General features: G+C 71.8%; 77 protein-coding genes, 1 tRNA gene and 1 pseudogene (1 of these 79 running past the window's edge). 25 read left to right on the top strand and 54 right to left on the bottom strand.

The window, feature by feature from the left end:
• Positions 1–127: 127 nt before the first annotated feature.
• The 7 genes from truB to rimP all read right to left on the bottom strand — a co-directional run bounded on the left by truB (position 128) and on the right by rimP (position 7,176).
• Positions 128–1,036: a tRNA pseudouridine(55) synthase TruB gene (gene truB / locus ACIPUC_RS32985; RefSeq protein ID WP_446594056.1), complete on the bottom strand. Its 909-nt coding sequence runs from the start codon at positions 1,034–1,036 to the stop codon at positions 128–130.
• Positions 1,033–1,485 (bottom strand): 30S ribosome-binding factor RbfA, encoded by a 453-nt coding sequence (gene rbfA, locus ACIPUC_RS32980; protein WP_446594055.1) that lies wholly within the window; start codon positions 1,483–1,485, stop codon positions 1,033–1,035. The genes truB and rbfA overlap by 4 nt, the downstream gene beginning before the upstream one ends.
• Before the next feature lie 28 nt (positions 1,486–1,513).
• On the bottom strand, positions 1,514–1,807 hold the full coding sequence (locus ACIPUC_RS32975) for a DUF503 domain-containing protein (protein ID WP_030651158.1): 294 nt from the start codon (positions 1,805–1,807) through the stop codon (positions 1,514–1,516).
• Between the two features lie 160 nt (positions 1,808–1,967).
• The gene (infB, locus tag ACIPUC_RS32970; protein ID WP_446594054.1) at positions 1,968–5,078 is read right to left on the bottom strand and encodes a translation initiation factor IF-2; all 3,111 of its coding nucleotides are present in this window, start codon (positions 5,076–5,078) and stop codon (positions 1,968–1,970) included.
• 151 nt (positions 5,079–5,229) lie between these two features.
• Complete coding sequence (locus ACIPUC_RS32965) at positions 5,230–5,517, bottom strand: YlxR family protein (protein ID WP_446594053.1); 288 nt, start codon at positions 5,515–5,517, stop codon at positions 5,230–5,232.
• 148 nt (positions 5,518–5,665) lie between these two features.
• The gene (gene nusA, locus ACIPUC_RS32960) at positions 5,666–6,676 is read right to left on the bottom strand and encodes a transcription termination factor NusA (protein ID WP_446594052.1); all 1,011 of its coding nucleotides are present in this window, start codon (positions 6,674–6,676) and stop codon (positions 5,666–5,668) included.
• 2 nt (positions 6,677–6,678) lie between these two features.
• On the bottom strand, positions 6,679–7,176 hold the full coding sequence (rimP, locus tag ACIPUC_RS32955; RefSeq protein ID WP_446594051.1) for a ribosome maturation factor RimP: 498 nt from the start codon (positions 7,174–7,176) through the stop codon (positions 6,679–6,681).
• A gap of 155 nt (positions 7,177–7,331) precedes the next feature.
• On the opposite strand from rimP, the gene ACIPUC_RS32950 reads away from it, so the two are divergent.
• Genes ACIPUC_RS32950 through ACIPUC_RS32935 form a run of 4 tightly spaced genes read left to right on the top strand, consistent with a single transcriptional unit; the run spans position 7,332 to position 10,237 of the window.
• Positions 7,332–7,883 (top strand): hypothetical protein, encoded by a 552-nt coding sequence (locus tag ACIPUC_RS32950; RefSeq protein WP_446594050.1) that lies wholly within the window; start codon positions 7,332–7,334, stop codon positions 7,881–7,883.
• Positions 7,880–8,320 (top strand): ferritin-like domain-containing protein, encoded by a 441-nt coding sequence (locus ACIPUC_RS32945; RefSeq protein ID WP_446594049.1) that lies wholly within the window; start codon positions 7,880–7,882, stop codon positions 8,318–8,320. The genes ACIPUC_RS32950 and ACIPUC_RS32945 overlap by 4 nt, the downstream gene beginning before the upstream one ends.
• Before the next feature lie 44 nt (positions 8,321–8,364).
• Positions 8,365–9,267, top strand: a complete 903-nt coding sequence (locus ACIPUC_RS32940) for an aminoglycoside phosphotransferase family protein (RefSeq protein WP_446594048.1) — start codon at positions 8,365–8,367, stop codon at positions 9,265–9,267.
• A 43-nt stretch (positions 9,268–9,310) separates the two neighbouring features.
• The gene (locus tag ACIPUC_RS32935; RefSeq protein WP_446594047.1) at positions 9,311–10,237 is read left to right on the top strand and encodes a slipin family protein; all 927 of its coding nucleotides are present in this window, start codon (positions 9,311–9,313) and stop codon (positions 10,235–10,237) included.
• A 5-nt stretch (positions 10,238–10,242) separates the two neighbouring features.
• Here ACIPUC_RS32935 and ACIPUC_RS32930 read toward each other — a convergent pair whose 3' ends face one another.
• The 11 genes from ACIPUC_RS32930 to ACIPUC_RS32880 all read right to left on the bottom strand — a co-directional run bounded on the left by ACIPUC_RS32930 (position 10,243) and on the right by ACIPUC_RS32880 (position 26,714).
• Positions 10,243–11,937, bottom strand: a complete 1,695-nt coding sequence (locus ACIPUC_RS32930; RefSeq protein ID WP_446594046.1) for a proline--tRNA ligase — start codon at positions 11,935–11,937, stop codon at positions 10,243–10,245.
• A gap of 58 nt (positions 11,938–11,995) precedes the next feature.
• Entirely contained in the window at positions 11,996–12,538 is a 543-nt protein-coding gene (locus tag ACIPUC_RS32925) for a GNAT family N-acetyltransferase (RefSeq protein WP_446594045.1), read from the bottom strand.
• A gap of 50 nt (positions 12,539–12,588) precedes the next feature.
• Positions 12,589–13,434: a GNAT family N-acetyltransferase gene (locus ACIPUC_RS32920; RefSeq protein WP_446594044.1), complete on the bottom strand. Its 846-nt coding sequence runs from the start codon at positions 13,432–13,434 to the stop codon at positions 12,589–12,591.
• A gap of 139 nt (positions 13,435–13,573) precedes the next feature.
• A complete protein-coding gene (gene ispG, locus ACIPUC_RS32915) occupies positions 13,574–14,731 on the bottom strand; it encodes a flavodoxin-dependent (E)-4-hydroxy-3-methylbut-2-enyl-diphosphate synthase (RefSeq protein WP_446594043.1) in 1,158 nt (385 codons plus the stop codon).
• A 185-nt stretch (positions 14,732–14,916) separates the two neighbouring features.
• Positions 14,917–16,218: a M50 family metallopeptidase gene (locus ACIPUC_RS32910; protein WP_446594042.1), complete on the bottom strand. Its 1,302-nt coding sequence runs from the start codon at positions 16,216–16,218 to the stop codon at positions 14,917–14,919.
• The gene (gene dxr / locus ACIPUC_RS32905; protein WP_446594041.1) at positions 16,215–17,468 is read right to left on the bottom strand and encodes a 1-deoxy-D-xylulose-5-phosphate reductoisomerase; all 1,254 of its coding nucleotides are present in this window, start codon (positions 17,466–17,468) and stop codon (positions 16,215–16,217) included. The genes ACIPUC_RS32910 and dxr overlap by 4 nt, the downstream gene beginning before the upstream one ends.
• A gap of 21 nt (positions 17,469–17,489) precedes the next feature.
• Positions 17,490–18,809, bottom strand: a complete 1,320-nt coding sequence (locus ACIPUC_RS32900) for a hypothetical protein (RefSeq protein ID WP_446594040.1) — start codon at positions 18,807–18,809, stop codon at positions 17,490–17,492.
• Between the two features lie 76 nt (positions 18,810–18,885).
• Positions 18,886–20,829: an acyl-CoA dehydrogenase family protein gene (locus ACIPUC_RS32895; protein WP_446594039.1), complete on the bottom strand. Its 1,944-nt coding sequence runs from the start codon at positions 20,827–20,829 to the stop codon at positions 18,886–18,888.
• Between the two features lie 154 nt (positions 20,830–20,983).
• The gene (locus ACIPUC_RS32890) at positions 20,984–22,429 is read right to left on the bottom strand and encodes an aldehyde dehydrogenase family protein (RefSeq protein WP_446594038.1); all 1,446 of its coding nucleotides are present in this window, start codon (positions 22,427–22,429) and stop codon (positions 20,984–20,986) included.
• Positions 22,430–22,587: 158 nt separating this feature from the next.
• Entirely contained in the window at positions 22,588–24,168 is a 1,581-nt protein-coding gene (locus tag ACIPUC_RS32885) for a PucR family transcriptional regulator (protein ID WP_446594037.1), read from the bottom strand.
• Positions 24,169–24,296: 128 nt separating this feature from the next.
• On the bottom strand, positions 24,297–26,714 hold the full coding sequence (locus ACIPUC_RS32880) for an ATP/GTP-binding protein (RefSeq protein ID WP_446594036.1): 2,418 nt from the start codon (positions 26,712–26,714) through the stop codon (positions 24,297–24,299).
• 250 nt (positions 26,715–26,964) lie between these two features.
• Here ACIPUC_RS32880 and gabT point away from each other — a divergent pair, with 250 nt between their 5' ends.
• Positions 26,965–28,299: a 4-aminobutyrate--2-oxoglutarate transaminase gene (gene gabT / locus ACIPUC_RS32875; protein ID WP_069922176.1), complete on the top strand. Its 1,335-nt coding sequence runs from the start codon at positions 26,965–26,967 to the stop codon at positions 28,297–28,299.
• Between the two features lie 394 nt (positions 28,300–28,693).
• Positions 28,694–29,221, top strand: coding sequence for a phosphatase PAP2 family protein (locus ACIPUC_RS32870; protein WP_446594035.1), 528 nt, complete (start codon positions 28,694–28,696; stop codon positions 29,219–29,221).
• Here the strand turns inward: ACIPUC_RS32870 and ACIPUC_RS32865 are convergent.
• The 8 genes from ACIPUC_RS32865 to ACIPUC_RS32830 all read right to left on the bottom strand — a co-directional run bounded on the left by ACIPUC_RS32865 (position 29,187) and on the right by ACIPUC_RS32830 (position 39,018).
• Positions 29,187–30,992 (bottom strand): chitinase, encoded by a 1,806-nt coding sequence (locus ACIPUC_RS32865; RefSeq protein ID WP_446594034.1) that lies wholly within the window; start codon positions 30,990–30,992, stop codon positions 29,187–29,189. The two genes, ACIPUC_RS32870 and ACIPUC_RS32865, sit on opposite strands and share 35 nt — an antisense overlap.
• Before the next feature lie 61 nt (positions 30,993–31,053).
• Positions 31,054–31,518 carry a hypothetical protein gene (locus tag ACIPUC_RS32860; RefSeq protein ID WP_446594033.1) on the bottom strand — a complete coding sequence of 155 codons (465 nt, stop codon included), beginning with the start codon at positions 31,516–31,518 and terminating at the stop codon, positions 31,054–31,056.
• A 221-nt stretch (positions 31,519–31,739) separates the two neighbouring features.
• Positions 31,740–33,158 carry an NAD(P)/FAD-dependent oxidoreductase gene (locus ACIPUC_RS32855; RefSeq protein ID WP_446594032.1) on the bottom strand — a complete coding sequence of 473 codons (1,419 nt, stop codon included), beginning with the start codon at positions 33,156–33,158 and terminating at the stop codon, positions 31,740–31,742.
• A gap of 23 nt (positions 33,159–33,181) precedes the next feature.
• Positions 33,182–33,976 carry an ABC transporter permease gene (locus ACIPUC_RS32850; protein ID WP_446594031.1) on the bottom strand — a complete coding sequence of 265 codons (795 nt, stop codon included), beginning with the start codon at positions 33,974–33,976 and terminating at the stop codon, positions 33,182–33,184.
• Positions 33,976–34,905, bottom strand: a complete 930-nt coding sequence (locus ACIPUC_RS32845; RefSeq protein WP_446594030.1) for an ABC transporter permease — start codon at positions 34,903–34,905, stop codon at positions 33,976–33,978. Before ACIPUC_RS32845 ends, ACIPUC_RS32850 begins: the two co-directional genes overlap by 1 nt.
• A complete protein-coding gene (locus ACIPUC_RS32840; protein ID WP_446594029.1) occupies positions 34,902–36,050 on the bottom strand; it encodes an ABC transporter ATP-binding protein in 1,149 nt (382 codons plus the stop codon). Before ACIPUC_RS32840 ends, ACIPUC_RS32845 begins: the two co-directional genes overlap by 4 nt.
• A gap of 129 nt (positions 36,051–36,179) precedes the next feature.
• A complete protein-coding gene (locus ACIPUC_RS32835; protein ID WP_446594028.1) occupies positions 36,180–37,430 on the bottom strand; it encodes a polyamine ABC transporter substrate-binding protein in 1,251 nt (416 codons plus the stop codon).
• Positions 37,431–37,500: 70 nt separating this feature from the next.
• On the bottom strand, positions 37,501–39,018 hold the full coding sequence (locus ACIPUC_RS32830; RefSeq protein ID WP_446594080.1) for a gamma-aminobutyraldehyde dehydrogenase: 1,518 nt from the start codon (positions 39,016–39,018) through the stop codon (positions 37,501–37,503).
• Between the two features lie 194 nt (positions 39,019–39,212).
• Here ACIPUC_RS32830 and ACIPUC_RS32825 point away from each other — a divergent pair, with 194 nt between their 5' ends.
• The 3 genes from ACIPUC_RS32825 to ACIPUC_RS32815 all read left to right on the top strand — a co-directional run bounded on the left by ACIPUC_RS32825 (position 39,213) and on the right by ACIPUC_RS32815 (position 41,914).
• On the top strand, positions 39,213–39,767 hold the full coding sequence (locus tag ACIPUC_RS32825) for an NADAR family protein (protein ID WP_446594027.1): 555 nt from the start codon (positions 39,213–39,215) through the stop codon (positions 39,765–39,767).
• A 148-nt stretch (positions 39,768–39,915) separates the two neighbouring features.
• Positions 39,916–39,977: transfer RNA gene (locus ACIPUC_RS32820), tRNA-Ser, on the top strand.
• Between the two features lie 341 nt (positions 39,978–40,318).
• Complete coding sequence (locus ACIPUC_RS32815) at positions 40,319–41,914, top strand: TROVE domain-containing protein (protein WP_446594026.1); 1,596 nt, start codon at positions 40,319–40,321, stop codon at positions 41,912–41,914.
• Between the two features lie 46 nt (positions 41,915–41,960).
• On the opposite strand, the gene ACIPUC_RS32810 is transcribed toward ACIPUC_RS32815, so the two are convergent.
• Positions 41,961–42,638 carry a DUF4190 domain-containing protein gene (locus tag ACIPUC_RS32810; protein WP_446594025.1) on the bottom strand — a complete coding sequence of 226 codons (678 nt, stop codon included), beginning with the start codon at positions 42,636–42,638 and terminating at the stop codon, positions 41,961–41,963.
• Between the two features lie 110 nt (positions 42,639–42,748).
• On the opposite strand from ACIPUC_RS32810, the gene ACIPUC_RS32805 reads away from it, so the two are divergent.
• From ACIPUC_RS32805 to ACIPUC_RS32785, 5 genes are all read left to right on the top strand, one after another.
• Positions 42,749–43,774, top strand: a complete 1,026-nt coding sequence (locus ACIPUC_RS32805; RefSeq protein ID WP_446594024.1) for an adenosine deaminase — start codon at positions 42,749–42,751, stop codon at positions 43,772–43,774.
• A 37-nt stretch (positions 43,775–43,811) separates the two neighbouring features.
• Complete coding sequence (locus ACIPUC_RS32800) at positions 43,812–44,501, top strand: glycerophosphodiester phosphodiesterase (protein WP_446594023.1); 690 nt, start codon at positions 43,812–43,814, stop codon at positions 44,499–44,501.
• Positions 44,501–45,676, top strand: coding sequence for a sensor histidine kinase (locus ACIPUC_RS32795; RefSeq protein ID WP_446594079.1), 1,176 nt, complete (start codon positions 44,501–44,503; stop codon positions 45,674–45,676). The genes ACIPUC_RS32800 and ACIPUC_RS32795 overlap by 1 nt, the downstream gene beginning before the upstream one ends.
• Entirely contained in the window at positions 45,673–46,395 is a 723-nt protein-coding gene (locus tag ACIPUC_RS32790) for a response regulator (RefSeq protein ID WP_446594022.1), read from the top strand. The genes ACIPUC_RS32795 and ACIPUC_RS32790 overlap by 4 nt, the downstream gene beginning before the upstream one ends.
• 148 nt (positions 46,396–46,543) lie before the next feature.
• Positions 46,544–47,737, top strand: a complete 1,194-nt coding sequence (locus ACIPUC_RS32785; protein WP_446594021.1) for a serine hydrolase domain-containing protein — start codon at positions 46,544–46,546, stop codon at positions 47,735–47,737.
• A gap of 8 nt (positions 47,738–47,745) precedes the next feature.
• On the opposite strand, the gene ACIPUC_RS32780 is transcribed toward ACIPUC_RS32785, so the two are convergent.
• The 3 genes and pseudogenes from ACIPUC_RS32780 to ACIPUC_RS32770 form a co-directional block, all read right to left on the bottom strand.
• Complete coding sequence (locus tag ACIPUC_RS32780) at positions 47,746–48,210, bottom strand: hypothetical protein (protein ID WP_446594020.1); 465 nt, start codon at positions 48,208–48,210, stop codon at positions 47,746–47,748.
• A 78-nt stretch (positions 48,211–48,288) separates the two neighbouring features.
• Positions 48,289–48,486, bottom strand: a pseudogene (locus tag ACIPUC_RS32775) (spermidine/putrescine ABC transporter substrate-binding protein); the annotation flags it as partial.
• A 116-nt stretch (positions 48,487–48,602) separates the two neighbouring features.
• Positions 48,603–50,042 (bottom strand): gamma-aminobutyraldehyde dehydrogenase, encoded by a 1,440-nt coding sequence (locus ACIPUC_RS32770; protein WP_446594019.1) that lies wholly within the window; start codon positions 50,040–50,042, stop codon positions 48,603–48,605.
• Positions 50,043–50,211: 169 nt separating this feature from the next.
• Between ACIPUC_RS32770 and ACIPUC_RS32765 the strand changes: the two genes are divergently transcribed.
• The 10 genes from ACIPUC_RS32765 (at position 50,212) to ACIPUC_RS32720 (ending at position 59,961) form a co-directional block, all read left to right on the top strand.
• The gene (locus ACIPUC_RS32765; RefSeq protein ID WP_069922162.1) at positions 50,212–50,715 is read left to right on the top strand and encodes an Lrp/AsnC family transcriptional regulator; all 504 of its coding nucleotides are present in this window, start codon (positions 50,212–50,214) and stop codon (positions 50,713–50,715) included.
• Positions 50,716–50,718: 3 nt separating this feature from the next.
• Positions 50,719–52,080 carry an aspartate aminotransferase family protein gene (locus ACIPUC_RS32760; RefSeq protein ID WP_446594018.1) on the top strand — a complete coding sequence of 454 codons (1,362 nt, stop codon included), beginning with the start codon at positions 50,719–50,721 and terminating at the stop codon, positions 52,078–52,080.
• 190 nt (positions 52,081–52,270) lie between these two features.
• Positions 52,271–53,056: an ABC transporter ATP-binding protein gene (locus tag ACIPUC_RS32755; RefSeq protein WP_446594017.1), complete on the top strand. Its 786-nt coding sequence runs from the start codon at positions 52,271–52,273 to the stop codon at positions 53,054–53,056.
• A complete protein-coding gene (locus tag ACIPUC_RS32750; protein ID WP_446594016.1) occupies positions 53,038–54,108 on the top strand; it encodes a hypothetical protein in 1,071 nt (356 codons plus the stop codon). Before ACIPUC_RS32755 ends, ACIPUC_RS32750 begins: the two co-directional genes overlap by 19 nt.
• A 25-nt stretch (positions 54,109–54,133) precedes the next feature.
• Positions 54,134–55,225 (top strand): LOG family protein, encoded by a 1,092-nt coding sequence (locus ACIPUC_RS32745; protein WP_446594015.1) that lies wholly within the window; start codon positions 54,134–54,136, stop codon positions 55,223–55,225.
• A 79-nt stretch (positions 55,226–55,304) separates the two neighbouring features.
• Positions 55,305–56,210 carry a hypothetical protein gene (locus tag ACIPUC_RS32740; RefSeq protein ID WP_446594014.1) on the top strand — a complete coding sequence of 302 codons (906 nt, stop codon included), beginning with the start codon at positions 55,305–55,307 and terminating at the stop codon, positions 56,208–56,210.
• An 87-nt stretch (positions 56,211–56,297) separates the two neighbouring features.
• The gene (locus ACIPUC_RS32735) at positions 56,298–56,924 is read left to right on the top strand and encodes a hypothetical protein (protein ID WP_446594013.1); all 627 of its coding nucleotides are present in this window, start codon (positions 56,298–56,300) and stop codon (positions 56,922–56,924) included.
• Between the two features lie 128 nt (positions 56,925–57,052).
• On the top strand, positions 57,053–57,283 hold the full coding sequence (locus ACIPUC_RS32730; RefSeq protein ID WP_446594012.1) for a ferredoxin: 231 nt from the start codon (positions 57,053–57,055) through the stop codon (positions 57,281–57,283).
• The gene (locus ACIPUC_RS32725; RefSeq protein ID WP_446594011.1) at positions 57,280–58,674 is read left to right on the top strand and encodes an NAD(P)/FAD-dependent oxidoreductase; all 1,395 of its coding nucleotides are present in this window, start codon (positions 57,280–57,282) and stop codon (positions 58,672–58,674) included. The genes ACIPUC_RS32730 and ACIPUC_RS32725 overlap by 4 nt, the downstream gene beginning before the upstream one ends.
• Before the next feature lie 39 nt (positions 58,675–58,713).
• Positions 58,714–59,961: a cytochrome P450 gene (locus tag ACIPUC_RS32720; protein ID WP_446594010.1), complete on the top strand. Its 1,248-nt coding sequence runs from the start codon at positions 58,714–58,716 to the stop codon at positions 59,959–59,961.
• On the opposite strand, the gene ACIPUC_RS32715 is transcribed toward ACIPUC_RS32720, so the two are convergent.
• The 9 genes from ACIPUC_RS32715 to rpsB form a co-directional block, all read right to left on the bottom strand.
• Complete coding sequence (locus ACIPUC_RS32715) at positions 59,958–60,989, bottom strand: ABC transporter ATP-binding protein (RefSeq protein ID WP_446594009.1); 1,032 nt, start codon at positions 60,987–60,989, stop codon at positions 59,958–59,960. The two genes, ACIPUC_RS32720 and ACIPUC_RS32715, sit on opposite strands and share 4 nt — an antisense overlap.
• Positions 60,989–62,605 carry an ABC transporter permease gene (locus tag ACIPUC_RS32710; protein ID WP_446594078.1) on the bottom strand — a complete coding sequence of 539 codons (1,617 nt, stop codon included), beginning with the start codon at positions 62,603–62,605 and terminating at the stop codon, positions 60,989–60,991. The genes ACIPUC_RS32715 and ACIPUC_RS32710 overlap by 1 nt, the downstream gene beginning before the upstream one ends.
• A gap of 95 nt (positions 62,606–62,700) precedes the next feature.
• Positions 62,701–63,801, bottom strand: coding sequence for a thiamine ABC transporter substrate-binding protein (locus tag ACIPUC_RS32705; protein ID WP_446594008.1), 1,101 nt, complete (start codon positions 63,799–63,801; stop codon positions 62,701–62,703).
• Positions 63,802–64,054: 253 nt separating this feature from the next.
• Entirely contained in the window at positions 64,055–65,167 is a 1,113-nt protein-coding gene (gene rlmN, locus ACIPUC_RS32700; RefSeq protein WP_446594007.1) for a 23S rRNA (adenine(2503)-C(2))-methyltransferase RlmN, read from the bottom strand.
• Between the two features lie 93 nt (positions 65,168–65,260).
• A complete protein-coding gene (locus ACIPUC_RS32695) occupies positions 65,261–66,337 on the bottom strand; it encodes a phosphatidate cytidylyltransferase (RefSeq protein WP_446594006.1) in 1,077 nt (358 codons plus the stop codon).
• Complete coding sequence (gene frr / locus ACIPUC_RS32690) at positions 66,337–66,894, bottom strand: ribosome recycling factor (RefSeq protein WP_362302603.1); 558 nt, start codon at positions 66,892–66,894, stop codon at positions 66,337–66,339. The genes ACIPUC_RS32695 and frr overlap by 1 nt, the downstream gene beginning before the upstream one ends.
• An 85-nt stretch (positions 66,895–66,979) precedes the next feature.
• Positions 66,980–67,759, bottom strand: a complete 780-nt coding sequence (gene pyrH, locus ACIPUC_RS32685) for a UMP kinase (RefSeq protein ID WP_385176353.1) — start codon at positions 67,757–67,759, stop codon at positions 66,980–66,982.
• Between the two features lie 162 nt (positions 67,760–67,921).
• On the bottom strand, positions 67,922–68,758 hold the full coding sequence (gene tsf, locus ACIPUC_RS32680; RefSeq protein WP_446594005.1) for a translation elongation factor Ts: 837 nt from the start codon (positions 68,756–68,758) through the stop codon (positions 67,922–67,924).
• A gap of 135 nt (positions 68,759–68,893) precedes the next feature.
• The gene (gene rpsB, locus ACIPUC_RS32675) at positions 68,894–69,799 is read right to left on the bottom strand and encodes a 30S ribosomal protein S2 (RefSeq protein ID WP_446594004.1); all 906 of its coding nucleotides are present in this window, start codon (positions 69,797–69,799) and stop codon (positions 68,894–68,896) included.
• Between the two features lie 249 nt (positions 69,800–70,048).
• Between rpsB and ACIPUC_RS32670 the strand changes: the two genes are divergently transcribed.
• Entirely contained in the window at positions 70,049–70,534 is a 486-nt protein-coding gene (locus tag ACIPUC_RS32670) for a M23 family metallopeptidase (RefSeq protein ID WP_446594003.1), read from the top strand.
• A 30-nt stretch (positions 70,535–70,564) separates the two neighbouring features.
• On the opposite strand, the gene ACIPUC_RS32665 is transcribed toward ACIPUC_RS32670, so the two are convergent.
• From ACIPUC_RS32665 to ACIPUC_RS32595, 15 genes are all read right to left on the bottom strand, one after another.
• Positions 70,565–71,122, bottom strand: a complete 558-nt coding sequence (locus ACIPUC_RS32665) for a TetR/AcrR family transcriptional regulator (protein ID WP_446594077.1) — start codon at positions 71,120–71,122, stop codon at positions 70,565–70,567.
• Between the two features lie 52 nt (positions 71,123–71,174).
• Entirely contained in the window at positions 71,175–72,011 is an 837-nt protein-coding gene (gene whiG, locus ACIPUC_RS32660; RefSeq protein WP_446594002.1) for an RNA polymerase sigma factor WhiG, read from the bottom strand.
• Positions 72,012–72,220: 209 nt separating this feature from the next.
• Positions 72,221–73,414 (bottom strand): DNA-processing protein DprA, encoded by a 1,194-nt coding sequence (gene dprA, locus ACIPUC_RS32655; protein ID WP_446594001.1) that lies wholly within the window; start codon positions 73,412–73,414, stop codon positions 72,221–72,223.
• On the bottom strand, positions 73,411–75,030 hold the full coding sequence (locus ACIPUC_RS32650) for a YifB family Mg chelatase-like AAA ATPase (RefSeq protein ID WP_446594000.1): 1,620 nt from the start codon (positions 75,028–75,030) through the stop codon (positions 73,411–73,413). Before ACIPUC_RS32650 ends, dprA begins: the two co-directional genes overlap by 4 nt.
• A complete protein-coding gene (locus tag ACIPUC_RS32645) occupies positions 75,030–75,401 on the bottom strand; it encodes a YraN family protein (protein WP_446593999.1) in 372 nt (123 codons plus the stop codon). The genes ACIPUC_RS32650 and ACIPUC_RS32645 overlap by 1 nt, the downstream gene beginning before the upstream one ends.
• A gap of 109 nt (positions 75,402–75,510) precedes the next feature.
• Positions 75,511–75,819, bottom strand: coding sequence for a DUF2469 domain-containing protein (locus tag ACIPUC_RS32640; protein WP_005311352.1), 309 nt, complete (start codon positions 75,817–75,819; stop codon positions 75,511–75,513).
• A 55-nt stretch (positions 75,820–75,874) separates the two neighbouring features.
• Entirely contained in the window at positions 75,875–76,399 is a 525-nt protein-coding gene (locus ACIPUC_RS32635) for an NUDIX hydrolase (RefSeq protein WP_446593998.1), read from the bottom strand.
• Positions 76,389–77,174, bottom strand: a complete 786-nt coding sequence (gene lepB / locus ACIPUC_RS32630; protein WP_446593997.1) for a signal peptidase I — start codon at positions 77,172–77,174, stop codon at positions 76,389–76,391. Before lepB (ACIPUC_RS32630) ends, ACIPUC_RS32635 begins: the two co-directional genes overlap by 11 nt.
• A gap of 41 nt (positions 77,175–77,215) precedes the next feature.
• A complete protein-coding gene (gene lepB, locus ACIPUC_RS32625; protein WP_446593996.1) occupies positions 77,216–78,115 on the bottom strand; it encodes a signal peptidase I in 900 nt (299 codons plus the stop codon).
• A 112-nt stretch (positions 78,116–78,227) separates the two neighbouring features.
• Positions 78,228–79,082: a signal peptidase I gene (gene lepB, locus ACIPUC_RS32620; protein ID WP_446593995.1), complete on the bottom strand. Its 855-nt coding sequence runs from the start codon at positions 79,080–79,082 to the stop codon at positions 78,228–78,230.
• Positions 79,075–79,797 carry a signal peptidase I gene (gene lepB, locus ACIPUC_RS32615; RefSeq protein WP_446593994.1) on the bottom strand — a complete coding sequence of 241 codons (723 nt, stop codon included), beginning with the start codon at positions 79,795–79,797 and terminating at the stop codon, positions 79,075–79,077. Before lepB (ACIPUC_RS32615) ends, lepB (ACIPUC_RS32620) begins: the two co-directional genes overlap by 8 nt.
• Positions 79,798–79,841: 44 nt before the next feature.
• Positions 79,842–80,192 (bottom strand): 50S ribosomal protein L19, encoded by a 351-nt coding sequence (rplS, locus tag ACIPUC_RS32610; RefSeq protein WP_073911044.1) that lies wholly within the window; start codon positions 80,190–80,192, stop codon positions 79,842–79,844.
• 133 nt (positions 80,193–80,325) lie between these two features.
• Positions 80,326–81,147: a tRNA (guanosine(37)-N1)-methyltransferase TrmD gene (trmD, locus tag ACIPUC_RS32605; RefSeq protein ID WP_446593993.1), complete on the bottom strand. Its 822-nt coding sequence runs from the start codon at positions 81,145–81,147 to the stop codon at positions 80,326–80,328.
• Positions 81,147–81,734 (bottom strand): ribosome maturation factor RimM, encoded by a 588-nt coding sequence (gene rimM, locus ACIPUC_RS32600; RefSeq protein WP_446593992.1) that lies wholly within the window; start codon positions 81,732–81,734, stop codon positions 81,147–81,149. Before rimM ends, trmD begins: the two co-directional genes overlap by 1 nt.
• 163 nt (positions 81,735–81,897) lie before the next feature.
• On the bottom strand, positions 81,898–81,952 hold the 3' portion of the coding sequence (locus ACIPUC_RS32595) for an RNA-binding protein (RefSeq protein WP_007266827.1). Its footprint extends 185 nt past the window's final position; 55 of the gene's 240 nt are visible here — the last part of the coding sequence; the start codon falls outside the window, past its right edge — the gene reads right to left on this strand; the stop codon is at positions 81,898–81,900.

Raw genomic sequence — 81,952 nt, 5'->3', positions numbered from 1 at the left:
GCGGGTGGGTGGGGTTATTTTGGGGGGCGGGGGTGTTTGCTACACCCCGGGGGGGGGTGGGGGGGGGGGGGGGGGGGGTTTGGGGGCGCCCCCCCCCCCACGTCGACAAAACCGGATCAAGGATGAGTCAGGCGAAGACCGCGAGGGACTTGGCCTTGCCGCCCTTGTTCTCCACGAGTCCGAGCAGCGTTGCGTCGGGCCCGAAGACCGCCACGGTCCGGCCGGGCTCGTACGCGTCCGGCATCTCGATCCGCACGCCGTTGGCGAGCAGCGAGGCGCGCCGGGCGTCCAGGTCCCAGCGCGGGAAGGCCGCGGCCGCCGCCTCGCCGATCGGCATGACGGTCAGCTCCTCCTGGAGCTGGTCCAGCGTGCGCGCCCGGTCGATCTTGTACGGGCCCACCCGGGTGCGCCGCAGCGCGGTCAGGTGTCCGCCCACGCCCAGGCCGGCGCCCAGGTCACGGGCCAGCGCCCGGATGTACGTACCGCTGGAGCAGACGACGGAGACGACGAGGTCGACGACCTTGGTGCCGTCCTCGGCCTCCGCCTCGCGCATGTCGTACACCTGGAACGAGGAGACGGTCACCGGCCGGGCCGGGATCTCGAAGTCCTCGCCGTCCCGCGCACGCTTGTAGGAGCGCACGCCCTTGATCTTGATGGCGCTGACCTTGGACGGGACCTGCATGATCTCGCCGGTCAGCCGGGCGATGCCCGCGTCCACGCCCTGCCGGGTGACCCCGGTGGCGTCCGTGGAGGAGGTGATCTCGCCTTCGGCGTCGTCCGTCAGGGTGTTCTGGCCCAGGCGGATCGTGCCGAGGTACTCCTTCTCCGTGAGCGCGAGGTGGCCGAGGAGCTTGGTGGCCTTCTCGACGCCCAGGACCAGCACGCCCGTCGCCATCGGGTCGAGCGTGCCGGCGTGGCCCACGCGGCGGGTCCTGGCGATCCCGCGCATCTTGGCGACCACGTCGTGCGAAGTGAAGCCGGACGGCTTGTCGACGATGACAAGGCCGTCCGGAGTCTTCCCTGCGTTGGTGCTCATTCCGCGGCTGCGTCCTCGTCGTCGTCATCGCCCGGCTTCTTGTACGGGTCGGCCTCGCCGGCGTACTGCGCACCGGAGGAGACCTCGCGCACCTGGGCGTCGGAGGAGCGTGCCTTGTCGAGGAGGTCCTCGATGGTCTTGGCGTTCTCCGGGAGGGCGTCCGCCACGAAGGTCAGGGTGGGCGTGAACTTGGTGCCCGCCGCCCGGCCGACCGCGGAGCGCAGGACGCCCTTGGCGCTCTCCAGGCCCGCTGCCGCACTGGCCCGGTCCTCGTCGTCTCCGTACACCGTGTAGAAGACCGTGGCCTCCCGCAGGTCGCCGGTGACCCGGGTGTCCGTGATGGTCACGTGCGTACCGAGGCGGGGGTCCTTGACGCCGCGCAGCAGCTTCTCGGCCACCACCTCCCGGATGAGGTCCGCCAGCTTCTTCGCCCGCGCATTGTCGGCCACTGGTCCGTCTCCTTCTTATGTCTTGCTATCAGTCTTCATCACCGTGGAGGCGCCGTCGTACGGACAGCAGCTCCACTTCCGGACGCGCCGCGACCAGCCGCTCACAGCGGTCCAGTACGTCCGAGAGGAACCCCGCGTCCCCACTCACCAGGGCGACCCCTATACGGGCCCTGCGGTGCAGGTCCTGGTCGCCCACTTCAGCCGCGCTCACGGAGAACTTCCGCTGGAGCTCGGCGACGATGGGCCGTACGACGGAGCGTTTCTCCTTCAGCGAGTGGACGTCGCCGAGGAGCAGATCGAAGGACAGAGTCCCCACGTACATGCAGTTCCGGATATCCCGCCGGTGCGGGTTCGGTGGCCTGCCGGCCGTCGCTCGGCAGGGTCACCAGAACCGTACACGCAACAGCCGGGGCCGATCGACGGATATTCCGTCGACCGGCCCCGGTGTGCAGAGTTACGACACGGTGCGAACCGCCTCGCGCTTACGCGCGGGGCTTCTCGCGCATCTCGTACGTCGCGATGACGTCGTCGATCTTGATGTCGTTGAAGGAACCGAGGTTGATACCGCCCTCGAAGCCTTCGCGGATCTCGGTGACGTCGTCCTTGAAGCGGCGCAGACCGGAGATGGTGAGGTTCTCGGCGATGACCTTGCCATCGCGGATGAGACGCGCCTTGGTGTTGCGCTTGACCTCGCCGGACCGGATGAGGACACCGGCGATGTTGCCCAGTTTGGACGAGCGGAAGATCTCGCGGACCTCCGCCGTACCGAGCTCGACCTCTTCGTACTCCGGCTTGAGGAGACCCTTCAGGGCCGCCTCGATCTCCTCGATGGCCTGGTAGATCACCGAGTAGTAGCGAACGTCGACGCCCTCGCGGTCCGCCATCTGCGCGGCACGGCCGGCCGCACGGACGTTGTAACCGATGACGATGGCGTCGGAGCCCATCGCCAGCGAGATGTCGGACTCGGTGACCGCACCCACACCGCGGTGCAGGACGCGGATGTCGACCTCTTCACCGACGTCGAGCTGGAGCAGCGAGGACTCGAGAGCCTCGACCGCACCGGACGCGTCGCCCTTGATGATGAGGTTGAGCTCCTGGACGAGACCGGCCTTGAGGACCGAGTCGAGGTCTTCCAGGGACACCCGGCGGACGCGCTTGGCGAAGTTGGCGTTGCGCTCACGCGCAGCACGCTTCTCGGCGATCTGACGGGCCGTGCGGTCCTCGTCGACGACGAGGAAGTTGTCGCCGGCGCCGGGGACGTTGGTGAGACCCAGGACCAGGACGGGGGTCGACGGACCCGCTTCCTCGACGTTGTTGCCCTTGTCGTCGAGCATGGCGCGCACGCGGCCGTAGGCATCGCCCACGACCATCGTGTCGCCGACGCGGAGGGTACCGCGCTGGACGAGGACGGTGGCAACGGCACCGCGGCCGCGGTCGAGGTGGGACTCGATCGCAATACCCTGAGCGTCCTGCTCGGGGTTGGCGCGCAGGTCGAGCGAGGCGTCGGCGGTGAGGACGACGGCCTCGAGCAGGGAGTCGATGTGCAGACCCTGCTTGGCGGAGATGTCGACGAACATCGTGTCGCCGCCGTACTCCTCGGCGACCAGACCGAACTCGGTGAGCTGACCGCGCACCTTGACCGGGTCGGCACCCTCGACGTCGATCTTGTTGACCGCGACGACGATCGGGACGCCGGCGGCCTTGGCGTGGTTGAGCGCCTCGATCGTCTGCGGCATGACGCCGTCGTTGGCCGCGACCACGAGGATCGCGATGTCGGTCGACTTGGCACCACGGGCACGCATGGCGGTGAACGCCTCGTGACCCGGGGTGTCGATGAAGGTGATGCGACGCTCTTCGTCGTTCACCTCGGTGGAGACCTGGTACGCACCGATGTGCTGCGTGATGCCGCCGGCCTCGCCCGCAACGACGTTCGTCTTGCGGATGGCGTCGAGCAGTCGGGTCTTACCGTGGTCGACGTGACCCATGACGGTCACGACCGGCGGACGCGGCATGAGGTATTCCTCGCCGCCCTCGTCCTCGCCGAACTCGATGTCGAAGCCCTCGAGGAGCTCGCGGTCCTCTTCCTCCGGGCTGACGATCTGGACGACGTAGTTCATCTCGCCGGCCAGCATCTCGAGCGTCTCGTCGGAGACGGACTGCGTGGCAGTGACCATCTCGCCGAGGTTCATCATCACGGCGACGAGCGACGCCGGGTTGGCGTTGATCTTCTCCGCGAAGTCGGTGAGGGAGGCACCGCGCGACAGGCGAACGGTCTCGCCCTGGCCGCGAGGCAGCATCACGCCGCCGACGGACGGGGCCTGCATGGCCTCGTACTCCTGGCGCCTCTGACGCTTGGACTTGCGACCACGACGGGCCGGACCACCGGGACGGCCGAAGGCGCCCTGCGTGCCACCACGGGCACCGGGACCACCGGGACGACCACCGAAGCCGGGACGACCGCCGCCACCGGCACCGGCCGGACCGCCGCCGAAGCCGCCGCCACCGGGACGGGGACCGCCGAAGCCGCCACCGCCGCCGGGACGCGAGCCCGGACCGGCCGGACGGCCGGCGAAGCCGCCGCCCGCGGGACGACCGGCGCCACCGGGACGCGGACCGCCCGCACCGGGACCACGGCCACCGGGGCCGCCACCGGGACGGGGACCGGGACCACCGGCAGCGGGACGCTGCGGCATCATGCCCGGGTTCGGACGGTTACCGCCGGGAGCACCACCCGGACGCGGGGCGCCGCCCTGCGGGCGGGGCATGCCGCCGGGGGTGGGGCGACCAGCGCCCTGGCCCTGCGGACGCGGAGCGCCGCCGGGACCGCCCTGCGGGCGGGGAGCACCCTGACCGCCGCCGGCGCCGGGGGCACCGGGACGCGGAGCGCCGGCCGGACGGGGCGCCTGCGGGCGCGCCATGCCGGTCGAGCCACCGGAGGTGAAGGGGTTGTTGCCCGGACGGGGACCCGCCGGACGGGCGCCCTGCGGACGCGGGGCCTGGCCACCGGGCCGCGGGGCCTGGGCACCGGGAGCGGTGCCGGCCGGACGCGGGGCGCCGGGACGGGCGCCGGCCTGGCCACCCTGGGCGGCCGGACGCTGCTGCGCCGGACGGGGACCGGGGGCGGCGGCGGGACGCTCGGTGCGCGCCGGGGCGGCCGGAGCCGCCGGAGGCGCGGAGAACTCGGTCGCCACGGGAGCCGCCGGAGCGGGCTTCGGGGCGGCCGGAGCCTTCGGGCCGGGACGCGGGCCGGATGCGGCCGGAGTCACCGGGGCGCTGACAGCCGGAGCCTCTGCGACGGCCGGCTTGGGGGCCGGTGCGCCGGGCTTCGGGGCAGCAGGACGTGCCGCAGCGGCCGGGGAGGGCGCTGCGGGCTTGGCGGGCGCGGCCTTGCGGGGCGCGCCGGGCTTTGCAGCGGTCTTGCCGGCGTTGCCGCCGGGCCCCTGCAGTGCGTCAGTCAACTTGCGTACAACCGGCGCCTCGATCGTCGAGGACGCCGAACGGACGAATTCACCGAGTTCTTGGAGCTTGGCCATGACGACCTTGCTCTCCACCCCGAACTCCTTGGCGAGTTCGTATACCCGGACCTTAGCCACTTCGCTCCTTTTAGGTCCGGGTTACGCCGGACCGTCGCTACTTCATGGGCGTACTCATCGCGTACTCATCGAGTGCTCATCGCAATCTCGACCTACTTCCAACTCGCGAGGTACCTGACCGCACGGGGTATCCGTGCCGTACTACTTCTTCTTACGGTGTCGCCTCGGCCTCGACGGCCAGGGCGTTGCGCAGTTCCGTCGTGTCGAGCGCTCCGGCGGACCGAAGGGCCCGGGGGAACGCCCGGCGGCGGACCGCCTGGTCGAGGCAGACCACGGCAGGGTGCACATATGCACCCCGGCCGGGCAGCGTACCGCGTGGATCGGGGACGCATTCGCCCTCGATCGCCACGATGCGCAGCAGATCGCTCTTGGCCGCTCGCTCCCGACACCCCACACAGGTGCGTTCGGGGCATGCGCGGGCTTGCGTCCGGCCAGACACGCCTAAGTCTACCTCCCCGCACCGACCCTCCCCCGACAAGTTCCGGGCGAAAATCGAACGGCTGTTGTGTTGTGGTGATCCACCGGCCGGTGTAACGGCCTTCGCGTGGTCCCTGTCTACCGCCCGGCAACCCCGGGCGGTACCGGTTTTATTCCCCGCCGCCGTCCGCGTCGGCGCCCGGGGGCACCTCGGTGTCGGGGCGGATGTCGATGCGCCAGCCGGTGAGCCGCGCGGCGAGGCGGGCGTTCTGGCCCTCCTTGCCGATGGCCAGCGACAGCTGGTAGTCGGGCACCGTCACCCGCGCGGAGCGGGTGTCCCAGTCCACGACCTCGACCTTGCTCACCCGGGCGGGTGACAGCGCGTTCGCGACCATCTCCGCCGGGTCGTCCGACCAGTCGACGATGTCGATCTTCTCGCCGTGCAGCTCGGCCATGACGTTGCGCACACGGCTGCCCATCGGGCCGATGCAGGCGCCCTTCGGGTTGAGGCCCGAGCGGGTGGACCGGACGGCGATCTTGGTGCGGTGACCGGCCTCACGTGCGATCGCCGAGATCTCGACGCTGCCGTCGGCGATCTCCGGGACCTCGAGCGAGAAAAGCTTCTTCACCAGGTTGGGGTGGGTGCGCGAGAGGGTCACGGACGGACCGCGGACGCCCTTCGCCACGCGCACGACGTACGCCTTCAGGCGCAGTCCGTGCGTGTACTCCTCACCGGGGACCTGCTCCTGCACCGGCAGGATGGCCTCCAGCTTGCCGATGTCGACGAGGACGTTCTTCGGGTCCTTGCCCTGCTGGACCACGCCGGTGATGACGTCGCCCTCCCGGCCGGCGAACTCGCCGAAGGTCAGGTCGTCCTCGGCGTCGCGCAGACGCTGCAGGATCACCTGCTTGGCGGTCGTCGCGGCGATGCGCCCGAAGTCCGACGGGGTGTCGTCGAACTCCTTGGGCTCCTGGCCCTCTTCGAGGTCCCTCGGGTCTTCCGTCGCCCACACGACCACGTGACCGTTGGTGCGGTCCAGCTCGACGCGTGCGCGGCGGAAGCTCCCCTCGGTCCGGTGGTACGCGATGAGGAGGGCCGACTCGATCGCCTCGACGAGCAGGTCGAAGGAGATCTCCTTCTCCCGGACCAGACCCCGCAGGGCACTCATGTCGATGTCCACGGCTACGCCTCCTCTTCCTTCTTGTCCTTGCGGCTGAACTCGATCTCGACACGCGCCTTGGCGATGTCGCTGAAAGCAATGCGGCGGGCGGTCGCCTTGCGGCCCTTCACGCCCGGGACCTCGAGGTCCATTCCCTCGTCGTCGACGCCGAGGATGCGGGCGATCAGTTCCCCGCCCTCCGCCAACTGGAACTTCACGAGACGGCCGGTCGCCCGTACGTAGTGGCGGTGCTCGCTGAGCGGGCGGTCCGCGCCGGGGGAGCTGACTTCCAGGACGTACTCGTCCTCGCCCATCACGTCGGATTCGTCGAGCTGGTCGGAGACCTCACGGCTCAGCTCGGCACACGCGTCCAGCTCCACACCCTCATCGGAATCCACGATGATCCGCAGCATCCGGCGCTTGCCCGCCTTGGACAGCTCGATCTCCTCGAGGTCCAGGCCCTTGGCGGCGACGAGCGGCTCCAGCAGTCCGCGCAGCCTGTCGCTCTGGGTGGTGCTCATCCGGGTGACTCCTCGGCCGCGTGTGCTGTTGTGGTTTCCGTCGTGTCAGGTCAAAGGGTATCCGGTCGCGGAGGGTGTTGCCGTCCGCCCTGTGGACGGGGCCCCGGGTTACCGTGATCACACCCTGCCCCGCCATCACCCCCGAGGACGTCGCCGTGCCCTGGACTCTGCCATCGAGGCCCTCGCGCAGGAGCCTGCTCACCGGTGCCGCCGGAGCGGCCGGCGCCGCGCTGCTCACGGGGTGCTCCGACACCGGTTCGACCGGCATGGACATCGGGATTCCACTCGAACGGCGGATGCGGGAAGCGGCCGTTCGTGAGAGTACCCGGCTGCTGGAACGTTACGACGCCACCGCCGCCGCCCATCCGGCGCTGGCGGCCCGGCTCGCACCGCTGCGCGCAGCCGTCGCCGCGCACGCGGCGGCCCTGGCCCTCACCCCTTCGGACGCCGGGTCCCCGTCCGCTTCCGCCTCCCCGTCCGGCGGTACGGGGGCGGCGGCCGCTCCCGCGCCGAGCGCGGAGCCGGTGCCGCCGAAGCCCGCCGACGCCCTGACCGCCCTCGCGGACGCCGAGCGCGGCCTGTCGGAGGCCCGCACCATCGACCTGGCCGGGGCGCCGGGCGAGCTGGCCCGGATGCTGGCCTCGGTGGCCGCCTGCGGCGCCGTCCACGCGTACCTGCTCACCCCGACCCCCGGAGCCGCGCAGTGAAGCCCGAACCCTCCCCCGCCGGCCGGGCCCTGGAGGCCGCACAGGCCGCACTCGCCGCCGAGCACGCGGCCGCGTACGGCTACGGGGTGATCGGCGCCCGGACCGCCGGGGCCCGCGCGACGGAAGCCCGCGAGGCGTACGGCGGCCACCTCGCGCGGCGGGACTCGCTGGCCCGGACCGTGCGGGAGCTGGGCGGCGCGCCCCGGCCCGCGGAGGCGGCGTACGCCCTGCCGTTCGAGGTGCGCACCCCCGCCGACGCGGAGCGGCTGGCCGCCGAGATCGAGGACCGCGTTGCGGGCGCGTACTCCGATCTGGTGCGGGCGGCGGAGGGCCCGCTGCGCCGTGAGGCGGCCGACGCGCTGAGCGCCGCGGCCGTGCGCGCGGCACGCTGGCGCGGTGTCGGCGTAGCCTTCCCTGGGCTCACCGAAAAGCGCTGAAGTGGCGAAACGGGCCCGGCACAGCTGAAAGGGACCACGCACGCATGGCTTTCGAACCGCCGCAGCGGCTTGTACGGGCGCTCGGCGAGATGCCTGAATCGGCGCAGGACGCGGAGTGGCTGGAGCAGCTGCCCAAGCTCACCGAGGCCGCGCTGTCCCGGCGCGGGGTGCAGGCCCAGCGGGTGCAGGCCCCGGGCGGCCGCAGCAGCCTGGTCGTCCTCGTCCAGTACGCCGACGGGACCCCGGCCGCGCTGAAGCTGGCGCCCCCGCACGCCCGCCCCGACCGGGAGCTGGCCGCCCTGGCGCACTGGGGCGGTTTCGGGGCGGTACGGGTCCTCGACTCGCGGTACCACGAGGAGGACGGGGCGCTGCTGCTGGAGCGGCTGCACCCGGAGGTATCGCTGCGGTCGCTGCCGGACGCCAAGGCGCTGCTGGAGGCCAGCGGCACGCTGCGCAGGCTGTGGGTGGCGCCGCCCTCGGGGCACGTCTGGGAGACGGTGCGGGAGCGGACGGAGCGGCAGTCGGCGGCGCTGCGGGCGGCCCCGGCGGAGGTCCGGGATCTGGCCGGCACGGCCCTGGCGATGCGTGACGAGCTGGTCGCGGCCGCGCCGGAGGAGCTGCTGCTGCACGGGAACTTCCGGCAGGGCAAGGTCCTCGCCGGCGAGCGCGCGCCGTGGCTGACGGTGGGCCCGGAACCGGTGGTCGGCGAGCGGGCGTACGACCTGGCGCGGCTGGTGCGGGACCGGCTGGAGGACCAGGTGGCCACCTCGGCGGGGGCCGCGGGCGCCCGGCGCCGGGTGAACCGGCTGGCCGACGCCCTGGAGGTGGACCGGGACCGGCTGCGGGGCTGGACGGTGTTCCGGGCGGTGGAGTCGGGGAGCAGGGCGCTGGCCGCCGGACGGCGCCGGGACGCGGAGCTGCTGCTGGAGTTCGCCGCCTGGTTGTGAGGGCATACCGTAGGTAGGAAGGCATGCCCGGCAGGGGGCCGTCATGGTCGAAGAACTGCTGACCGCGGGAATCGCCGCCGCGACGGGTGTCGCGGTGTACTTGGGCGCTGCCGCGCGCGTGGTGAAGCAGTACGAGCGGGGCTTGGTGTTCCGCTTCGGTCGGCTGCGGGACGAGATCCGGCCGCCCGGTTTCACCGTGATCGTCCCCGGGGTCGACCGGCTGCGGAAGGTCAACATGCAGATCGTGACGCTGCCGGTGCCGGCCCAGGAGGGCATCACCCGGGACAACGTCACGGTCCGGGTGGACGCCGTCGTGTACTTCAAGGTGGTCGATCCGGCGAACGCGATCGTGGCGGTGGAGGACTACCGCTTCGCCGTCTCGCAGATGGCGCAGACCTCGCTCAGGTCGATCATCGGCAAGTCGGACCTGGACGATCTGCTGTCCAACCGGGAGATGCTGAACCAGGGCCTGGAGCTGATGATCGACAGCCCGGCGGTGGGGTGGGGCGTGCAGATCGACCGGGTCGAGATCAAGGACGTGTCCCTGCCGGAGACGATGAAGCGGTCGATGGCCCGGCAGGCGGAGGCGGACCGCGAGCGCCGGGCCCGTGTGATCAACGCGGATGCGGAGCTCCAGGCCTCGCACAAGCTGGCCGAAGCGGCCGGGGTCATGTCGGAGCAGCCGGCCGCGCTGCAGTTGCGGCTGCTGCAGACCGTGGTCGCGGTGGCCGCGGAGAAGAACTCGACACTGGTCCTCCCGTTCCCGGTCGAACTCCTCCGCTTCCTGGAACGCGCGGCCCCCGTCCCCCCGGGAGCTGCCCCTTCCGGAGCCCCGGCGGCGGCTCCGGCTCCGGCCGACGCCGACGCCCCGGCTCTCGGCGGAGCCCCGACCACGGCCGACGCCCCGGACGGCCTGCTGCTGGACGGCTCGCCGCCGCCCCCGGCGGAGCCGGACGACACTCCCCCCTAGGCCGGTTACGTCAGGCGGGACAGGGCCTCGGGCAGGGTGAGCTCCTCGCGGTGGCCCGACGCGCGGTGTTGGAGTTCGACGATGCCGTCGGCCGAGCGGCGGCCCGCGACCAGGATCCACGGGACGCCGATGAGCTCCGCGTCGGTGAGCTTCACGCCGGGCGACAGCCCGGGGCGGTCGTCCAGCAGGACCCTCCGCCCCGCCTCCGCGAGGGCAGCCGCCGCCTGCTCCGCCAGTGCCAGCGGCACGGCCTTGCCCGCCGCCACCACGTGCACGTCGGCCGGGGCCACGGCGGCCGGCCAGGACAGGCCCCGCTCGTCCGCCGTCTGCTCGGCCAGCGCCGCCACCGCGCGCGAGACGCCGATGCCGTACGAGCCCATCGTGACCCGCACCGGCTTGCCCTCCTTGCCGAGCACGTCCAGGCCGAAGGCGTCCGCGTACTTGCGGCCCAGCTGGAAGATGTGCCCGATCTCGATCGCGCGGTCCAGCCGGAGGCCCGCGCCGCAGCGCGGGCAGGGGTCGCCCGGCTCCACGACCACCACGTCCAGGTACTGGTCCACCTCGAAGTCACGCCCGCAGACGACGTTCCGGGCGTGGGTGTCGGCCTTGTTGGCCCCCGTGACCCACGAAGTGCCCGGCGCCACCCGGGGGTCGGCCAGGTAGCGGACCTTGTCCAGGCCCTGCGGGCCCACGTAGCCCCGTACGAGGTCGGGCCGGCCCTCGAAGTCCTCGGCGGTGACGAGTTCGACGACGGCCGGGGCCAGGTGTTCGCCCAGCTTGCCGAGGTCCACCTCGCGGTCGCCCGGCACTCCGACGGCCACGATCTCCCCGTCCACCTTGACCAGGAGGTTCTTCAGGGTCGCCGAGGCCGGGACGCCGAGCAGCGCCGCCAGGGTCTCGATGGTCGGGGTGTCCGGGGTGTCCAGCTCCTCCACGGGGCCGTGCTCGCCTGCGACCGGGGTCAGCGCGAAGGTCACCGCCTCGGTGTTCGCCGCGTAGTCGCAGGCGGGACAGTCCGCGAAGGTGTCCTCGCCCGCCTCCGCGGGCGCCAGGAACTCCTCGGACGCCGAGCCGCCCATCGCCCCCGACACGGCCGACACGATCCGGTGGTCCAGGCCGAGGCGGCTGAAGATGCGCTGGTACGCGGCGCGGTGGAGCGCGTAGGACTCCGCCAGGCCCTCGTCGGACACGTCGAAGGAGTACGAGTCTTTCATCTGGAATTCGCGCCCGCGCAGCACTCCCGACCGGGGCCGCGCCTCGTCGCGGTACTTGGTCTGGATCTGGTACAGCATGACCGGCAGGTCCTTGTACGAGGTGCACTGGTCCTTCACCACCAGGGTGAAGATCTCCTCGTGGGTGGGCCCGAGCAGGTAGTCCGCGCCCTTGCGGTCCCTGAGCCGGAACAGCAGGTCCCCGTACTCCGACCAGCGTCCGCTGACCTCGTACGGCTCCTTCGGCAGCAGCGCGGGGAGCAGTACCTCCTGGGCCCCGATCGCGTCCATCTCCTCGCGGACGATGCGCGAGACGTTGTCCAGGACCCGCTTGCCGAGCGGCAGCCACGTCCACACGCCCGCCGAGCTGCGCCGGACGTAGCCGGCGCGGACCAGCAGCCGGTGGCTGAGGGTTTCGGCGTCGGCCGGGTCCTCGCGGAGGGTCTTGGCCATGAGTCGGGACATGCGCTGCACGTGATGAGTGGACATGCCGGGAGATTACCGGCGGCCGTGCGGGCGGGGGTACGAGGTTTTTCAGGGCCGCCGCTCAGGGCCGCGGCAGTGGCAGCGGGGCGCCCATGACGGCGTACGGGAGGCACGCGCTCGGGAAGTGGACCTGGCGGGCGAGGTCGACGTAGCCCAGCGCCCGGTAGAGGCCGCGGGCGGGGCTTTCGGTGTCGATGGCGGAGAGGATCGAGCGGGGCTCGGCGGCGCCGTCGGTGAGGGCGGTGATCAGGGCGCGGCCGACGCCGTGGCCCTGGAATCCGGGGTGGACGTGCAGTTCGGTGATCACGAAGGAGCCGTCGAGCCAGTCCTCGTGGCCGCCCGCCCGCAGGTAGGGCTCGACGATGGTGGACCACCAGTGGGTGCGGTCGTTGGGCATCCCGTAGACGAATCCGGTGAGCGCCCCGTCCTCGGTGAAGGCCCCCAGCGCGCGGGCGCCGCGGCAGGTCATGTGGCGCTGCACGATGTAGCGCCGGATGCCGACCTCCTCCTCGCTGAGGCCGAAGGCGACGGCCTGCACGCGCAGGGCCTCGTCCACCCGTGCGGCGAGGTCGAGGGGGCCGATGCGGACTCCGGAAGGCAGCATGCGGCGACCTTACTTCGCGGTAGGGACCGGCCGGTACGGGTTCGGCCGGTTCAGAACAGGACGCTCATGAAGGCGCCGACCTCGCGGAAGCCCACCCGCTTGTAGGAGGCCCGGGCGGCGGTGTTGAAGTCGTTCACGTAGAGGCTGACCACGGGTGCCACGTCGCGCAGCGCGTAGCCGACGACGGCGGCCATCCCGGTCTCCGAGTAGCCGCGGCCGCGGAACTCGGGGGCCACCCACACGCCCTGGATCTGGCAGGCGCCGGCGGTGGCGGCGCCGATCTCCGCCTTGAAGACGATCTTCCCGTTCTCGATGCGGGCGAAGGAGCGGCCGCTGCCGACGAGTTCGGCGACCCGGGCCTGGTAGAGCAGCCCGCCGTCACCGGACATCGGCGAGATGCCGACCTCCTCGGTGAACATGGCCACGCAGGCGGGCATGATCAGGTCCATCTCGTCCTTGCGGACGCGGCGGACCAGCGGGTCGGCCCGGACCGTGGTGGAGGGGCCCTCGATGACCATGAGCGGCTGGTGGGAGCGCACGTCGCGGGCGGGTCCCCAGCTGGGCTCCAGGAGCTGCCAGAGCAGCCGGGTGGGCTCGGCGGGGCCGACGATGGAGGAGCAGCGGCGGCCGGTGCGGCGGGCGCGGTCGGCGAAGGCGCGGACGGCTTCGCGTTCCGCGCAGACGGGGACGAGGTTGGCGCCCGCGTAGCACAGGGAGCGGAGCTCCCCGTCGGCGTACCAGCCCCACATCTCGCCGCCCAGGCGCCAGGGGTCGAGCCCGGCGACCTGGACCCGGGAGGTGACGAACGCGTTCTCGACCGGCTCGCGTCCGAGGACGTCGAGCGCGGCGTCGAGATCACCGGGCTCTAGGACCCGGGTGGTGGTCTGCGTCAACACTGGGGCCTCACCGTACAAGTCTGCTGATCTCCGCACTGTACCCGCCGCGCCCTGCGGATGCCTGGTCTCCCAGGTCACGAAAAAGCCCCGGCCCCGCCCGCGAGCTGCGGGAACGGGGCCGGGGCACTGCTCGGGAGGATCAGACGCCGATCGCGACGGTCGGCTCGCCCGACGTCACGCCGTCCTTCTCCATCTGCTCGGCGATCTTCATCGCCTCTTCGATGAGGGTCTCGACGATCTTCGACTCGGGGACGGTCTTGATGACCTCGCCCTTCACGAAGATCTGGCCCTTGCCGTTGCCGGAGGCCACGCCCAGGTCGGCCTCGCGGGCCTCGCCGGGGCCGTTGACGACGCAGCCCATGACCGCGACGCGCAGCGGGACCTCCATGCCCTCCAGGCCCGCCGTGACCTCCTCGGCCAGCTTGTAGACGTCGACCTGGGCGCGCCCGCAGGACGGGCAGGAGACGATCTCCAGGCGGCGCGGCTTGAGGTTCAGCGACTCCAGGATCTGGTTGCCGACCTTGACCTCCTCGACCGGCGGCGCGGAGAGGGAGACGCGGATGGTGTCGCCGATGCCCTCGGAGAGCAGCGCGCCGAAGGCGACGGCGGACTTGATGGTGCCCTGGAAGGCGGGGCCGGCCTCGGTGACGCCGAGGTGCAGCGGGTAGTCGCACTGGGCGGCGAGCTGGCGGTAGGCGTTGACCATGACGACCGGGTCGTTGTGCTTGACCGAGATCTTGATGTCGCCGAAGCCGTGCTCCTCGAAGAGGGAGGCCTCCCACAGCGCGGACTCGACCAGCGCCTCGGGGGTGGCCTTGCCGTACTTCTTCAGCAGTCGCGCGTCGAGGGAGCCGGCGTTGACGCCGATCCGGATCGGGGTGCCCGCGTCCTTGGCGGCGTGGGCGATCTCCTTGACCTTGTCGTCGAACTGCTTGATGTTGCCCGGGTTCACGCGGACGGCGGCGCAGCCGGCGTCGATGGCGGCGAACACGTACTTGGGCTGGAAGTGGATGTCGGCGATGACCGGGATCTGCGACTTCTTCGCGATGACGGCGAGGGCGTCGGCGTCGTCCTGCGTGGGGCAGGCCACGCGGACGATGTTGCAGCCGGAGGCGGTCAGCTCGGCGATCTGCTGGAGCGTCGCGCCGATGTCGGAGGTGCGGGTCGTGGTCATCGACTGCACCGAGATGGGTGCGTCGCCGCCGACGGCCACGGAGCCGACCTGGATCTTGCGGCTGACCCTGCGGTCGGCAAGCTTCGTCGGCACGGCCGGCATTCCGAGAGAGATGGCAGTCATCTGCTGTGCAACCCCAAGGTGTGGATCAAGGTCCCGAGATCGGCGGGCTCCAGGCTTCGAGATTACGCCAATCACGGTGCGGCCCTCGCATCCGAGGGGGCGTGCCACCCGAACGTAGGGAGCCGGGCACGATGCGTGCCCGGCTCCCCGGTTCCTCGTGTAGGCCCCGCCCCGCCCGGGACTGCTCAGGTGATCTTGATCGGGTTCACCACGTCCGCGACCATCACCAGCAGCGTGAAGCAGATGAACAGCCCGGCCACCACGTACGCGACCGGCATCAGCTTGGCCACGTCGAACGGGCCGGGGTCGGGGCGCCGGAAGACGCGTGCCACGGTGCGCCGGACCGACTCCCACAAGGCGCCCGCGATGTGCCCGCCGTCGAGCGGGAGCAGCGGCAGCATGTTGAACAGGAACAGCGAGAGGTTGAAGCCGGCCAGCAGGTTGAGGAAGAACACCAGCTGGTGCTGGGCGGGGATGTCCAGGGTGAAGATCTCACCGCTGACCCGCGCCGCTCCGACCACGCCCATGGGGCTGTCCTGCGCGCGCTCGGCTCCGTTGAAGGCCGCGTTCCACAGGTCGGGGACCTTGGACGGCAGGTCGATCAGCGACTGCACGCCGGCCGCCATCATCTCGCCCATGCGGTCGAGGGACTGGCCGAAGGACTGCGGTACGTAGCCGGAGGCGGGGGCGAAGCCCAGGAAGCCGGCCGTGACGTACTGGTCCTTGACGTACCTGCCGTCGCCGTCGGTCTTGGCGACCTTGTTCTCGATCAGGTTCGCCGTGAGGCCGATCTTCTCGCCGGCCCGCTCCACGGTGATCGTGGCGGGGCCGACGGTGGCGCGGATGTCCTTCTGCAGGGCGGACCAGTCCTCGACCGGGCGGCCGTTGAAGGCGATGATCTTGTCGCCCGCCTTGAGGCCCGCCGCCTTGGCGGGGGCTGCCGGGTCCCCGGGGGCGCACTTGTCGCGCTTCTCGCTCTGCTGGATGACGCAGTCCGAGACGGTGGCGACCGTCGTCGTCTGGGTGTTCAGCCCGAAGGCCATCAGCGTGGTGAGGAAGATCGCCACGGCCAGGACGAGGTTCATGAACGGGCCGGCGAACATCACGATGACGCGCTTCCACGGCTTGCGCGTGTAGAAGAGCCGGCTCTCGTCGCCGGGCTGGAGCTCCTCGTACGCGGCCGAGCGCGCGTCCTCGATCATCGACCGGAACGGCGAGGTCGAGCGGGCGGTGACCTTGCCGTCCTCGCCGGGCGGGAACATCCCGATCATGCGGATGTAGCCGCCCATCGGGATGGCCTTGATCCCGTACTCGGTCTCGCCCTTCCGACGCGACCAGATGGTCGGGCCGAAGCCCACCATGTACTGCGGCACCCGGATGCCGAAGAGCTTGGCCGTGGAGAGGTGTCCCAGCTCGTGCCAGGCGATGGAGACCAGCAGGCCGACCGCGAAGATCACGACCCCGACCACCGTCATCAGCAGTGTCATGCGCCCGCCTCCACGGCGGCCCGCGCCGCCATCTCCCGCGCCCGGGCCCTGGCCCAGGCTTCTGCTTCGAGGACGTCCTGGACCGTCAGGGAAGTTCCCGGCTCCGGCGTCCCGTGCTCGTCCACCACGGCAGAGACGGTATCCATGATTGCCGTGAACGGCAGCCGACCGGCCAGGAACGCCTCCACGCACTCCTCGTTGGCCGCGTTGAACACCGCCGGGGCGGTGCCGCCGAGGGTGCCCACGTGCCGGGCCAGGCCCACCGCCGGGAAGGCCTCGGTGTCCAGCGGGAAGAACTCCCAGGTGGAGGCCTTGGTCCAGTCGAAGGCGGGGGCGGCGTCCGGGACCCGCTGGGGCCAGCCGAGGCCGATCGCGATGGGGCCGCGCATGTCCGGCGGGGTGGCCTGGGCGAGCGTGGAGCCGTCCGTGAACTCGACCATCGAGTGCACGTAGGACTGCGGGTGGACCACGACCTCGATGCGGTCGAAGGGGATGTCGTAGAGCAGGTGCGCCTCGATGACCTCGAGCCCCTTGTTGACCAGGGTGGCGCTGTTGACCGTGATCACCGGGCCCATGGCCCAGGTGGGGTGCGCGAGGGCGTCCTGCACGGTGACGGCGGCCAGCTCGGCGCGGGTGCGGCCGCGGAAGGGCCCGCCGGAGGCCGTGACCACCAGCTTGCGCACGTCGGCCCGGGTCCCGGCGGCGAGCGCCTGGAAGAGCGCGGCGTGCTCGGAGTCCACGGGGATGATCTGGCCGGGCTGCGCGAGGGCCTTCACCAGCGGGCCGCCGACGATCAGCGACTCCTTGTTGGCGAGGGCCAGGGTGCGGCCGGCCCGCAGCGCGGCGAGGGTGGGCGCGAGGCCGATGGAGCCGGTGATGCCGTTGAGGACCGTGTGGCACTCGGAGGCCGCGAGCTCGGCCGCCGCGTCCGGCCCGGCCATGATCTCGGGCAGCGGCTCCGTCGCTCCGTACCGGGCGCTCAGCGCCTCTTTCAGCGCCGGTACGACGTCCTCGCGGGCGACGGCCACCGCCCGGACCCGGAGCCGCCGGGCCTGCTCGGCCAGCAGCTCGACCCGCCCGCCGGCGGCGGACAGCGCGGTCACCCGGAACCGGTCCGGGTTGCGCAGGGCCAGGTCGATGGCCTGGGTGCCGATGGACCCGGTGGACCCGAGGATGACGATGTCCCGGGGGCCGGCCGCGGGGTCGAAGAGGAGGTGCGGATCGGCGAGGGGGGCTGGGCTGTCGCTCATGCCCCCCATTGTTGCCGGAACTCAGGAGCGGCCGGACACGGAGCCCCCTTCCGTGACCCGCAGGAGCAGGTGCGGGAGCGTTCCGCCGAAGTCGGGGAGGGTCCGGGCGACCCGCCACCAGGCTTCGGGGTCCTCGCCGAGGGCCACGGCGAACAACCGGTCGGCCTCGGCCCGGGCGGCGAGCACCGGCTCCGGCCGGTCGTGGCGGTCGGGGTGGTCGACGTCCCCCAGCCAGTGGTCCTCGTCCAGGGCCCAGCAGGCGGGCAGCTTGTGCCGGATCACGTCCTCGCCGGTGAGCAGCCCGCGGGCCAGGCAGTTGCGCACCCAGCGGATGTCCTCCTGGACCGATTCCATCGGCACCGCGAGGCTCGCCAGGGCCAGTTCGCGCTCCACGCCCCCGAACGGCTCGGCGGCCTTCGGGGCCAGCCGGCCCACCGCCGCTGTGAGCCCGGGAACCGGCGGTCCGGCGGCCGGCTCGGCCAGGGTGTCGGAGACGACCCTGGTCACGAGCTCGGGCAGGCCGCCGCGGAAGGTGTGGGCGTGCCGGAGCAGCTCCGCCCAGAGCCGGGGGTCGTCCCCCAGCGGGCGCAGGACCCGTGCCGCGGCCGACTGCATGCCCGCCCGTTCGGGCAGGGTCCAGCGCAGGCCGCTGGTCTCGGCGAGGCAGGCGAGCAGCAGGGTCCGGTGCGCGGGGGCGACGTGGGTGACGAGCTCGTCGAAGGTGAGCAGCCCCATGCGGACGGCCCGTACGGCGGGCCGGTGCCAGGAGCGCCCGTACGTGTGGGTGTCCTGCGTGCCGGTGCCGAGCAGCGCCTGGCAGGCCTGAAGGGGCAGGCCGCCGACCAGCAGCAGCGCCTCCACGGCGCCGGGCGGCAGCGGCGCGCGGGCGTGCTCGCGCAGCAGCGGCTCCGGGTCGAGGGGGTCGTGCGGCATGCGCAGCAGGGTGAGGGGGATCCGGGGCCGGCGGCCGTGCCGGCGCAGCAGCGCGACGAGGTCGTCCTGGCCGAACGGGCCGGGGCCTACCTGTGCCAGCAGTTCGGGGGAGGGCCCCGGGCGGGCCGCGTACCGCGCGGGGCCGGGCAGGCCGGGCAGCGGCCGTCCGACGACGCGCGGGTTGCGGGCGATGTAGTGCCGGTCCTGCGCGCTTCCGTCGCGCAGCAGGAGGGTGACGGCCGAGGCGGGCAGCCATTCGTCGCGGCACAGGTACTTGCGGGCCGCCGGGTCGTGGCGCTCGAGCCGGTCGAGGAGTCCGGCGGCCACGTGGTCCGGGGCGTGGCGCAGGACGTGCGCCACGCACCAGGCCAGCCGCCGGCTGTTGCGGTCTTCCACGGCCGTCGACATCGCAGCCCGCCTCGCGCTCGTACCCGTACCTGACCTGTACCCGTACATCAGTCCGACTACTGTCGATGATCGCAGGTCAGCGGAGGGGACGGTGCACGTTTTCGCGGGTCGAGGGTCCGGGGGCGGCGTCCGCGATCCACGGGCCGTCTCCGGAGGGGTCGATGATGCCGTCCTCCAGCCAGGTGTAGGTGCCGCTCAGCACGCCTTCGACGACCTTGTGGTCGACGGCGTCGGTGTTGGTCCAGAGCCGGCCGAAGAGCTCCTCGACCCGGATCCGGGACTGCCGGCAGAAGGCGTCGGCCAGCTGGTACGCCTCACGGCCGTGGTCGCCCGTGGCGCGCAGGTGCTCGGCGCGGACGCAGGCCGCGCTCATCGCGAAGAGCTCGGCGCCGATGTCGACGATCCGGGCGAGGAAGCCCTGTTTGGTCTCCATGCGGCCCTGCCAGCGGGACATGGCGTAGAACGTGGACCGGGCGAGTTTGCGGGCACCGCGCTCGACGTAGCGCAGGTGGGTGGCGAGGTCAGGGTGGCCGGCGGGGTGGAAGGCGCGGTACGTGCCGGGGACCTGGCCGGCGCCGGTGGCCAGCTTGGGCAGCCAGCGGGCGTAGAAGCCGGCGGCGCGGGCGCCCGCCCTGGCCTTGTCGCCGAGGTCCTTGTCGGGGTCGATGAGGTCGCCCGCGACCGACAGGTGGGCGTCGACGGCCTCGCGGGCGATCAGCAGGTGCATGATCTCGGTGGAGCCCTCGAAGATCCGGTTGATGCGCAGGTCGCGGAGCATCTGCTCGGCGGGGACGGCGCGTTCGCCGCGGGCGGCGAGGGACTCGGCGGTCTCGAAGCCGCGCCCGCCGCGGATCTGGACCAGCTCGTCGGCCATCAGGCAGGCCATCTCCGAGCCGTACAGCTTGGCGAGTGCGGCCTCGATGCGGATGTCGTTGCGGTTCTCGTCGGCCATCTGCGAGGCCAGGTCGACGACGGCCTCGAGGGCGAAGGTGGTGGCGGCGATGAAGGAGATCTTGGCGCCCACGGCCTCGTGCTTCGCGACCGGCCGGCCCCACTGCTCGCGCACGCCCGACCACTCGCGGGCGATCTTCAGACACCACTTGCCGGCGCCGACGCACATCGCGGGCAGCGACAGCCGCCCGGTGTTGAGCGTGGTCAGGGCGATCTTGAGGCCGGAGCCCTCGGCGCCGATGCGCTGCGCCGCCGGGACCCGCACCTGGTGGAAGCGGGTGACGCCGTTCTCCAGACCGCGCAGGCCCATGAAGGCGTTGCGGTGCTCGACGGTGATCCCCGGCGAGTCGGCCTCGACGACGAAGGCGGTGATCCCGCCGCGGTGGTGCTCGCTCTCGGGCACCCGGGCCATCACCACGAGCAGGTCCGCGACCACCCCGTTGGTGGTCCACAGCTTCACCCCGTCGAGGACGTACGCGTCCTCCCCGTCCGGGACCGCGGTGGTCGCCAGCCGCGCCGGGTCGGAGCCCACGTCCGGCTCGGTCAGCAGGAAGGCGCTGATGGCGGTGGTGGCGCAGCGCGGCAGGTAGGCGTCCTTCTGCTCCTGCGTGCCGAAGATCTTCAGCGGCTGCGGGACGCCGATGGACTGGTGGGCGGAGAGCAGCGCGCCGATGGCGGGGCTGACGGAGCCGACGAGGGCGAGCGCCTTGTTGTAGTAGACCTGGGTGAGGCCGAGGCCGCCGTACTTGGGGTCGATCTTCATGCCGAGGGCGCCGAGCTCTTTCAGCCCGCGCACCGTCTCGTCGGGGATCTTCGCCTCGCGCTCGATGCGCGCACCGTCGATCTCCGTCTCGCAGAAGGCCCGCAGCCGGGCCAGGAAGGCCTCGCCGCGCCGGACGTCCTCGTCGGCGGGGAGCGGGTGGGGGTGGATCAGGTCGAGCCGCAGCCTGCCGAGGAAGAGCTCCTTGGCGAAGCTGGGCTTGCGCCAGTCCGATTCCCGAGCCGCTTCCGCGACCTGCCGTGCCTCGCGCTCGGTCACCTTGGGCTGTGCGGGCTGTGTTGCGGACATGAGGGGACTCACCTCGCCGCCGAGTCGGATGGTTCACCGGATTACCAGCCGGTGCTACCTGTGAGTCGTACCCAATGTCGGCGGGATGGAAAAGGGGGACGGCCCGAACCCCCGCACAGTAGGTTCGGGCCGTCGGCTTTTTGGCCGTACGAGATCAGATGTCGAGGCCGGTCAGGACCAGGACTCGCTCGTACGTGTAGTCGTCCATCGCGTAGCGGACACCCTCGCGGCCCACACCGGACTGCTTGACGCCGCCGTAGGGCATCTGGTCGGCACGGTAGGACGGCGCGTCGCCGACGACCACGCCGCCGACCTCGAGCTCGCGGTGGGCGCGGAAGGCGACCTGGATGTCGCGGGTGAAGACGCCGGTCTGCAGACCGAACTTCGAGTCGTTCACCGCGGCGAAGGCCTCGTCGGTGTTCTCCACCTTCGTGAGGGTGAGGACCGGCCCGAAGACCTCCTCGGTGGCGAGCTTGACGCCCGCCGGGACCTCGGCGAGCACGGTGGGCTCGTACGAGGCGCCCTCGCGCTTGCCGCCGGTGAGCAGCTTGGCTCCGGCGGACACGGCCTCGTCGACCCAGGACTCGACCCGCTGGGCGGCGCCCTCGGAGACCAGGGGGCCGACGTCGGTGGCGGAGTCGGACGGGTCGCCGGTGACCTGGGCCTGGACCTTCGCGACGACCTTCTCCACGAGGCGGTCGTAGACGGAGGCGTCGGCGATCACGCGCTGCACGGAGATGCAGGACTGGCCGGCCTGGTAGTTCGAGAAGGTCGCGATGCGGGTCGCGGCCCAGTCGAGGTCGGCCTCGGAGGACCAGTCGGCGAGGACCACGGCCGCGGCGTTGCCGCCGAGCTCCAGCGTGCAGTGCTTGTGGGGCACCGACTGCTGGATGGCGTAGCCGACGGTGTCGGAGCCGGTGAAGGAGATGACGGGGAGGCGCTCGTCCTTGACCAGGGCGGGCATCTTCTCGTTCGCGACCGGCAGCACCGACCAGGAACCGGCCGGGAGGTCGGTCTCGGCGAGCAGCTCACCCAGGATCAGCCCGGACAGCGGCGTCGCCGGGGCGGGCTTGAGGATGATCGGCGCGCCGACGGCGATGGCCGGGGCCACCTTGTGGGCGCACAGGTTCAGCGGGAAGTTGAACGGCGCGATGCCGAGGACCGGGCCCTTGACGAAGCGGCGGGTCAGCGCGAGACGGCCGACGCCGCCGGCGTCGGTGTCGAGGCGCTGGGCCTCTCCGCCGTTGAAGCGACGGGCCTCCTCGGCGGCGAAGCGGAATACGGACACCGCACGGCCGACCTCACCGCGCGCCCACTTGATGGGCTTGCCGTTCTCGGCGGAGATCAGCTGGGCGATCTCCTCGGTGCGCTCGGCGAGCCGCTTGGACACGTGGTCCAGGGCGGCGGCGCGCACATGGGCGGGGGTCGCCGAGAACTCCGCCGTCACGGCGTACGCCGCGGCCACGGCCTCTTCGACCTGGGCGTCGGTGGGCACGCTGACCGTGCCGACCAGGCGGCCGTCCCACGGGGAGTGGACGTCGAAGCTGTCCTCGCCGGTGGCCAGGCGGCCGGCGAGCCAGAAGGCGTGGGTGGAAGTCATGCGAATCCCGGCCCTTCGGATGTGTGCGGTGGGTCCTGTCCCCACCACCGTAGGACGCCGTCGGGCTTTCGTGGTTTATCCGGGGTGTAGTACCCGCTGTCCGGGCCGCGCCGCTTTGTCACTGTCGCACTGCACGGTCCCCTGCTGGGGCTCCGCCCCTACGACGGAGCCGGGGAGGCCTTGAGGGCGAGCCAGAGCTCCATGCGGACGTCCGGGTCGTCCAGGGAGCGGCCGAGGATCTCCTCGACGCGTTTCATCCGGTAGCGCAGGGTGTGGCGGTGCACGCCGAGGTCGGCGGCGGCCGCGTCCCACTGGCCGTGCCGGGAGAGCCAGGCCTGGAGCGAGGCCACCAGGTCGCCGCGCCCGGTCGCGTCGTGCTCCCGCAGCGCGCGCAGGGTGCCGTCCGCGAAGGCCCGCACGGCGTCGTCGGCCAGCAGCGGCAGGACCGAGCCCGCCGCCATCTCCTCGTGCTCCACCATCGGCCGCCCCCGCCGCCGGGCCACCGCCAGGGCCTGGTCGGCCTGTTTGAGGGCCGCCGCGACGGTGCCCGGACCGGCTGCCGCGGACAGGCCGACCACCAGTTCGTCGGGCTCGGGACCGGCGGTGTCCCGGCCGCGCCGCGCCTCCAGGGCCTCCGCGTGGTCCATGCACGCCTGGACGGCCGCTCCCCCGTCGGCGGCCAGGACCACCAGCCGGCCCGGCTCGGGGACCACCAGCAGCGGCTCCCCGCTGCGGGACGCCGCCGACTCCACCGTGTCGGCCAGCAGGGCAAGCCCCTCCGGCTGGGCCGTCCCCGGCAGCGCCGCCTCGGCCGTGATCAGCCGGAACGGCGCCTCCAGCAGGGCCCCGTACAGGTCCCCGGCGACGGCCCGCGCATGCTCGGACTCCCCGGCCAGCAGCATCCGCAGCACCGCCGCGCCCAGCCGGGACTCGGCGTCGTGCAGCGAGCGGGAGCGCTCGGTGGTGAGGGTGAGCAGGGCGACCGCGGAGTGCACGGCGTACCGCTCGGCCGTGCCCAGCGGGGCCCCGGTGCCGACGGCCAGGGCGCCGCGCGCCCGCCGGCCCGTGCCCAGGGACTGCAGTTCGACCCGGTCCTCCGAGCCGCCGACGACGGCGCTCGCGGGCGCGGGCCGCTCCCGCAGCCGCTCCACGTCCGGGGTGAGCCGGGCGGCGCGCCGGGCGGCCCAGTCGGGGGCGGCCGCGACGACCGAGCCCGAGGTGTCGTACAGCGCGGCCCAGCCGTGGACGTGCGCGGCCAGCTTCGACAGCAGCTCGGCGGGCCCGTCGGCGGACAGCGCGGCCCGTGTCAGCTCCCGCTGCGCCTCGAACCCGGCGGTCACGGCCCGGTACTGGTCGGCGGCGAGGGCGGCGGAGACGGCCTTGCTGATGGCGAGGAAGGGGGTCCGCCGCGGGACCTCCAGCAGCGGCATGTCCTCCTTCCGGGCGGCCTCGACCAGCGCTTCGGGGATCGCCTCGTAGTTGACGCCGATCGCGAAGCCGATGCCGACGACTCCGGCCGCGGCGAGGCGGCGTACGTAGCGGCCCATCTCCTGCGGGTCCTCCGCGTCCAGCTTCATCGCGGTGATCAGGAGCAGCTCCCCGCCCTCCATGTAGGGCACGGGGTCGGCGAGCTCGCTGACGTGGGCCCAGCGCACGGGGGTGTCGAGGCGGCCCTCCCCCGCCCGGACGCTGAGCTTGAGCGCCGAGTGCTGGACGAGCGAGGCGAGGGTGAGCGGCATCGGTTACCGGGGCCTTAGCGGGAGGGGACGGCGGAAGGGGCGACAGAAGGTCATCAGGGGAGCCGCGCCCGATTTCGCCGTGTCGTATGAACGGCTCCCCTCGATTCTGCCACCTCGTACGGGTCCGTTCAGGCCGTTCCGCCGAGCCGGACCAGCAGCGGAGCCGCCCGCTCCCCCTGGACCGAGGTCAGCGACAGGACCGCGTGCCCGGGTGGCACGGTGTTGGCGAGGGCAGATGCCGACCAGCGCTCCCGGTCGACCTGGCGCACCGTGACCGCGTCCGTGGTGACCTCCTTGCCGGTGATGAGCTTGCGCAAGGCGTGCAGGAAGCGGGTCGTGGCCCGGTCGGCGTAGACCGCCCGGCTGGTGACGTCCCTGGTCTCGATGAGCTCGGTGCCCCACGCCTCTGAGAAGTACTTGCCGTCCCAGGTGGTCACCCCGGAGAAGGCCATCCGGCAGCCGACCGCGCCGAGCAGCTGGGTCCGCAGTTCCTCCGGCACCTCGTCCAGCGTGCGCAGCGTCAGCAGGACGCCCGCGTTGGCCGAGCGCAGCCGCTGCAGGCCGCGCAGCGTCTGCGGGGTCAAGGTGTGCGAGGCGTCGTCGAAGACGAGACACGCGAAGAGGGAGCGGTCCGTGCGCGCCGCGGCGGAGGTGTTGAACTGGGCGAGCAGAAGCCGGGCCAGCATGCGCGAGGCGTCGGGATGGGCCCGCTCGGGCAGATCGACGCGGACCCGGACCGGGTGTTCCAGAGAGCGCAGCGAGAAGGGGCGCCCGACGCCGCTGGTGTCGAAGAAGCCGTGGAAGGCGGGCCGGTCCAGGAGCCCGACCCTGTCGGCGAGCACGGGGCCCGGGTCGCCGTGGGCGCCGTACTGGCGTTCGCGGGCGTCGAGTTCGCGCAGCATGGCCTGAGCCCCGGCGGCCTCCAGGTCCCGGCGCAGCGCGGCCAGGGCGGCGGGCACCCTGTCGAGGAGCTCGCGCAGCTCGGCCACGGCGGGGAAGCGTCCGTACGCGGCGCGGAATGGCCCCAGCAGCTGGGCGAGGGCGGTCGCGGCCCGGCGGGCCTCGATCCCGGGAATGTCGCCGACGAAGGCCTCGGCCAGCAGGGAGGCGGCCTCGTCGGGGTCGCTGGTGCCCCCGTAGAGGTCGAGGTCGTGGACGGAGGCGGGGTCTGCGGGGCGGACCACGACGTCGTAGGCGTCGTCCGGGCCGAGTCCGGCGCCTGCGGCGCCGACGGCGATCACCGCGGCCTCCCCGGCCAGCGCCTGGAGGGCCAGGGATTCGACGACCGGACGGACCAGGCGGGCCGTCTTGCCCGCGCCGGAGGGCCCGACGGCGAGCATCGAGGTGGCCAGCACCGAGGGGTCCAGGGCCAGTCCGGTGCCCCACCTCTCGTCCGGGTTGGGTTCGGCGTCGGTGACGAGGCCGATCCGGACCTGGGCGACGGTCAGGTCGTGTGCGGCGATACGCACGGGCAGATCACGCGCCTTCGAGGGGTGCGCGCACGCTGCCGCGCCGTTCTCGCGCACGGACTGCGCGAACGCGGACCGGCGCGAGGAATCGACCCGGACGGATGCGAAAGCCCGGCTGATCCGCGCGTGGTCGACGTCGTTCATCCGGCCCGCGTCGGCCTCGGCGGCCAACCGGTCGGCGGCTTCCGCCAGTCCGGCGGCCCGCAGCTGCGGCCAGGCCACCGGGTCCTCGGGGCTGCCCGCGACGGCAGCGGCCGGGGCGGATTCGGTGCGCGTGAGCAGGGTGCGCCAGCTGCCGAACCGGGCGAAGACGTACCGGGCGAGGACGTAGACCAGGGGAAGGTAGATCACCACGTAGAGGACGTAGGTCAGCAGCGGGCCCGCGACCTCGCCGAGCTCCTGGTACGGCAGGTGTCCGAAGGCGAGCGGGTAGACCGGGAGGACTTCGGTCTCGATCAGCAGCACGACCGCCAGGGCTCCGGCCGCGGCGCCCAGCGCCTGGTACCAGGGCCCGCGCGAGGCGATCAGCCGGTCGAAGGCGGCACGCCAGCCGCCGAGCCGGGCGAAGACGAGGAACAGGCCGACGGTGACGATCAGCTCGTAGATCTCGAGGGCGGCCAGGCCGCGGTGGTCGAGAGGGTTCTTGACCAGGCCGTGGCTCCACCAGTTCTCGGGGGTGAAGAGGTAGAGCGGGCTCCCGGCGAAGGGCAGCCTTCCCTCCAGGAACATCCGCCGGCAGGCGAAGTAGACCAGAAAGGCGATCACGACCCGCGTGAGCACCGCCCGGCTGGACCCCTCGGGCTTGCGGACGGGCGGGACGTAGCCGTGGCGCCAGACGCCCGGCGCGGCGACCGGCCTGGGCACGCGCAGCCAGGCGCTGAAGGGCGAGCCGACGGACTGCGCCCCCGTGCGGGGGGCGTGGGCGGGCGGCGGCGGGGCCACGGCCGGACGCGGCGGGCGCGCGGGCGGCGGACCGGCCGGGTGGGGCACGTGTGCTCCGGCGGCGCGGCCGCCGGTCGGGCCGCCCGGACCCGCGTACCTGCCCTGGCTGTGGCCGTGCGTGCCGTCGGTGTCCATGAAACCCCTGCCCCCTGCCCGTTCCTGCGCTGCGCCGCTCAATGTAGTTGCCGGGCGGCGGCCATGGGCCGTACCCGCACAGGGTTTCGCCGCGCCGCCCGTTGAAGTCCCTGCGCGTCCTTCCTATGGCCGTCACGGACAAGGACACGCGGACACCACTCCCGAACGGAGCATGCAGTACCCCCTCCGCCGGGCCTAGCCTGCGGACAAAGACACAAGTGCGTCCGAAAACACCCCCCAGGAGCCCTCTATGACCGCTGTCCCGCAGGAGCGCCGCATCGTCACCGCGATCCCCGGCCCCAAGTCGCAGGAGCTGCAGGCCCGCCGCCTCGAGACGGTGGCCGGCGGCGTGGGCTCCGTGCTCCCCGTCTTCACGGCCCGCGCGGGCGGCGGCATCATCGAGGACGTCGACGGCAACCGCCTGATCGACTTCGGCTCCGGCATCGCCGTGACCTCGGTCGGCGCCTCCGCCGAGGCCGTCGTGCGCCGCGCCTCCGCGCAGCTCGCGGACTTCACCCACACCTGCTTCATGGTCACCCCCTACGAGGGCTACGTGGAGGTCTGCGAGGCCCTCGCCGAGCTCACCCCGGGTGACCACGCGAAGAAGTCGGCGCTGTTCAACTCCGGCGCCGAGGCCGTCGAGAACGCCGTCAAGATCGCCCGTTCGTACACCAAGCGCCAGGCCGTCGTCGTCTTCGACCACGGCTACCACGGCCGTACGAACCTGACGATGGCGCTGACCTCGAAGAACATGCCGTACAAGCAGGGCTTCGGCCCGTTCGCGCCCGAGGTCTACCGCGTCCCGGTCGCCTACGGCTACCGCTGGCCCACCGGCGCCGAGAACTGCGGCCCCGAGGCCGCCGCCCAGGCGATCGACCAGATCACCAAGCAGATCGGCGCCGACAACGTCGCCGCGATCATCATCGAGCCGGTGCTCGGCGAGGGCGGCTTCATCGAGCCGGCGAAGGGCTTCCTCCCGGCGATCGTGAAGTTCGCCAACGACAACGGCATCGTCTTCGTCGCCGACGAGATCCAGTCCGGCTTCTGCCGTACCGGCCAGTGGTTCGCGTGCGAGGACGAGGGCATCGTCCCGGACCTGATCACCACCGCCAAGGGCATCGCGGGCGGTCTGCCGCTCGCCGCCGTGACCGGCCGCGCCGAGATCATGGACTCCGCGCACGCGGGTGGCCTGGGCGGCACCTACGGCGGCAACCCGGTGGCCTGCGCCGGCGCGCTCGGCTCCATCGAGACCATGAAGGAGCTCGACCTCAACGCCGCGGCGAAGAAGATCGAGTCCCTCATGAAGGCCCGCCTGACGGCCATGCAGGAGAAGTACGAGATCATCGGCGACATCCGCGGCCGCGGCGCCATGATCGCGATCGAGCTGGTCAAGGACCCCGCGTCCAAGACCCCGTTCCCGGAGGCGGCCGGTGCACTGGCCAAGGCCTGCCACGCCGAGGGCCTGCTCGTGCTCACCTGCGGCACCTACGGCAACGTGCTCCGCTTCCTCCCGCCGATCGTCATCGGCGAGGACCTGCTGAACGAGGGCCTGGACATCCTCGAGGCCGCGTTCGCGGGCATCTGATCGATCGGCTAGAACGTGCGAGCGCAGCGCCCGGTTCCTACCGGCGGTAACGGTCGGACGCTGTGAAGAAGGTGTGGGGGGCCGATGGCGGGTGCGCGTTCCTGCTGTCGGCCCCCCTCTCGCTGCCGTACGGTTTCTGCAGATGAGTGAGACACCCCGCTCACGGGAAACCGGGGGCGATTCCAGTACCGGGCTTCCCCAGCGCCGTACTGGGCATGCGTTCGCGCACACTCCTCACCGATCGGACAGCCGACCGCCCCAAACCCCCCGGGGCGAGCGGCAACCCGATCCGGGCGGCCGTCCCGGAACCATCCCCCCTGTTCCGGGACGGCCGGCCACTCCCCTCCTGGCCGCCGCCGTCTGCGGCCTCCTCTTCTCCCTGGTCACCTGGCAGGTGCTGGTCTCCGGCCCGCTGCTGACCCCGGATCACGCGCTGAGCCGCGCACTGGTGCGCACGGTCCCCGACTCCGTCACCGAACGGCTCTCGGACCTGGGCAACGTCCCCGTCGCCGTGCCCGTCCTCGTCCTCGCCATGGCCTACGCCGCCCGGCGCGGCCGGCGCCTCGCGGCCGGTGCGGCCGGGCTGGCGATGGCCCTGGTGCCGGCCCTGGTCATCCCGTTCAAGCAGTGGACCGCCCGCCCGGGCCCGCTGGAGCCCTGGGCCGCCGGCTACTTCCCCTCGGGCCACACGGCCACGGCGGCCGTGGCGTACGTCGGCGCGGCCCTGCTCGTGCGCCCGTACACCCGCCGGGCATGGCCGACGGCCGCCGCCCTCGTCCTCATGGGGGCAACGGCCGCCGGGCTGGTCCTGCGGGGCTGGCACTGGCCGCTGGACGTGCTGGCCAGCCTGCTGGTGTGCGCGCCCCTGCTGCTCGGCGTGCGGTGGGTCAGCCACCGAAGTAGGCGTCGAAGTTCCGGCTGAACTCCCCTCCTCCGAAGCGGTCCCAGTTGATCGACCAGGCCATCAGGCCGCGCAGGGCGGGCCAGGTGCCGTGCGTCGGGTAGCTGCCGCAGTTGGTCTTCTTCGTCAGGCAGTCCAGGGCCTTGTTCACCTCGGCGGGCGGGGTGTGGCCGTTGCCCGCGTTCGCCGTGGCCGGCAGGCCGATGGCCACCTGCTCCGGGCGCAGCGGCGGGAAGACGCGGGCGGTGTTCCCGGCGACCGGGAAGCCGGTGAGCAGCATGTCGGTCATGGCGATGTGGAAGTCCGCGCCGCCCATGGAGTGGTACTGGTTGTCGAGGCCCATGATCGGGCCCGAGTTGTAGTCCTGGACGTGGAGCAGGGTGAGGTCGTCGCGCAGGGCGTGGATGACCGGCAGGTAGGCGCCGGCGCGCGGGTCCTGGCCGCCCCAGGGGCCGGAGCCGTAGAACTGGTAGCCCAGCTGGACGAAGAAGGTCTCGGGGGCCATGGTCAGGACGAACTCCGGGCCGTACCTGGCCTTCAGGGTCTTCACGGCGGAGATCAGGTTGACGATTCCCGGGGTGGTGGGGGCCCGGAAGTCGGTGTCCCCGGCGGCCAGGGAGAGGGAGTGGCCCTCGAAGTCGATGTCGAGGCCGTTGAGCCCGTAATCGTCGATGATCTTGCTGACGGAGGAGACGAAGGTGTCGCGGGCGGCCGTGGTCGCGAGCTGCACCTGGCCGTTCTGGCCGCCTATGGAGATCAGCACCTTCTTGCCCGCGGCCTGCTTGGCCTTGACGGCCGCCTTGAACTCCGCCGGGGTTTCGGCGTTCGGGCACTCGGCGACCGGGCAGAGCCGGAAGCGGATGTCGCCCGAGGTGACCGAGGTCGGCTCGCCGAAGGCGAGGTTGACGACGTCCCAGGAGGCGGGCACGTCCGCCATCCGCACGTAGCCGGAGCCGTTGGCGAAGCTCGCGTGCAGGTAGCCGACCAGCGCGTGCGCGGGCAGTCCGCCACCGCCGCCCCCGCCGCCGCTCGTCGTGGCCACGGAGACGGGAGCGCTCTTCGGCGATTCGCCCGCCGCGTTCACCGCGCTGACCTGGAAGGTGTACGTCGTGGACGCGGCGAGGCCGGTCACGCTCGCCGGGGCGGAGGTGACGGAGAGCGGCGCGGCGCCGTCCCGGTGGACGGTGTACGAGGTGGCCCCGGGCACGGCCGGCCAGGACAGGGAGACCGAGGTCGACGAGGTGGCGCTCGCGGTCAGGCCGGTGGGGGCGGCCGGGGGCTGGGGCCGGCCGGGGCCGCCGGGGTCGGGGCCCACCAGGGCGAGGTCGTCGGTGAAGTGGGCGGACTGGCCGTACCAGCCGTGGGTGTGGACCGTCACGGAGGTGGTCGACGGGCCGGTGCGGAACCTGGTCGTCAGCTGCTTCCAGGCGCCGGGGGTCTGGGTCCAGGCGGACACGTCGGTGGTGCCGGTCCCGCTCGCGCCCAGGTACACGTACGCGCCCTGCACCCAGGCGGAGAGGGTGTACGCCGAGTCGGGCTTGACGGTGACGGTCTGGGCGCAGCGGGCGTGGTCCTGCCCGGCCGGGGTGGCCTTGAGGGCGGAACTCCCGCTGTGGACAGGCGTGGTGACGACGACTCCGCTGCCCGCCGAGCAGCTCCAGCCGTCGAGTCCGGCTTCGAAGCCGCCGTTGCGTACGAGATCGGCGTCGGCCGCCGCGGCCGGCGGGCCCGCGGCGAGGAAGCCGGCCGCTGCCAGGGCTGCGGCCGTGAGGAGGGACCATGCTCTGCGCACAACTGCCTCCGGGGCATGGGGGGATGGAGGTCGCCCAAGATGGTCCAGACCAATACCCTTGTCAAGGCTTCCGGCCCTCCTGCGCCACGGCGCTCGCGGCCGCCTCGTGCATCGCGAGCTCCAGCACGGCCGGATCGGTGAGCGTCCCCTGCCCGTCGGGAAGCACCAGCCAGCGCACCCCGCCGGTCGCCCGGCCGGGGTACGGGACCACGATCCAGGTCCCGCGGCCCGCGCCCCGTACGCCCGTGCCGATCCAGCGGGACGCCGTGCCCGGAGGCACGAAGAAGCCCAGCCGGGAGTCGCCGAAGTCGGCGAGCACCGGGCCGGGCCGTTCGAGGAGCAGGTTCAGTACGTCGAGGGTGGCCTGCCCCAGCTCCCCGGGCAGGATCAGCACGTCCCAGCGCCGGCCGGCGGGCAGCAGGACCACCCCGAGGGGGTTGCGCTCCCACTCCCACCGGCAGGCGTCGGGGTCCGGCGCCACCGATACGAGCCATTCCACTGCCGTCTTGTCCCCCGGGGTCGCCATCGCCCGGCCTCCGTTCGTCTCGTCTCGTGCGGTGAAGGGTTCTCACCGGGAGAGAGCGCGGCCGGGCGCGGCTATGACGCGGGTTCCGTTACTCCATGGTGGTGAAGCGGGTCACGTGGTGACCGGCGGTGTGCGCCGGGGCGTGCGGGCATCCACGCGGTGATCGCGGTGGACCGCCGCGGACCGCCGCGGACCGCTAGACCGCCGTGGACCGCCGTGGATCAGCTGTCGAAACCGAGGCCGAGGCGGTCGAGCGTCCGGAGCCAGAGGTTGCGGTGCCCCCCGTGGCGGTCGGCGCGGGCCAGCGACCACTTCGTCAGGGTGATCCCCGTCCAGGCGAAGGGCTCGGGCGGGAACGGCATCGGCTTGGACTTCACCATCTCCAGCCGGGTGCGCTCGGTGGGGACCCCGTCGAGCAGGTCCAGCATCACGTCCGCGCCGAAGCGGGTGGCGCCCACCCCGAGCCCGGTGTATCCGGACGCGTAGGCCACCTTCCCGGAGTGCGCGGTGCCGAAGAAGGCCGAGAAGCGCGAGCACGTGTCGATCGCGCCGCCCCAGGCGTGGCTGAACCCCAGGCCCTCCAGCTGCGGGAAGGCGGTGAAGAAGTGCTCCGCGAGCTTGAGGTAGGTCTCGGGCCGGTGGTCGTACTCGGAGTCGAGCTTCCCGCGGTAGGGGTAGATCGCGTCGTATCCGCCCCACAGGATCCGGTGGTCCCTGGTGATCCGGAAGTAGTGGAACTGGTTCGCGCTGTCGCCCAGCCCCTGCCGGTTCTTCCAGCCGATCGAGGCGAGCTGCGCCTCGTCCAGCGGCTCGCTCATCAGCGCGTAGTCGTAGACCGGCACGGTGAACGGGCGGATGCGGCGCACCAGCGAGGGAAAGATGTTGGTGCCCAGGGCGACCCGGCGCGCGAGGATCGTGCCGTAGGGGGTCTCGACGGTCATCCCCCGGCCCGCCGAGGCCATCTTCAGGCCGCGGGTGTTCTCGTAGATCCGCACCCCGAGGTCCAGACAGGCCTGCTTGAGGCCCCAGGCCAGCTTCGCCGGGTGGAGCATGGCGACGCCGTCGCGGTCCCACAGGCCCGCGAGGAAGGTCGGGGAGTCGACCTCGGCGCGCAGCGCGTCGCCGTCGAGCCATTCGGAGCCGCCCGCGAGCCCGAGCCGCTGGGCCTCCTCGTAGAGTTCCCGCAGCTCCTCGACCTGGTGGGGCTCGGTGGCCACGTCGATCTCGCCGGTGCGCTCGAAGTCGCAGTCGATGCCGTAGCGGGCGACCGCCTCCTCGATGGCGTCGAGGTTGCGGGCGCCCAGCTCCTCCAGCTTGGCGAGCTCGCCGGGCCAGCGGGCCAGCCCGTTGGCGAGTCCGTGGGTGAGGGAGGCGGCACAGAAGCCGCCGTTGCGGCCGGAGGCGGCCCAGCCCGCCTCCTTGCTCTCGATCAGGACCACGTCCCGGCCGGGGTCGCGCTCCTTGGCGAGCAGCGCGGTCCACAGCCCGCTGTAGCCGCCGCCGATGACCAGCAGGTCGCACCGCTCGTCGGTGGTGAGCGCCGGCTGCGCGGCGGGCTTGCCGGGGTCGTCCAGCCAGTACGAGACCGGCTTCGCTTCGGAAAGGGATTTCGCAGCACTACGCATGGCGACTGGGGCCATGGCTTCCAACTCCCTACAGGGGTCTACTTCGGTTGTGCCTTCTTGCGGCGGTTGCCGGCCATCTGGCCGACGAGCACCACCAGGACGGCGATGACGAACATCGCCGTGCCGATGACGTTGATCTGCACGGGCGTACCGCGCTGGGCCGATCCCCACACGAACATGGGGAAGGTGACGGTGTTGCCCGAGTTGAAGTTGGTGATGATGAAGTCGTCGAAGGAGAGCGCGAAGGAGAGCAGCGCGCCCGCGGCGATTCCGGGTGCCGCGATCGGCAGCGTGACCCGTACGAAGGTCTGCACCGGCCCCGCGTAGAGGTCGCGGGCGGCCTCCTCCAGCCTCGGGTCCATGGACAGGACCCGCGCCTTGACGGCCGCGACGACGAAGCTGAGGCAGAACATGACGTGGGCGATCAGGATCGTCCAGAAGCCCAGCTGGATGCCCATGTTGAGGAAGAGCGCGAGCAGCGAGGCCGCCATCACGATCTCGGGCATGGCCATGGGCAGGAAGATCAGCGAGTTGACCGCCCCGCGCGCCTTGAAGCGGTAGCGGACGAGCGCGAAGGCGATCGCGGTGCCCAGGACGGTGGCGCCGATGGTCGCCCAGAGGGCGATCTGGAGCGAGAGCGAGAGGGAGCCGCACAGGTCGGCCACCCCGCAGGGGTCCTTCCACGCGTCGAGCGAGAACTCCTGCCAGGCGTAGTTGAACCGCCCGGTGGGGTTGTTGAAGGAGAAGACGGTGACGACCAGGTTCGGCAGGATCATGTACGCGAGCGTGCCGAGACCGGCGATCACTACGAGATTGCGGCGAAGCCAACGCATCAGACCAGGTCCTCCGTCCCCGCTCGGCGGATGTAGATGGTGACCATGATCAGCACAATGGCCATGAGGATGAAGGACAGCGCGGCCGCCGTCGGATAGTCCAGGATCCGCAGGTACTGCGACTGGATGACGTTGCCGATCATCCGGGTGTCCGTGGAGCCGAGCAGCTCGGCGTTCACGTAGTCGCCGCTCGCCGGGATGAAGGTGAGCAGGGTCCCGGAGACCACGCCCGGCATGGAGAGCGGGAAGGTCACCTTCCGGAAGACCGTCGCGGGGCGGGCGTACAGGTCCCCGGCCGCCTCGTGGAGGCGGGTGTCGATGCGCTCCAGCGAGGTGTACAGCGGAAGGATCATGAAGGGGAGGAAGTTGTACGTCAGCCCGCAGACGACCGCGAGGGGCGTGGCCAGGACCCGCTCCCCCTGGGTGAGGCCGATCCAGCTGGTGACGTCGAGGAAGCCGATGCTGTTGAGCACGCCGACCACCGGGCCGCCGTCGGCCAGGATCGTCTTCCAGGCGAGGGTGCGGATCAGGAAGCTGGTGAAGAACGGCGCGATGACGAGCACCAGCAGCAGGCCCCGCCAGCGGCCCGCCTTGAAGGCGATCAGGTAGGCCAGCGGGTACCCCAGCAGCAGGCACAGCAGGGTGGCGGTGCCCGCGTAGAGCAGGGAGCGCAGGAACTGCGGGTAGTACTCGGTGAAGGCGTCCCAGTAGGTCCGGAAGTGCCAGGTGACCTCGAAGCCCTCTTCGAGGGATCCGGTCTGCACCGAGGTGGAGGCCTGGTAGACCATCGGCAGCACGAAGAAGACCAGCAGCCACAGGATGCCGGGGAGCAGCAGCCAGTACGGGATCAGCCGTTTGCGCGCGGACGGTTTGTGGACCGGGGGTTGGGCGGGGGCGGCGGCCTCCGGCAGCGCGGCAGGGGCGGTCATGCGCTCTCCTCGACCGTCTCGATGCCCGCGTCGATGTCCTGGGCGGCGTCGAGGCCGAAGGTGTGCTCCGGGTTCCAGTGCAGGATCACCTCGGCGCCCGGGATGAGACGCGCAGACCGCTCGATGTTCTGCGCGTACACCTCCAGCCCGGGGCAGACCGGGCTGTCGATGACGTACTGGGTGGAGACGCCGATGAAGGAGGAGTCCGCGATCCGGCCGGGGACCTTGTTGCGGCCGGCCGCGATGGTGTGCTCCTCGTCGGCGTGCACCAGGGAGATCTTCTCCGGGCGCACCCCGACCAGCAGCTTCCCGCCCGAGGCGGGCGTGGTCGCACAGCGGGCGGCGGGCAGCCGGAGCGTGGCACCGGAGGCGGAGACGACCACCTCGGACCCGGCGGACTCCACCGAGGCCTCGATGAGGTTGGAGGTGCCGAGGAAGTTGGCGACGAAGGTGGTGCCCGGGTTCTCGTACAGCTCGGCCGGGGCGCCCAGCTGCTCCACGCGCCCGCCGTTCATCACCGCGACCGTGTCGGCCATGGTCATGGCCTCCTCCTGGTCGTGCGTGACGTGCACGAAGGTGATGCCGACCTCGGTCTGGATGCGCTTGAGCTCCAGCTGCATCTGGCGGCGCAGCTTGAGGTCGAGGGCGCCGAGCGGCTCGTCGAGGAGGAGCACCTGGGGGTGGTTGATCAGGGCGCGGGCGACGGCCACGCGCTGCTGCTGGCCGCCGGAGAGCTGGTGCGGCTTGCGCTGGGCGAACTGGCCGAGCTGGACCAGCTCCAGCATGTCGTCGACCTGCTTCTTGACCGACTTGATGCCGCGGCGGCGCAGGCCGAAGGCGACGTTCTCGTAGATGTTCAGGTGCGGGAAGAGGGCGTAGCTCTGGAAGACCGTGTTGACCGGGCGCTTGTACGGCGGCAGGTGGGTGACGTCCCGGTCGCCGAGGCTGACCGTGCCGGTGGAGGGCTCCTCCAGGCCGGCGATCATGCGCAGGGTGGTGGTCTTCCCGCAGCCCGAGGCGCCGAGCAGGGCGAAGAAGGAGCCCTGGGGGATGGTGAGATCCAGCGGGTGCACGGCGGTGAAGGTGCCGTAGTGCTTGCCGATCCCGGCGAGGCGGACGTCGCCGCCCGCGGTCTTGTCAGTCATGGGTGGGTCCCGGGGTTGGGTGGGGAAGGGTCAAGGGGGCGGGGCGGAGCCGGCCGGGGTGCACGGCCGCCGGTGTCGTCCGGTGGGCTGTGCCCCTGTCCTCCACGGCTCGCCGCGAGGCGTCGGGCGTCAGGCTCCGATGAGCTTGGCGAACTTCTCCTCGTACGCCGTCTCTTCTTCGCCGGTCAGGGAGCGGAAGGCGTGGGCCCTGGCGGCCATGGCCTTGTCCGGGACGATCAGCGGGTTGTCCGCGAGTGCGGGGTCGATCTTGGCGAGTTCGTCCTTGACGCCCTCGACCGGGCAGACGTAGCTGATGAAGGCGGCCAGCTGGGCGGCGACCGGGGGCTCGTAGTAGTAGTCGATCAGCTTCTCCGCGTTGGCCTTGTGCCGGGCCTTGGCGGGCACCAGCAGGTTGTCGCTGGAGGTGATGTAGCCGGGGACGGGGATCGCGTACTGGATGTCCGGGTTGCCCGCCTGGAGCTGGATGACGTCGCCCGCCCAGGCCAGACAGGCGGCGAGGTCGCCCTTGTCGAGGTCGGCGGTGTAGTCGTTGCCGGTGAAGCGGCGGATCTGCTGGGAGTCCACGCCCTTCTGGAGGCGGCCGATCGCGCCGTCGAAGTCGGCGGTCGTGAAGGTCGCCGGGTCCTTGCCCTGGTCGAGCAGGGTCATGCCCACGCTGTCGCGCATCTCGGTGAGGAAGCCGACCCGGCCCTTGAGGGTGGGGTCGTCCAGCATCTGCGTGACGGAGTCCACCTTCTTCCCGTCGGTGGCCTTGGTGTTGTAGGCGATGACCGTGTCGATGCCGGTCCACGGGTAGCTGTAGGCGCGGCCCGGGTCCCAGTCGGGGGTGCGGAACTGCGGGATCAGGTTGGCGTATGCGTGGGGCAGGTGGGAGGGGTCCAGCTTCTGCGCCCAGCCGAGGCGGATGATGCGCGCGGCGAGCCAGTCGGTGACGACGATCAGGTCGCGGCCGGTGTCCTGGCCGGCGGCGAGCTGCGGGCGGATCTTGCCGAAGAACTCGACGTTGTCGTTGATGTCCTCGGTGTACTTGACCTCGATCCCGGTCCGCCGGGTGAACTCCTCCAGGGTGGGCCGGGTCTTCTCGTCGTCGCTGGTGTCCATGTACTCGGTCCAGTTGGAGAAGTTGATCTCCTTCTCCTGTGCCGAGTGGTCGTCGGAGGCCGCCGCCGAGTCGCCCTCGCGCTTGGCGGGCGGGATTCCGCACCCGGCGAGGGCGGACAGGCCGCCGAGGGTGAGCGCTCCGACACCGGAGGCGCGCAGCAGCGAGCGGCGGGTGAGGGCGCCGCGCCCGCTGGTGAGGCTGCGCCGCATCGCGGCGAGTTGCGCCGCCGAGAGGCGGTCGGGCTCGAACTGCTCCATGCGCTGTGCCCTTTCGGGAGGTGTACCGCTGGTCAGGCGGTGGGTCCACGCGGCGGTAGCCGCAGATGGTTTACGGACGGTCCCCGAAGATCGTGCGGTGCCAGTCCTTCGCGGCGACCGCGGTGTTGTCGTACATCACGTGCTTGACCTGCGTGTACTCCTCGAAGGAGTAGGCCGACATGTCCTTTCCGAAGCCGCTGGCCTTGTAGCCGCCGTGCGGCATCTCGCTGATGATCGGGATGTGGTCGTTGACCCAGACGCAGCCCGCCTTGAGCTCGCGGGTGGCGCGGTTCGCCCGGTAGACGTCGCGGCTCCAGGCGGAGGCGGCGAGTCCGTACGGGGTGTCGTTGGCCAGCGCGATGCCCTCGTCGTCGGTGTCGAAGGGCAGGACGACGAGGACCGGGCCGAAGATCTCGGACTGGACGACCTCGCTGTCCTGCGCGGCGCCGGCGATGAGGGTGGGCCGGTAGTAGGCGCCTTCGGCGAGCTCGGCTCCCGGGACCTCGCCGCCGGTGACGACGGTGGCGTACGCGCGGGCCCGCTCGACGAACCCGGCGACGCGGTCGCGCTGGGCGTGGGAGACCAGCGGGCCGAGGTCGGTGGTGGGCGCGAAGGGGTCGCCCAGGCGGACGGTCTCCATCAGCTCCGCGACGCGGGCGACGAAGGCGTCGTGCAGGGGGCGCTGGACGTAGGCGCGGGTGGCGGCGGTGCAGTCCTGGCCGGTGTTGATGAGGGAGGCGGCGACGGCGCCGTGCGCGGCGGCCTCCAGGTCGGCGTCGTCGAAGACGAGGAAGGGCGCCTTGCCGCCGAGCTCGAGGTGGAGCCGCTTGACGGTGGCGGTGGCGATTTCGGCAACGCGCTTGCCCACCGCGGTGGAGCCGGTGAAGGAGGTCATGACCACGTCGGGGTGGCCGACCAGGTGCTCGCCCGCCTCGCGGCCGGCGCCCGTGACGATGTTGATCACGCCGTCGGGCAGGCCCGCGTCCTTGGCCGCCTGCGCGAACATCAGGGAGGTCAGGGGGGTGAGCTCGGCGGGCTTGAGGACGATGGTGTTGCCCGCGGCGATGGCCGGGAGGATCTTCCAGGCGGCCATCTGGAGCGGATAGTTCCAGGGGGCGATGGAGCCGACCACGCCGATGGCCTCGCGGCGTACGAAGGAGGTGTGGTCGCCGGAGTACTCGGCGGCCGCCTGCCCCTGGAGGTGGCGCGCGGCCCCCGCGAAGAAGGCCGTGTTGTCGATGGTCCCCGGAACGTCGAACTCCGTGGACAGCTTGATCGGCTTGCCGCACTGGAGGGACTCGGCGTACGCGAAGTCCCCGGCCTGCTCGGCCAGTACGGCCGCCAGCCGGTGCAGGGCGTCCGACCGCTCCCCGGGGGTGGCGGCCGCCCAGCCCGGGAAGGCCCGCTTGGCGGCGGCGACGGCCTCGTCCACGTCCGCCGTGCCCGCGAGTTCGTAGGTGAGGACCTCGTCCCCGGTGGCCGGGTCGACCACGGTGTGCGACCTGCCCGAGGTGCCGGGCCTGAGCTGCCCGTCGATGTACTGCGCGCCGTCCGCGAAGCGGTCCTTGACCTGGAAGCGGTTGCCCATCACGCTCTCACGCTTTCCGTAGCTACAGTTCGAGCTACAGCTCGAATTGAGTGCCGATCCTGACAGAGGCGGGCCCTCTGTCCAAGTGATTCCGTTGTTGCCATTTGATTACGCGACGGATTCGGTCGACCAAGTGTCGAGGCGTGCCCGAAATCCCGTACGAGTTGTCCGTGGCGACTGCCAGACTCGCGTGCATGGAGATGATCGACAACCTGATCAAGCAGGTCAGCCGTGGTGAGCGGGTGAAGTACCTGCCGTTCTGGGGGCACCGGCCGAGGCCGGACGGGACCCTCGGCCCGAGCTGCCTGAGCCAGTGGTGGCCGTCCGAATTCACTGTGGGTGACGTCCGGTACGCGACGGCGGAGCACTGGATGATGGCCGGGAAGGCGCGCCTGTTCGCGGACGCGGAGGCGGAGCGGGCGGCCCTCTCGGCCCGGACCCCGGCCGAGGCGAAGAACGCCGGACGGCTCGTGCGCGGCTTCGACGACGCGGTGTGGGAGCGCGAGCGGTTCGCCCTGGTCGTGGAGGGCAGCGTGCACAAGTTCGACTCCGACCCGGCCCTGCGCTCCTACCTGCTGTCCACCGGGAACCGGGTCCTGGTGGAGGCGAGCCCCCTGGACCGCGTCTGGGGCATCGGCCTGGCGGCCGACGACGAACGCGCCCTGGACCCGGCCCGCTGGCGGGGCCTGAACCTGCTGGGCTTCGCCCTGATGGAAGCCCGCGAACGGCTGCGACAGGGCGCGGCGTGACGGAACGGCGCCGCGTCGCCGCCGTGATCATCCAGGACGGCTGCGGGTCGGGCGGCACGGGCGGCGGGTCGGTCGTGGTGCCGACGCTGCCGGGTAATTGCGTGGCGGCGGCCCGGCCGGGCGCCTAACGTGATCGTTGTCCAGGTGCGCAGGCGAGACATACTTCCACTGTTAATGGGGCGGTCGCGGGTTCGAGTCCCGTCACCGGCTTCGGCCGGTGTAGCTCAGTTGGCTAGAGCACCACGTGGTTTCGCCGAACTCGATCTCTGGACACCTACGTCACGCACCTCCCGGTGCGCGGGCTGCGGCTCCTTCTTTTGCAAAGACACCAGGCCGCCGCCGACTTGATCTCGGGAGGCCGCGTGCGGGATGCCCGGTGCGCAGGCAACGGCTACTTCCGGATCAACAGGTTGCGGGTTCAAATCCCGCCCGGCCACGGCCGGTAGCTCAACCCGGCAGAGCAGTCGACACAGTCCGTCGCCGACTTCGATCTCGGGCATCCCGCACGTCACGCCTCCCCCGCTTTCCTTTGAATTCGGGGGGGATTCACCATGGCTCGTTTCAACCTGCGCGCGTCCAAGACGGCGCCCGCCCCGCCCACGTCGCCCGTACGCTCGGCCGGCCGCGCCCGCACCCACCAGGGCGGCCCCGGCCACCTGCGCGACCCGCGCTCCGAGCTGTTCCTGCTCGCGATCGCCAACTTCGTGACGCAGCGCACCGCGTACGAGAGCGGCGAGGCCCGCGACGACCGCTTCGTGGCACTCGTGCGGCGGCTCGCCGTCGAGGACCCCGCGTGGACGGCCGGCCTGCTGGGCTGGCTCCGCGGGGAGGCGAACATGCGGACCGCCTCGCTCGTCGGCGCCGCCGAGTACGTGAAGGCGCGCCTCGAGGCGGACGTCGCCGACGGGCCGTCGAACCGCCAGGTCGTGGACTCCGTACTGCGGCGCGCGGACGAGCCCGGCGAGCTGCTGGCCTACTGGACGGCGACGTACGGACGGAACGTGCCCAAGCCCGTCAAGCGCGGCATCGCCGACGCGGTGCGCCGCCTCTACTCCGGCAGCTCGCTGCTGAAGTACGACACCGACTCCAAGAGCTACCGCTTCGGTGACGTCCTCAACCTCGTCCACGCGTCCCCCGACCCGGCCAAGTCCTGGCAGGGCGAACTGTTCCGCTACGCCCTGGACCGCCGGCACAACCCGGAGACCGCCGAGGTCCCGGCCGGCAACCGGACGCTGGCCGCCCACCGGGCGCTGATGGCGCTCCCGGTCTCCGAGCGGCGCGGTGTGGTCACCTCGCCGGACGGCGCCGACCGGCTCGCGCAGGCGGGCATGACCTGGGAGGCGCTGGCCGGCTGGCTGCAGGGGCCCATGGACGCGGCCGCCTGGGAGGCGGTCATCCCGTCCATGGGGGCGATGGCCCTGCTGCGCAACCTGCGCAACTTCGACCAGGCCGGGGTCTCGGACGAGGTGGCCGCGGCGGTCGCGGCGAAGATCTCCGACCCGGAGACCGTTGCCCGGTCGCGGCAGTTCCCCTTCCGCTACCTGGCCGCCCACCAGCACGCGCCCTCGCTGCGCTGGGCGTACCCGCTGGAGCGGGCGCTCGGCCACTCGCTGGCCAACGTACCGGCGCTGCCCGGCCGGACGCTGGTCCTCGTGGACCGGTCAGGCTCGATGTGGTCCCCGCTGTCGGACCGCTCGCAGCTCAACCGGGCCGACGCGGCGGCCCTGTTCGGGGCGGCGCTCGCGCTGCGCGCCGAGCGGGCGGACCTGGTGCAGTTCGGCACGACCAGTGCGGTGGTCCCGTACACGCGGGGCGAATCCGTGCTGAAGGTGCTGGAGCGGTTCGCAGACCTCGGCGGGACGTACACGGCCCAGGCCGTCAAGCAGCACTACCGCGGTCATGACCGGGTGCTGATCGTCACCGACGAGCAGGCCGCCTCGTACGGCCACGGCGGTGACCCTTCGGCGGAGGTTCCGCCGGCGGTGCCGGTGTACACCTGGAACCTGGCGGGCTACCGGGTGGGCCACGCCCCGTCCGGCTCCGCGAACCGGCACACCTTCGGCGGGCTCGGCGACGCTGCCTTCCGCATGGTGTCCCTGATCGAACGCGGCCGGGACGCCGACTGGCCGTGGGCGTCCCCCGCCTGAGCGGGCGGATGAGCAAGAGCACGAGCCCCGGGCCTGAGCCCGGGGCTCATATCTTCTCGCGCTCCCGGGAGTTCGAGTACGGGCTGTCGTAGCGGGAGTCGCCGTCCCATTCCCCCTTCATGAACGGGGCGAACATGGCGAGCAGCATCAAGGCGCCCAGCACGATGCCGATCGCGCCGAGGATGATGCCGGCCAGCGCCATCCCGCCGTTGTCGGCCTCGCCGCGGGTCGCCTTGCCCTTGCCGAGGGCGCCGAAGACGACCGCGCCGATCCCGATCCCGATGCCCAGGACGCTCGTGATGCAGCCGACGACGGAGAGGATGCCGAGGACGAGGGCGGTGACGCCGAAACCGTTGCTCCTCGGCCCCGCGTACGGCGGGTAGGAGGCGGTGCCCGGGTATCCGGGATATCCGGGGTACCCCGTGTCACCGGGGAACCCGTAGCCCGGCACGGCGGACGGCCCGGCGGGATATCCGTACCCGCCCGGGTCCGGCTGGGCCGGATACCCGTAGGCGGGCGGCGCGCTGGGGACCGGCGTCGGCGTCGGGGCGGGCTGCGGGGCGGGCTGTAGTGCTCCGGCCCCCGGCATCCCGGCGACCGTCTGCTGGTCGTGCACGGACGGCGGGCCCGGTACTACCGGCGCGGCCTGCTGCTTTCCCAGGTCCACCGCCGGCCGCTCCGGCGGCGCCCACGGGTCCCTCGGCTCAGGGCTCTGGTCGGTCATGCGGCACCCCCCTCTCGTACGGCCATGCTAAGCGCTGCCACCGACAGTCACGGGCGTGCCTACGATGAAGGCCGACCTGCCCGCATGCGCGCCCTCCCGGAGGCACCTTCATGACCGACCTGCACCCCTTCATCGCGGGGCTGCCCAAGGCGGAACTCCACGTCCACCACGTCGGCTCGGCCTCACCGCGCATCGTGGCGGAGCTCGCCGCCCGGCACCCCGACTCGAAGGTCCCGACCGATCCCGAGGCGCTCGCCGACTACTTCACCTTCACCGACTTCGCGCACTTCATCGAGGTCTACCTGTCGGTCGTCGACCTCGTCCGCACCCCCGACGACGTACGCCACCTCACCTTCGAGGTGGCCCGCGACATGGCCCGGCAGAACATCCGCTACGCCGAACTGACCATCACCCCCTACTCCTCCACCCGCCGCGGCATCGAGGAGAAGGCCTTCATGGCGGCCATCGAGGACGCCCGCAAGGCCGCCGAGTCCGAGCTCGGCGTCATCCTGCGCTGGTGCTTCGACATCCCCGGCGAAGCCGGTCTGGAAGCCGCCGCCGAGACCGCCCGCCTCGCCGTCGACCTGCGCCCCGAGGGCCTGGTCTCCTTCGGCCTGGGCGGCCCCGAGATCGGTGTCCCGCGCCCCCAGTTCAAGCCGTACTTCGACCAGGCCCGCGCCGCCGGTCTGCACAGCGTGCCGCACGCCGGCGAGACCACCGGCCCCGAGACGGTCTGGGACGCCATCCGCGAGCTGGGCGCCGAGCGCATCGGCCACGGCACCAGCTCCACCCGGGACCCCGAGCTGCTCGCCTACCTGGCCGAGCACCGCATCGCGCTGGAGGTCTGCCCGACCTCCAACATCGCCACCCGGGCGGTGACCGACCTGGACCGGCACCCGGTCAAGGAGATGGTCGCCGCGGGCGTGCTCGTCACCATCAACAGCGACGACCCGCCGATGTTCGGCTCCGACCTGAACAACGAGTACGCGGTGGCGGCGCGCCTCCTCGACCTCGACGAGCGCGGTCTGGCCCAGCTCGCCAAGAACGCCGTCGAGGCCTCCTTCCTGGACGAGGCCGGCAAGGCGAAGCTCACCGCGGAGATCGACGCGTACACGGCCGGATGGCTCGCGCGCTGACGTCCCGCCGGTCGCGGCGGCCCCTGAGAATGGGGCCATGCGCACCCTGACTGCCGTCGGCCACCGCGGCGATCCCTACCGTGTCCGTGAGAACACCCTGTCCTCTATCCGCTCCGCGTTCGCGCGGGGGGCGGACGCAGTCGAGATCGACGTACGGCTGACTCGCGACGGGGTGCCGGTCCTGCTCCACGACGAGGTGCTGCAGCGGCTGTGGGGCCATGACGTGCGGCTCGACGCCGTCACGGCCCGGCAGCTCAAGGAGCTGACGGGCGGCGGGATTCCGACGCTGCGCGAGGCGGTGCTGGCGGCCGGGGCGGGCCGGCTGATGATCGACCTGCCCGGCGCCTCGTACGAGGCGGTGCGGACGGTCGTGGACCAGGTCCGCGAGTGCGGGGCGCGTGAGCGCACCTACTACTGCGCGGGTCCCAAGACCATGCTGGCGGTCCGCGCCGCCGATCCGGGCGCGGAGATCGCGCTGACCTGGACCACGCTGTCGCCGCCGCGCCGGGTGCTGATCGACGCGGTGGCCCCGCGGTGGCTCAACTACCGCTTCGGTCTGGTCAGCCGGGAGCTGACGGACGCACTGCACCGGGACGGCCTGCTGGTGTCGGCCTGGACCGCGGACACCAAGCGGACGATGCGGGCGCTGATCACGGCCGGGGTCGACTCGGTCACCACGAACCGGGTGGACGCGCTGACCGCCGTACGCGCCGAGCTCGGCCGGTGATACGCACCCGGGCGGTGCGGCCGGGCGTGCGGCTGGGCCGGGCCCGGCCGTGGGGCGTGGACCTGGGTCTGACCCTGCTGGTGCAGCTGGCCGTCACGATGCCGTTCGTGCTGCCGCGGCAGGCCGGGCTGCCGGCCGTGACCTGGGACTCGTACGCGATGACCACGCTGGGGGTGCTGCCGCTGGTGTGGCGGCGCCGCCGGCCGGTCACGGTACTGGTGGTGATCCTGCTCGTCGGCGGGGTCTACAAGCTGGCGCTCGACGGTCCGGGGCAGCCGCTGCCGTACGCGGGGCTGATCGCCTTCTACACGGTCGCCCTGCTGTGCCCCGCACGGGTTCGGTTGACGGTGGGGCCGCTGTCGGTGGTGGCCGTCGTCGTGTCCGTGGGGCCGGCGACGGGTACGGCCAGGGAGCTGTCCTTCACCCTGTTCTGTGCGGGGGCCGCCTACGCTCTGGGCCGGCTCCAGTACACGCGGCAGGCCTACACCGCGGCGGTCGAGGACCGGGCGGCGCAGCTGGAGCGGGCGAACCGGATCGAGGCGGAGCAGGCCGTGGCGCGCGAACGGGCGAGGATCGCGCGGGAGATGCACGACATCCTCTCGCACGCCGTCAGCATCATGATCGTGCAGGCGGAGGCCGGTCCGGTGGCGGTACGAAGGGCCCCGGAGCGGGCCGAGGCGGCCTTCGAGGCGATCTCGGAGACCGGCCGGGAGGCGATGGCGCAGCTGCGGGCGATGCTCGGTGTGCTGCGGGAGGACGGTCCGGCGCCGCGTGAGCCGCAGCCGGGGGTGGCGGCGCTGCCCCGGCTGCTGGACCGCGTGCGGCAGGGCGGTCCGGAGGTGTCGTACGAGGAGGCCGGCGAGGTGCGGGCGCTGGCCGCGGCAGTGGACACGGCCGTGTACCGGATCGTGCAGGAGGCCCTGACGAACGTGGTGAAGCATGCCGCGGCCCGGCGGGTGGCGGTCCGGCTCCACCACGCGCGGGAGGAGCTGACGATCACGGTCGCGGACGACGGGCGGGGGCCGTCCGGGGGCGGCGGCGGGCACGGCCTGATCGGGGTCCGGGAGCGGGCGGCGGCGCACGGCGGGTCGGTGGAGGCCGGTCCGGGGCCGGGCGGGCGCGGATTCCTGCTCCGGGCCGTCCTTGTAGCCTCCCCGGTGGAGGTGGGGAATTGACGATCCGCGTGGTGGTGGCCGACGACCAGGAGCTGGTGCGCAGCGGGTTCGCGATGATCCTGGACGCCCAGGAGGACATCGAGGTCGTGGCGGAGGTCGGGGACGGGGCGGCGGCGGTGGAGGCGGTGGCCCGGCAGGCGCCGGACGTGGCCCTGCTGGACATCCGGATGCCGGTGCTGGACGGGATCGAGGCGTGCCGGGCGATCTCGGCGCGGAGCGCGTGCCGGACGGTGATGCTGACGACCTTCGACTCGGACGAGTACGTGTACGAGGCGCTGCACGCGGGGGCGAGCGGGTTCCTGCTGAAGGACGTGCGGCGGGACGATCTGGTGCACGCGGTACGGGTGGTGGCGGCGGGCGAGTCGCTGCTGGCGCCTTCGGTGGCGCGGCGGCTGATCGAGGAGTACACGGCGGCGACGGCACGGCCTTCGGTCCGGGCGCTCTCGGCGGGCCGGCTGGAGGTGCTGACGGCGCGTGAGCGGGAGACGCTGCTGCACCTGGGGCGGGGGCTTTCGAACGCGGAGATCGCGGCGGCGCTGGTGGTGAGCGAGCACACGGTGAAGTCGCATGTGGGAAACGTGCTGGCGAAGCTGGGGCTGCGCGACCGGATCCAGGCCGTGATCTGCGCCTACGAGACGGGCCTGATCGCGGCGGGGACGGGGGCCGGGGCGGCGACGGCGGCCGGGGCTCCCTCTGGGGTATCTCCCTCTGGGGAGTGAGGGACGGGCGTGTCGGCTCCCTCGCGCCGGTGAGTTGTCGTACCGCTGAAGACCCCTCCGTGGGGTGATCCGCAACTACCCCTCTGGCCAGCAGCATTGAGTCATCGGGGGCCGCAGTGGCCCCGAATGTCTCGCAGGGGGATCCGTCATGAATGCCCGTACGCGCACACTGATCGCCGCCGCTCTGGTGCTGGGGGTCGCTTCCGGTCCGGTCCTCGCCCATGCGGCGCCGGCGCCGGCAGCCGTCTCCGGCGAGCGGGCCGCGCCCGCCGCCCGTACGCCGCCCGATGCGGCGGCGCTGGAGAAGGCGATCGCCGGGCTGGGTCCGGAGCACAAGGACGCGACGGCCGCACTGGTCCGGGTCGGCGGTACGAGCGGCAGCTGGCACGGGAGTTCAGGTGTCGCGGACATCCGCACCGGGCGGGAGGCCGTGGAGCAGGGCCGCTTCCGGGCCGGGTCGGTGACCAAGGCCTTCACCTCGGCGGTGGTGCTCCAGCTGGCGGCCGACGGCCGGGTGGATCTGGACGGGCCGGTCCGGCGGTACCTGCCCGGGACGGTCCCTGGTGCCTACGGCACGGTCACCGTCCGGCAGTTGCTCAACCACACCAGCGGCATACCGGCGGCGGACGGCCCGGGCGACTCGTTCCAGGCGCAGTGGGAGCACCGCTTCGATGTGACCGACCCGCGCGATCAGCTGGCCAACGCCTTCGCAAAGAAGCCGGAGTTCACCCCGGGCTCGGCCCAGCACTACCTGAACATCAATTACACGGTGCTGGGCGTGCTCATCGAGAAGCTGACGGGCACCTCGTACGAGGAGGCCGTCAGCCGGCGGATCCTGCAGCCGCTGGGCCTGCGGCAGACCTCCTTCCCGGCCCGGACGCAGACGAGGATCCACGGTCCGCACAACCGGGGCTACCAGGCGATAGCGGGGGCGGACGGCTCCCGGGAGCTGCGAGATGTGACCGAGTGGAACTCCTCGGACCGGTGGGCCGCGGGGGACATCGTCTCGACCACGGCCGACCTGGAGCGCTTCACCGTGGCGCTGTTCGGCGGCCGGATCGTGCCGAAGGCGCAGCTGGAGGAGATGTTCACGGTGCCCGCGGTGAAGGACTCGGTCACCGGGAAGGACGCCGCGCTGTCGGCGGGCCTGTCGCGGCTCGTCCTGCCCGACGGCACCGTGGCCTGGGGCAAGACCGGCGGCCGGCACGGCTACAACACGGCGATAGGCGCGACCCGCGACCTGTCCCGCACCCTCGTGTACTCGGTGAACTCCACCGACGCCAAGGGCCAGGACATGAACCCGGTGGCCCTCGGCATCGTGATGGCGGCCTTCGCGCGGTAAGCCCTCACCTACGCGGGCATGACCTCGAGGCGCTTGATCATGCGGCGGATCGCCAGGAGCGGGATCACGCCGAAGACCCCGAACGACATGTCGATGACGCTCCACCAGAAGGGGATCCCGCGGATCGGGCCGCAGATCAGGGCCAGCGGGATGATGCCGGCGCAGGCGATCACGCCGGCTTCGACGATCCATATGTTGCGCACCGGGTCGCGGTGGACGCCGTAGAAGAAGACGGCGATGACCAGGTGGGCGAAGGCGAGCCAGTCGGTGCCGTAGAGGAGGAAGGGGTATTCGGCATCGGCCTGGTCCAGCCCATCGCCCACCCGTCGCAGCCATGCGTTGTCCACCAGGGCGTTGGCCCATCGGAGCTCGCTGACCAGGGGGAAGGCAGTGAGCCCGCTGAGTACGAGGCAGACGAGGAACAGGGTCAGCCACACACGGATCCGCCGCTGAAGGGCGCTTCTCTCGCTCATGGAAGGAAGCGTACGCCTATTTCTGAACGCGTTCAGCCAAATCGCTGAACATGTTCAACTCCCCTGCCCGGAGTGCGATCAGAGTCCTGCGATCGCGTTCCACCTGCGGGCGAGGGAGCGGCTCTCGGCGGAGGAGATGTCCCGGGCGACGACCAGCCGCTTGCGCATCTCTCCGTCGGGGAAGATCAGCGGATTCTCGGCCAGTTCGGCGGTCTCCTGGTCGTCGGAGCCGGCCAGGACCTCGCGGGCCGCCGGGACCGGGCAGACGTAGGGGACGGCGGGGGAAGGCGAGTTGCGACATGGCCTCGGCCTCGGGGAACGCGAAGGGGCGGGCAATAGACATGGTGTCTACCGCCCGCCCCGTCAAGGCCTGCTCTGACCGGTGCGACCGATCAGCCGTCGAGCGAGGTCATCACGTGCTTGATGCGCGTGTAGTCCTCGAAGCCGTAGGCGGAGAGGTCCTTGCCGTAGCCGGACTTCTTGAAGCCGCCGTGCGGCATCTCGGCGACGAGCGGGATGTGGGTGTTGATCCACACGCAGCCGAAGTCGAGGTTCTTGGACATCCGCATCGCGCGGCCGTGATCCTTGGTCCAGACGGAGGAGGCGAGGGCGAACTCGACGCCGTTCGCGTACTCCAGGGCCTGGGCCTCGTCCGTGAAGGACTGGACGGTGATGACGGGGCCGAAGACCTCGTTCTGGATGATCTCGTCGTCCTGCTTGAGGCCGGAGACCACGGTCGGGGCGTAGAAGTAGCCCTTCTCGCCGACCTGGTGGCCGCCCGCCTCGACCTTGGCGTGGGCGGGGAGGCGCTCGATGAAGCCCGCGACCTGCTTGAGCTGGTTCGGGTTGTTCAGCGGGCCGTACAGCACGTCCTCGTCGTCCGGCTGGCCGGTCTTGGTGTCGGCGGCGGCCTTGGCGAGCGCGGAAACGAACTCGTCGTGGATGGACTCGTGGACGAGCACGCGGGTGGCGGCCGTGCAGTCCTGGCCGGCGTTGAAGTAGCCGGCGACCGCGATGTCCTCGACGGCCTTGGCGATGTCGGCGTCCTGGAAGACCACGACCGGGGCCTTGCCGCCGAGCTCCAGGTGGACGCGCTTGACGTCCTTCGAGGCGCTCTCGGCGACCTGCATGCCCGCGCGCACCGAGCCGGTGATGGAGGCCATCGCCGGGGTGGAGTGCTCGACCATGGCCTTGCCGGTCTCGCGGTCACCGCAGATGACGTTGAAGACGCCCTTGGGCAGGACCGAGTCGATGATCTCCGCCATCAGCACGGTGGAGGCGGGGGTGGTGTCCGAGGGCTTGAGCACCACGGTGTTGCCCGCGGCGATGGCCGGGGCGAACTTCCACACGGCCATCATCATCGGGTAGTTCCACGGCGCGACCTGGGCACAGACACCGACCGGCTCGCGGCGGATGATCGAGGTCATGCCCTCCATGTACTCGCCGGCCGAGCGGCCCTCGAGCAGCCGGGCGGCGCCGGCGAAGAAGCGGATCTGGTCCACCATCGGCGGCAGCTCCTCGCTGGCCGTCAGGCCCAGCGGCTTGCCGGTGTTCTCCGACTCCACGGCGACGAGCTCGTCCGCGCGCGCCTCGAAGGCGTCCGCGATCTTCAGCAGCGCCTTCTGGCGCTCGGCGGGCGTGGTGTCGCGCCAGCCCGGGAAGGCGGCCGCGGCGGCGGCCATGGCGGCGTCCACATCGGCCTGACCCGAGAGCGGGGCGGTGGCGTACGCCTCGCCGGTGGCCGGGTTCACCACCTCGGTGGTCCGACCGTCGGCGGCGTCCTTGAACTCTCCGCCGATGTAGTTGCGCAGACGACGCAGTTCGGTGGTCACTACAGCCACACTCCTGATCACATGTCCAACGATTGAGACGATTCCCAAGAGTAGCCCCTCGGCGGACGCTTTCGACAGAGCCAGACACCACCACCTACGAAATCAGTGAGATCCGGCTCTCCAAACGACGGATTTCATCGATTCCGTCTTGCGGAACAGACGACTCCTCGTGCACAGTGTGGTCGTGGTCAGTCGAAGCGCAGATTCCAGGAACAGACAACCGTCCCCTTCGGTCGATGCTGTGTCCCTGGCGATCATCGAGCAACTGCAGGAGGACGGTCGCCGTCCCTACGCAGCGATCGGCAAGGCCGTCGGCCTGTCGGAAGCCGCCGTGCGCCAGCGCGTGCAGAAACTGCTCGACCAGGGCGTCATGCAGATCGTCGCCGTCACCGACCCGCTCACCGTGGGCCTGCGACGCCAGGCCATGGTCGGTATCAACGTCGAGGGAGACCTCGACCCGGTGGCGGACGCTCTGACCGCCATGGCCGAGTGCGAGTACGTGGTGATGACCGCAGGGTCGTTCGACCTGATGGTGGAGATCGTCTGCGAGGACGACGACCACCTGCTCGAAACGATCAACAAGAAGATCCGCGCGCTCCCCGGCGTGCGATCAACCGAAAGCTTCGTTTACCTGAAGCTGAAGAAGCAGACCTACATGTGGGGAACTCGATAACCCGTGAGCCAGGACCTCTCCAAAACCGCGTACGACCACCTGTGGATGCACTTCACCCGCATGTCGTCCTACGAGAACGCGCCCGTGCCCACCATCGTGCGCGGTGAGGGCACCTACATCTTCGACGACAAGGGCAAGCGCTACCTCGACGGCCTCGCCGGCCTGTTCGTGGTCAACGCCGGTCACGGCCGCAAGGAACTGGCCGAGGTCGCCTACAAGCAGGCGCAGGAACTCGCGTTCTTCCCCATCTGGTCGTACGCACACCCCAAGGCCGTGGAGCTCGCCGAGCGCCTCGCCGACTACGCCCCGGGCGACCTGAACAAGGTCTTCTTCACCACCGGTGGCGGCGAGGCCGTCGAGACCGCCTGGAAGCTCGCCAAGCAGTACTTCAAGCTGCAGGGCAAGCACACCAAGTACAAGGTCATCTCGCGTGCGGTCGCCTACCACGGCACCCCGCAGGGCGCCCTGTCCATCACGGGTCTGCCGGCCCTGAAGGCTCCCTTCGAGCCGCTGGTCCCCGGCGCGCACAAGGTGCCGAACACCAACATCTACCGCGCCCCGATCTACGGCGACGACCCCGAGGCCTTCGGCCGCTGGTGCGCCGACCAGATCGAGCAGGAGATCCTCTTCGAGGGCGCCGACACCGTCGCGGCCGTCTTCCTCGAGCCGGTGCAGAACGCCGGCGGCTGCTTCCCGCCGCCGCCCGGGTACTTCCAGCGCGTCCGCGAGATCTGCGACGAGTACGACGTACTGCTCGTCTCCGACGAGACGATCTGCGCATTCGGCCGTCTGGGCACGATGTTCGCCTGTGACAAGTTCGACTACATCCCGGACATGATCACCTGCGCCAAGGGCATGACCTCGGGCTACTCCCCGATCGGTGCCTGCATCGTCTCGGACCGCATCGCGGAGCCGTTCTACAAGGGCGACAACACCTTCCTGCACGGCTACACCTTCGGCGGCCACCCGGTCTCCTCGGCGGTCGCGCTGGCCAACCTCGACATCTTCGACAAGGAGGGCCTCAACCAGCACGTGCTGGACAACGAGGACGCCTTCTTCTCGACGCTGAAGAAGCTGCACGACCTGCCGATCGTCGGCGACGTCCGCGGCAACGGGTTCTTCTACGGCATCGAGCTCGTCAAGGACAAGGTCACCAAGGAGTCCTTCACGGACGAGGAGACGGAGCGCGTGCTCTACGGCTTCCTCTCCAAGGCGCTCTTCGAGAACGGCCTGTACTGCCGCGCCGACGACCGGGGCGACCCGGTCATCCAGCTGGCCCCGCCGCTGATCGCCGACCAGGGCACCTTCGACGAGATCGAGGGCATCCTGCGCTCGGTGCTCACCGAGGCGTGGACCAAGCTGTAAATAGCCCGACGCTGCAATAGTCCAACACGGCAATACTCCAACCACATGGCCCGGATCCCCCGTTCGAGTGAGAACGCGGGGGTCCGGGCCGTGTGCTGTCACCATCCAAGACGTTCATCTCTTTACATCTCAGTGCGGCGCCAGTGACCGAACCGGTTCCGCTTCGTTCCCCCGGACGGAGGTGTACGCCATGGTGGCTCCACCGGATTCAGCCCCACCCGACAACGATGTTCTGTGGGCTCGGTCCCTGCACTACTCCCACAGCAGTTCCCCCGGTCTCGTCGGGGTCTCCGTCGCGGTCCGCCAGGGGGAGATCCTGGCCCTGACCGGCCCGCGCGGCAGCGGAAAGACCACCCTGCTGCGCTGCCTCTCCGGACAGCTGCGCCCCGAGCAGGGCGAGGTCTGGTTCAACAGCGTCCCCGTGCACACCATGGGCGTCCTGGCCCGCGAACGGCTGCGCCGCGAGCGGTTCGGCTGGATCGGTCCCGAGCCGCAGCTGCTGCCCGAGCTCAAGGTGTGGGAGAACGCGGCCCTGCCGCTGCTGCTCGCCGGCGCCTCGTACCGCGGCGCCAGGCACGCCGCCTGCGAATGGCTGGACCGCCTGGACATCGGCGCTTTCGCCCGCAAGCGCCCCGGCGCCCTCAACCGGGCCGAGTGCCAGCGGGTGGCGCTGGCCCGGGCCCTGGTCAACGAGCCCGCGGTGATCTTCGGCGACGAGCCCACGGCTCCGCTGCACCGGGCCGAGCGCGCCCTGCTGCTCCGTACGCTCACCACCGCGGCCCGCTCGCACGGGATCACCGTGGTGCTGGCCACCCACGACGAGGAGACCGCGGCCGCCGCCGACCGCCGCCTGGCCCTGCTCGACGGCCGGCCCGCCGCCACGGCCACGGCCACGGCCGCGGCCGCCGCGGGCCCGCCGGGGCCCCCGCCCGCCGAGACCGCGGAGGGGCAGGCCGCGTGCTCGCTCTCCGCCTAGCCCGCGGCTCCCGCCCGCTGGTCCAGCTGCGCCGGCTGCTCGTCGCCGCCGCCTCGGCCGGTACCGGCTTCCTCCTCCTCTACGTACTCGCCGGGGCGGTGGCCCGTCCCGGCGGATCGTTCCCGCGCCTGCTGTGGGCCCTGGTGCCGCTGGCCGCCACCGTCCAGTTCGCCGTCGCCGTGGCCCGTACCGACCCGGCGACCCGGCCCCGCGAAGGGCTGGACGCCGCCGGGCTGGGGCCCGCACGGCTCAGCCTGGTCGCGGCGATCTCCACCGCCGTCGCGTGCACCCTGGGCAGCGCGCTCGCCCTCGCCGCCTTCCTCCACCTGCGCGGCGACCTGGCCGGGCTGCCCTTCGACGGAGCCGGCGCCGCACTGCTCCACGCCGACCAGCCGCTGCCCGTGGCCGCCGCGCTCACCCTCCTGGTGCTGGTCCCGCTGACCGCGGCGGCGGCCGTACTCACCCTGCCCCGGCGCAAGCCCCTGGCCCCGCAGACCGGACTGCCGTGGGGGATCGCGATCACCGCCTGCGGCCTCGCGGTCGAGGCCTACGCCGGGCGGGGCGGGCCCGGGATGCTCGCCGGCTGGACGCTCACCGCCGTCGGCCTGGCCCTCGCCGGGCCCGGCCTGGCCTACGCCTGCGGCACGCTGGTCCAGGCCGTACGCCCCGGCGCGCTCCGGCTGCTCGCGGGCCGGGCCCTCCAGGAGGAGGCTCCCCGGGTCGGCCCGCCCCTGGGGGTGCTCTGCGCCGTCGGTGCGGCCGCCCTCACCGCCCTGGCCGTGCGGGACCGCGGCGGCCTGCTCCCGCCCCTCGGTCCGCTGACCGGACCGGCCGCGGCCCTGGTCGCCCTGTGCGCGGCCGCGACCCTTCTCACATCCGCGGTGGAGGCGCGCCAGAGCCGCGCCGCCGGCCGCGAGGCCCTGACCGACCTCGGCGCTCCGGCCAAGGTCCTGCGGACGGCCGCGAGTTTGCGGGCCACCGCCCTGCTGGCCGTGTGCGCACCCCTCAGCTGGGGTGTGGCGCAGCTGACGTCGCTGGCCCTGACCCGCTGACCGAGCAGCCCTTAGGGTGGGCCGAATGGTCAACGCAGACATCGAGATCGAGACGCTCGCCGAATTCGACCAGGTCGTGGCCCGCGGCTCGCTCAGCGGCTACCGGATCCAGTCGGTCAACCTGCTGGAGCGGACCTTCGCGCTGCTTTCCGCCGACACCTCGGCCGCCGTGTTCCTGGGCTGCGCGATGGAGCCCGACGCCTCGGTGAAGGTCCGCGCCGACGGGGCGCTGGTCTTCCCGCCCGTGCCGGACCTGCCGTTCAACCCGTACCGGGGCCTGCTCTACACGCCCGAGGAGCTGTTCACCGGGCTGCCCGCCGGATACGAGACCACCCCGGACGCCCAGGCCTACGCCTGGCTCCAAGAGACCAAGGGCGACGGCGACGTCTTCTCCTCGATGCTCCGCTCCCTCCACGACGACGCCATCTCCGACGCCCTCGACGAGCACCTCGAGGGTGCCCGGGTGGTCGGCGTCATGGGCGGCCACGCCATGTCCCGCGGCGACCTGGACTACCGCGGCGCGGCGGAGCTCGGCCGGGCGCTGACCCGGTCCGGGCTCACCGTGGCCACCGGCGGCGGCCCTGGGGCGATGGAGGCCGCCAACCTCGGCGCCTATCTGGCCCCGGCCCCGGACGAGGCCCTTGCCGAAGCCCTGGAGCTGCTCGCCAAGGCCCCGTCCTTCGCCCCGTCGGTGTCCGACTGGGCGCGGGCGGCCTTCGCCGTACGCGACCGCTGGCCCGGCGGCGGCGACTCGGTCGGCATCCCGACCTGGTTCTACGGGCACGAGCCGCCGAACGCCTTCGCGGCGCACATCGGCAAGTACTTCGCGAACGCCACCCGGGAGGACGGGCTGCTGGCCCGGTCCACGGCGGGCGTGGTGTTCCTGCCGGGCGCGGCCGGCACCGTCCAGGAGATCTTCGACAGCGCGACGCCGAACTACTACTCCTCGCGGGGCGAGCCGGCTCCGATGGTCCTGGTCGACCGGGCGCACTGGACCGAGCACCTGCCTGCCTGGCCCCTGCTGCAGGCGCTGGCGCGCGGCCGGGCGATGGAGTCCCGGATCGCCCTCGTGGACTCCGTCGACGAGGTCCCGGACGCACTCGCGGCAATCGCCTGACTCCGGGAGGCAACTTCCCGGCCCGTTCTGACGTCTGGCAGAGGTACCGCAAACCTGCCAGACGTGAACGGAGCCTTCGGTGCTCATAGGCCTGCTGACCGCTGTCGCGGCGTCCATCTGCTACGGGACGGGATCAGTCCTGCAAGCCGTCGGATCGCGCCGCGCCGCCCGGATGTCCCCGTCCGCCGCCGGGGTGACGGCGCACGGCGGCCCCAACCTGGCGTCCACCGCGAAAGCGGCGATGACCTGGGAGTTCATCGTCGGCACCATCCTGGACTTCGTGGGCTTCGGGCTGGGCGCGCTGGCGGCCCGCCTCCTGCCGCTGTTCCTGTCCCAGACGGTGATCAGCGCCAACCTGGTGATCACCGCCGTGCTGAGCGTCAAGATGCTGGGCATCCGGCTGAGCCGCAAGGAGTGGACCTCCATCGGCGTCGTCTGCACGGCGCTGGTGCTGCTGGCGACGGCCGCGGGCCACGAGGGCGGCCACCACGCCCCGATGTCCACGCACTGGTGGCTGCTGGGGATCACCCTGCTGCTGATGGTGGGCGGCACGGTGGCCGTACGCCTCCTCGGCGGCGGCGCGGCGATCCTGGCGGGCCTGCTGTCGGGCCTGGGCTTCGGCGCACTGGGCGTCGGCGTCCGGATCCTGGACGGCGTCGACCCGTTCGACCTGGGCACCTTCCTGGCCGACCCGGCCCTGTACGCCATCCTCGTGGCGGGCTTCGGCGGCATGTACCTGCACACGATCGCCCTCCAGATCGGTTCGGTGAACGGCGCGACGGCCGCCCTGGTCGTCGGCGAGACGGTCCTCCCGGGCGCGATCGGCGTGCTCTGGCTCGGCGACGCGTCCCGCCCGGGCCTGGCCTGGCTGGCGGCCTTCGGCTTCGTCCTGGCCGTGGCCGGCGCGGTGGCGGTCGCCTGGTACGGCAAGCACGAGGGGGCCGACGCGGAGGCGGAAGCCCGGGTCCCGGAACCGGTGGCGTAGCCCCGCGGGTTCACCTGGTCGGCCGGTCCCCGATGGTGCCGGGGCGCCGGCTGCCGCTTTCTGGACGGGGGAGAGAGCGAGGGGTTCGTGGAACCCACCAGTGAACGGCTCCGGACCCCGCGCGCCGCAGGAGCGGCCGGAATCGCCTTCGCGCTGCTGCTCGCGGCGGCGATCGTGCTGATGCGGATCGCCGTCCCGTCGGGGAACGCGGCCGACTCGGCCATCCCCGCGGACCGGCGCTGGGCCGTCCGGGCGGCCCTGGAGATCGTCCCCTTCGCGGGGATCTTCTTCCTGTGGTTCATGGGCGCCCTGCGCGCACACGCCGGCGAGGCCGAGGACAGATTCGTCGCCACCGTTTTCCTGGGCAGCGGGTTCGTCTTCGTCGCCACCCTGTTCGTCGCCGCCGGGGCCGCGGGCACCGTGCTGGCGGAGGACACGCCCTCCGATTTCGGCCGCCACTACGCGTACACGGTCCTCGCGACCTACGCGATGCGGATGGCTGCCGTCTTCGTCTTCGCGACCTCGACGATCGGGCGAAGGCTCGGGGTCTTCCCCCGGCCGCTGGCCCTGCTGGGCACCGTCGTCGGGCTGGTCCTGATCCTCGCGGGATCCGGTGTGCCCTGGTCCGAGCTCTTGTTCCCGGCCTGGGCGCTCGTCGTCAGCCTCTACATCCTGCTGAACCGGAACCGGAACCAGCTCCAGAACCGGCCCTGACCTGCGACGGGGCCGCCCGGCAGGCCCTCCCCGGCGCCTGCGTGCATGCTGGTTGAAGGGGCGGGACGGGGGCTTCGGGGGGCTCGGGGATGACGGGGATGATCGGGCCACGGAAGGGCTGATCTTTCATGAGGCTTGTCGTCGACCTCAACCGCTGCCAGGGATACGCGCAGTGCGCGTTCCTCGCGCCCGACGTGTTCGCCATGCACGGCGACGAGTCGCTGCTGTACAACCCCGAGGCCGACGAGGAGCAGCGCGAGAACGTCGCGCGCGCCGTCGCCGCCTGCCCGGTCGGGGCGATCCTCGTCGAGTACGACGGCGAGGACGGCCCCCGGACGCACCCCGGAGGTGCGCGGTGAGCGCTGACGGAAGCCTCGAGCGCCTCAAGCGCGACGGCCGCATCGTCGTCGTCGGCGCCTCCCTGGCCGGCCTGCGGGCGGCCGAGACCATGCGCGAGAAGGGCTTCACCGGTTCGCTCACGATGATCGGCGACGAGCCGTACGAGCCGTACGACCGGCCCCCGCTGTCCAAGCAGGTGCTGCTGGGCCAGGCGGCCGCGGACCGTACCGCCCTCCCCCGCCGCCGGGACATCGACGCGAAGTGGCGCCTCGGGGTGCCCGCCACCGGCCTGGACATGAAGGCCCGCCGGGTGCGCCTCGCCGACGGTGACGAGGTGGAGTACGACCGGCTGCTGATCGCCACCGGCGTACGGGCCCGGCCGTGGCCCAACGAGGACGAGGGCGCCCTCGGCGGCGTCTTCGTCCTGCGCACGCGGGACGACGGCGCCGCACTGGAACGGGCCCTCGCGGCCGGTCCCCGCCGGGTGCTCGTGATCGGGGCCGGGTTCACCGGATCCGAGATCGCCTCCGCCTGCCGGGAGCGCGACCTGCCCGTGACGGTCGCCGAACGGGGCGCCGCACCGCTGGTCGGCGCGCTCGGCGGGGTCATCGGGGAGGTCGCCGCCGAGATGCACCGGGAGCGCGGGGTGGACCTGCGCACCGGTGTCATGGTGACCGGGCTGGAGGGCGACCCCGCCGGGCGGGTCCGCGCCGCCCACCTGTCCGACGGCGCCACCGTCGAGGCCGACGTGGTGGTCGTCTCGCTCGGCGCGCAGCGCAACACCGAGTGGCTCGCCGGGTCCGGACTGGGCGCGGGCCCGCGCGGCATCGCCTGCGACGCGGGCTGCCGGGCCTTCGACATCTGGGGCATCGTCACCGACGACATCTACGTGGCGGGTGACGTGGCACGTTCCCCGCACGCGCTCTTCGGATACCAGTTCCTGTCCCTGGAGCACTGGGGCAACGCCGTCGCCCAGGCCGAGACGGCGGCGCACAACATGCTCAGCGAAGGCATGGACCGCCGCCCCCACGTATGGGTCCCTGCGTTCTGGTCCTCCCAGTTCGGCGTGAACATCAAGTCCGTCGGGGTGCCGCCGATGGGTACGGAGATCCTCATCACGCAGGGCTCGCGCGACGAGCGCAGGTTCGCGGCCGTGTACGGGTACCAGGGGCGCGTCATCGCCGCCGTCACCTTCGACCAGGGCCGCTGGCTGCCCTTCTACCAGCACCTGATCGAGTCGACCGCGCCGTTCCCTCCGGCCTACACCACCGTGGACCGCAGGCCGGAGGGGCACAAACCGATGCCCGCGGACTTCCCGGACCCGTCGGTGCCCACGCACGGACCGACCATCACCCTCAGCGGCTACTCGCCGGCCGACCGGAAGATGACCTTCACCCCCGCGCGCCACTGACCGCACCGCGCCCTCCTCCGAGGACCACGAGGACCTGTCATGACACAAGCCATCCTGCGGGAGATCATCGACTACGCGAACCGTGCCGATCCGTACCCGCTGTACGAGGAGCTGCGCAAGACGCCGGTGGCCCAGGACGGGGACGGCCCGTACGTCGTCAGCACGTACTACGAGATCCAGAGCCTCCTCCACGACCCCCGGATCAGCTCCGACCGCCGCAACGTGTCGTCGACGGCGGGCGATCCGCTGGCCCAGGCCGAAGAGGACGGCGAGACGGCCCTGCCGCCCGCCTTCCTGGGCCTCGACCCCCCGGAGCACGACCGGCTGCGCCGGATGGCGAACCGGCCCTTCGGGCCGCCGCACTCCCCGCACCGGGTCCACGACATGCGCGGTGAGCTGGGAGGCATCGTCTCCGGTCTGATCGACGGCATCGCCGCCAAGGACGGGCTGGACCGGATCGACCTGGTCGACCGGTTCTCCTACCCCTTCCCGGTCTCGGTCATCTGCCGCCTGCTGGGTGTGCCGCCCGAGGACGAGCCGCGCTTCCACGTATGGGCCGACACCCTCGCGGCCGGCCTGGACCCCGACCCGGACGCCGATCCCTCACAGCGCCACAAGGGCTCGCAGGACACCCGGCTGGAGCTGGGCATGTACCTGGCGGGGCTCATCGAGGAGCGCCGCAAGAGCCCCGGCGACGACATGCTGTCCCACCTGGCGACCGCGGACGGACCGGACGGCACGATGACGACGATGGAGATCCTCAGCACCTCGGCCCTCCTGCTGATCGCCGGCCACGAGACCACCGTCAACCTCATCACCAACGGCATGCTGACCCTGCTGCGCCACCCGGAGGTCCTCCAGCGGCTGCGCGAGGATCCGGGCCTGGCCGTACCGGTCGTCGAGGAGCTGCTCCGCTACGAGCCTCCGGTGCAGCTGCTGCCCCAGCGCAGCCCGCTCACCGAGATCGAGATCGCCGGAGTCACCATCCCCAAGGGCGCGTCGCTCTGGCTGATCCTGGCGTCCGGGAACCGCGACCCCAAGCGGTTCGAGAACCCGGACCGCTTCGACCCGGACCGCAAGGACATCCAGCACCTCGGGCTCGGCAGCGGAATCCACAGCTGCTTCGGGGCACCGCTGGCCCGGCTGGAGGCCCAGCTGGCGCTGAGCGAGCTCGCCCGGCGCCTGGAGAACCCGCGGCTCCTGGAGGACCCGCCCCCGTACCGCCAGAACGCGGTCCTGCGCGGCCCGCGCCACCTGCCGATCGCCTGCGACGGCATCCGCCCCTAGGCCGCGGTGTCCGCGGGCAGGACGACCACCTCGGACGGGGTGAAGGACACCGCGACCCGGTCCCCCGCGGCCGGCGCCCCCGCGAGCCCGCACTCCGCCTCCAGCGCCGGCCCCGACTCGGGGCGCAGCAGCAGCGCGACGTGCGTGCCGCGGAAAGTCCGGGAGACGACCTCGCACCGCAGACCGGCCGCGGCCAGGACGACTCCGGCCGGGCGGATCAGCAGTTGCCGCTCGCCCTCCGGGGAGCCGGCCGGGACCGGGACCCTGCCCCACGGGGTGCCCGCGACTCCGGCCGAGACCACGGCGGGGACCACGTTCTCGAAGCCCAGGAAGCGCGCCACGAACTCCGAGGCCGGGCGCTGCCACACCTCCAGCGGGGTCCCGGCCTGCGCGACGCGCCCGTCCCGCATGACCACCACCCGGTCGGCCAGCGCGAAGGCCTCGCCCTGGTCGTGCGTGACGGCCAGCACCGTGGTCCCCAGCCGGGAGAACAGCCCCTGGAGCTCGACCACCAGCCGCTCGCGCAGGCCCCGGTCCAGCTGCCCCAGCGGCTCGTCCAGCATCAGCAGCCGCGGAGACGGGGCCAGCGCGCGGGCCAGCGCCACCCGCTGCTGCTCGCCGCCGGACAGCGAGGCCACCGCCCGGTCCTGGGCGCCGGGCAGGCCGACCAGCTCCAGCAGCTCCGCGACCCGGGCCCCGTACGCGCCGCGGCCCGCCCCCCGCATCCGCAACCCGAAGGCGACGTTCCCGGCGACGTCCCGGTGCGGGAAGAGCTGGTGGTCCTGGAACATCAGGCCGACGCCCCTGCGGTGCACGGGCACGCCGGCCTGGTCCGCCCCGCCCAGCGACACCCGGCCAGCGGACACCGGCTGGAGCCCGGCGACGACGCGCAGCAGGGTCGACTTCCCGCTCCCGCTCGGCCCCAGCACGCACACGGTCTCGTGCTCGGCGACCTCCAGGTCCACGCGGTCCACGACCGCGCGCTCACCGAAGCGGACCGACACCCCGTCCAGCCGGAGCAGTGCCATCAGAATTCTCCCGAGGTCTTGTCGGGCCGCAGTCGCTCCAGCACCAGCAGGGACACCGCGCACAACAGCATCAGAATCGTGCTCAGGGCCATCGCCTGCCCGTAGTTCATCTCCCCGGCCCGCCCCAGCAGCCGCGCCACGGCCACCGGCAGCGTCGGACGGTCCGGCCGTGCGATGAAGACCGTCGCGCCGAACTCCCCGAGCGAGACGGCGAAGGCGAAGCCCGCCGCGATCAGCAGCGCGCGCCGCACCAGCGGCAGGTCCACCTCCCGCCAGGCCCGCAGCGGGGACGCTCCGAGCACGGCGGCGGCCTCCCGCAGCCGCCCGTCCACCGCGCGCAGCACCGGCAGCATGGTCCGTACGACGAACGGCACGCCCACCAGGGCCTGCGCGAGCGGCACCAGGATCCACGAGGTCCGCAGGTCCAGCGGCGGCTCGTCCAGGGTGATCAGGAATCCGAAGCCGACCGTCACGGCGGACACCCCGAGCGGCAGCATCAGCAGCGCGTCGAAACCCCGTACGAAACGGCCGCCCCGCCGGGTGAGGGCCGCGGCCGCGAGCCCGCCGATGACCAGGGCGATGGCCGTGGCGGCGAGCGCGTACTGCAGGGAGTTCCAGATCGCCTCCAGCGGCGGGACCAGGAAGGTTCCGCCGCCCGCGGCCACCTCCTGGAGCGCCCGGTAGAAGCCGAACCCGTACCCGCCGGGCGCGTCGAAGGAGCGCTCCACCAGCACCGCCAGAGGGGCCACGATCAGCAGGGCGACCGTCAGCAGCACCCCGCCCAGCAGGGTGCGCTGCGCCCAGCCGCGCGGCCGGTGCGTGGTGCGCCCCGGGTCCACCAGCCGCAGCGCCGTCTCGCGCTTGCGCACCGTCCAGGCGTGCACGGCGAGGATCGCGCCGATGGCCGCGAACTGCACCATCGTCAGCACGGCGGCGGTGGGCAGGTCCAGGAGCTGCGCGGTCTGCCGGTAGACCTCCACCTCCAGGGTGGAGTACGAGGGCCCGCCCAGGATCAGTACGACGCCGAAGGAGCTGAAGGTGAACAGGAACACCATCAGCGAGGCGGCGGCCACGGCCGGGGCCAGCGCCGGCAGCGTCACCCGCCGCCAGGCGGCGAACCGCCCGGCGCCCAGGACCCGGGCGGCCTCCTCCTGGCGCGGATCCAGTTGCGCCCACAGCCCGCCGACCGTGCGGACGACGACGGCGTAGTTGAAGAAGACGTGCGCGAGGAGGATCGCCCAGACTGTGGTGTCGAGCCGGACCCCCAGCCGTTCGTCCAGCAGCCCGCCCCGGCCGACCAGCGCGAGGAAGGCGGTGCCGACGACCACGGTCGGCAGCACGAAGGGAACGGTCACCAGGGCCCGGAGCAGCTGCTTGCCGGGGAACTCGAAGCGCGCGAAGACGTACGCGCCGGGGAGCGCGATCAGCAGCGTGAGCGCGGTGGAGGCGAGGGCCTGCCAGGTGGTGAACCACAGCACGTCGGCGATGTCGGGCCGGGCGAGCACCTCGCCGATCCGGCCGAACTGCCAGCCGGCGTCGGTCTTGAGCCCGCGGCCGACGATCGCGGTCACGGGATAGGCGAAGAACAGCCCGAAGAAGGCGAGGGGCACGGTCATCAGGGCGAGCCGTACGGCCGTGGCCCGCCCGCCCTCGCGGGGGCCGGGGACCGGCGCGGCGCCCCCCGGCGCCGCGCCCGTTCCCTTGGTGCCGCTTACTTCACGACGAGCGAGGTCCATGCCTTGACCCACTGCTCACGGTTCTTGGCGATGGTCTCGGGAGCCACGTTCTCCGGCTTCTCGACCACCACACCGTGCTTGGTGAACAGCTCCGGCAGGGAAGCGTCCTTCGTCACCGGGTTCACGAACATCTGGAGGGGCATGTCCTCCTGGAACTTCTTGCTGATCAGGAAGTCCACGAGGGCCTTGCCGCCCTCCTCGTTCTTCGCGCCCTTCAGCAGACCCGCGAACTCGATCTGGCGGAAGCAGGTACCGGTGGCGACGCCCGTCGGGGCCTCGGCCGGCTGCGGCTCTGCGTACAGCACCTCGACCGGCGGGCTGGAGGCGTAGGAGACGACCAGCGGGCGGTCGCCCTTGGCCTTCTTGCCGCCCGCCGAGCCGGAGAAGCGCTCGTTGTAGGCCTGCTCCCAGCCGTCGACGACCTCGACGCCGTTGTCCTTGAGCTTGCTCCAGTAGTCCTTCCAGCCCTCGTCGCCGTACTTGCCGACGGTGGCGAGCAGGAATCCGAGGCCCGGCGAGGAGGTCGCGGCGTTCTCGGTGACCAGCAGGTTCTTGTACTCCGGCTTGACCAGGTCGTCCAGCGTCTGCGGCGGGGCGATCTTCTTGTCGGCGAAGTACGCCTTGTCGTAGTTGACGCAGATGTCACCGGAGTCGATCGGGGTGACCCGGTGCTCCTTGTCGAGCTGGAACTCGGGCTTGACCTCGCCCAGGCCCTTCGCCTCGTACGGGGTGAAGATCCCGTTGTCCAGGGCGCGCGAGAGCAGCGTGTTGTCCACGCCGAAGAAGACGTCGCCGCGGGGGGAGCCCTTGGTGAGGATCTCCTGGTTCAGCGCCGCGCCCGCGTCCCCGGACTTCAGCACCTTGACCGTGTAGCCGCTCTGCTGCTCGAACTCCTTGAGGACCGCTTCGGTCGCGTTGAAGGAGTCGTGGGAGACGAGGGTGACGGTCTTGGACTTCGGCGCGTCGCTCGCGCCGGCGGGCTTGTCCTTGGCGTCGCCGCCGCCGCAGGCGCTGAGCGTGGTGACGCCCAGGGCGGCCGCGAGCGCGGCGCCCGCGATCTTCGTGGTGGTGCTCACTGGTGATTCCTCCTGGGATGACCAGGAGAAGACGCGGCCCTGCCCGGCGCTCTGGTGGGAGCGGACGCCGGGCAGGGCGCAACAGCATGAGTGGTGACCGAACTTCCTACCCCGAATGACCGGGGCGAGGTTCAGAGGGTCTGCGGATGACGGGTACCGCACTCTCAGCGCTGTGGCGCTCCCCTGTCGGAATATGAAATTGGTTCGGCCACAGGGTACCCCGTGGCCGAATACGGTCTCCGCGAGGCGGAATCTAGCGTTCCGAGGCCGCGAGCTGGCCGCACGCGCCGTCGATCTCCTGGCCCCGGGTGTCCCGTACGGTCACGGGCACGCCGTGCCGGGCGATGGCCTCCACGAAGGCCCGCTCGTCCTCGGGCCGCGAGGCGGTCCACTTGGAGCCCGGCGTCGGGTTCAGCGGGATCAGGTTGACGTGGACGCGCTTGCCCTTGAGCAGCTTGCCCAGCAGGTCGCCGCGCCAGGCCTGGTCGTTGATGTCGCGGATCAGGGCGTACTCGATGGAGATCCGGCGGCCGGACTTCTCGGCGTACTCCCAGGCCGCGCCGAGGACCTCGCGGACGTTCCAGCGGGTGTTCACGGGGACCAGGGTGTCGCGCAGCTCGTCGTCGGGCGCGTGCAGCGAGACCGCGAGGCGGCACTTGAAGCCCTCGTCGGCGAAGCGCAGCATCGCCGGGACCAGGCCCACGGTGGAGACGGTGATGCCGCGCTGTGACAGGCCCAGGCCGTCGGGCTCCGGGTCGGTGAGGCGGCGGATGGCGCCGACCACGCGGTTGTAGTTGGCGAGCGGCTCGCCCATGCCCATGAAGACGATGTTCGACAGCCGTGCCGGGCCGCCGGGGACCTCGCCGTCGCGCAGCGCGCGCATGCCGTCGACGATCTGGTGCACGATCTCGGCGGTGGAGAGGTTGCGGTCCAGACCGGCCTGGCCGGTGGCACAGAACGGGCAGTTCATGCCGCAGCCGGCCTGCGAGGAGATGCACATGGTGACCCGGTCGGGGTAGCGCATCAGCACGGACTCGACGAGCGTGCCGTCGTGCAGCTTCCACAGGGTCTTGCGGGTGGTGTCGTCGTCGCACGAGATGTGCCGGACGACGTTCATCAGCTCGGGCAGCAGCTCCTGCTGGAGCCTCTCCCGCGAGCCCGCCGGGATGTCGGTCCACTCGGCCGGGTCGTGCGCGTAGCGCGCGAAGTAGTGCTGCGAGAGCTGCTTGGCCCGGAACGGCTTCTCGCCGATCGCGGCGACCGCCTCGCGGCGCTCCTCCGGCGTGAGGTCGGCGAGGTGCCGGGGAGGCTTCTTGGCTCCGCGCGGGGCGACGAAGGTGAGCTCTCCCGGAACAGGGCGGGCCATGGCAGGTACTCCTCGTAAGACGAAAGGCGCGCCGCAGAAGCAGCGCGCCTTTCAAGAGTAACCGCCCGGCGTCCTGAGACGCCTTTCCGCAGGTCAGCCCGTACCCACGAAGGCCGCCAGCAGCAGCCACACCACCGGCGCGGTGGGCAGCAGCGAATCCAGCCGGTCCATGATGCCGCCGTGGCCCGGCAGCAGGGTCCCCATGTCCTTGATGCCCAGGTCACGCTTGATCATCGACTCGCCGAGGTCGCCCAGCGTGGCGCTGACCGCGACCGCGAGGCCCAGCAGCAGGCCCTGCCACCAGGTGCCGCCGTCGATCAGGAACTCCATGCACAGCGCGCCGGCCGCCATCGCGAAGGCCACCGCGCCGAACAGCCCCTCGCGGGTCTTCCCGGGGCTGATGCGCGGCGCGAGCTTGGTCTTGCCGAAGCGCCAGCCGACGGCGTAGGCCCCGGTGTCGCTGACCACCGTCAGCACCAGGAAGGTGACCACGCGCTGCGGCCCGTCGTCGGCGGTGAGCAGCATCGCGACGAAGGTGGCCAGGAAGGGCACGTAGAACGCCGCGAAGACGCCCGCCGTGACGTCCTTGAGGTAGCCCTCGGGCGGTTCGGTCATCCGCCAGACCAGCACGGCGAGGGCCGTCAGGGCCATGGCGACCCAGGCGCCCTCGGCCCCGCGGACGTATCCGGCGATGACCATGGCCGCGCCGCCGACGGCGAGCGGGACCAGCGGGGCCTTGATGCCCTTCTTCTCCTGCAGCCGGGAGGTGAGCTCCCACAGGCCCACGACGACCGCGACGACGATGACGCCGACGAAGACCGCCTTGACGACGAACAGCGAAGCGAAGATCACCGCGCCGAGGCCGACGCCGACCCCTATGGCGGCGCGCAGGTCCCTCCCCGCCCGCTTCTTCGGCGGCGGAGGCGAGTCGTCCTGCGGTGCCTGCGAGGGCGGGGGCGGGGGGCTGGGCATGGGCTCCTGCGGCGGCGTTTCGGCGCGGAAGAGGGGGCCGCCGACTGCGGCGGCCCCCCGATCGCGTGCTTCCCGGTCGTCGAAGTCACGGCCGGCGGCATCGGGCACGATGGGCATGGGCCGAGTGTGCGGGCCCACCTGCGCATCGTATGCGGGACCCGCCGGAACCGGCTCCGGCTGCCAGGAAGAGTCGTTCATCAGACTTCGAGGAGCTCGGCTTCCTTGTGCTTGAGGAGCTCGTCCACCTGCGCGACGTACTTCGCGGTGGTGTCGTCGAGCTCCTTCTCCGCGCGGCGCACCTCGTCCTCGCCGGCCTCCTTGTCCTTGATCAGCTTGTCAAGGGCGTCCTTCGCCTTGCGGCGGATGGAGCGGATGGAGACCTTGGAGTCCTCGGCCTTGTTCTTGGCGACCTTGATGTACTCCTTGCGGCGGTCCTGCGTCAGCTCGGGGAAGGTCACCCGGATGATGCTGCCGTCGTTGCTCGGGTTGACACCGAGGTCGGAGTCGCGGATGGCCTGCTCGATGTTGCGCAGGGCGCTCTTGTCGAACGGGGTCACGATCGCCATGCGCGGCTCGGGAACCGAGAAGGAGGCGAGCTGGTTGATGGGCGTGATGGCGCCGTAGTAGTCCGCCACGATCTTGTTGAACATCGCCGGGTGCGCACGACCGGTGCGAATCGCGGCGAAGTCTTCCTTGGCGACGACGACGGCCTTTTCCATCTTCTCCTCGGCCTCGAGGAGGATCTCTTCGGTCACCACGTGCTCCTGCATGTCTTGAATGGATGGTTCAGGCGGGCATGACGGGCGGGCCGGTCCGGGCTCGGTCCGGCAAGCGGACTGCTCAGGCCCGGGTTCCCTGGTCGCTGACGAGCGTGCCGATCTTCTCACCCTTGACGGCGCGGGCGATATTGCCCGCGGCGAGCAGCTCGAAGACGAGGATCGGCAGCTTGTTGTCACGGCACAGCGTGATGGCGGTGGCGTCCGCGACCTTGAGGTCGCGGGACAGGACCTCGCCGTACTCCAGCGCGTCGAACTTCACCGCGTCCGGGTTCTTCTTCGGGTCGGAGTCGTAGACGCCGTCGACCCCGTTCTTGCCCATGAGCAGGGCTTCGGCGTCGATCTCCAGGGCGCGCTGGGCGGCCGTGGTGTCGGTGGAGAAGTACGGCATGCCCATGCCGGCGCCGAAGATGACGACGCGGCCCTTCTCCAGGTGCCGGACGGCACGCAGCGGGATGTACGGCTCCGCGACCTGGCCCATGGTGATGGCGGTCTGCACGCGGGAGTCGATGCCCTCCTTCTCCAGGAAGTCCTGGAGTGCGAGGCAGTTCATCACGGTGCCGAGCATGCCCATGTAGTCGGACCGCGCCCGGTCCATGCCGCGCTGCTGGAGCTCGGCGCCGCGGAAGAAGTTTCCGCCGCCGATCACGACGGCGATCTCCGCGCCGTCACGGACCACCGCGGCGATCTCGCGCGCGATGGCGTGGACGACGTCGGGGTCGACGCCCAGTCCTCTGCCACCCGAGAAGGCCTCGCCCGACAGCTTCAGCATGAAGCGGCGGCCCTTCTTGTCCTGGTCGCTCTTGTCGTCGGATGCGGTGTGGGGGTCCACGCCCTGATTCATGGAGATCTCCTCGTGCACATACGAAGAAGGCCATTGCCGGTGGGTCCTCGCGGTTCCCTCTGCGGCAATGGCCTCCTCGTCAGATCTGCGGTCGCCTCGCGCAAGCGCGGGCGACTGCCTCAGACCCTACCGGGGTCCGGTGTCCGTCGTGTACGGACGGACTCAGATGCCGACCTTGATGCGGGCGAAGCGCTTCAGGGTGACACCGGCCTCGTCCAGAATCTTCTGGACGGACTTCTTGTTGTCCAGCGCGTACGGCTGGCCGAGGAGGGTGGCCTCCTTGAAGAAGCCGTTGACGCGACCCTCGACGATCTTCGCGATGGCAGCCTCGGGCTTGCCCTCCGCGCGGGTGACCTCTTCGGCGATGCGACGCTCGGACTCGACCTTCTCGGCCGGGACGTCCTCGGCGGACAGCCACTGCGGGGCGAACGCGGCGATGTGCTGCGCGACGCCGCGGGCGACGTCCGCGTTCTCCTTGTCGAGCTCGACCAGGACGCCGATCTGGAACGGCAGGTCGGGCATCGTGCGGTGCATGTACGAGGTCACGTAACCGCCGGTGAACTGCGCGAAGCGGTCCAGGACGATCTTCTCGCCGAGGTTGGCGTTGGCCTCGTCGACGAAAGCGGTGACGGTCTTGCCGGGCTCGATCTCGGACGCGAGCAGCGCCTCGAGGTCGGCCGGGGAGGTCGCGGCGACGTGCGCGGCCAGCTGGTTGGCGACGGCCAGGAACTTCTCGCCCTTGGCGACGAAGTCGGTCTCGCACTTCAGCTCGACGATGACACCGGAGGTGTTGTCGTCGGCGATGAGGGAGACGACGGCACCGTTCTCGGCAGAACGGCCCTCGCGCTTGGCGACGCCCTTCTGACCCTTGATACGGAGGGCCTCCTGGGCCTTGTCGACGTCGCCGTCGGCCTCGACGAGCGCGTTCTTGCAGTCCAGCATGCCGGCGCCGGTGAGCTCGCGGAGCTTCTTGACGTCAGCGGCGGTGTAGTTCGCCATGAGTCTGTGATTCTCTCTCGAAGTCGTAGATCTACGGGTGAACGGCGGAGGCGCCGCGCCTTGGGCGCGGCTCCCCCGCCGTCATCGTCCGTGCTGCGAGTGCCCGGCGCGTGAACGCCGGGCTCTCTCAGAGGGTCAGGCCTGCTCGGCGTCGGCGGCCGGGGCCTCGACGGCCTCGGCGGCCGGGGCGTCGGCGGCCGGGGCCTCGACGGTCTCGGCAGCGGCCTCGGCCGGAGCGGCCTCAGCAGCGTCGTCGGCCTTCTTGTCGCCCTCGAGCAGGTCGCGCTCCCACTCGGCGAGCGGCTCGGCAGCGGCCTTCTCGCCCGGCTTCGAGTCGCTGGTCGCGGCGCCGGAGCGGGCGATGAGGCCCTCGGCGACGGCGTCGGCGATCACGCGGGTGAGCAGGGTGACGGAGCGGATCGCGTCGTCGTTGCCCGGGATCTTGTAGTCGACCTCGTCGGGGTCACAGTTGGTGTCGAGGATCGCGACGACCGGGATGTGGAGCTTGCGCGCCTCACCGACGGCGATGTGCTCCTTCTTGGTGTCGACGATCCAGACGGCGCTGGGGACCTTCGACATCTCGCGGATACCACCGAGGGTCTTCTCCAGCTTGGTCTTCTCGCGGGAGAGGACCAGGAGCTCCTTCTTGGTGAGACCCGAGGCGGCGACGTCCTCGAAGTCGATCGCCTCAAGCTCCTTCAGACGCTGAAGGCGCTTGTAGACGGTGGAGAAGTTGGTGAGCATGCCACCCAGCCAGCGCTGGTTGACGTACGGCATGCCAACGCGCGTCGCCTGCTCGGCGATGGCCTCCTGGGCCTGCTTCTTGGTACCGACGAACATGACGGAGCCGCCGTGCGCGACGGTCTCCTTCACGAACTCGTAGGCGCGGTCGATGTACGACAGCGACTGCAGCAGGTCGATGATGTAGATGCCGTTGCGCTCCGTGAAGATGAAGCGCTTCATCTTCGGGTTCCAACGGCGGGTCTGGTGACCGAAGTGGACGCCGCTTTCCAGCAGCTCCCGCATCGTGACGACGGCCATGGCCATCTCCTTGGTTTCTCGGTTTGGTTCCTGACGCCCCGCCGCGCCCTGCCCCGAAAAGGGACCGAGAGACGCTCTCACCTGGCCGTTTCAGGCTGGTGCTGGGGCGTGCGAAGTCGACCCGGTGACCCGGATCGCCACAAGAAGTGTACGGGACCCGGCGGTATGCCGGGTGACGCCGTTGTCCACACCCCGCCGTCTGTCCACAGGGCAGCGCACCGGACGGCCTGGCGCGGGACGCTGTGCGCCATGACGACACTGCTGATCAGCCTGCTGCTGACCTTGCTCCAAGCCGCCGTTCCCGGAGTCCGCCCGCTGCCCGCGCCGCTGTCCGTGGCCCGCTGGTGGGACCCGCCGCCGACCCCGTACGCGGCCGGGCACCGCGGCGTGGACCTGGACGCCCCGGTGGGCGCGGAAGTCAGGGCGGTCGCGGCCGGCCGGGTCCACTACGCCGGCCAGGTGGCGGGCCGCGGAGTCCTGTCCCTCGCCCTTCCGAACGGCCTGCGCACCACCTACGAACCGGTCCGCGCGCTGGTCTCGGAGGGCGAGGCGGTGGCGGCGGGCCAGGTGGTGGCGGTCCTCACGGAGGGCACCCACTGCCCGTCCCCGTGCCTCCACTGGGGCCTTCTGTCAGGCGAGCAGTACCTCAACCCCCTCACCCTCCTCACCCGCCCCGCTCCCCGCCTGCTCCCACTGGACAGCCCCGCCGCACCCTCCGGCGCCGCCGGCGTGTGAGGCGCGGGGTCCGGGCGGAGCCCCGGGACCTCAGCCCCGGACGCCCCGCAGTGCCATGGCGACCGCGGTCTCCGTCACCACACCGGGATCCTCCGCCGCACCGAGCTCGATGCGCCGGACAGCGGCGTCCACCACCCCTTGCAGCAGCATGGCGGCGAGCCTCGGCTCCCGCTGCCCCAGCGCAGCCAACGCCTCCACGATCATCGCCACCAGCCCCCCGTGGGCCGCGCGGATCTTCTCGCGCGCCCCGGCGTCCAGCTCGCTCGCGGAGATGGCCACCACCGCCCGGTGCCGCCGGTCGCCCACCAGACCGAGCTGGCTCCGCACGTAGGCCTCGATCTTCGCCTCGGGCGACTCCGCCTGCTCCATGGCCGCCTCGATCTCGGCGGCCCAGACGGGGAAGTCCACCGCGCACAGCTCTTCGACCACCGCCGCGCGGGAGCGGAAGTACTCGTACACGGAGGACCGGGCGAGCCCGGTCCGCTCCGCGAGTGCGGGGAAGGTCAGCGCCTCCGTCCCGCCTTCGGACAGCAGGGAACGCGCGGCGTCCAACAGGGCGCCGCGCTGCATCGACCGGTGCTCGGCCACGGAGGCCGCTCGAATCCTGGGCACGTCTCCACTCTACGGAGGTACCGCAAGCTCACCGCCCCACATCGGCGAGCTTCGCCCGCAGTTGGAGCACGGACTTGGTGTGGATCTGGCTGACCCGGCTCTCCGTGACGCCCAGCACGTTGCCGATCTCGGCCAGCGTGAGCCCCTCGTAGTAGTAGAGGGTGACCACCGTCTTCTCCCGCTCGGGCAGCGTGTTGATGGCCCGGGCCAGCAGCCGCCGCAGCTCCCGGTCCTCCGCCACCTCCACCGGATTGTCGGCGGCGGTGTCCTCCAGGGTGTCCATCAGCGAGAGGCGGTCGCCGCCCTCCCCGCCGACGTGCAGCAGCTCTTCCAGGGCGACCACGTTGGCCAGGGACAGCTGGCTGAAGACCGTGTGGAGGTCCTCCACCCCGATCCCCATCTCCCCCGCGACCTCGCTCTCCGTCGGAGTGCGCCTCAGCTGGGCCTCCAGCGTGGCGTAGGCCCGCTCCACGGCCCGCGCCTTCTGCCGCACCGAGCGCGGGATCCAGTCCAGTGCGCGCAGCTCGTCGATCATCGCCCCGCGGATCCGGGTGATCGCGTACGTCTCGAACTTGATCGACCGGTCGATGTCGAACTTCTCGATGGCGTCGATCAGTCCGAAGACCCCGGAGGAGACGAAGTCGGCCTGCTCCACATTGGGCGGCAGGCCCACGCTGACGCGGCCGGCCACGTACTTGACCAGCGGCGAGTAGTGCAGGATCAGCTGCTCCCGCAGCCGCTCGTCACCGGAGTCCTTGTACGAGCGCCAGAGCACCTCCAGGGACGAGGGCGCGGTGGACCGCCCACTGCCGCGGGCAGCGGGGGGCACCGCAGCGCGGTCGGACCCTGAGGTGTGCTGGGGCATGCTTCGCCTTTGCCGGAGCCGGATTCCTTGGGAGCGTAGCGTGACGGAAGTGTCGCGGTGCGCGAAGAGTACGGGATGGCGCGGGGGCGCACGGGCGACCCGACTCGCGCGGGCGACCCGGGACCGGCGCCTGGCGCACGGTCCCGGCGACTGCCACCGGGAGGACCGCGTCTCTCATCGGTTTCACTCTTTCACCGGAACGCCCCAGGTCAACGACCGCCTCGCCGGGTGGCTCCGGTTTGTGTGCCGCCTCCCGCCGCCTGACCGGTCAACTGCCAGACGTCGCCCTGCCGTTCGACGAACCCCAGAGAGTGAAGTTCGTACAGTCTGCCGATGACTTCATCGGTGCCGTTGCCGGAGGCACGTGCCAACTCCTCCACCTGGACCGGCCGGCCGGCCGGGAGTGCTTCGAGCAGCCGGCCGGTCTCCCGGTCCAACAGGTCGCGGGCGAGTACGGGCCCGCGCCGCTCGGGAGCCAGTTCGCCGATGGAGCCGACGAGTTCGACCACCTCCGCGGCGTCGGTCACGAGAACGGCCTCACCCCGCAGCAGTTCGTGCACCCCGGCCGAGAGCCCGCTGGTGGCGGGCCCGGGGACGCCCATCGTGAACCTCCCGAGCGCCTGGGCCCGCCGGGCGGTGACCAGGGAGCCGCTGCGGTGGGCGGCTTCCACCACGACCGTGCCCCGGGTGAGGGCGGCGATGACCCGGTTGCGCAGGACGAACCGGCTCGGCGTCGGGTGGCTGCCGGGCGCCAGCTCCCCGAGGATCAGCCCCTGGCCGGCGATCCGGCCGAGGAGCCCGGCGTGTCCGCGGGGATAGGCGACGTCCACCCCGCAGGCCAGCACCGCCGCGGTCGCCCCGCCCGAGGCGAGGGCCCCGCGGTGCGCGGCGCCGTCGATCCCGTACGCGGCTCCGGAGACGACGACCCAGCCCCGCTCGGCGAGCCCGGCGGCCAGGGTCTGGGCCATGTGCGCCCCGTACGGAGTACAGGCCCGGGCCCCGACCACGGCCACCGAACGCAGCGCCCAGGTCCGCAGGTTCGGCCGGCCCCGCAGCCACAGCCCGACGGGCCGGGCGTCGCCGAGGTCGTCGAGCTGGGTGGGCCACTCCGCCGACCCGGGACACACGAAGCGTCCGCCCGCCTCCGCGGCCAGCGCCAGGTCCCGCCGGGGATCGGCCGGCGCCGCCCGCCTCCGATACGCGGCGAGCCGCTCCTCCCCCACCCCGCCCGGCCCCTCCCCCTCGGGCCCGGTGAGCATCCGTATCAGCCCCACCGCCCCGTACTCCCGCAGCCACCGCCCGCCCCGCTCCTCCCCCGGCTCCAACACCCGCGTCAGCGCCGCCCGCGCCAGCAGCTCCTGTTCCCCGCCCCCGGTCGAACCCCGGCCCTCCTCCCCCGTCATGGCCCCGCCCCCGCCGCCAAGGTCGCCCCGCGGGCGATGCCGGTGCGCAGCTCGAGCGCTACGGCCACGTCCAGCGCATCGGGGCGGTCGCGTCCGCGCAGGTCGGCAACGGTCCAGGCCACCCGCAGCACCCGGTCCAGCCCGCGCGCGGTGAGCAGGCCCCGCTCGAGGTCCCGCTCGGCCTGCGCCAGCGCCCCGGGGGCGGGCTGCCATCGCGTGCGCAGCTCCCGCCCGGGGACCTCGCTGTTGATCCGCCAGGGGGTGTCGCCGAGGCGGTGGGCCGCACGCGCCCGGGCCTCGACGACCCGCTCCGCCACGGTGGCGCTGCTCTCGCCCGGCCCGTGGCCGAGCAGGTCGGACCGGCTGACGGGTTCGACCTCGATGCGCAGGTCCACGCGGTCCAGCAGGGGACCCGACAGACGCGCCTGGTAGCGCCTGATCGACGAGGGCGCGCAGTCGCAGCCCGCGCCGAGCAGGGTGTGCCGCCCACAGGGACAGGGATTGGCCGCGAGCACCATCAGGAACCGGGCCGGCAGGCGCACCACTCCGGCAGCCCGGGCGACCACGATGTGCCCCGATTCGAGGGGCTGTCTGAGCGCGTCCAGCACTTGGGGGCGGAACTCCGGCGCCTCGTCCAAAAAGAGCACGCCTTTGTGAGCCAGGGACACCGCTCCGGGTCTCGGCAGCCCGCTGCCGCCCCCGACCAGGGCCTGCATGGTCGCCGAGTGGTGTGGTGCGCAGTACGGCGGGACGGTCACCAGGGGCTCGCCCGGCGGGAGGATTCCCGCGACCGAGTGCACGGCCGTGACCTCCAGCGACTCCTGCTGCGTGAGCGGCGGCATGATGCCCGGCAGCCGCTCGGCGAGCAGGGTCTTGCCCGCCCCGGGCGGCCCGCTCAACATGAGGTGATGGCCGCCGGCCGCCGCGACCTCCAGGCCCCGCCGGGCCGGCCGCTGCCCGGCGACATCGGCGAGCTCCAGTCCGTCCCAGCCCCCGGAGGGCCCGGCCAGACCCGTACCCAGGCCCGCGCCCGGGAGGACCAGGCCGGCCAGCATCGGGTCGGGGCGGCCCGGCGGGTCGGGGGGATCCTCCTCGGGGACGACACCGTCGGTCAGGACCGCGATCAGCTGGCGCAGGCTGCGGACGCCGAGGACCGAGACGTCCGGTACGAGCGTGGCCTCGGCGGCGCACTGCTGCGGGACGACCACCTGCCGGTAGCCGGCCTCCGCGGCGGCGAGGACCGCCGGGAGGATCCCCCGGACCGGGCGCACGCGGCCGTCCAGCCCCAGCTCGCCGATCAGGACGAGATCGGCGATCGCCCCCGGGTCGACCACCTCGGCGGCGCCGAGCACGGCGGCCGCCACGGCCAGGTCGAAACCGGCTCCGGACTTCGGCACGGAGGCCGGGCTCAGCCCGACGGTGAGCTTCTTCTGCGGCCAGGCCGCCCCCGAGTTGACCACGGCGGCCCGCACCCGGTCCCGGCTCTCGACCAGGGTCTTGTCGGGCAGCCCCACGAGGGTGAAGGCCGCGACCCCGGGCTCCAGGTCGGCCTGGACCTCCACCACCACGCCGTCGACGCCCACCAGGGCCACCGAACAGGCTCGGGCGAATCCCATCAGGCCACCCCCCTGACGTGCTCCACCACGGGCGCACCGCGCCGGGGCAGCAGGACTCCGACCAGGTCGATGCGCACCCCGCCCGGGGGCGGTCCGCCGTGGTCGGCGAGCCAGCGCCCGGCGAGCACGCGTAAGCGCTCGGCCTTGCCGGGCCGCACGGCGGCCATGGGATGCTCGAAGTCCCCCGCCCGGCGGGTCTTGACCTCGCACACGACGAGGGCGTCACCGTCCCGGGCGACGATGTCGATCTCCCCGCCGCGGCACCGCCAGTTCCGCGCGATCACGGTCATCCCGGCCTCGGCCAGCCGCCGCGCCGCGAGCTCCTCGCCGTACCGCCCCAATGCCTGCTGTGCCACGCCCTTCGCGTTCATCCGGCACCACCTCCGGTACCGACGATCGCGCGCCCCCGCCCACCGTGTGGATCTTGGTGGACAACTCCGCCGTTGTGGATAACCCGGTCACCCGTACGGCGGAGGAAACTCAGCTGCCCGGCAGTTCGAGGTCGCTCTTGTTGAGCTCCTCGATGTTCACGTCCTTGAACGTCAGCACCCGCACCTGCTTCACGAACCGGGCCGGCCGGTACATGTCCCAGACCCAGGCATCCGCCATGGAGACCTCGAAGAAGACCTCCCCCTGGACCGAGTGCACCTGCATCTCGTAGTCGTTGGTGAGGTAGAAACGGCGTTCGGTCTCGATCACGTACTTGAACAGCCCGACGACGTCGCGGTACTCCCGATAGAGCTTCAGCTCCATCTCGGTCTCGTACTTTTCGAGGTCCTCGGCACTCATGGCATGTTCCCCTTCAGCCGTGCGTCCCCCTATTGTGCGCCAGGCCCATGCGCCCCTAAACGATTTCCGGGGCCAGGACCACCGGCGCACCCGGAGGACCGTCGTCGAGCAGCGTACGGAGCAGCTCGGCGAGTCTGGTCGGGTACACCGTCTCACGCGCCGAGAGAAGTTCCTCGGAGGTCCACCACCTGGCTCCGGTGACACTGCGACGCTCCAGCTCCGTGAGCCCGCCCAGCCGGGTCTGCGTCTGGGCGGTTCGGGCCAGGAAGTACCACTCGTCCTGCTCCCAGCGGCGCCCGTCGAAGGGGAAGGCGCAGTACCGGTGCCACAGCACCGGCCCCAAATCCACCTGTGTGATCCCCGTCTCCTCCGCGAGCTCCCGCAGCGCCGCCTGCTCCCGGCTCTCGCCGTCCTCCAGCCCGCCTCCCGGGGTGAACCACCAGTCGTCCGCCGGATCCGCCGGTTCGAAGCCGTGCAGCAGCAGGATCCGGTCCGCCGGGTCGAGCAGGATCAACCGCGACACCTTCCGGGGTCCGGGGCCCGGCGCCGGAGCCGGGGCCGCCGCCGGGTCAGCGGACACCGGCCCGCTCCCGCCGCCGCCCGCGCCCGAGAACCCGTACGAAAGGCCCGTAGGCGGCGCCCAGCAGCACCAGGGCCGCACCGGCCGCCACGGCCACGAGCTGCAGTCGCAGCGGCCCGGGCCGGGAGATTCCGCCGGGCAGCGCCGCGTACGTCCGCGGCCGCTCGAGCATCGCCGTGGAAGGCCAGGCCACCGCGTCCACGCGGGCACTGACCGTCGACCGGGGCACGGTGCCCTGCCCGGCCTCCTGCAGATGGGCCCGGGAGTCGACGGAGGCGGCCCGGCGGTCGCCGAGCAGGAAGAGGTTCCCCTCGGGAACCGTCACTTCGAAGGGGGTTCCCGAGGCCGCAGGGGCCTGCCCGGGCGGCATCGCCAGGCCCGACGCGGGCTCGGCGTGATCTGCGTACGGCTCGTCGAGGACCGTGCCGTTCACCGTCAGCTCGCCGCCCGCGCCGCAGCACTTCACGGTGTCGCCGCCGATGCCGACGACCCGCTTGACCATGGGCGAATCGCTCCACATGGAATCAGTAAAGATGACCACGTCCCCGCGGCGCACCTCGCCGCCGTCGATGCGCTGGGCCAGCACCCGGTCCCCGGGCAGCACCGTGGGCATCATCGAGTCGGTGGGGACGGTGTAGGGGCGGTAGACCAGCGCCCCCCACACGAAACCGCCGAGGAAGAGCGCGAAGCCGACGGCCACGGCGATGCCCGACAACACGTTGCCGAGACCACCGTGGCCGTCCTTGCCACTGCGTATTGCCTGTGTTCCGCCCATTGCAGCGCCCCCACGTCGGGATCGTCGACCTGGGCGGCACCCTACCCGGCGGTACGGCCCGCGGTCAGCCTCCGCCGGCGCCACATGACGAGCGGCACAGCGCCCGCGAGCCCCAGCGCGGCCGGACCCAGCCCGACCGGCGCCAGCCCGGCGGCGCCGAGGCCGAGCGCGGTCGCCGCGGCCTGGTTGCCGATGCCCGGCTGGTCGAAGGTGTCGGGGATGGGCAGGGTGGACCAGCGGGTGATCGGCCACGCGACCACGACGGCCCGCCCGACGACCTTGTCGACGGGCACGAAGCCCTGGGTGGAGTCCTGCATGTGGTAGCGGGAGTCCTGGGAGTTCTGCCGGTGGTCGCCCATCACCCAGATCTTGCCCTGGGGCACGGTGAGGGGACCGAACGGGGCGTCGTCGCACGCGGTGTTGCCGGGGAAGATGTACGGCTCGTCGAGCGCCTTGCCGTTGACGACGACCGGTCCCCCCTTCTTGCACTCGACCGTGTCACCGCCGATGGCGATGGTGCGCTTGATCAGGTCCTTCTCGGCGGCGTCCGGCATCAGGCCGATCTTGCTGAGGATCTGCTGGGCGAGGTTCGGCTCCGGGGTGGGCTCTCCGGACAGCCAGTTCGCCGGGTCGTGGAAGACGACGACCTCGCCCCGCTCGGGCTCGGAGCCGAACCACGGGGTCAGCTTGTCCACCAGCACCCGGTCCCCGCGCTGCAGGGTGTTCTGCATCGAGTCGGACGGGATCGAGAACGCCTGCACGAGGAAGGTCTTGATCAGCAGGGCAAGCAGCAGCGCGATACCGATCAGGAGCGGGAGCTCCTTCCAGAACGAGCGGTGCGGGCGCGCCTTGGTACCGCCGTCCTCCTCGGCCTCGTGCTTGACGGCGTCGTCCGGCCGCTCCTCACCCTCGTCGCGTCCGGATCGTGCGCCTACCGCCACGTCCCCCACATCCACTCCTCACTCGGATTCGCCGCCCGCTCCGACCGGAAAACGGGCCCTCCCCTCCCTTAACGAGCGGGAGTTCCCTAAGGCGCGGGAGACCCAGGACACACTATGCGAACGGCAGGGGCCGACGGCGCCGACGACGCCCGCGCGCCTCGCGACTCGCCTGATCGGGGACCATCCGGAAGGTCGCGGGCGTCTCCAGCCGGCGCCAGTGCCCGAACGGCCAGGCGATCACCACGGCCTCGCCCACGACCTCGTTCTCGTCGATCGTTCCCTCGAAGGCCTCGTCGAGGTGGTAGCGGGAGTCGGCCGAGTTCGCCCGGTGGTCGCCCATCACGAAGATCCGGCCGGCCGGCACCTGCACCTCGAAGCGGATCTCGGAGGGCGCGTTGCCCTCGTTCACGTAGGGCTCATCGAGCGGCGAGCCGTTGACGGTGACCCGCCCCCGGGCGTCGCAGCACTTGACGGTGTCCCCGCCGACGCCGATGACGCGCTTGATCAGGTCCTGCTCGTCCGCCGAGGGCAGCAGCCCGATGAAGGTGAGGGCCTGCTTGACCTGCTTGACCCCCACCGGGTCCGGGGCCGGCCGGGCGACCTCGCCCTTGAGCCAGCCGCCCGGGTCCTTGAACACGACGACGTCGCCGCGCTCGACCTTGGAGCCGAACCACGGGGTCAGCTTGTCCACCAGCACCCGGTCGCCGATCCGGATGGTCTGCTCCATCGACCCCGACGGGATGAAGAAGGCCTGCACCAGGAAGGTCTTGAGGAGCAGGGCTATGCACAGCGCGACGACCACCAGCAGGGGCAGCTCACCGGCGCGGCGCGTGCGGCGGCGCCGCCGCACCTTGCGGGCCAGCCGGCGCCGCTGGGCCCGGCCGCCCTCCACCACGGGGGGTTCCGGCTCCGGCTCGGGTCTGCGCTCGGGCTCCCGCCCGCCGCGCGGCCGCCCGCGGCTACCCATGCCCGCCGCCGGCCGTGCCCCAGCGCGAGACGGGCCAGCCGATCCATCCGGCCCGCCCGATCACCTTCTCCACCGGCACCATCCCCCCGCCCGGTTCCCCCAGGTGGTCCCGCGAATCCCGGGACTGGGACCGATGATCACCCATCACCCACAGGGTCCCAAGGGGTACGACGATCCGGAAGGGCACCTTCGAGGGGGCGTCGCCCGGGTAGAGGTACGGCTCGTCCAGCGGGGCGCCGTTGACCTCGATGCGTCCGGCGGCATCGCAGCACACCACGTCGTCGCCGCCGACGCCCACGACCCGCTTGACGAAGTCGGTGTCGGCGGGCTCCGCGAGCCCGAGCGCCGAGGCCGCGCCGTGCAGCAGCTCCCCGATCGGATGGCCCGCCGGGCGTTCCCGTACGAAGGACCCGGTGCCGTCGAAGACCACCACGTCACCGCGGCGCGGCTGGTCGCCGAAACGGTAAGCCAGCTTGTCGACCAGCACCCGGTCGCCGACCTTGAGCGTCGGCTCCATGGAGCGGCTCGGGATCAGGAAGGGCTGGACCACGAAATTGCTGAACAGCAGCAGGAAGACGGTGCAGATCACACCGAGCACTCCGGCCCGCCGCCAGGTCAGCGGCCGCAGGAGTGCGGAGAACGCACAACGCGGCCACCCCTCCCCCTTGACGGGGGAAGAGTGGCCGCGCTGCGAGTGAGGTGCTTCGGTGTCCATCGGGGGCGAGCCTATCCGGCCACCCCGGAACGCCGGAGGGGACCTCAGTTGTCGCGCTTCTCCTTGATCTTCGCGGCCTTGCCGCGGAGCTCACGGAGGTAGTACAGCTTGGCGCGGCGCACGTCACCGCGGGTGACGAGCTCGATCTTCTCGAAGATCGGGGAGTGGACCGGGAAGGTACGCTCCACGCCGACGCTGAAGGAGACCTTGCGAACGGTGAAGGTCTCGGAGACACCGGCGCCCTGGCGACGGATGACGACACCCTTGAACTGCTGGATACGGGAGCGGTTGCCCTCGATCACGCGGACGTGCACGTTGATCGTGTCACCCGGGCGGAAGGCCGGGACGTCCGAGCGGAGCGCGGCGGCGTTGACGCCATCGAGCAGGTGAGACATGTTCTTCGTCTGCTTTCTTCGCACGACGCCACAGGTCGCCGGTGCGGGTTTCCGTAGAGAATTCGGGAGCCGTGGGACCCGGCGGACGACGGTCCCCCTGTGGCAGGGGCGTCCGCGAGCACACAGCAGCCGCCTATTCTTCCACGGCCTCGGGCCTACGCCAAAATCGGCCGTCGGCGGACGGCTGCCAGCCCAGGATGGACAGGATCTCGCGGTCCTTCTTGTCGAAGGCGGAGGCCTCGCAGCGCTCGATCAGGTCCGGACGGTTGCGGGCGGTCCGGCGGAAGGCCTCGTCCCGGCGCCAGCGGGCGATCTTCCCGTGGTGGCCGCTGAGCAGCACCTCCGGGATGCCCCGGCCGCGCCACTCGGGCGGCTTGGTGTAGACGGGCCCCTCCAGCAGGTTGGCCATCTCGCCGGGGGCGAAGGAGTCGTCGCGGTGCGATTCGGCGTTGCCGAGCACTCCGGGGAGCAGCCGGGCCACGGCCTCGGTGACCACCAGGACGGCGGCCTCGCCGCCCGCCAGGACGTAGTCGCCGATGGAGACCTCGTACACCGGCATGCGCGTGGCGTACTCGTCCATGACCCGGCGGTCGATGCCCTCGTAGCGGGCCGGCGTGAAGATCATCCAGGGCCGCTCGGACAGTTCGACGGCCAGTTCCTGGGTGAAGGGGCGGCCGCTGGGGGTGGGGACGACCATGACGGGGCCGTGGGCGCCCGCCTCGTAGCCGTCGGCCAGCGCCTCGTCCAGGGCCGCGCCCCACGGCTCGGTCTTCATGACCATGCCGGGGCCGCCGCCGTAGGGGGTGTCGTCGACCGTGTTGTGCCGGTCGTACGTCCAGTCCCGCAGGTCGTGGACGTGCACGTCGAGCTGGCCGCGGGCGCGCGCCTTGCCGACGAGGCTGACGTTCAGCGGTTCCAGGTACTCGGGGAAGATCGTGACGACGTCGAGACGCATCAGGCGTCGTCCCCGGAGCCCTTGAAGCCCTTCGAGTCCTGGGAGTCCTCGTCGCGGGCCGAGTCGATGACCGCTTCGCGCTCGTCGATCAGCCCGGGCGGCGGGGTGATGACGCAGCGCTGCTCCTCCAGGTCGATCTCGGCGACGATCTCCTCCACGAAGGGGATCATCACCTCGGAGCCGTCCGGCCGCTCGACGATGAAGAGGTCCTGCGAGGGCAGGTGGGAGATCTCGGTGATCCGGCCGATCTCGGTGCCGTCCTCCAGGACGACGTCGAGGTCCATCAGCTGGTGGTCGTAGTACTCGTCGGGCTCCTCCGGCAGCTCCGCCGGGTCCACGTCCGCGATCAGCAGGATGTTGCGCAGCGCCTCGGCGCCGGTGCGGTCCTTGACCCCCGCGAATCGGAGCAGGAGCCGGCTGCTGTGCACCCGGCCGGCCTCGATGGTCAGCGGTCCCGCCGACGCCGGTTCGGTCCGGAGCACGGCGCCCGGACTGAGCCGCAGTTCCGGCTCGTCGGTGCGCACCTCGACGGTGACCTCACCCTTGATGCCGTGGGCGCGGCCGATCCGCGCGACTACCAGCTCCACTGTTCTCTCTCCTCTTTGCGGCCAAACCGCCGCCGCTCTCGCGGAGGGGGTACCTCTCCGTCGTCGCTTCTCAGTCAATGGTTGCTCTGCCCGTGGGCAGAAACGACTCGGGCCGGGGTGGGCAACCAACGCCCTCCCCGGCCCGTGCCGGTGATTCAACTGCTCAGCGGACCTGGTCCACGTCGACGAGGTCGACGCGGATTCCCCGTCCGCCGATG

The organism is Streptomyces sp. LARHCF249, assembly GCF_052871255.1.
The sequence above is the reverse complement of the archived record's forward strand: the minus strand, read 5'-3'. Positions and strand labels throughout refer to the sequence as shown.

Coding starts and splice junctions, on each gene's coding strand:
- truB (WP_446594056.1), bottom strand. CDS start 1,036: ATGAGCACCAACGCAGGGAAGACTCCGGACGGCCTTGTCATCGTCGAC.
- ACIPUC_RS32975 (WP_030651158.1), bottom strand. CDS start 1,807: ATGTACGTGGGGACTCTGTCCTTCGATCTGCTCCTCGGCGACGTCCAC.
- rimP (WP_446594051.1), bottom strand. CDS start 7,176: ATGAGCACCACCCAGAGCGACAGGCTGCGCGGACTGCTGGAGCCGCTC.
- ACIPUC_RS32940 (WP_446594048.1), top strand. CDS start 8,365: ATGGCTTTCGAACCGCCGCAGCGGCTTGTACGGGCGCTCGGCGAGATG.
- ACIPUC_RS32935 (WP_446594047.1), top strand. CDS start 9,311: ATGGTCGAAGAACTGCTGACCGCGGGAATCGCCGCCGCGACGGGTGTC.
- ACIPUC_RS32930 (WP_446594046.1), bottom strand. CDS start 11,937: ATGTCCACTCATCACGTGCAGCGCATGTCCCGACTCATGGCCAAGACC.
- ACIPUC_RS32925 (WP_446594045.1), bottom strand. CDS start 12,538: ATGCTGCCTTCCGGAGTCCGCATCGGCCCCCTCGACCTCGCCGCACGG.
- ispG (WP_446594043.1), bottom strand. CDS start 14,731: ATGACTGCCATCTCTCTCGGAATGCCGGCCGTGCCGACGAAGCTTGCC.
- ACIPUC_RS32910 (WP_446594042.1), bottom strand. CDS start 16,218: ATGACACTGCTGATGACGGTGGTCGGGGTCGTGATCTTCGCGGTCGGC.
- dxr (WP_446594041.1), bottom strand. CDS start 17,468: ATGAGCGACAGCCCAGCCCCCCTCGCCGATCCGCACCTCCTCTTCGAC.
- ACIPUC_RS32900 (WP_446594040.1), bottom strand. CDS start 18,809: ATGTCGACGGCCGTGGAAGACCGCAACAGCCGGCGGCTGGCCTGGTGC.
- ACIPUC_RS32895 (WP_446594039.1), bottom strand. CDS start 20,829: ATGTCCGCAACACAGCCCGCACAGCCCAAGGTGACCGAGCGCGAGGCA.
- ACIPUC_RS32890 (WP_446594038.1), bottom strand. CDS start 22,429: ATGACTTCCACCCACGCCTTCTGGCTCGCCGGCCGCCTGGCCACCGGC.
- ACIPUC_RS32885 (WP_446594037.1), bottom strand. CDS start 24,168: ATGCCGCTCACCCTCGCCTCGCTCGTCCAGCACTCGGCGCTCAAGCTC.
- ACIPUC_RS32880 (WP_446594036.1), bottom strand. CDS start 26,714: ATGGACACCGACGGCACGCACGGCCACAGCCAGGGCAGGTACGCGGGT.
- gabT (WP_069922176.1), top strand. CDS start 26,965: ATGACCGCTGTCCCGCAGGAGCGCCGCATCGTCACCGCGATCCCCGGC.
- ACIPUC_RS32860 (WP_446594033.1), bottom strand. CDS start 31,518: ATGGCGACCCCGGGGGACAAGACGGCAGTGGAATGGCTCGTATCGGTG.
- ACIPUC_RS32855 (WP_446594032.1), bottom strand. CDS start 33,158: ATGGCCCCAGTCGCCATGCGTAGTGCTGCGAAATCCCTTTCCGAAGCG.
- ACIPUC_RS32850 (WP_446594031.1), bottom strand. CDS start 33,976: ATGCGTTGGCTTCGCCGCAATCTCGTAGTGATCGCCGGTCTCGGCACG.
- ACIPUC_RS32845 (WP_446594030.1), bottom strand. CDS start 34,905: ATGACCGCCCCTGCCGCGCTGCCGGAGGCCGCCGCCCCCGCCCAACCC.
- ACIPUC_RS32840 (WP_446594029.1), bottom strand. CDS start 36,050: ATGACTGACAAGACCGCGGGCGGCGACGTCCGCCTCGCCGGGATCGGC.
- ACIPUC_RS32835 (WP_446594028.1), bottom strand. CDS start 37,430: ATGGAGCAGTTCGAGCCCGACCGCCTCTCGGCGGCGCAACTCGCCGCG.
- ACIPUC_RS32830 (WP_446594080.1), bottom strand. CDS start 39,018: ATGGGCAACCGCTTCCAGGTCAAGGACCGCTTCGCGGACGGCGCGCAG.
- ACIPUC_RS32825 (WP_446594027.1), top strand. CDS start 39,213: ATGGAGATGATCGACAACCTGATCAAGCAGGTCAGCCGTGGTGAGCGG.
- ACIPUC_RS32815 (WP_446594026.1), top strand. CDS start 40,319: ATGGCTCGTTTCAACCTGCGCGCGTCCAAGACGGCGCCCGCCCCGCCC.
- ACIPUC_RS32810 (WP_446594025.1), bottom strand. CDS start 42,638: ATGACCGACCAGAGCCCTGAGCCGAGGGACCCGTGGGCGCCGCCGGAG.
- ACIPUC_RS32805 (WP_446594024.1), top strand. CDS start 42,749: ATGACCGACCTGCACCCCTTCATCGCGGGGCTGCCCAAGGCGGAACTC.
- ACIPUC_RS32800 (WP_446594023.1), top strand. CDS start 43,812: ATGCGCACCCTGACTGCCGTCGGCCACCGCGGCGATCCCTACCGTGTC.
- ACIPUC_RS32785 (WP_446594021.1), top strand. CDS start 46,544: ATGAATGCCCGTACGCGCACACTGATCGCCGCCGCTCTGGTGCTGGGG.
- ACIPUC_RS32780 (WP_446594020.1), bottom strand. CDS start 48,210: ATGAGCGAGAGAAGCGCCCTTCAGCGGCGGATCCGTGTGTGGCTGACC.
- ACIPUC_RS32755 (WP_446594017.1), top strand. CDS start 52,271: ATGGTGGCTCCACCGGATTCAGCCCCACCCGACAACGATGTTCTGTGG.
- ACIPUC_RS32745 (WP_446594015.1), top strand. CDS start 54,134: ATGGTCAACGCAGACATCGAGATCGAGACGCTCGCCGAATTCGACCAG.
- ACIPUC_RS32730 (WP_446594012.1), top strand. CDS start 57,053: ATGAGGCTTGTCGTCGACCTCAACCGCTGCCAGGGATACGCGCAGTGC.
- ACIPUC_RS32720 (WP_446594010.1), top strand. CDS start 58,714: ATGACACAAGCCATCCTGCGGGAGATCATCGACTACGCGAACCGTGCC.
- ACIPUC_RS32715 (WP_446594009.1), bottom strand. CDS start 60,989: ATGGCACTGCTCCGGCTGGACGGGGTGTCGGTCCGCTTCGGTGAGCGC.
- ACIPUC_RS32710 (WP_446594078.1), bottom strand. CDS start 62,605: ATGACCGTGCCCCTCGCCTTCTTCGGGCTGTTCTTCGCCTATCCCGTG.
- rlmN (WP_446594007.1), bottom strand. CDS start 65,167: ATGGCCCGCCCTGTTCCGGGAGAGCTCACCTTCGTCGCCCCGCGCGGA.
- ACIPUC_RS32695 (WP_446594006.1), bottom strand. CDS start 66,337: ATGAACGACTCTTCCTGGCAGCCGGAGCCGGTTCCGGCGGGTCCCGCA.
- pyrH (WP_385176353.1), bottom strand. CDS start 67,759: ATGAATCAGGGCGTGGACCCCCACACCGCATCCGACGACAAGAGCGAC.
- tsf (WP_446594005.1), bottom strand. CDS start 68,758: ATGGCGAACTACACCGCCGCTGACGTCAAGAAGCTCCGCGAGCTCACC.
- rpsB (WP_446594004.1), bottom strand. CDS start 69,799: ATGGCCGTCGTCACGATGCGGGAGCTGCTGGAAAGCGGCGTCCACTTC.
- ACIPUC_RS32670 (WP_446594003.1), top strand. CDS start 70,049: ATGACGACACTGCTGATCAGCCTGCTGCTGACCTTGCTCCAAGCCGCC.
- whiG (WP_446594002.1), bottom strand. CDS start 72,011: ATGCCCCAGCACACCTCAGGGTCCGACCGCGCTGCGGTGCCCCCCGCT.
- dprA (WP_446594001.1), bottom strand. CDS start 73,414: ATGACGGGGGAGGAGGGCCGGGGTTCGACCGGGGGCGGGGAACAGGAG.
- ACIPUC_RS32650 (WP_446594000.1), bottom strand. CDS start 75,030: ATGGGATTCGCCCGAGCCTGTTCGGTGGCCCTGGTGGGCGTCGACGGC.
- ACIPUC_RS32645 (WP_446593999.1), bottom strand. CDS start 75,401: ATGAACGCGAAGGGCGTGGCACAGCAGGCATTGGGGCGGTACGGCGAG.
- ACIPUC_RS32640 (WP_005311352.1), bottom strand. CDS start 75,819: ATGAGTGCCGAGGACCTCGAAAAGTACGAGACCGAGATGGAGCTGAAG.
- lepB (WP_446593997.1), bottom strand. CDS start 77,174: ATGGGCGGAACACAGGCAATACGCAGTGGCAAGGACGGCCACGGTGGT.
- lepB (WP_446593995.1), bottom strand. CDS start 79,082: ATGGGTAGCCGCGGGCGGCCGCGCGGCGGGCGGGAGCCCGAGCGCAGA.
- lepB (WP_446593994.1), bottom strand. CDS start 79,797: ATGGACACCGAAGCACCTCACTCGCAGCGCGGCCACTCTTCCCCCGTC.
- rplS (WP_073911044.1), bottom strand. CDS start 80,192: ATGTCTCACCTGCTCGATGGCGTCAACGCCGCCGCGCTCCGCTCGGAC.
- trmD (WP_446593993.1), bottom strand. CDS start 81,147: ATGCGTCTCGACGTCGTCACGATCTTCCCCGAGTACCTGGAACCGCTG.